This is a genomic window from Hyperthermus butylicus DSM 5456 (assembly GCF_000015145.1).
Lineage (GTDB): Archaea > Thermoproteota > Thermoprotei_A > Sulfolobales > Pyrodictiaceae > Hyperthermus > Hyperthermus butylicus.
Window position 1 is genome coordinate 859,899 of record NC_008818.1, and the last position, 115,343, is coordinate 975,241.

The following is a 115,343-nucleotide window of genomic DNA, read 5'->3' on the forward strand; positions in this document are numbered from 1 at the left end:
AAACCGAACATTGCCGCTTGCTTTATTATACTTTCCCTTGTCTCCTCCGTTGTCACATATATGTTCTTGTCTCCCTGCCTAATACCTTCGGCTATGAAGTGTATTGAGAATATCGTCTTGCCCGTACCCGGCTCTCCCACAACAGCTACAAAGAAGCCCCGAGGGATACCTCCCTGTATCAGCTTATCAAATCCTGGCACGCCAGTCGGCAATCTCTCTATAGATGGCTTGGTCGAAGCCATAGGTTCTACCGCACCCAGATACGTTTAGTTGTACTTGTTTCCGCCCTAATTTCCCCTTGGGACTAGTCACAGTTTATGGTGTAAGGTATGCGCAGAACCCGGTAGGTGTACATGCTTCGAGTCTTGAGAGCCGCAGATTTTTACTCTCTAGCTCACGTTGCAGACACCGATAGAGGTCAACAAGCATTATCTCCGCTGAGGCATCCTTTAATCCAAGTACATCGTTTAACTTTTTATGATCATACCGCGAGAGGCATCCCTCCAGAACCCTGCTAAGCCAAAAGTAGTCAACCACGACATTTCCTTGACCAAGGCTACCTTCAACACAGACCGTTACGCGATAGTCGTGGCCATGAAGCGACGCTGACTTACCACCTAGACTCTGAAGCTGAAGGGCAAGGGAGACCCAGGAGGAGGCACAGACGCCTAGCTTTACACCGCACAATACCCCGGCCACCCCAGCATTCGCAAGCCCTCTGTGCTTGTTTAGGCCTTGCAACCTCCAAGGCTTTAAGACGAGTGTTCATCCAGACCGTTCCCAGCGGTGGCGCCTCTCCATGGCTCTACCAGGCATCTATGCTGCTTTAACGCTCCTCGGCAGAGTTGATGATGTGCAAGTGCAGCCGGCTGGTGTGGATCTCCGTGTTGGAGAGATACACCGCTTCTTGTCCGAAGGAATGTTGGCTCCCAAGCGTGTGCTGCCAGAGACCGAGCCCGTTGAAGCTAGGGATGGCTTCTGGTTTTTGGAGCCGGGCTTCTACAAGGTTGTCTTTGCCGATGCTGTCTACGTGCCACCCAGTGCTGTGGGTATCTGTCTCCCACGTAGTAGTCTCCTCAGGATGGGAGCCACGCTGTCTTGCGCTGTATGGGATCCAGGGTATATGGGACGCGGTGAAGCACTGCTTATAGTTGGTAATCCTCACGGTATCAGAATAGCTGTCGGAGAGAGGATTGCACAGATGCTATATATCCGTGTTGAGCCGCCACCAGCTAGCCTCTATGCTGGATTCTATCAAGGGGAAAGGCTGGGTACACGCTAGTGTTTTATTAGCTGGCTCCCCGGTGAAGCGGAATGGGTGGTACATGTAATGGTGCTTGAACGCCTTGAGGAAGCTGCAGCTACCCTCGACTCTATAGCCTCCAGTATCCGGCGCGGTATACGGCCCGCAGAGACGATAGCTGAGAATAGGGCTAACACTGCAATATACACTATATCCGAGGCCTTCGAGGAGCTGGCTCTAGCGCTGCGTAGGCTCAAATGTATAGCTGACGCTAAGGGCATCAAGGACTCTTCTGTAGTCGGGCTCTGTACTACCTGGAGGCTTTACGAGTCCGACGGTGGCCTCGTACTGTTGAGGATTAAGCCAGAGACCGTAATAGCGATACGGGATGGACATGTAACGTTCCACCGGGACGTCTACAAGCTAGAAGCTGAGGGCGCCACGGTAAAGCTCTGCAAGTGGAACTACTGCAAGACCATTAATCCGCTCGACAGGGAAAAGATCATGAAGGAGCTGCCCCAGATATTCTACCTGCTGCGTAGCATCTCAAACATGGTTCGGAAGACTGCTGAAAGCATACAGCTCTGCGCTCGCCGGGAGGCAGCGGAATGCGCGAGGCTCTAGGCCCAGTCGAGGCATGGCTCATCAGAACTAGGTACACCATAGGCTTTGTGAAGGGGTGTTTTCATCCCCTCCCAAGACTCTTCTATGTACCCCGCATCGTGGAAGGCTCAAAAACATGGAGGGAACCCTGGCGCCTAGCCCTTAAAGATCCCGATGTCATGGTTGGGTCTGAGCCCTGCCTTGGAGGCAGAGCTGTCCCCACAGCGGATCCACTCCATGTGAAGATGGTCTCCCCCGTAGATGCTGTCAGGAGCCTGACTGTCTGCGAGAGGCCACTATGTAGGGCTGCTCTCGAGCTGCTAGAGTACCTTGAGAGCGGGGGCGCTGACTATGTAGGAGTTACTGGCGGACTCGCCTACAACCCCGACTCTGCCAGCGACATAGACCTTGTTGTCTACGGCGCGAAGAACACTGAAAAGGCATACCGTATCCTCGAAGAGCTTAGGGCTGAGGGTGTAACAGCCCCTCTCCACGGCCTCGGCCATGGATGGACACATGATGACTGGGTACTCCACCAGAAGCTCGCCCCTCAGCGGCTGCTAATGGGTCTCTTCAGAGGCTATGAGTATAATGTGAGACTTGTAGACTGCACAACCCCGGCTCCCTGTAAGCCGCTAATAGTTCGCGGGCGGCTCCGGGTTACCGGCAGAATAATCGGTGGAAGTCCTACTACAACCCCCGCCATCTACATTCTATCCCTATTCAAACCGGTGCAGTGCGGCAAGGTCCTAGCAAGAGTGTTGCATGTCGAGACTTTCAGACTTAGGTACACAGAGATACCAGTGAAAGCTGTTATTGAGGCTTGGGGCGTCCTCGAGGAACGTGAGCCTGGCTTCTGTGTACTTGTGCCAGACTGGAGAGGGGGAATAAAGCTGGTCAGCGGCCTTAGCACCGTGTTGCACGGAAGCCTGGAGGCCTAACCCGTATTACGTCGGGATTTACAAGGTTTGGTGGTATCTTTCCGTCGCGGAAGGCGAGCAGGTTCTCTAGAACCGCACAAGTCATTGCTTGTCTTGCTTCTCGTGTAGCACTACCAATGTGCGGGGTTAGAACCACATTCTTAAGGCTTGTGAGAGGATGGTCTGGTGGTAGTGGCTCTTCCTCAAACACGTCGAGACCCGCGCCAGCTATCCAGCCCTCCCGGAGGGCGCGTATGAGCGCATTGGTGTCTATGACTGCCCCTCGCGCCGTATTTATCAGTATAGCCGTTGGCTTCATGAGTCTTAGCTCTCGCTCCCCGATCATCCCCCGGGTCTCAGGGGTTAATGGCACATGTATCGTTACTATGTCGGCCCTTTTCAACAGCTCCTCGAGGGACACATACTCGGCGTTCAGCTCTCTTTCCACATGCTGTGGCGCACGCCTCCTACTATAGTAGAGCACCTTCATGTTGAATGCGCGAGCACCAATCCTGGCTACAGCTCTGCCAATTCTCCCAAACCCTATTACACCGAGGGTTTTGCCGTAAAGCTCCATGCCAAGCATTAGCTCTGGATGCCAGCCAGTGCGCCCACGGTACCACTCGCCACTCCGGACATAGCTGTCTGCCTCCACTATGCGACGCGCAACAGCGAATATGAGAGCCCATGTGAGCTCAGCTGTCGCCTCTGTAAGCACGTCCGGGGTATTAGTTACGTACACTCCGAGCCTAGTAGCACACTCCACGTCAATGTTGTCGTAGCCCACAGCGTACTGGGATACTATGCTAAGCCTACCACGAGTACCAGCCTCGAGAACGGCACAGTCTATACGGTCTGTAACAACGATACAATACCATCAACCTCGCCAGCCTTTCGACTAGAACCTCGTGAGGTGGATGATGCCACTCCGGCCAGACTTCAGCATTAAATTCTGAAAGCAACCTTTCAAAGCAAGGGCCCGGCAGTCTACGTGTAATAAAAAGCTTTGCCTTCAACATCAGCACCCCACATTCTGCAGAAAGAGACCTCCGAACAACAAAAATCCTACACACTCCTTTAAGAACATAATCTTCTCTTCCTTAGCGCCCGGGTACAGACCGTACACATAGACTCCATGGAAGGGTATAGAGCAAAGGGGCAGAGTAGCCTCTTGGGATGGTTTTGGACGTGCCCAACAGCTAGTCTATCACATACAAATCATATCAAATTATGCTATATAGGATGGGTACGAGCAGTAGTAAAGTTATGGAGAAAAACAGACTGGTTTGTGTGGGTTAGAGGAGACCACGTAGCTTCATAGCCTCAATTACACGCTTTACTGCTAAGGCGTAGGCAGCATCCCTCATTGGATGCTTCTGTGTGTCGAACTCCTTGTGCCAGAAGTCCCAGACTGCTAATGTGTTGTGGACCATCTTGTTTTCTAGTGCCCTCTTGGCCTCCTCCTCTGTTATCCAGCCACCCATCCTGTTGTTGACCCACTCAATGTGGCTCATTATTACACCACCAGCATTGGCTAGAATGTCCGGTATTACTATGATGCCGCGCTGTGCAAGGATCTTGTCGGCTTCCGCTGTGGTTGGGCCGTTGGCTGCCTCGGCAATTATCTTAGCCTTGATCCTCGAAGCGTTCTCCTCGGTTATCACATTCTCGATTGCTGCGGGTACTAGTATGTCTACATCTAGCTCTAATAGCTCCTCATTAGTTATCTTCCTCTCTGCCTTCTCATAGTTGATTACCGAGCCGGTCTTGCTCTTAACCTCCTTAACCTCGTCTGGGTTGAGGCCCTTGCTGCTGTAAATGCCGCCCTTGCTGTCGCTTACAGCTACTATTATCGCGCCCATCTCGTGGAGGAACTTAGCCGCGTAGTAGCCAGCATTGCCATAGCCTTGTACAGCCACCCTCTTGCCCTCAACGCTGCCCCAAACTTTCTTGGCAACCTCTCTAGCAGCAACAGCTGTACCGAAACCTGTGGCTATTACACGGGTCTCGAGGCCGCCTAGTATCTTTGGCTTGCCAGTTATGACGCCAAAGTGGTGCTGACCAGTCACTCTGTAGTACTCGTCCATCATCCAGGCCATTATCTGTGGGTTTGTATAGACATCTGGTGCTGGTATGTCGTGGTCTGGGCCAATGTACTTGTATATCATCCTTATGTAGCCACGGGATAGCTGCTCAAGCTCGCGTGCCGAGAGCTTGTGCGGGTCTACGCGAATGCCACCTTTACCACCGCCATATGGTAGGCCCGCCAACGCGTTCTTCCAGGTCATCATCATGCTTAGAGCTATTACCTCCTCCTTGGTAGTCTCTGGGTGGTAACGTATACCGCCCTTGTATGGGCCTAGAGCGCTATTGTGCTGGCTCCTCCAACCAATAAAGACCTTAACTGTACCATCATCCATACGTACGGGGATCTTAACCTGGATAACCCTCTCAGGATGCCTTAGAGCCTCATAAACATCCTCGCCGTAACCTAGAAGCTCGACAACCGCACGGTGTAGGATCTTCTCGGCCTCTTCGAGGAGGCGGCGGGAGTCTGTAGCCATGATTGAGCCCCCGCTGCTCCAGTTTGTATAGACAGTTCTCTGAGCTATTTATCGTGCACGTTCTCTTTTCACAGTGTTTATTTAGAGGGAGCGATTCAATGATAAACGTAGTATACGGTTGGTCATCCCAACAATTTTAGTTTTAGTCTGCTCCAACATCCACTCGTCACAACCGCTAGCTACATGAGCCACAGCAGGGGTTAGTAAGATTACCGTACGCTGCTATGATATGTTCTGCGGTGGATTCATGACTCGGCCTAGGAGGGAGCGCGGCAGGGAAACAGGACACCCTGGCGTTGAGGGTACTATAGTGATTCTGGATCTCGACAAATTTGGCGAGGTTGTAGCCGAGAGGGGGTGGAGTGAGTACGAACCTAACCCGGCAACGGGGTTGCTGACGAACCTTGTTGAGAGGTTTGCCCGGAAATGGCAGGCTGTCGTTATATATGGGCTCGACGAGGAGAGGGGGACTGAGGAGGCTGTACTCGAGATACCCTACGTGGAGCCAGAGGAGGTTAGGGAGGACCTAGAGGCTATAAGGAGGGAGGTTAACCGGCTCGGAGTAGGCGTGACTATTGTCGCAGTGAAGGGCATTGTTACGGGACAGCCAGCTATGGATAGGAGGGAGGCCTACTATGGCACACCATTTAGGAGGTATGCGAGAAGCCTACTTGAGAAGCTTAAGCGCCGTGGCGGAAACGCCGTGTTCATCGGCTAGTAGTCGATAGCTGCTCGTATGCTTGTAGGCTCTGTTGTGGGTAGCACGTTAGCTTCAAACTCTACCCTTACAGTCTTCTCTTCCCGTCTTCCAGCCACCACGCCTTCGTAAAGTATCCTTCTCAGCTCCTCCTCGATTTCGGCCTCTTCGAGCTTCATGTAGTGTTTTGCTAGCTCGTATAGCCTCGCAAAGGGCCTACTTGCACCATTGTATCCAAGCCTGTTGTTTGCAACCTCAACAAGCATCCACGCGTTGAAGAGGGCTCTGGCCTCGAAACTTTCAACAAGCATTTCATGGGTTAAATTGAGATGCTTTGAAGCCTTTTCCAACAATGCATGGTAAATCTTTATTTCTTCACCCTTCAGCTTGGCTGGACCGAAACGCACCTGCTGCTTGCTAATATGTCTCTCGCCAGCACCTGGAATGATTATCTTACCATAGCCCGCCTTGTGCCGCCAAGTCTGTGTATCACCGCTATCCACTCCTATCAGTTTAAGCAGGGGGATTACTGCCGCTGATGCGATGCCTAGCGCGTGAAGCTTACCCCTCCAGAGCTTACGCATCAAAATAAGAAACAAGAGGGCCTTGAGCCTGGAGAATTTGCCGGCCCGCTGCATAAAGTATGGTATTAGCCCTCCCACAGCCGCTATACACGCGTTAGACGTGTACTCCACGAGCTGTATGCGAAGTGACTCGCCAATAGCCAGGTGGAAGACCGGTATAAGGCGCCCCTCCTCAACCTTGCCACGAAGCATCGACTTTAGAGTCATGAACGTACTAACGGTCTTAGCTATCTTCAACGCTCTAATATCATCACTATCCCGTGGCGATGGAGGGTAGTCGAGGCTCACATAGTAGTCCGCATCTATTTCACGGTAGATCTTTGCTATCCTGTACGCTCCTGGATCAATACCCTCTCGGAGGAACTGGTAACCACCACTATCAAGCCACAGCTCAACGTCATCTGTTAACCCTAAAAGCTTACGTAGACCTCGGCCCCTCATGCTGCTCAGCTTCCGGCTCTTGAGGATGCTATACGCGTTAACCATGACACCGCGGATTGGAAGTATACGCCACGGGTATATCGTTGTCTCAATCGGCGTTCCCAGGATCAGCTTAAAACCGTTACCAGCCATGATGCCGCGCCACTGATGTTAATACCCTTGATGTAGGGACTAAAGGTGTTATCCAAGAGCGGGAAACCAGATACATAAACACATGTTGAAGCATACTCCTATATTAGCCTTGACCCCCTACAACAATATGGGGTGTGAGGAAGCTCGAAAGGGCTGAAGCCCCCAGGAGCATAACTCCTGGGGGAGCTGTGAAGACCCGCGCAGCACCGACCCCATAACCTCCTGACGGCTGTGATGAAGTTACGCACTCGGGGAGCCCACGCTATGACCGAGTCCACCTCGCTGATGCCGCTTTAGCCGGAGTAATGCTACACATGTAACTAATCCCGCAGCCCTCTACACGGACTAGCAGCTGGTCTTCAGCTGTCTCCACGGACAGGCTAGGCGTTGAGCAGCCAGGCTTAGCGATGACCGGAACTACAGTTCTCCCATACCGCACCTCGATAACTACTATACCTCTTAGCCCAGCCCCAGTGTAAGCCGCATAGGTTTCAAGAAGCAGGTTTCTAGCAGCCCTAAAGCCAGCTAGAAACCCAACCCATGCATGAGCTATTGCTAGGCAAGATAGCCTAACCATTGTCTCAACAGGCTCGCCGTACGGGTCTATTGAGATTGCCCAACCCATCTCCACATCTTCAGTGCTAACATTGTAGCGGGCCTCCCTAATCAAGGCACTACACCGTTCTAGGGCTCGTAGTATATCCTGGGTTTTAGGCCGAGCTTCTCTAGTGCGTGTAGCCTACGCTTAACACTTGGGTATAGAACCATGTACTCAACCTCTAAACCCTCCACGACCTCAGCACCTGCGAACTCTGCAATTCTCGAGACAAAGTTTGCCCAACACCGTTCATTCCCGAATGAAGCGAAGACAGCTACGTGGAAGTCTACACCACAATCTGCAAGGTTTTTCACAGCGTAGAGCTGATAGTTAAAGGCCTCTGGCTTTGCGGCTGTGAGCTTGCTAAATAGCTCCGCACTACAAGCCTTTATGGAGACTCTCACATGGAGATTACGGTACTCCGCTAACTGGCATGCCTTCGACCGATCATAGCCTAGTATAATACCATTCGTTTCAAGGACGAAGATTAGGCCGCGCTCCCTCGAGAAGTAGTCTAGCAGTTCTGTTAGGTGGCTCCATCCTATTGTCGGCTCGCCGCCGGAGAGCCTTACGATTCTATATCCCCTACTCCTAGCGATACCGCGCAGCCTACGGTAGGCCTCGTGAGCAGTAACCCAGAAACCTATTGTAGGGTCATCTCTAGCTCTTCCGGACCAGCAAAAGACGCAGCGAAGGTTGCAGCCAACCACATCGCCTACTGCACTGCCGCCGTAGAACCTACTGCCCCTAAACCTAGAGTACTTGCGCTTGCTATTCTCAGCAACTCTCTTCTCTAATTCCAATCCAAGCTTTACCGGGTCAAACCCCCTAATCCTCACGGCGCCATACTCCTCTATGCTACCAGTATAACTTTCTAAGCCCTTATTTTGCCGCTAGTACCGAATATTGTATGCTGGATGAGTGATAGAACCCCGGCTGACCGCGAGCTGGGCTGCAGAGGGGTGACGAGGTCCTATCCTGACTGACGCCTCTACACTAATACTATGTTCACGCTTCTTCTCGGTACGTTGAACGCCATAGATAGTACTGGGCAGACAGCAGTGAACAGCATTAGTGTTGGTGCTTCAAGAGGATTATTGTAGAAGTATAGGGTTTGCAAACATCCCTTAACTATTACTAGTGAGGACTTTGATATCTGTTCGTATATGTGTTCATGTTCCTCCCTTATCACTGTTGCTGCATCACTTCCAATGTCTATAAGGTCTGTAAGGAGGCTTCCGAGGCCCAGCTCCTCCACATCGTTTACTGCTGCATAATCTTCAAAGCGTTTATTGCGTGCTACACCGATAACGTCTAAGCCATAGTCTTCGCGCAATATCTTGACCACTATGGCGTCATAGGGTAGCTCGAATACGGATGCAAACAGATAGTATACCACACCGCCAACCCTTGATATCTCCTTAAGCTTTTCAAGCACAGCCTCTGTGTCGTTACCGCCTATTCTAAAAGCAGAGCTAGCCGTAGCCAAATCCACAGCTGATGGTGGCTCCTCGAATACCTTGTCGGGGATGTTTAACGGCCTATATCCCGTTGCAAGTGCGGATATGAGTAGTGCTTTTGCAAGCTTTTCCTCGACGGGCTTCTCTGCAAGCGTCTCCTCCACAGATCTTGCCCTGGCCACTGCCTTGTCTATTGCAGCCTCTATTATCGCCTTATAGGGATCCAAGCCGTTGAGCAGTGTGCGGAGCCTGCGGTAGAGAACCGTTGCGAGAACAGCAGCCTCTATGTCAGGACCTATGTAGAGGTTTGCCGATTCAATAATCTCACGGAATATTGCTAGCCTCCTAACGTTATCCGACTCTGCATGCTCAAGTTCTATAGCCCTCTTCATGAGATTGCATGCAACACAGTAGGGAACAATACGCAAACCACTTACACCCTTCCACCCTCCCGGTGATCCTCCAAAACCTGTACAAAAACACTGAAGAGCACTAAATCAACGTCACTCCGGAGAGTTTCTATCCTGGTACCCCCTTCCTCCCCTCCGGGCCTACGCCACCCAGCTAAGCTCATGGGAAAAATATTCTTCGGGAAGGTATTTCGGAGACCATCACAATGCGGAGACTAGCCCTCTGACTTGGATTTCTTAAACCTCTCTATGGCCTCTGCTATCTTCCTCTTAGCCTCCTCAGGCCCCCTCCACTCCCTAACCTTAACCCACTTGCCTGGCTCTAGCTCCTTATAGTGCTCGAAGAAGTGCTTGATCTTCTCGCGGAGTATTTCTGGTAGATCTTCAACACTCTTTATGTTCTTGAAGCTTGGGTCCAGCTTATCCTTTGGCACTGCTATAACCTTGCTGTCCGGCCCCTCCTCATCCTCCATTACTAGGAGCCCTATTGGCCTAACCTCTATAATAGTACCCGGTAGCACCGGCTGGTTCGATATGACTAGCACATCTACAGGATCACCATCCTCCTCCAAGGTGCCCGGTATGAAGCCATAGTTGAACGGGTAGACCATTGAGGTGTAGAGGAACCTATCTACACGAATAACCTCGGCCTCCTCGTCAAACTCGTACTTTACATTGCTACCCATGGGTATCTCTACTAGGACGTTGACTATATCGGGAGCCTTCTCACCAGGGCCTATTCTCTCGTGTATGGAGGCCATTGTGTACCAGCCATGGTGTCTGGGCTCTATGCGCTAGTATAAATATATTAGTTCTTGGCTTTGTTGTGCTCCAAGGGGCTGTAAGGAGACATTACAGGGCCTAGTGGGGTGGCAGGCTTGCCCATCGATAAGGCTAAGATAGAGAAGGCTGTGAGAATGATCCTTGAGGCTATCGGGGAGGATCCAGAGCGTGAAGGGCTCCGTGAGACGCCGCGACGAGTTGCCGACATGTTTGAGGAGCTGCTTGAGGGCTATGACTTCACCGAAGAATACACATGGTTTACCGAGGCTACCGACCTGGTTGTGGTTAGCGGTATAAGGTTCTATAGTCTCTGCGAGCATCACCTGCTACCATTCTTCGGTGTAGCCCATGTAGCTTATCTTCCTCGCGGCAAGGTTATCGGTTTGAGTAAGATTGTGCGTATAGTTAACAAGTATTCTAGAAGGCTACAAATCCAGGAGCGTATGACTAAACAGATAGCTGATGAAATCTCCAAGGCTACAGGCTCACCCGACGTGATGGTTATAACTGAGGCTGTACACCTCTGCATGGCTATGAGGGGTGTACGTAATGGGGCGCCAACTGTCGTAGCTGCAGTGCGGGGCGAATTTGAGCGCGACCAGAGCCTAAAGGAGGAGGTTTACAGGATTATAGAGCCACATAGACTGTCAAGGGTTATCGCGCTTAGCTTCTTCTAGCCCGCTTTTCTCTTCCATTTCCACGTTTTAGCTCATACAATGCCATTACAAGACTTGCAACCACGTTATAGCTCATTCCTTCAACTCCAACTGGTATGACGACCAAGTCACGTGGCTCTGGTATCTTCTCAAGAACCGTTCGGGGTATGCCGTAGTCCTCCGCGCCTATAATTAATGCTGTCTTCTCTGCAGGCTCTACCTCGGATAGCAGCTTGTCGCCGTAAACCTCCAGTACTATGTACTTGTCGGCGCTAGCTAGTTTTACAACCTCCTCAACAGAGTCTACAAAGACCATATTGCTTCTTACATAGTCTGGCAAAGACTCTAGCCTGTAGTCGGTGCCTGGCCTACGCACAACGTAGAGTCTAGCGTTAGCACTATAAGCTATCACTGCCACGTCCTGCAGGTTCTGGGGGTTTTTGGGATGGTAGAAGATGATGCTGAGTTCCATTTCGTCATCTACACCCCGCCATCACTATTTGACGCTGCAGTTATAGCCAGGACTATCTATGCAGGGCTAGGCGTTAAGCGTAACTGGCGTATACACATAGTGGGTGTTGGGAGCCGCATACCCATCAAGCTCCTCCTCGAGTCACGTATACCCATAGGTCTTGCACTTGAAAGAATCCGTACCAAGGAACCCCACATAGTGAGCGGCGAGGATGTTTACATAGTTGATAGCCGTGGCAGGCCCGCCTGGGAGTTCGGCAGAGAGCCTAGAGTTCTCGTAGTAGACTATAGCGGCGTATATGCTAGTCAGCTTGAGGATAAGAGAGCAGTACGTGTTCGCGGCTTGGGGCTTCAGAGCATAACCTATGAGGCTATCTCTGTCATCTACGAGTTCTTCATTAGGAGGATGTATGGAAAGAGGGGTGTCAAGCACATTACTGGCGACATACGGAGTGCTGTCTACCTTGCACGAAAACTTGTAGAGATAATGAGCAATTTTGACAATTACGTGCTGGTTGAACCGAATGCCGTCGTCTACGTCTTGAGGAGAGTATATCTCTCCGAGGGCATTCTATTGGATCCAGCAAAGTACAGTATCACTGTAGATCCCGTTGCCGGTAGCGTAAGTCAAGTCATAGAGATGAATGCGTACACCCGTAGGCTTAGACCACTGGGCAAAGTCTACGCAAGACTTGAGGATGAGGTGTTTAGTGTTGAGGACTGGAGGGGTGTAAGGTACAGATTCTACATAGACAAGGCTAGGCGTGCTGTCTGCGTAACACCAGACTACTGTGTCTCCACCGGCACAATGAAATCTGAGCTGCCGCCATCGATACTGTAGTCCACAACTATCTCGTAGCTCTTAAGGGCCTCTAATACATCACGCAGTGGCCCCCTAGCAAGCCACCCCGACACTATACAAGCGCTTAAGTTTTCGGCACCATACACTCCTAGGTCACTGAGTATACGTCGTATAATATACTGCAACTCTTTCCTAGCCAGCAGGCAGAAGGGGGAAGGCTGAGGCGGCACTATGGCAAGAATATTTTCGCCCCCAAGCCCGAACGCTACCAGTATACAAGGGCCCGAGGCACATTTAGCCTTAAGCACCAGTGCCGCGTCGGGCAGCTCCCCAGCCTCCCTACTAGTTCTCCTCCACAATATGACCCCAAGCCCGCCAAGCCCGCTCAACATATTCCCCACAGATGAGAGTAGCCTAGACAAGTATTAGGGCTGCCCTGTAGACCAGCTAGTGTGGCTGGGCCGGTGAAGCCTCCACGCAGGCCTGAACCGGTGATGAGGCTCGGGCAAGCAGCGAGGCCCCCAAGAAAGGGCTGAGATGCCATGCCTAGATGGCGATGGCTCAACGACGAGCTTCTCGTGAAATTTGTTACACGAGCACGCAATCGCTGGAGTGACTTTGAGGTGCTGCGCATTGTGCAGAAGCGTAGGAAGCAACTGTTATATGTACGTGTTCAAGGCATGAATGTCAAGCTAATAATATATCCTGACGGCACTGTAAGGTCTTTCGGGAGGAGTGAAGGTCTTGCACTAGCCGTAAAGAGGGTTCTTGAGAGGGTGCTGGGCGTTGAATAGTATTGAGCCCAGAGTTGCCCGCGAGACACAGCGCCAGAGGATAAACGCTGCTATAGAAGCCCTTTCTAGGCTGCTCCGAGAAAACATTGTTGATCGCAAAAAGGCTGCTAGGGTAGTTGAGGAGACTTACCGGGCTAAAGCGGTACAGCCCATCCGTGGTAAGGCATGGCCTCCCGATATATGGGATAAAGAGCTAGCCACACTCTACGTAATAGCTAAGCATGCATTCGCCCTTCACGAGGAGAACCCAGACTTCTTTCACGAGCTCTTTAGCTACGAGGAGACCCTTGAAGAGGCTGCTAAGGCTATTTTGGAGAAAGAGCAGGAGGAGGCTAGGAAAATATCCTCGTTCCTACTCGGCGGCGACGTATCAGACAATGCTGTTGCTAGACTGCTACGGGTCGTAGCTACGGCGGTAGTGTTAGGTTTCGAGGACGAGGATAAGCTGATCAAGCTGCTGAACAAACTGCCAAGAGTCTTTCCCGAGGCTGAGAGGACTGTAAGAAAGTACTCAAGGTTTTACATTGCGCTACGTGTTGCCCAAGCTATTGCTGCCAGGATAATCCGCAACAGAATAGACAAGGAGGCGTTTAAGCAAGCGCTAGCAGCGAGAATAGGCATTGAGAAGGTGATACCCGATGACGAGTATATAGCGTTTATAGCAGCTAACGTTTTTGAAGTACCACAGCAGAGGCTGCGCAAGATACTCTCCATAGACTCTGGCTCTAAGCATGTAAAGCGCAAGGGAAGGATCTCAGCCGCGGGTTCATAGCCCATCCCGACTATGCGGTTGGCCCCTTGTAAGCCTCATCACGGCCCAGACCTGGTTAGAGTAGCGTTTCGGGGCATAAAATAGAGTAGTTTAGCTGGTCCTGTGGCGCTCTAAGTCGATCCTCTTTAACTCCTCGATTAATGCTTCAATAGCATTGTCGAGTGCTTCCTCAGCAATCGTCAACGGTGGGGCTATTCTTACTACTGAGATCCCAGCTGCTATGAAGAGGTAGCCCTTCTTGAATAGCCTCGAGAGCAGCTCTGCTAGCTCCTTCCTTGCCGGCTCCTTGGTCCTCCTATCTCTTACAAGCTCTACACCTATCATTAGCCCCTTGCCCCTAACATCGCCTATGAGTTCTATCTCCTCCTTAGCCTCATTCAACCTCTTTAGCACCTTTTCGCCGAGCCTCGCGGCTCTCTCACAAAGCCTCTCCCGCTTCATGTAGTCTATGACTGCTATGGCAGCTGCCGCAGATACCGGGTTGCCACCAAAGGTTGTTGCATGGCCACCAGGCTCTATCGTCATCACCTTTTCACTGCCAATAACGGCACCTAATGGTAGACCACCAGCAATGGCCTTAGCCGTCGCTACAACGTCTGGCTTAACACCCCAATGCTCTATGGCAAACCAGCGCCCAGTCCTGCAGAACCCTGTCTGAACTTCATCGCTCACAAGCAGTATGCCATGCTGTCTCGCTAGTTTCTCCAGCTTGCTAAAGAAATTGTCTGGCGGGACTACATAACCTCCCTCGCCTTGTATAGGCTCAAAGATAAACGCTGCCACCTCAGCCGGATCAACCATCTTCCCGAAGATCCACTCTTCAATATAGCCTATGATTGCCTCGCCGCATTCTTCCGGCGTCTCAGCACGGAATGGGCAACGGTACGGATATGGGTAGGGTACGTGGATAACGCTTGGCAGTAACGGGCTAAACCATTTGCGCTGTACTGGCTTGCTAGCCGTCAGCGATACCGCACCCATGGTTCTGCCATGGAATGCGCCGAGGAAGGCGATTAAGTACTGGCGCCGGGTAGAATACCTTGAAACTTTTATTGAGGCCTCTATGCTTTCGGCTCCGCTGTTTGTAAAGAAAACCTTTGCAGGTTTCTCAACTGGCGCTATCTCTACGAGCTTTTCTGCAAGCCTTACAGCTACCTCGTAATAGAAGTCGGTGAGACTATAGTGAGTAAACTTTTTGAGCTGCTCAATTGCAGCCTTTACAACATCTGGATTTGAAGAACCAACATTTAACACAGCTATACCAGCGTTAAGGTCTATGTACATATTACCATCTACATCCCACACTAAGTAGTCCTCAGCACGCTCAACTACAAGTGGGTACCACCTGGCAAAGCTCTGCATTAGAAGCTTCTGATCTTTCTCTATTACCTCCCGGGCCTTTGGGCCCGGAGGCTCAACTATAATCCTGGGCTTAACCGGCTTGTCTGAGGTCATTACACACCACCATGCTAAGGGCATAGCGTTAAAAGGGGGACGGCGTCACCCCCCGCTGGCCGGGTAGGTTAGGGTATGTCGGGCGAGGATAAAAGAGTCTACACTGGGATTATCCTGGGCTACAGGCTTGGAAGCAATACACAGTATGAGAAACAAGTGTTGATAAGAGTTGACGGGGTAAACGATAGGGCTTCAGCTTCAAGGCTAATAGGCTGGAAGGTCTTGTACCGCGACGGCAAGGGTAACGAGTACCGGGGCAAGATAGTACATGTACATGGCAGCAAGGGCGTTGTGATAGCTGTCTTTAAGCCAAACCTGCCAGGTCAGGCCAGGGGAGGCAACGTCTACATCTACCCGAAAGGCATTGAACTCGTTTTTGAAGAAGAAAAACAGTAACTGGACCCATAAGCTAGTCCTGCCCACCAACATCAACGTTTATTATGTATTGTGCAGGGAGCCCGTTCTCCAGCACCTCCCGAATCCTCCGTAAATGCGGCGCTAATGCTGATGGCCTAAAGTTCTTTGAGTCCAACTGCTCAGGCTCAATCCACTCTATCCTCAAGTGCTCCTCTCTAGGCTTGATCTCCGCATCACCTACATCGCATAGAAAGTAGAAGCCTACCTCATGGACCAGCCCGCTCCTTCTCTTGTAGAAAGAGTCAACGATAAATATCAGCCTCATGTTCTCTATCTTCTCTATCCCAAGCTCTTCGTGAACCTCCCTCTGGAGCCCCTGCACGATAGTCTCGTCGGGCCTTATCCTCCCCCCGGGCAGCCTGTAAAAATCACCCTTCTTGCTGAGCTGAACTAGTATTTTTCCGTCCCTCAGTATTATACAACGCGCCGCGACTCGAAATAGCATCGTTGGCCCCGTGTGGTGGTAGAAACTATAGATATTCTAGAGTATTTTACAAGTCGCGGAAGATACTGCATAACTGCTAGAGTGGCGGGACTAATACTGGAGCTTCAACTGTGTATCCAAGTCTCCTCAGCTGCTGGGAAACCATGTAAGCTGTATCCTCGTCTTCTACTATTGCTACCAGGCGCGAGCCATAGGCATCGATGAATGCTGTAGAAGCTCCCGCACTTATAGCTTCATTTATGAGGCGTAGCATCCTCCTAGCCAGGGCTCGGGGCAGTCTTTCAGCCACGACACTTGCTACCGCGTCTACTAGGGCTAGGGGGTCAGCTATATGCTCGAGTACAGCATCCTCGATCGCAGATTCTGCTTCAGCTATAGCCTCCAGCATCCTAGCGCCAGGTAGGGGTTTCTCTAGGGAAGTTACAACTATCCAGTAGTCTCTGAGACTACCGAGTGGCACTATGGTGTTTGAGAGCATTGCAAGGCTACCCTCAAGGGAGGCCATCGCCGTCTCTATGCCCGGCTCGTCACTCAGAGCTCTTGATATCACGCCGAAGGTTATCTCCTCGCGTACATAACCCTCATAACCTATCCTTGTAAGCACTCGCGGAAGTATAGGTGATGAGAAGGCTACCCCCCGACCAAACAACTTGACCTCAATGTTCTCTCCCGCTGCTATACTGCCAAGACTACAAGCTTGCACTATCACAGGAAGATCAGCTGCTATTGCTACTCCCACAAGCCCCAGCCTTGGTATCAGAGTGACTGCTGTGTGCGCCTCCACCTCTATACATCTAGAGACGCCAGTTGCCGTGAGCACTATACCGGTGTACAGTGGGTATACGGTATCCGCCCTCTCTATCAAGGCGATAGCTCCCACATAGATAGTGGCTGCACGAGCTGGGAGAGGGCTAGTGGGAGCCGATAACACCCAACTATATACACTAGACTAGCTGGAAATACATAGCCTGTCTGGACAATCTAGACTGGTCCCTGGAGACCCGGCACCCCCAGCTCAACCTCGTAGACACGGAACCCCCTTAGCTCAAGAGCCTTCTTCACACGACTCGCGTGCTCTAGATCTACGAGGACTATCGCCGTACCACCCATCCCTGCACCAGTGAGCTTAGCCCCGAGGGCACCTTCGCGCCTTGCTATCCACACTATCTCCTCAAGCACGGGATGCGACACACCCATAGCGTTTAAGAGACCATGCGCTACATCCATTAGTTCTCCGAGCCTTACGCTATCCCCCCTAGAGAGCGCCGCCAGAGCCTCTTCAACGATACCATCAGCTGTTTCAAGGAGCCGCCTGCCCAGCCTACCCAGCCTCTCAAGCCTTACTGTAAACCGTTCAACAGCAATCCTAGTAGACCGAGAAACCCCACTATCAACTATAAGTAGCCTAGTATCCCGCATTCCCCTAAACTCTACGCGTTTAAAACCACTGCCACGTCGATAGAGTATAAATCCGCCATATAACGCAACGGTATTGTCAACGCCGCTCGGATTCCCATGGACAACCTTCTCAGCCTCAAATGCAGCACGCCATAACACATCATATCCAGGCTCCAATCCGCCAACACAAGCATAAGCAGCTACCGCAGCTAACGCTGTAGCAGCACTACTCCCAAGCCCCGCCCCAACCGGTATGTCAGACTCTATACGTATACGTGCAGGCCACAAGCTACGTCCATAACTACTAGCCACAAGCCTAAATCCCGCTAGAAGATTACAAAACCTACTACAGCTCTCCATGAGGTTCTCCCCGATTCTATAGAGCTGCGAGAAGACCCATAACCCCGATTCTGAAGGACTACCATAGGCCCGTGCTCTCAAGCCAATAGCAGCTGCAAGAGCAAGGCCGCCATGAACAACCCAATGCTCGCCAAACACTATAACCTTAGCAGGCGCTGACCATGCACACCCCAAACACTACACCCGTGAAGCACAAGAGGACCCACTATTAGCCAGCTATAAAACCCAAAATTCACCACTTAAAAGGGAGAAGCTGCTAGAGAAGTATGAAGCACGGGGGTACCGGAAGCGGGAAAAAGAGATCAGACCACGGGAGCTACCCTCTCCCCACCTCATATCCTTAGCTGCAGATTGGGTAGTCGTCTGGTACCTTGGCTCTGAAGTACTTGCCTGTTTCGGGGCTCTTGAATAGGCCTATCTTGACGCCCTTCCTACCCTTGGGTGCTAGCTGCCACACCTTGATTGGTACCAGCTCTACCTCCTTACCAGTAGTAGGGTCACGAACCTTAACAGGCTTCTCACACGCCAACCCAACACACCCCACAGACAGCTACTTCTCGTGTAGAGGGTACCTCCTCCACTCTTTTATAGGCTTTACGTTTGGGGCCAGCCGGCCGGTTGCGCGGGGACAGCGGCCCCCCTGGATATACTTCTGTATTACCAGAGCTATATGGGTGGGCCCCAGTTTCGTAGCCTACCCGGCCAGAAACAGCATTGAGTATGACTAATCGTAGTTCCACGAACAACATTAAATTATTAAATAATTAAACTAGATGTTTACTTAGTCGAGTTGGGCATATATGGTAAATAGAAGACCACAATAATGGCCATCGTTCCAGGACTTACCGAGTCTATTCACTCCAACAAGTAGATGTCTTAAATGTTCTTAAGAACATCTCCATCTGACAATAATAGTGCACGTCTATCCAACACTTGACTCGTATAACACACGGAATAATGACCATTAGCATGTGCTTGTATTTGTGAAGTCTCATTGCTACAAACTATTTATCAGGCAGAATCTTGCAGAGCCGTGGGGCGGTAGCTTGGCGGCAAAAGAGCCGAGTCTACAAGCTAGCCGAAACTTTAAACCGAAGATAGAGGAGAAGAGGTGGTCGAAGGAGATAGAGCTGGAGCTTATAGAGAGATGGCGAGAGGAAGGACTATACGAGTTTGACCCGGCTAGGGAGGGCCCAATACTTGTTATAGACACTCCCCCACCATATCCTAGCGGTAAGTGGCACGTTGGTGGTGCCGCACACTACGCACAGATAGACATGATCGCCCGCTATTTCCGCATGAAGGGTTGGAACGTGTTTGTCCCCTGGTATGCTGACCGCAATGGCCTACCCGTAGAGGTTGCCGTCGAAAAGAAGCATGGCATACTGGCACACGAGCTAGCCAGAACAAAGGAGGGCCGCATAAAGTTCCTCGAAATGTGCAGGAAGGAACTAGATCGCGTCGAGGAGGAGCTTGTGAGGATATGGACTAGGCTCGGCTGCAGCTTTACATACATCCGCGATGGTACGGATAGCCCCGAGTACCGAAAGATAACACAAGCAACATTCATCGAGCTGTGGAAGAAGGGGCTCATATACGAGGATGAGAGGCCCGTAAACTGGTGTCCCAGATGTCGTACAACGCTCAGCGAGGCAGAAATAGAGCACCGGGATGAGGACGCATACCTCTACTACGTCAAGTGGCGCGTCAAGGAGACCGGCGAGGAGATCGTGATAGCGACGACAAGACCCGAACTTATAGGGGCTGCGAGGGCTGTCATCTACAACCCCCGCGATGAGCGCTACAAGAAGCTCAAGGGGCTACACGCAATAGTACCGATTTACGGCTATGAAGTACCAATACTCGAGCACCCCGCTGCAAAGCCCGAGTTTGGTACAGGCCTAGTAATGATTAGCAGCTATGGCGACTGGACAGACGAGCAAATCATAAGGGAGTTAGGCCTCAAGCCCAAGGTGATAGTACAGCCGGACGGGACAATGAGCGATGAGGCTGGCTTCCTCCGGGGGTTACTTGTTAGGGAAGCCCGTAGACGGATGGCTGAGGAGCTTGAGAAGCGGGGGCTACTGGTAAAGAAGGAGCAGATAAGACACAGAGTACCGATATGCTGGAGATGTAAGACTCCGATTGAGATCGTCCACGTTAAGGAGTATTTCCTCAAACAGTTAGAGTTTAAGGAGGAACTTAAGAAGCTCGTAGATAAGCTCCACTTTAGACCTGAAAAGCATAAGCAGAAGCTGCTAGACTGGATTGAGAGCCTTCGCATGGACTGGCCAATATCCAGGACCCGGTTCTATGGCACCGAGATACCGTTATGGCATTGTAGGAGGTGTGGCGCCAAGCTAGTGCCCGAGCCAGGCCGCTACTACAGACCATGGCTTGAAGAACCACCATGGGACCGCTGTCCAGTCTGTGGCGCTCCCCGCGAGGAACTCGAGGGAGAAACGAGGATATTCGATACCTGGTTCGACTCGAGCATCTCTGTGCTCTACGTATCGGGCTACCTCAGAAACCTAAAGCTCTTCGAACGGGTATACCCCAAGGATGAGGAGCTACCTTACACACTACGCCCCCAAGGCGTGGACATTATCCGTACATGGCTCTACTTTACACTGCTAAGAGTGTACCAGCTGCTGGGTAAGCCAGCATTCCGCTGGGTTAGAGTAACCGGTATGGGGCTCGACCCGAAGGGCAGGGCTATGCATAAGAGCCTTGGCAACGTTATAGACCCAGAACCATACATTGAAACGTATGGAGCTGAACCTTTCAGGTTCTGGGCTGCTGCCTCTGCAAAGCTGGGTGACGACTATAGGTTTAGCGAGCAGGTACTAAAGACGGGCAAACTGTTCCTCACTAAGCTCTGGAACATTGCCAGGTTCGTATCCAGCTTCCCCAAGCCAGAGAAGGACTACAAGCTGAGGCCAATAGACCTGGCATTCCTGGGCGCCCTAAATGATCTCATAAGACGTGTAGACTATAACTACGGCGTCGAACTAGACGTACACCAGCCGATAACAGAGCTATACAACTTCACCTGGAACGTATTCGCAGCCCACTACATAGAGCTAGTCAAGTCCAGAGCCTACAATAGGGAGAGCAGGTTTAGTCCAGAGGAGCAGAGGGGAGCCTGGTACACACTACACTACATTCTCGACGCCCTGCTGAGAATGCTAGCACCAATACTGCCATTCATAACTGATGCCATATACCGCCGGCTCTATGGTGAAAGTGTCCACAAACAGAGGTTCCCAGAACCGAACCCAGAGTGGGACACCAAGCACAAGGATATGCTGGAGCACATAACGAGGTTTAACAGCGCCATATGGACATGGAAGAAGGAGCACAACATAAAGCTATCAGAACCCCTCAGAGACTACGTGATCTATGTCGACGAAAAATTTGCAGACTATATAGAGGATCTAGCAGAGCTACACCACGCTGAAATAGTCGTAGGCAAACCCGAGAAGTACGAGTATAAGCTAGCAGACGACATATACCTAGTAAAGAAGAGTTAGCCTCAACGGGGATGCTGAGCCCGGGAAGACTGAGCACCAAGACATGATGTATCGGATTTCGACTGACCCCTACCAACATAGTTTAAACACAGCTCTACGTACAACTCATCTCCTGGACCCGCGACGCCCGGGGCGAGACCGCCCGTCCGGCGGCCCTATGACCCCGGGTCTCCCGGCCTTCAGAAGACCCTCCCCACTCGCCACAACCCATTCTACCGCGGTAGGGCTACAGCTGTAAACCTCGCAGCTTCCAGCTGTAGACTTCCTGGTGCAGCATGCATGAACTACATGAAGCTGGAGAGGCTTGCAAAAATTGTTGAAGCGTTAAAGACTACGCCGAGAACAGGCTGGCTCCTAAGAGGAGTTTACCCAGCCATAGCTGAGACCATAGCTGCACACATGTATGAATCGGCTGTCCTAGCACTAATGCTTGGAGAGGAGCTGAGAAGCTGTGGCATAGAGGTTGACCCTCAGCACGCTGCAGCAGTTGCTATTGTCCACGACGCAGCCGAAGCAATAGTAGGTGATATTGTAAAGTACACCGCGGAGGCTATGGGTAAGGAGCTTAAGGAGAGAATCGAGGTCGAAGCCGCAAGGAAAGAGATACCGTCAGTGCTCCTCTTGAAACTGCTTGAGGAGTACGTGGCCCAGAACACCATGGAGTCAGAACTCGTAAAGATCGCTGAAATGCTATCAACACTAATCCAGTCCCTAAGATATATTCAGCACGGCTTCTCCAGCGTCAGCGAGATAGCCTGCTCCACGGCACAAGGCATAGATAAGATACTTAATGGCGACATAAGGCTGGCCTGTCTACGCAAAACGCTTCAACGCTACATCGATATGGGACTAAGATACTGTAGCAAGAAGTAGCGCAAAGTAATACACAAGATAGCCATTAGGGCCTCTTACCCTTATTTAACAAAGAAAGATTCTACTTCAACATACTAACTGCCATAAGGCCGTGGCTCTCTCAGGGCATGCTATTGGCGCCTCAGGCGATATGGGCACGAGCATGTAGCTTAGCTCCCCTCTCCTGATACGATATGAGATTAAACAATGGTAGGGAATACAACCTGTAAGTAAGGCTATTCATAGGATGCATAGTGTCCTACCTGTGTACAAGGCTTAACAGAAAAGTTAGGCGATATGGTGTTTCTCCCACTTGGGAACAGGCGATTAATCTAGGTGCTACAAGGGTTATCTCTCGTGCTAGTGCATCAGGAACATATGATACTTGGAATAAGCTGGAACATGCATTCAAGGAGTACAAGGGATCAGGGCTTTTTATCCACTGCAACTCCTCTAGTGTTAGCTCGTAGTCTGGGCCCCTAGGAGTATCTTAGGGTAGGATACGTGGTTGCCATCTTGAAACAAGTTATATAGAGGTATGAGCATTTCGCTTACAACATATAATATTCTACAAAACGTTAACCAGCATTGTATGATTATGGTTTTTCTTGTGGTAATGGCTTCAAGCAAGAATGTGGTTGTGGAGCTACGAGTTATTCGTCAGCTCGCTGGTGGTGGGATAGGTTGTGCTAACTCTTTCACCTTTAACGCCGTTTTCGACCCAGTATAGTACTTGGTGAGGGTCAGGTGTGTGTAGGGGTTCTCCTAACTCTCTTGCTAGAAGTGATAGGGCATATGCGAGTAATGGTACGCTGCCCCAGACACGTTTACCCATAATGCTTGCAAGTAAGCGTCGATACCTTTTTGCAAGGTATTTTGCTAGTTTGCGCCTAGCCTCGCTGGGCTCCGACGCGTATACTATCTTGCTCTTCACGGCTAGCCTAATACTGCCCCTCGTGAGCCCCCTTGGGGCCATGTAGACGTAGACTATGTCTGCTTGGGCATATTCATTCCCGGAGAGCCTTCCTACGAACCGGGCAAGCCGAGCTAGCCTCCTTGCAAGCTGCTGGGGTGAGGTAGGTCTTGATCTCTGGGTAGAAGCGTAGATGGCTACTACGAGTGGATGCGAGCCAGGGAGATTAACAACTGCGACGTGAATTCGCCTATCGCCGCTAGAGTAAACGCGGATTGGGGTAAAAGACGGATCGATACTGCTTCTTGCCACTGCAGCAATGCGCCTCGTAGCCCGGAGTACTGGGAGCAGCAGTTTGTTAGCAGTCTCCAGGGCTGCCAGCTGTCTATCCATACCCTGTTACTCCCAACAACTGGGAAGAAGACGCTCCTGTAATAGAGAATTGTAGGCTGGTCCGTCTGGTCAGGAGAGAAACTGCGGTAAGTTGCACTGTGCCAGGTCAGGGTAGCACGTAGAACAGCAGTCATGGGACAGCCAAAACTTTATCCTGAATAGAGCTGGCTGCCAATTATTCAGGGTAGTCCGCGAGAAGCTAGGGTAACCTGACAGGCAACACAGCTAGGTGCTAATACCGGCTGTGATGAGTGGACCACGAGCTGAAACCCTCCAAGACCTGGAGGGTTTGTGAGGAAACCCTGCATCGCTGAGTACGCTTGTCTTTGTAGTTCCCTCTACGGAGTAGTGTAAGCCAAAATGATGGTCAAGGAATCGTCCGTATTGTTGTATATGTTGGGAGTAGGGATTAGCTGATGAGAAGAAGGATCAACCAGGTTGAGGGGAGGCGGCCCGATCCCGGCTTGGGGGAGCTGCGGGGCCTCGCGGACCCCACAGCTACCCCCAACGCGGCCGGCTTAACTTCCGGGTTCGAAGTGGGTCCGGGTGTTGCCCGGCCGCTATGGCCGGGTCGGGCCGTGTTGTAGCGCTATCCTCCCGGGCTGATTTTTATTTCTTTCTCCTCCTTTTCTTGAAAAGGGTCATTGATATGAGTTCGGATTCACCCTCCACGTATATTGCGTGTACTACCATTGGTTTGCCGCAGCGGGGACACATGGTTCCCTGGTCTACAAGGCCAACGTAATCTCCCTCCTTAAACCGCCGTGTCTTCTCGTAGCCGCAGCTCGAACATCGTAGTAGTGTTATGGGTGTTACTTCGCTCTCTTCTTCGGGCTTCTTTAGCTTCAAAATGCTCAGTGTGGTGTATATTAGCAGTATTGTTGTTGAGAGTATGAATGCGAGGTAGAGGAGTTCTGCCAGCTGATTATCAATCATGGCCTATTCCACCTCTACGAGTTGTTATTGTGCGACTCCTATTGTGTTGCCTACACCGACGACTATGACGGTGTCGCCTGGCTTTGTTACTTCGAGGACTAGTTTTTTGACCCTCTCTACGGCCTTCTCCACACCTTCAACAATTTCCTTCTTCATTGCTGTTATCGCCTCTTCAACCCCCATCTTAATGGCTATGGCGTATAGTGGTATGTTGTGTTTTACCGCTATCCTCTCAATCCTTATCTTCTTCGGGGCCCGGATCGCCCATAGCCACGCCTGTACCTTCAGCAATGCTTCCTGTGGGCTCTCCCTCCATCTTCAATGCGGCGTCTACAGTTATGATGGCTGCTATTCTCTGGTGTAGCCACTCCTCGACAAGCCTTTCAACGGCTTCTCCTGGCCTTCCGACGGTGCTTCCGGGACCCTTAGCTTTCACCACGACTATGTTTCTACCATCCATCTTATGTACCGAGTATATCGTATCCTTAGCTACCTCTATAGGTCCTGCTATGCGCGGGAGGCTCGTCATGAGTCTGTAGGCTGCTAATGGGCCAGCTGCGTCGCCTATAGGCACACCCTTAGATATGACTTTTGCGGCGTCATGGTACGTCTTGGCTATCCTCATGAAGAATGGAAGCATCATCCATAGTTGTGCTACGAGGAGAGCATTACGTGTCTTAATCCCGGTGAGTAGTATGTGGCGCACATACTTGTATATCAGGTTGAGTGCATTGGCTATTGCTAGGAGCGTAACAATATTCTTTACTTGAATATCACTAATTCCCTCGGGCAACCTTGAGGCTACAACCTGCTCTATCCTATCCTCCTCGGTGCGCAGTATTTTTTCAAGCCTCTTAGTTATATCGGTAGGCTCTATGGATACTGGTTCGACGACGAAGTACTCAATGGTCGTCTCAAGAATATTGTCAACATCTCTTGCTTTTAGCTCCGAAAGCCTCCTCCTGGCTAGCTGTTTTACATCGTCCCTATACTTCTCTAGTATACGTAGCCTAGCCTCAATTTGACTCCTCCAAATCCTAATCTGTAGTCCCTGTGCTACACCTAGAAAGGCAAGTATCGAGAGTACTGTTGATATTAGTATGCTTATTGCTATAATCCATGTAGCTAGTGAGGTATCGGAGAAGATGGACGAGGACGTATTAGCTAGTGGTAGCAGCTCTGCCACGAGTATAACCCCTCCAAGGAGATTTCCCAGGCTGTGCTAGGCTTGTGTGCATACCCGGTTCTCGGATGGTGCCAGAAAAACTTGGCGCAACATAATATTGGTTTCTACTAGGTAGACGTGGTGCCACCACAGCTCCTTCTCCTTTGTTCCTCTGAAGCTGATTACTGTTCTACGCTGTTGTGATGATTACTTCGCCGTCATCGCGGATTAGTACTGTATGCTCGAATTGTGCTACAATGCCTCTACGCTTCTCGACTAGTATGGGGTACTTTGTTAGAAAGCCCATTCTGCTAAGCTTTCTCAGAGACTGACGCAGCTGATCCACGCTCGCTACATCTCTTAGCCAACGTTCGGTGAATGGTAGTGTTTTGAACCTCTTCTTAACCTCCTCGAGGATGTTGCGTGTCGTATCGTCAAGTCTACGTTTGAGGTTTGGCTTGGAGAGAGAGTATATTGTCACAAGTTCTCCCTCCTCAACTACGCCAGCGCCATTGGTGCCAAATGGCTCTATAGCATATACGTGGCTTGGCTGGAAGCGGCCACGAGCAAATGGCTCGTAGATGTTTGGTATGCTTTCGCCAGCATGGACACGGTAGCGAGCTATGCTGTGGCCGCCAAGGTTTGCTACGGGCTTAAATCCGTACGAGGATATTATTGTCTCTATTGTCTTGCTTACATCGGAGAACTTGGCGCCAGGTTTAACCGTTTTCAGTGCCTTCTCCAGCGCCTCCCTAACAGCTTCAAGGAGCCTAGCGTACTTTCCACCGGTTAAGTCTATGGTTGTGGCTGTGTCGGCGATGTAGCCGTCTACATGCACACCGACATCTATTTTGACAACAGAGTCTTCGGGTATGGTGGAAGTGTCATCTAGTGTTGGGGTATAGTGTGCAGCGATATGGCTTACGCCGATGTTACACGGAAATGCTGGCTGGCCGCCAAGTTCGCGGATACGATTTTCCACCCATTCGCAGAATTCTAGCACGCTTAGTCCAGGCTCTACCCTTCTACTAGCCTCCTCTAACACTTGTCTTGCTATACGGCCCGCTTCAAGATATGCCTTGAGCGCTTCCTCCTCCACAGCATGCCCCCACTTAATGGCTTGGATTGGCAGGGTTTAGTGCTCTACTAACATCATAGTATATGACATGTGGCCTCGGGGGTAGGGGCTAAGAGTTTTGGAGCTACTCGGTGTAATATCTGGACTGTAGCCGGAGGTGTGTAGCATGGGGTACGTTAGGTGGCTTGGCCACGCAGCCTTTGAGATAAGCATCGACGGCTACACTGTCCTCATCGACCCCTGGCTTACAAATCCATTATCGCCGGTAAAGGTTGAGGACTACCGCGACAAGGTAGACCTCATCATAGTAACCCACGACCATGGTGACCATCTTGGCGAGAGCGTTGAACTGCTAAGGATTAACCGGCGTGCAAGGTTTGTAGCCGTATATGAGCTTGCAAACTATGTTGCTGAACAGCTTGGCGGTGCAACTGATAGAGTTATAGGGGCTAATATCGGTGGCCCAGTCCGCATCCCCGACATAAACCTTAAGGTCATGTTCTTCCCGGCAACGCACAGCTCTAGCCGTGGAACACCCACGGGTGTACTGATAGTAGGCAAGGAGACGAGCATATACCACGCAGGCGATACCGGCCTTGCAGCAGAGATGGCGCTTGTGGGCGAACTCTACAGCCCCAAAATAGCACTAGTGCCGATAGGTGGCCACTTCACGATGGATGCCTATCAGGCTGCTAAGGCTATAGAAATGCTTAGAGCCAAGGTGGTAATCCCGATGCACTACAACACGTTCCCAGTAATCAGGGCCGACCCAGAAGAGCTAAAGAGGTATGTGGATGAGTTCAAGCTGGATGCCAAGGTTGTAGTGCTCAAGCCTGGCGAGCTATACCAGTTCTAGCCTATACAGTCACAACAATACCCCATAAGTCTATTTTTACGTCTAACCAACCTCCTCCCGCCAAGGGCTTCAGTATCTTGCAAGGCAAGATACCGGTTTCAGAATCTGAACATAAGCTCCTAGAGCTACTAGTCGGCCGCGTCGAGGCTGGTAGAGAATATGACACTGAGACCTTGGCGGAGCTGGCTGGGCTTGATAGGAGCAAGGTAGAGTCACTGGTTAGGCTCCTAGCAGAGAAGGGGCTTGTTAGGCTCCGCGAGGAAACTATGGAGAAGTACGTTGCGACCGAGGAGGCTAAGCGTTATCTACGCGAAGGGTTTCCCGAGGAGAAGCTTGTAAAGATCCTAGCTGGGGCCGGCGGCGAGGCGAGGCTGGATGAACTCCGTAACGCTATGGGCCAGGAACTCTCCATAGCGCTCGCTAATGCTACGAGGAAGGGTTGGGTTGAGGTTCGCGGTGGCAGGGTTAGGCTTGTAGTGGACCCCTCTAAGGCTGTTGCCGAGGAGAGGAAGCTCCTAGAAAAGCTTGAGATTGGAGAGCGGCTTCAGCCCAGTGAGTTTCGCCTACTGCGACGGAGAAGGTTAGTGGAACGCCTAGCTGAAAGGAGAACTATCGTTGTGTTCCCAGAGGCTCCAGAGAAGCTGCTAGAGCAGGTCGTCGTTGAGGTTGGTGCACTTACACGTGACCTCATAGCTTCGGGGCGTTGGAGAACGGTTCGCCTAAGGAGATACAATGTAGCGGCTGAGCCCCCCAGGCGGCGGCTCGGCAGGCTAAACTTCTTCGTAGAGTTCATAGAGTATCTGCGCGACGTAATGAAGGAGATGGGATTCCAAGAGGTTGATGATGCTCCAGTGGAGCTAGAGTTCTGGAACTATGACGTGTTGTACCAGCCGCAGTATCATCCTGCGAGAAGCCCTACCGACACCTTCTACTTGAGCAACCCCTCCCGGGGCGAGCTGCCGAGCGAGCTTACTCCAAGGGTGGCTGAAGCGCATGAAAAGGGGCTTGCGGGCAGCAGGGGCTGGAGGTACCGGTGGAGTCAGGAGCTTGCTGCGAGGCTGATACTGCGTAGCCACACCACAGCCGTGTCAGCGCGTGTGCTAGCCTCCAAGCCTAGGCCGCCATTCCGCTTCTTCACCATAGGCCGCGTCTACCGTGTAGAGACGATTGACCCAAGGCATTTGCCTGAGTTCCACCAGCTGGATGGTATAGCGAGCGAGGACGGTGTTAGCCTACGCTGGCTACTTGGCCTCCTAGCAGAATTCCTGGAGCGTATCGGGATAAGGGAATACAAGTTTAGGCCAGCCTACTTTCCCTTTACCGAGCCCTCAGTCGAGGCCTACGTGAGGGTTCGCGATCAGTGGCTTGAGGTTCTAGGTGCAGGACTGTTTAGGCCGGAAATGTTGGCAGCTCTAGGCATAGACTATCCTGTAGCAGCATGGGGCATGGGTATTGAGAGGCTTGCAATGGCACTCTACGACCTCACAGATATTAGGCAGCTGTACTCGCACGATGTCGAATTTCTCGAGAATATACCTGTAAGGTGGTGGATCTATGCCAGTTCTCAGATTTAAGCCCGGTAGGGTGGAGGAGGTCATAGGAGTACAGCTCGACCAGGCATTGAAGCTAATGGAGAGGTTAAAGATCGAGGTTGAAATAGACGAGGAAGGTTACGTGGTAGCAGAGCTAGAGGTAGACCGGCCCGACATGTATAGCCTAGAGGGTATCGGTCGCCAGGTCAAAGGCTTGTTGGGGGTAGAGAGGGGGCTTCCCCGCTACAACATCGTCGAGACAGACTATAGGATCGTAGCAGATGATGTACCCACGAGACCCTATGTCCTTGGTGCAATAGTATGGGACGTTGATGTTGACGAGGACTTCTTAGAGGAGCTAATACAGTTCCAGGAAAAGCTACACGTAAGCCATGGAGATAAGAGGCGTAGGGTCGCAATAGGTCTCCACGATCTCGACAAGCTTCCGGGCAAGACTATCCACTACAAGTTCGAGCATGTGGACATGGTGAGGTTTACACCGCTGCACGGCGATAGGGAGATGAGCCTTAGGGAGGTGTTTAACGAGACACCTCAAGGCAGAGAGTATAGTGGCATAGCTCTTCAGGGCGATAGGCATCCCGTACTCTACGCTAACGGCGAGGTTATCAGTGTGCCACCAGTGATAAATGCGGAGCTTACAAAGGTTGAGCCTGGAACCCGTCACCTCTTCATTGATGTTACGGGGCCCGAGCTGGGCATTGTAGAGGATATCCTAGCCATACTAGCTACAAACCTTGCTGAACGTAGCCGTACAAAGAGGATAGGTCTTGTAAGGGTTGAAGCGCCATGGGGTAATCGTGTAGTACCAGGTCTTGAGCCTCACCGGTGGCGGCTCAGACTTGCAACTGTTGAGAGAGTCATAGGGTTGAAGCTCTCGGCGAACGAAGTCGCGCAAAAGCTTGAGGCTATGAGGTTTGGTGTGGTCGAGGTTGGAGGAGATTATGTGGACGTCCTGGTGCCCAGGTTTAGGATAGACATTATGCACGAGGTTGACCTGGCTGAAGAGGTAGCACTAGCAATAGGCTTTGATGCCCTCAAACCTGAGAAGCCCAAACTGATGCTGCGTGGCGGTCTGCTACCCGTACGGGCATGGGAACGTGAAGCTAGGAAGCTCCTAGCAGGCCACGGCTACGTGGAGGTGAAAACCTATACTCTAGTCTCCTGCAGGGAGCAAGAAGCAGTAGGAGGTATACCGGCAGAGAAGCTTGTCAAGATAGCTAATCCCGTAAGCGTTGAGGCTGACTGTGTGCGGGCAACCATGCTGCCGAATCTCCTGCGTATTGCAGCTTCGAACCAGCATAGAATACCACTACGCATCTTCGAGTTGGGCGAGGTTGTCGAGGTAACAGGGGAAGGTGACCGTGGCGTGCGCTACGGCAGAAAGCTAGCAATACTATACATGGCGGACAAGGCTGGCTACGAAGACATTCAAGCAGTGGTATATAGTATTGTGAGATTAACAAACGACGAAATAAGCGTGATAAAAGAGTATACACATCCACTCTTGATCCAGGGCAGGACAGCACTAGCCAAGACAAAGCGTGGACTAAGAATAATCATTGGGGAAGTTCGCCCAGAAATCCTAGAGCGTTATGGCATCGCGTACCCGATAGCTGTGGCTGAAATAGATTACACGGCGCTCGCAGGGGGTGCCGCTGTCCCCCGCCCCTAACACCCAGCCTCACAGACCCCGCGTGGGGGCCTCCGGCTGGGCTCTTATAGGCGGGAGTAACGGGGCGGCGCGGCACCCCCAGACAGTTAGCTGCATGTTTAGGATTGCACACCCTCCCCGGATATATTTATCAGAGCCTATTTTCAGGGCTGCAACCGAGCAGCTCTCTCAGCAAAGGTCACAATTACGGCCTAGGTGTAGGGTCTATGGATGTGGAGGAAAGGCTAAAGCTCATCACGAGGAACACTGTTGAAGTTGTAACAGTTGAAGAGCTAAGGGAGAAGCTTGAGTCTGGCGAGAAGCTAAAGGGTTACATAGGCTTCGAGCCCAGCGGACTCTTCCACATAGGCTGGCTAGTATGGGCCTTTAAGGTAAAAGACATGGTTGAAGCAGGTATCGACTTCTACCTGCTGGCAGCCACCTGGCACGCTTGGATCAACGACAAGTTTGGAGGTAATATGGAGCTGATAAGAAAAGCTGCTCGTCACGTAGTAGATGTTCTCGAAGCAATAGGTGTTGAGAGGTCAAAAGTAAAAGTCGTCGATGCCGAGGATCTCGTATCCGATAAGGAGTACTGGGCTATACTGCTAAAGGTTGCAAAGTCTAACACTCTTGCACGTATGAAGCGAGCGCTAACCATAATGGGTAGGCGTGCTGAGGAGGCTGAGCTAGACTTCTCAAAGCTAATCTACCCAGCAATGCAGGTTACCGACATCTTCTACCTTGACCTGGACATAGCGTTGGGTGGTATAGACCAGAGAAAGGCTCACATGCTTGCAAGAGACACAGCGGAGAAGCTGGGCAGGAAGAAGGTCATAGCGGTACATACACCACTCATAACGAGCCTACAGGGCCTGGGCAGGATGAATCCCGACCAGGTAGACGAGGAGACTCATGCTGTCGAGTTTAAGATGAGTAAGTCTAAGCCAGAGACAGCACTCTTTGTCTACGATCCGCCCGAAGAGATAGAGAGAAAGATACTGAGAGCATATTGTCCAGCTCGCATAGTGAGGTACAATCCGATAATAGAGATAAACAAGTACCTCCTCTTCAGCAGGCCAGGATTCAAGCTGGTGGTTGAGAGGCCTGAGAAGTACGGCGGGACGGTAGTGATTGAGAGCTATGAGGAACTCGAGAAGCTCTACGTGGAGGGCAAGCTCCACCCACTAGACCTCAAGAAGGCTACAGCTAAGGCATTGATAGAGCTACTTGAACCCGTGAGACGGTACTTTGAGTCCAATCGGGAGGCGCGCGAACTACTAGAAGAACTAAAAAAGGCTACGGTGACGAGGTAACGAAGTTGGTAGGATAGAGCCCTAAACTTAGGCTGGGCTGTGCAGTACTGGAGGCAGATATGCTGGCTAGCTATACTCAACAGTCTTTGACTGGGAAGCGTAAGGTGCTGTAGGGAAGGTGACAGCGTTGAAGTACTTGATAAAGGCTAAGATAGAGGTTGAGGGGCTCGTAGATAGGCATGACATTATAGGTGCTATTTTCGGTCAGACAGAGAACCTATTCGGCGAAGAGTTTGACCTCAGAAAGCTACAAGATAGAGGACGTATTGGCAGAGTGCAGGTAGATATAAAACACGAGGGTACACGCACGATTGGAGAGGTTGTTGTTCCCTCAAACCTTGATAGAGTTGAGACTGCACTAGTAGCAGCAATGTTGGAGTCGGTCGAGAAGGTTGGTCCCTACAAGGCGCAGATAAGGGTCTACGACATAGTTGATGTTAGAGCGCAGAAGATTAAACGTATCGTTGAGAGGGCAAAGGAGATCCTTAGGATATGGTCGCTGGAAAAGACTCCAGATCTGCGCGAGGTTCTGCGTGAGATTAGCGAGGCTGTCAAGCGTGCAGAGGTCATAGAGTATGGGCCGGAAAGACTCCCGGCAGGTCCGGATGTGGATAAAAGCGATGAGATAATAATTGTCGAGGGGCGTGCTGACGTAATTAACTTGTTGAGGTATGGCTATAGAAACGTTATCGCCCTTGAGGGTGCTAGGGGCAAGATACCAGAGACTATAATCAAGCTCGCTAAGACGAAGAAAGCCATAGCATTCGTCGACGGCGACCATGGTGGCGACTTGATTCTCTGGGAGCTGTTAAAGGTTGCAGACATAGACTATGTTGCTAAGGCTCCGCCGGGTAAAGAGGTTGAGGAGCTAACGGGCAAGGAGATTGCTAGGGCTCTCAGAAACCTCATACCAGCCAGGGAGTATCTGCAGATCCTTGAGAGAAAGTTCAAACCAAAGCCAGCTGTAGAGGAGAGACCTCAGCCCCCGCAGCCACAGCCGCCAGCTGTGCAGCCAGTACAGCCTACTCTGCAGCCGACAGTAACTACTGTCGAGGTGGTGCGTGAGGCTAAGCCTGAGAAGCCTACGGTGCAAGTTGAGGTTGAGACCTTTGAGATACCACCTAGCGTTATAGAGGAGGTTAAGAAACTGAGTGGAACGCTTGAAGCAGTACTATATGATAGCAAGTGGAATCCTATAGAGAGAGTGTCAGTGCGTGACGTCTACAACGTACTAGAGAAGATGGAGCCGGGTAAGGTCTATGCTGTAGCCTATGATGGAATTGTTACACAGCGTATGCTGGATATTGCTGCGGAGAAGCAAGTGAGGCTTCTCATAGCTAACAGGATAGGCAATATTGAGAAGAGGCCGCCCAAGGTTGGGATACTAACATTTAGCGACCTAACATGATGCCATTATGGTACGTATATGTTCGGAGCTATGAGGGCTAAGGTAAAAGCTGAGACGAGAACTGTGACTGTCATGCCTAGTTTTTCACCTAGAACCCTTATGGTTACACTTCTCAATACTTGTGCACCATCAGTTACAAATATTGGTACAGCATTAATCAATGCAAGGCCTAGATTTGCAGTCAGTGCGAGGTTAAGTACAATGTTTAGTATATAGGCGATGTATGGGCTAAATCCGAGTTCTGCAAGGCTTATAGGTACCTCTGCAAGACTTATTCCTATTCTCTCAGCGCCAACGGGTTTTGTCACGTTTACTATTTCGCCGTTCCATAGCACTATTGTCAGCGATAGTGAGACATTTTCTGGTCCTTTTCCCTGGTAGAGGGTGTGGAGAGTCTCTACGAACTCTGACAGACTTGTAGTCTCTGTTCCATTGACATATATGGCTTTTACTAGGGTATTGGCGGGTAGGCCGCTTGCAGCTGCGGGAGATCCCGGTTCAACATCTACTATGGCTAGTGCGAAGCCACTTGCAGCTAGCGTGTTTAGCAATGCTATGAATAATAGCGCTAAGACCGTGTTTGCTAGTATGCCAGCAGAGTATATCCTCAGCTTGCTTCGGAGGTGCGCCCGGAGAAGCTGCTCTTCATCCGGCTCAACAAAGGCAGCGGGTATGAGGCCTAGTGCTACGAGAAAACCGGCAGACTTGACTTCAACACCTTCATAGCGTGCTGCTAGTGCGTGTAGAAGCTCGTGAGCTATTACGGCGAGTGAGAGGCCTGGTAATAGGTAGAGGAAGGTCTCAACGCTTATTGTTAGCCCGGGTATTATAGGGACTAATGGTGCTGTCCCGGCTGCCTCCGCGCGTGTCAGAAGTAGTATGAGCCTCCGGGCTAGAATGTAGTAGAAAAAGCCTGCAAGCAAGACAGTGGCAGCAATGCCAGCATCAAGCAAGTAGCCTACAAGCCTATAGCGTCTAAGCTTCTCAAACACCTCAAATCTGCGCGAGATCTTTATCACAACTGCTAGCGAGCTTATCGAAACCCTATCCCCCAGTCTCCCCGCGGCAATCCTAGACGCTGCGAACGTCACTACAAGCCATACAGTAAGATATGCCGCAAGTAGCTCTACCGTGCTAGCCAAGACCTCACCTGCCGTAACCTGCGTAACCTCTATCAGCGGAAAATTAAGCCTACACCTAGCACTGACCTAGAGGGCTGCAATTCTGGGAGGACGCGGGGGAGGCATGGTTAGGGAGAAGGTTGAGAGGAGGGGCGAGTACCGCTACGTAGTTTACGATGATGAGCATTGGAGGTTGCTAGGTCAGCTTCGTGAAGAAGCAGCCCGTATTATGAAGCCCCTCCGCGAGGCGGGGCTAGCACCAATAATCCATGGCAGTATTGCTCGGGGGGATGTACACCCGGGCAGTGATATAGATGTACTTATACCGTCCATAGTTCCATCATACCTCGTCGAGCTTGCGCTTGAGAGAGCTGGCTTAAGACCAGCATACAAGCTCGTAGTGCAAGCTACGCCCCAAAGCACACCGAAGGCCTACATAGTGTTAGATGTTGAAGAGAAGCGGGTAGTATCGTTTCCACTAGCAAAGCTATCCAAAACCGAGTACGAGTTCTACTATTTCGGAGGTGCGCTAAGCTACGAGGAACTCGTTGATGGTAAACGTGTGCCAGGCGTGGATAAGAGGCTTGTCCTAATAGAGCCAACTAGTGAGGGGCACCGGGAATCTCCCGTCATGGGCAGAGAGGCTGAGGTCGCAAGAATTGTTGGTGTTAGTGTGGAAACCGTGCTTGAGCGTGTTCGGGTCCTAACACGCCGTGATGAGCTTGGTAGAACCGGGGTATTCGTCAAGGTTGAACTCGAGCCTTGGGAGTCCGTTGAGGAGGCGGTACTACGCATAGCGCGGGAAAACCCATTGTTTAGACGCGCGCTACGCGTCAAGGGATCGCCCTTGATCTAGGAGGGCGAAGCTGGTGTGGTCCCAGCTGCTCCGAGACGCGTATACCGTGTAGACGGTGTGTATGTCCTTCTGGGTGTGCTTCCAAGGGGCTGTAGGCTCTGTATAGAGGGTGCTAAGCTTGTAGTATTCGTTACCGGGCTATGCGATGAAAGGTGCTTCTACTGTCCCGTATCGAGTGCTAAGCTATACCGCGACGTTATCTACGCTGACGAGGAGCTTGTGAAGAGACTCGAGGATATAATCGACGAGGCATACTCCATAGGTGCTGATGGGGCAAGCATAACTGGTGGAGATCCGCTCGTAGTACTAGACAGGACTATGAGGGTTATAAAGACGCTAAAGACTGTGTTCGGGCCCGATTTTCACATACACCTCTACACAAGTGGTCGCTACGCTACAGCTGATACGCTGAGAGAGCTGGAACGTGCAGGCCTTGACGAGATAAGGTTCCACATTGTCAACTGGAGTTGGGGGCTTGAGAGGCTCCGTAGAGCCCTAGAGGTCGTTAAGCATATGGATGTTGGGGTCGAAGTGCCAGTCTTCCCAGACCGGGTTGAGGAGTTGAAAAGGCTTATACTAGAGCTTGACAAGATGGGTGTAAGCTTCGTAAACCTTAACGAACTCGAGGTCTCAGAGAGAAATATCCATGACCTCCTCCTAAGAGGTTACCGGGTATCTCCTAACAAGCCAATTGTTTATGGTAGTGAGGAGGCTGCCGTAGAGATCGTTGAGTGGGCAACCCGTATGGGTGTTAGGCTAACCGTACACTACTGCCCTGCAAGGTATAAGGATAGAGTTCAGATGAGGATCAGGCTTATACGTAAAGCTATAAGGCTTGCGAAACCCTATCAGAGAGTTACGCCGAGCGGCATGTTAGAGTATGCAGTGATCCCGGAGGATAGGGCTCCTAGACAGTGGGGCGAGCTTCTAGAAAGGCTAAAGGTGGGATATGCTGGTCCCGCCTCGCTGGCAGAGATGGTGCCCAGTGCAAGAATAGTGCGCGTCTACCCATCCCGTAGACTAGCCTCCCGTCTCCCCAGCGAAGTTGATAGCATAGCGGAGTAATGCGATAACGCCACCTAGCGCCTTAACCTTATACCCCACGGGTGACTCAACGCTGACAAAGTGTATTTTTGCACGTGTAGCGTCTGCAAGTCTTAGCAGTTCGTCAACCCTAGCCCTAACCTCGGGATCAGGATGATGTAACGTCTCGTCAAGAATTAGCAGCTCTTCTACTGCGCCCATCTCGGCAGCCCTGTAAACCTGTTCCAACGTGTAAGCAATCCTTCCCGGCTCCTTTGCCAGCCTCCTCTCAAACTCCTCGAGTATCCTCTCAGCCTCAACAACAGCGGCATCCTGGAGCGCTTGTCTCATAATGCCACGTCTAACCTCCTCAAACACACCTGCCTCGCCGCCCATAGAAACATTGTCAACGAGTATCTTTACGCCTTGCACTAGTCCCCGCAGCTTTTCTGCGACAAGGTTCTTGACTGTGCCAGGCCCTGCCGCCACCACCAGGAGGGCATTCTCTCTTCTAGCAACATCAGCTGTAGTCTTGGCAATTACTGTTACTGCTTCGCGGAGCTTATCCTCCCTCGTAGGATCATCTTTCCCTGGGAGATGTAAACCGCCACTAGCAAGTATCTTGACCCCTTGTCCCCGCACAACGGCAACAGCATAGTCGTCATAGTCTACCGCTACGACTACAGCCGCCACGTTGTAGGAGCCTCGCTTGAGCTTCTCTATGAGGACTTGAGGCCAACCACTAGGCTTTACTATGTCTAACTCACGGCCAGGCTCGATACTAAGTGTATGGTACTTACCCACTACGCCATACTTTTCCGGGCCCTCAATGACTATGCCGCGGATACGCAGCCTCGTCGTAAAGGCCTGGAACTCTACAGCCTCTACTCGCACGGTGAGAACCATTGGTATGCGGCTACTTCTACCGGATCCGCGATCCCCGAAATGTATCTCGCGCAGTGTCTTCGCGCGGACAAGATCACCTGGCTGTATAACTGTTGATAGTAGCCAGATGTCATCGGTGGTCTCTGGTACAACTCTTACAAGGCCTCGCTTAGTGTCGACCGCTAGGATTTTCATAATGCACCCTCTACCACACGGTATGGGGTATGGGGTAAATTACTCCTTGAACTGCTGCGTAAAAGTACGTCCAGTGGAGCGTCGTGAGCTGGGGCAAGTCTATGCGATAGAGCGTGAGTCGTTTGACCAGCCATATAGCTTGTGGTACCTTGAACTCCTTCTATCCCTTAGTGGCGGTGAGTACTTCCTAGTGTCAGTAGCCAACGATGATAGTATCACGGGCTATATTGTGGCAGTGCCTATCGGTGAAAATGTTTGTCATATAGCCTCTATAGCTGTTAAAAAGGCGTGCAGAAGGCAACGTGTTGCTACATGCTTACTACAGAGCCTCTTCGAACTATGTATTGAAGATGGTAGAAGGATATTCGTATTAGAAGTTGAGCATACGAATATGCCAGCTCTACGCCTCTACCGCACGAATTGCTTCCATCCTCTACGCGTAATACCGAACTACTATGGTCCTGGGAGGCATGCCCTTGTAATGCTGCGCTATGAGGCGTATAGCTTGGCTCTCTAAGGGTTATTAGCGAAGTAGGTGTACAGTATTACCGGGGACGCTATAGCCTTGGCCGAGGAGATAGAGTTTGTACTCCTAGATTCTAGCTACGAAATAGTCGGAAAGGAACCAGTAATCGTTCTTTGGGGTGTGACGCTTAGCGGTGAGCGTGTGGTTCTCCTGGATCGCAGGTTCCGACCCTACTTCTACGCGCTCATAAAGCGTGGTTTTGAAGAAAATGCAACAGCAATAGCAGCTGCTATAAGGAGGCTTAGCAAGGGTTCAAGCCCAATAATAGCTTTAGAGGTTGTAGACAAGAAGTATTTTGGTAGGCCGCGCAAGGCTGTCCGAGTAACGACTGTGATACCCGAGAGTGTCAGAGAGTACCGAGAGGCAGTCAAGAAGATAGATGGTGTAGAGGATGCCCTTGAGGCAGATATAAGGTTTGCAATGAGATACATTATAGACAAGAGGCTATACCCTTTCATGGTGTACCGTGTACCAGTAGAGGATGTTGGTAAGAATCCAGGTTACCGTGTAGACAAAGTATTCTACGTTACCGGTGAGCCCCAGAGGATAACAGATATAACGAGAATAGACATGCCCGATCTAAGGCTAACAGCATTCGACATAGAGGTCTACAACAAGAGTGGGAGCCCAAATCCTAATCGAGATCCTGTCATAATAATAGCTGTTAAGAGCAGTAATGGAGACGAGAAGCTCTTTGAAGCAGACGGGTATGATGATAGGAAGGCTATCAGAGGCTTTGTGGATTACATAAAGTCCTTTGACCCAGACATAATAGTAGGCTATAACAGCAACGGGTTCGACTGGCCATACCTCATGCAGCGAGCACGCAAGGTAGGAGTTAGGCTGGATGTAACACGTCGTGTTGGTGCAGAGCCGACTACAAGCGTCTATGGTCACGTGTCGGTGCCAGGCAGGCTTAACGTAGACCTCTACCACTACGCTGAGGAAATCCATGAGGTTAAGGTTAAGACTCTCGAGGAGGTTGCAGAATATCTTGGAGTAATGAAGAAGAGTGAACGTGTCCTCATACACTGGTGGGAGATACCGAGGTACTGGGAGGACCCGGAAAAGAGGCCAATACTAGAGCAATATGCGCGAGACGATGTAAGAGCCACCTACGGCTTGGCCGAGAAGATGCTTCCATTCGCGATACAGCTCTCAACAGTAACCGGTATACCCCTAGACCAGGTTGGAGTAATGGGTGTCGGTTTCCGGCTCGAATGGTATCTCATACGCGCAGCTTATGAAATGAATGAGCTTGTACCAAACCGTGTCGAAAGGCACGAGGAGAGCTACCGCGGCGCGGTAGTCCTTAAGCCCCTTAAGGGTGTACACGAAAATGTTGTCGTACTAGACTTTAGTTCGATGTATCCCAACATAATGATAAAATACAATGTTGGCCCTGACACTATAGTAGACGACCCGGCCGAGTGCGAAAAGTATGGAGGTTGCTACGTTGCACCGGAGGTTGGCCACCGGTTTAGGAAGCAGCCGCCAGGCTTCTTCAAGACGGTCCTGGAAAACCTGCTAAGGCTTAGGAAGCAGGTTAGAGAGAAAATGAAGGAATTACCGCCAGAGAGTCCAGAGTATAGACTTTATGATGAGAGGCAGAGGGCCCTCAAGGTATTGGCTAACGCTAGCTACGGCTACATGGGCTGGAGTGGAGCAAGGTGGTATTGTAAACGGTGCGCTGAGGCGGTAACAGCGTGGGGTCGGAGCCTCATACTCTCAGCCATAGAGTATGCTCGTAAGCTAGGCCTCAAGGTCATATATGGTGATACAGACTCCCTATTCGTAACATATGACCCCGAGAAGGTTAAGAAGCTGATAGACTATGTGGTGAATGTGTTGGGCTTTGAGATAAAGATAGACAAGATATACCGTCGAGTATTCTTCACAGAGGCGAAGAAGAGGTATGTAGGTCTACTGGAGGACGGAAGGATAGACATAGTAGGCTTTGAGGCTGTGCGTGGTGATTGGTGTGAGTTAGCCAAGGAGGTTCAGTCAACAGTAGCAGAGATTGTGCTGAAAACAGGCAAGATTGACGAAGCTATACGCTATATACGCGACGTGATAAAGAAGCTTAGGGAGGGCGAGATACCGGTCGAGAAGCTGATAATATGGAAGACGTTATCCAAGAGGCTGGAAGAGTACGAACACGAGGCGCCTCATGTAGTTGCTGCGAGGAGGATGAAGGAGGCTGGGTACGATGTCTCACCTGGCGACAAGATAGGCTACGTAATAGTACGTGGCGCGGGCAGAATATCGAGCAGAGCATACCCCTACTTCATGGTGAAGCCTTCGGACATAGATGTAGATTACTACATAGACCACCAGATAGTACCTGCCGTATTGAGAATCCTCAGCTACTTTGGCGTAACAGAGAAGCAGCTCAAAGCAGCATCAACGGGGCACCGGACGCTGTTCGACTTCATGCGGGGTAAGCGTGGCTAGCCGTTAGGTAGAATAGGCCGGAAACGCTGGTAGCTCCATACGTATAGGCTGGGAATGAAGCAGTACAGCAGGGTGTAGGCGTTGATACTAGCATCGTGGCGTACACTAGCATGGATTATAAGACGTGCCGACGTAGTGTTAGAGGTTGTGGATGCGAGAGACCCCATTTCAACGCGGAGTAGGCGACTCGAGAGAATGGTGAATAGCCTCGGCAGGAAACTGATAATAGTCATAAACAAGGCTGACCTAGTGCCCCGTGATGTCGCCGAGAAGTGGAAGAGAATATTCGAGGATCAGGGGTACCGGACGGTCTATATCGCGGCTAGGGAGCACAAGGGTACACGCATATTGCGCAAAACAATAAGAGAGGTTGCCGACACGTCACCGATAATAGTTGCTGTAACAGGATTCCCAAAGACTGGCAAATCAACAATTATTAATGCTCTCAAGGGGCGACACAGCGCTCCTACAAGCCCTATACCCGGCAGTCCTGGGTACACCACGCACTCGCAGCTCTACAGGATAGGCGAAAACCTCTACATGATAGACACGCCAGGCGTCATACCTGTTGAGGGTGGGCCCCTAGAAGCGGTTATACGTGGCAGGCCTCCGGAGGAGCTGAAGGATCCAGTAAAGCCTGCAATGATGCTCCTCGAGAAGGCTCTTCGCTATAACCCTCTCGCAGTTAAGCAGGCCTATGGGATAGATGAGACAGACCCGTATAGGATACTTGAGTTGATAGCAATAAAGCGTGGTTGGAGATACAAGAGAGACGGTGAACCTCTAGTAGAGGAAGCGGCACGCACAGTGATAAGAGATTATCACCGTGGAAAACTCCTCTTCTACGTGCCGCCCGAAGAATACCTCCGCGGCAGGCTTAACCAGCGACTACGCAAAACTACTGGTGGAGAGTGGCTCTAAAATTGGTTCCCAACACCTTTCCTTGGATGGCTCACCGAATAGTGCTGGGTGCAACTGGTCTTGCACAGCTACGTAGTCGTAACTGGCCGCCCCGGCGTTGGTAAAACTACGCTCTTCTGGAAGGTTGTACGGAAACTCATGGATGAAGGTGTGGTTGTCAAAGGATTCTATTGCCCAGAGGTTCGTGGCCAGCAAGGCTACAGGATTGGCTTCAAGATAGTATTGCTGGATGGTAGTGGCGAAGCCTGGCTAGCTAGGAGAGAGGGTTGCAATGGGCCAAGGGTGGGGAGATATTACACCTGCCCTGAAGCCGAGACCATAGCATCCAGGGTGCTGGGAGAACTAGGCAAGGCAGACCTCATAGCTATAGACGAGATTGGCCCCATGGAGCTAAGGCTTGCCGGCGTACGCAGAACAATATATCGCGTCCTTGACAGCGGCAAACCGGGCCTCTTTGTGGTTCACGAGAGGCTCTCGGATCCCTACATACTAGCTAGGCTGAAGCCCAGCGGAGTATGGTTCCACGTAACCATAGAGAATAGGGATGTGCTGCCCGAGAAGGTGTATGAAGCGGTTAAGCAAGCAGTTGCACGAAGCAAGGGCGTAGGAGAGCTTAGTCTATAGGCCCCTATGGCTCAGCTAACATCTAGAAACTTGGAGGGCGGGATGCCCGCGCGTTCCAGCGCTGATGCCTAACCCGGGGGCTGTGATGTAGTCTACACCTTCCGCCCCCGGGTACCGCCCGCAAAATCTCATCCTCTAGCATAGCCGCTAGTCTGCAAGGAGGAGTATGAGTAATAAACCTAGACGCTAGAGTCGGTGCTGCCCGGGGTGTAGTGGGCTATGAGCGAAAAGTGCCGGGAATACATAGTGGTAGTTGGTGACAAGCAAATCTTCCTTACACCTGATGTCTTAGAAATAGTCCACAGGTATATACACAGGCCAATGAGCCTCGAAGAGCTTGCTAGAAGTCTCGGCCTGGACGGCTGGGAGGAAGCCTATGAGTTTATCAAGCGTATACCAGCATGGATAATGTGGATGCCAGTAAGCCTCTGGAGGCTAAGGCTCGAAAAAGAGGGTTGTCTCGAGTTCTTCGAGTCTGCCCGCTCACAGGGCGAGCAATAAGTCTAAGAGTCCCGAAGAGACTGCCTCTTAAGCATCAACAGTCTTTATGATGACACTCTTCCAGGCTGGGCTAGCACAAGAGGTTTTGATCATATTGCCGTGCAACGAGCTTGTAAAGCTAGTTAACGTCGTGAAAGTCTACGGTAGCGGTGAAACTAGAACCTATGGTCTTCGCGGGGTATCTCTCACGGTTTGTAGTGGCGAGTTCATAGCCATTATGGGGCCGTCAGGTTCTGGCAAGTCTACATTACTCAACATTATCGGGCTACTAGATAAGCCAACTAGCGGCAAGGTGTACATAGATGGTGTTGATGTTGAGGAGCTCAGTTCCCGTGAGCTTGCAATGCTGCGCAACCGGAAGATAGGATTTGTATTCCAGCATTTCAACCTCATCTCAAGGCTTACAGTCCTGGAGAATATTGAGCTGCCACTGATAGCCCGAGGTGTTCCTAGGAGGGCTAGGAGAGAACTTGCAGTTAAGGCGTTGCTGAGAGTTGGCGGTGATACCTCGTGGCTTGCTAAGAAGCCTACACAGCTTAGTGGTGGGCAGCAGCAGAGGGTAGCAATTGCAAGGGCTATAGTAGGCAATCCCGACCTAATTCTTGCCGATGAGCCCACCGGCAACCTTGACCGTGTATCGGCTAGGACCGTTGTCAAAACGTTTATCGAACTCAACCAGGCGGGGCAGACGATAATACTTGTAACGCATGATCCTGAAGTCGCTAACTGTGCTAGGAAAATCTACGTGATAAGGGATGGCAGGATTGTTGGGAAGCTAGAGCCTGATCCTTCGAAGTGTATACTCAATACCGTCCAGTAGGTGGTAGAGGATAGTAGCCGTACAACCCATACAACCTATCGGTAAACGACATATATGGCAGCGTGTAGCCGGTCTAGTTTGGGGCTAACCATATGGCCCTCACCTCTAGAGCTATGAGCTTAGCAGTCCGCATAGCCTTCATCCTCGTGGTTCTGCAGTTTGCTTTCGGGCACACACTCACGGCCTCATCAGCTTCACAGCTCTTCACACTCATAGACTATAGCTACAAATCTTCGGTGGGTGCGCAAGAGATCTATCCTGGTAGCAACAATGTAGACCTTGAGGTTGTTGTAAAATATACTGGCTCGTCAGACATAGAGGCCGTGGCTGGCTGTTTAGAAGATCTACCAGCTGGGTTTACCCCCTCATTAGGTTACTCGGGTTGCTCGCCAGCCTACATGCTCAATGGCTCAACCTATGCTACCGTTAAGCCCGGCAGCACGGTCTTGTTTAGATACAAGCTCGACATAGCTAGAGATGTTGCACCTGGTACATACATGCTAGGTCTTAAGATAAGTTATGTAAACTCTAGCACCGGTGAATCTGCAACCTATACTCTGTGGCTACCAATAACCGTTTCCATGTACCCTAGACCCCAGCTCGAAGTTATCGAGACGTATTGGGAGCCTGCAGGCTACCCTGGAAGCAGTGGGGTAACCCTCGTAATAGTGTTGAGGAATAGTGGTGACGTAGATGTATCCTCGGGTACGGTGAAGCTAAGGCTTCCACAGTGGTTTGCGCCTCAAGAAGCGACTTTACAGCTACAGCCGGTGCCGAGGAACAGCTATGTGGAGATTAGGGTTTCCGGAATCTCGATCTCCCCAGGCACTGAGCCTGGAAGAGTATACTATGGCTACCTTGAAGCCGATGTGACAGCAGTAACAAGGGATGGTGTATCGTACACTGCGCAGATAGCTGCAACATTCACGCTAGAAGTTGAGGAACCCCCACAAGTAGAGCTTGAAGTGCTCGATTACGGTGTTGCAGCATCAACGCCTGCTCTAAACACTACCGGTACCAGGCTCTACGTTACGTTACAACTTGCAAGCCCCGATATAGAGGTCCGAGGGATAGTTGCAAACTTTGTCATCGAGGAAGGGGCAGTATTTGCTAATGGTAGCAGGTATTCGATAAGCTACTACCCGGGCCCCTACAGCTATGGCGATGTAGTAACACTTGTCTCTGATAGCCTAGTAGCAAGTGGTAGTGTGAGATTTAGACTCGAGCTAGAAGTCCTAGGTGTCAGAGACGGAGCTGAATTCTGGCAAAAGCTCAGCTACAAGTTTAACGTAAACCTCCGCGAGCCCAATCTCCGGCTTAGCGTCGCCGCTATATACTGGGATGGTGGTGTAGCATACCCGGGCTCTGAGGATGAAACCCTAACAGTTATCCTAGAAAATAACGGACTAGATGATGTTGAGGCACTAACAGCCACACTGCTTCTAAGCAATGGCTTTACTCCATATAGAGTCGCTGTCTCTGGAATCACTGTTCCCTCCGGCAGCCAGGCAAAACTATCGTTCCATGGCATATCAATTGGTGCTGGGGTAGAACCTGGCTACTATCCGGCTACGCTAGTGTTAGTGGGCACAGCTAGAAACAGCGATGGTAGCTTCTATGGCTTCAATATAAGCCTAAAGTTGCTCATACCTGTTGAAGAGTATGGTGTTAAGCCCTACCGGTTAGTATCCTATGGCTGGGTTGGTGGCAATGGTTATACGACTACGCGTAATGGGGCCATAGAGGTCGAATTACAGGTTTCTGAGCCCATAACCGTTAGGAGCACTATTGTAAGGGCGATACTGCCTCCAGGGCTAGAGGCGGCAAATCTGCTTGAGCTAAACAAGACTATCAGCGGTCCAGCAGCGTATGGTGAGACAATATCGCTTGTTTTTCGTGGCATAAGCGTTGTAGATGACGAGAAAGCGGTGCCTGTTATACTTGAGGTTGAGGGTTTGGCATCCATTAATGGTGTTGAAGCCTGGTATAGACAGTACTTCACGATGGTGCTTCCTGTCCAGGAGCCAGAGCTTAAGATAGAGCTGCTGGACTATGGCTGGAGTGCTGGCTACGCCTCAGTCAATGCTAGCGGTGTTGAACTGCTTCTCGTAATGCGTAGCGAGCATATAGGTGTAATACGTTCACTCAATGCAACTCTGCACCTTCGCGGTGCAAGGTTTCTCGGAGGCTATAGCTCTGATACAGTCTCAGTAAACGGCCCCATATCCTACGGGCAAGTGTTTACACTCCGGTTTACTGGCATAGAGGTCGAAGATGAGAATATAACAGCAGTACTCACCGTCTACGCTATAGTTGAAAGCGACGAGGGCTACTATGTAGCTCGTGGCAGGTATACGTTTAGCCTAGGGGCAGAGCAGCATCTCCCCATGCTAGTCATTTCAGGTGTAGAGTACCGTTATGGAGGACAGCCAGCGCCGGTAATCCCGGGCCAGGAGGACCTCGAAATTACCGTAGAACTAATAAATACTAAGCCCTATGTGGTCTCAGCAGTTAGTGTTAATCCGCGTCTGCCAGCAGGATTTAAGCTAAAGCTAATCGAGGGAACATGCCAAGCTGGCGTAGCACCGGGCGATAGTTGTAACATAAGGCTCATAGTCGACGTGGATACCGCTGTCGCTCCTGGCAGCTATCCGGCTAGTCTTGCGCTCGTATACTACGTGAACAGTGACGGTGCAGTACTACAATTTAGTGACGAGCTAAGCTTCACAATAAACGTTGTGCCATTGGAGGCAGTAGCTCCTAGGCTTGAACTGTTATCCACGTACTGGGGTACAGCACCAAGCATAGCATATGCAGGGGCTGGTGTTACACAGCTTACAGTAGCGATCTACAATCCTGGCAGATATAGTGTTGAAGGCGTCTATGTTGAGTTTAAGCCGCTAAACTCGAGCGTAGATGTTGTGAGAGGCACCAGCTATTGCTCTCCAAGCCTTGCCCCCGGTGCATCTTGCACTGCTCAGATCCACCTAAGCCTTGAAAGGGTTGATCCTGGCGTTATTCGTGGCGTAGTTATTGTAAGGTACCTGGTCAGAGTGTATGGGGTCAACAGTATTGTTGAGAGAAACTTTACTGTAGACCTTCCTGTTGCTAGTTTCGGTGGACGTGAGGGTCTACTGTTAATTGATGCTGGCTGGCTCAATAATTGGCATGTATATCCCGAGACAGACAATGCAACACTCGTAATTACACTAGCTAATGGCTGGCCATTCCCCATATCTGGCATACTGCTGGAGCTACAGCTTCCTGAAGGCTTTACAGGCTCGAATGGCACGGTTGCAGTGGCATATGTTGATGGACCTATTCCGAGTCTTTCGAGCTTCCAGGCGCACTTCACTATAGGTGTCGGAAACGTTGAGCCGGGCAGGTATACTGCAAGGCTTATAGCGAGGTATATCGTTGACGTGACAGGAGCAAGTATTGAACGCAGAGAGGCTTACAATGTTACGTTGAGGGTTTCCAACCCTGCTAGCGATGTTGAGTTTGTATCAGCATACTGGGTTGGCGGCTCGCCAGAGCCCGACACGAAGGGAGCTATCCTGATGCTAGTATTCCGCAACAATGGGTTTGCGGAGATGCGTGGAGCAACTCTGCTCATTAATCTACCCGATGGTGCTCGCTGCGCCATTAACAACGAGACTGCGGCTAGGCTGCCTATAGGTTATCAGCTGCAAGGCCAGCCAGCAACTATGCCAGTGGTGGCAAGCGAGCTTGAAGATATAGCTAGGCTTGTTGGTGTATTGCAGCAGACTAGTCAGAATATAGGAGTGATTACAGCTGGCTCACTCGTAGAAGCTAGACTTCCGCTAAACCTCTACCTCCGAGAGCCGGGTACACTGAAGATTAACGTGACGTTAGACTTTATTGATCATTGGGGCTCAAGGCGCAGGGTAAACTTCAGTGTTGAAGTCCCCGTTCTTGGCTCGGCAAGGCTTGTGGAGGTATATCTCCCAGAGAGGCTAAGCATCTCTGAAGGCAAGGCTGCGGCAAACATGACAGTAGTAAATGTTGGAACGTCAACACTCTATAACGTATATGTCTACATTGTGCCACGTATACCTCTACTGCTCCCAGCTACGACAACCCTTTACATTGATGAGCTAAGGCCTGGTGAGCCAAAGAGCTTTAGCATAGAGTTCAATTACAATCCTGCAGGCCTTGCATACTACTATGGTGGTGAGGGTGGGGATTATGCAGCGGTACCTATAGTGTTTACGGTTGTATATCGTGATGTTACTGGCTACATGCACATATTTAACGCGACTAGAGTTGTAAGGCTAGAACCGTTCATCGATATACGGCTAGGCTCTGATGTTAAAGCCGAAGCTAGAAGTGGTGAGTTGATAGTTGGAGGCAGTATAGCCAACTATGGGATCTCCAAGGCTAGAAGTGTTGCAGTCATCGTGGAGACGTCTTATGCTAGCGCTATGAGCTTTGTAGGAGACATAGACCCAGCCGGCCAGTCTGCATTCCGCGTAGACCTGCCCCTTAAGGGTCCAACCCCTAGTACTGTCAATCTAACCATAATGTATCGTGACAACTATGGTAAGACCTGGAGCAAGACTGTACAACTGCCGGTCCAGATTACCGAGGTAAACGTCACAACAACGGTGCAGCCGGAAACAGGGCACAATAGAGGCTATATAGTGGTGAGTCTGGTAGTTGCAGCATTTCTTGCAGTTGCAACGTTCATCATATACCGGTTCCTAAAGAGGCATGAGGCTAAGCTTCAAGGGGCTTAGTGGGAGGATGCTAAGATGCTAATCCTACAGTTTATCGTTGATGCTATGAGGCTTGCACTGCGCTCGCTAAGCGAGAAGAGACTGCGTGCAGTTCTAACAATAGTGGGTATATCGATTGGGCCTCTTGCACTAGTGGCGATGACGAGTGTTGTTAAGGGATATTCAAGCTACGTTCTTGCACAGCTCCAGAGCCTAGGCCAGAACCTCATAATCGTTACTCCAAGCCAGGGCTACAAACTAACCGAGGATGACCTACGATTCATAGAGAGCCTGCCAGGAGTTAAGCATGCATCTCCATTTTACCTCTTAACCGGATTTGTACGTGTTGGCAGTGAGGAGAAGAAGGTAACAATCTATGCTACCTCGATAGATCTCATGTTCGAAGCTGTTAATGGTCTCGAAATAATCGAAGGATCTAAGCCCTCTGAGAGTGATCTAATAAGGGCTGTTATCGGTTACAATGTGGCTTTCGATGAGAACGATAGGCAGGTCTACCATGCGGGAGACCCGATTACTATATCATACTATAGGGCTGAGCGTGCGAGGAAGATAGAACGTAGGCAGGTCACGGTTATAGTGTCTGGCATCGTAAACCGTTTTGGTGGTGCGCTATTCCTAAGTCCTGACGACAGCATATTGCTGAATACTGAGGCTGGCCGCAAGCTATTCGGGTTCTCGGAGTGGAGTGGCATTCTCGTGCTCGCCGAAAATAGTAGGTACGTGCCACAGATAACTGAGGCTATTAGAGCAGCTTATCGTGGCTCTGTAGAAGTAATGTCTTTCCAAGGGATTGCGAACGTTATTAACTCGATTGCGAGTGCTATGGAGTTTATAGCATTTGCTACGAGTCTAGCAGCTTTCGCAGTCGCGGTAGCTGGTGTTGCTGCTACAATGATAACTTCCGTCATAGAGCGTGTTAGAGAGATAGGTGTGATGAAGGCGCTTGGTTTTACGGATACGCAAGTACTTACAATAATACTTCTCGAAGGAGTAATAATGAGTCTCATCGGTGCAGCTATAGGTATAGGTCTCGGCATAGCTGGCGCCTACGTACTCTCCTCAACAGGATTCACTGTGCGTGGAGTAACTATGCAGTTTACAATAAAGGCCGAGCCAGCCATAACAGTTGATCTTATAGTATCGACGTTGCTAATAACCGTGTCTGTAGGGCTTATAGGCGGATTATTTCCGGCTTATCGAGCAGCAAGAATACCGCCAGCTGTGGCACTTCGCTACGAGTAAAATGATTGTGTTGTTTGTGTTTTAGCGTACCACGGCGTAGCAGCCAATTGTCTTCTCGTAGATAATGCCGTCCCTCCTGAAGCTACTAATAGCCTCCTCTACAAGGCTAGACTCGATGCCTTCAGCAGCTGCTCTACGCTGTATCTCTCGCAGTCTTGCACAACCCTCGTCACTCTCTGACTCTAGCTGCTCTATGATCTCCAGTATCCTGGTCAGCTTCTCCTGCTTACTCCTAGGCTTGCCAGTCATAATCACATCTATGTCTATGCGGCCACTCTCCACGTCGAGTCCAGCACTCTCGAGGAAGGCTTTCATGAGTCTAATAGCAGCTTCTGCATCTTCAACAGTTACTTCGTTTCTTAGTGCTATCCGTGCATGGGCTTCCGCCAGGCGTATTAGTGCTTCAAGCTGCCTCGTGGTGATCGATATTGGACCCTCCGGGTTTTCACTGCTCATCCTCCTCATTTCAACGAAGAAGTCCTCGATGAGTTTGGCTGCTTCCGGTGTGAGCCTGGGCCTAACATAACGTCTTGCATAACTAATGTACTTTCTTAGTAGCTCAGGTTCTATTTCAGGTTTGATAAGCTCCGTCTCACGGTGCGCCTGGAGGACGTGTCTCGCAAGCTTCCTATCCTCCTCGGGGTTTGGTGTGTCGCGAAGTATGAATATGAGGTCGAACCTTGATAGTATGGTTGGCGGCAGGTTTATGTTGTCGGCCAGCGTTCTATTGGGTAGGTATCGGCCAAACTTCGGGTTACCAGCTGCTATAACTGTGGTTCTCGCGTTTAGCTTTGCTACTATGCCGGCCTTAGCTATACTAACCGTCTGCTGCTCCATCGCTTCGTGTATTGCCGAGCGATCCTCATCTCTCATCTTGTCTATCTCGTCTATTGCAGCTACACCGCCGTCAGCTAGTACTAGCGCCCCAGCCTCGAGATAGTACTCTCCCGTAGTCTTGTCACGTATAACGGCAGCTGTCAAGCCTGCGGCAGTAGCGCCCTTGCCGCTGGTGTAAATGCCGCGTGGAGCTATCTTAGAGGCGTAGAGGAGGAGCTGGCTCTTGGCTGTACCTGGGTCGCCCACAATGAGTACATGGATGTCACCGCGTATTCGTACACCATCGCGGAACAGCTTGGGTACCCCGCCGAACAACGCGAGAGCTATAGCCTCCTTGATGTCCCAGTGCCCGTAGATTGCTGGTGCTATGCTTGCAACTATCCTCTTATGTATCCATGGATCCCTTGCCAGTGCCTTTATACGTTCCTCGTCCTCCCTAGTTATCTTGACCTCCTCTAGAACCTTCTGTGAAACCTCTATGTGGTTAGCCTCTATGTAGAGATCATAGATAGCCTTCTTTTTCCTAGTAGATGTGTCAGGCTTAATCCTCACGATACCGACGACAGTAACCCTATCGCCGGGACGAGCACTATCAACGAGTTCGTCTTGTAGTACGACCTCTATACTGCGTGGCAGCTGGCCGGGGGGTACTTCCTCAGGCCTTTCTTGCAGCACTATACGCTGCCAGTCTATCAACTTTGACTTCTCCGGTATCAGCCTAAATGTGCCGCTTGAGGAGCCACAGACGGGGCATGTTGGTGGTTTTTCTAGTTCCTCGCCAACTATCTCGCCTTCGGGTGGCCACTCAAACTCGTGGCATGACTCCTTTGTGCAGTGCTGAAAGACAGCCTTTACTATCTTCTCCCTGACCGGTGTTGTTCTTACGAGAATGCCTTCGAGCATTACTAGCCTTCCTATGTACTCGCTTCGGAGCCCACGTAGTGGTGTTGTCTTTGGGAGAGCGCGTATCCTGACACGGAACCTCTCTATACCTTCGGCATACTCTGGCGCCTCAGAAGTCACGATGTCTTGGACAGCCTCTGCGGCTTGCCTTAGAACCACGTCTGGATGATCAATTAGCAGTCTAGCCAGCTTTGTATCGAAGACATAGAGGTCATTGTAGTCTACTACTAGGCTCTTTTGTCCCATAGTTATCATTTGCCTTATCCTATTCATGTACTTGTATTGACCACTGCGGTCGCGGTAGGTTCTTATGAACTCGTAGAACCTCTCCTTAACATCTAGTACTGCTTCCTCAACAAGTGCTATTGTCATGACTCGTCTTACCCTACCTCTATAATTTTCCTAGCTGAGCCCGGCTAGTGTATTAGACGCTGTAATACCCCTTATAGGTGAAATTCCCCAAGTGGCTAGCCTGGCCTAGGGAGAACTAGTTCTCTCCATCTCTCGAGAGCTTTCTGCAGCAATTGTAGGATTGTCTGCTCCTCTGGAGATAATTTCGAGTATAGCTCGGCAATATTTGTTGGGCTTCGGAGGCTCTGTAGTATTATCAGTAGCCGCTTATCCGCTATCTCTAACAGGTATTGTTGCGCCTTCTGCTTCTCTTCGAGAAGTGCAGGATTAAGCTCCCTCCTAACCCTCTCATCTAGCAACTTGATGTATTCCTTTGCTTCCTGGTAAAAGTACTGGGGCAGCTGCTCAAGGTCTGCGGGAGTCCTTGTTGAGAGTGTTGTAAAGTGTATCCGTGCTATATCCTCAAGCGACATGGGAGTCTCGGAGAGCTTTCCCAGTTCTTCCTCCTCGATCGCCCTGCTAAGCCAGTAGGGAAGCTCAACCTCTATGCCTTTCTGGAGTTCCACATGTACACCGTCAATTGTTACTGTGCCGTGGTCGCGTGTTATTGCAACCCTTACTGGGCGAAGGAGGTATTCTAGCTCTGCTATTCGCAGCCTAACATCTAGCTCGTGAAGCTCCAAGGCTCCTTTAACCCTCTCTAGCCCCTAGTCCTAATATAGTAGTTTGGTGTGGCTAGCTTCTAAGTATGGGGGTAGTTGGGGTTGGCTTCAAATATAGCTGAGCTACTATGGGCGGAAAAGTATAGGCCTAGGTCGCTTGACGAGATAGTTAATCAGGAGGAGATTGTTCGGAGGCTTAAGAAGTTCGTTGAAGAGAGGAATATGCCTCACCTCCTATTCGTCGGGCCGCCTGGTACGGGGAAGACAACTGCAGCACATGCACTAGCTCACGACCTGTATGGAGAGAACTATATGCAATATATGCTTGAGCTTAACGCAAGTGATGAGAGGGGTATTGATACCATTAGGACCAAGGTTAAGGAGTTTGCAAGGAGTAAAACGCCGGCTAATGTTCCGTTTAAGATAGTATTGCTGGATGAAGCTGATAATATGACTTCTGATGCGCAGCAGGCATTGCGTAGGCTTATGGAGATGACACGGCGTTTACGAGGTTTATACTGATAGCGAACTTCCCAAGCAAGATCATAGAGCCTATACAGTCTAGGTGTGCAGTATTTAGGTTTACACCGCTAAAGAAGGAGGATGTTATTGCCAGGCTTAAGTGGATATGTGAGCAGGAGAAGTGTAAGTATACCGAGGAGGGTCTAGAGACGATATATGAGATTAGCGAGGGTGACATGAGGAGGGCCATAAACATACTACAGGCAGCAGCCGCTCTTGGCACAGTTACGCCCGACATAGTCTACAAGGTTGTCGGTTTAGCTCACCCGAGGGAGGTTAGGGAGGTTATAAGGCTGGCATTGGAAGGCGAGTTTATGCGTGCTCGTGAGAAGCTTAGAGAACTAATGATAAACTATGGGCTTAGCGGTGTTGATGTGATAAAGCAGATTCACCGCGAGATATTTGGTCAGGAGCTCAAGCTGCCCGAGGAGATCAGGGTAATGATAGCTGATTATGCTGGTGAGATACAGTACCGGCTCGTAGAGGGTGCTGACGACGAGATCCAGTTGACAGCGTTCCTTGCATGGCTAACGCTGCTAGGGCAGAAACTGAAGGGCGGCAGTTAGCATTTCTACGGCCTGGGGAGTGAAGGTTTATGAGCGATAAGCTTCCATGGATTATAAAGTATAGGCCGAAGAGGGTTGAGGATGTTGTAGACCAGGAGGAGGCTAAGAAGCTGTTTTTACCGTGGCTTAGGAGCTGGCTACAGGGACGTATCCCGGAGAGGAAGGCAGCCCTCTTCTACGGCCCAGCAGGTGTCGGTAAGACTAGTCTTGTTGAAGCTGCTGCTAACGAATATGGGCTAGAGCTTATCGAGATGAATGCATCTGATTTTAGGCGTAAGAGCGATATTGAGCGTATAGCTAAGATTGCTGCTACACAGTTTAGCCTCTTTGGCAGAAAGCGTAAGATAATCCTTCTAGACGAGGTTGATGGTATTTCGGGTACAGCTGACAGGGGTGGATTGGATGCCATATTGGAGCTGATAAACATTACTAAGCATCCAATAGTTATGACTGCTAATGATCCATGGGATCAGAAGCTTAAGCCTCTACGTGATGCATCGCTTATGGTGCCCTTCTATAGGCTTTCAGAGCGCTATGTAGTGCAAGTTCTCAAGCGAATATGTGCTGCAGAGAATATTGAGTGTGAAGATGAGGCTCTTAAGCTTATTGCACAGCGTGCTGAGGGGGATCTAAGATCGGCGATAAATGATCTACAAGCTATCGCTGAGGGCTATGGTGTAGTCCGAGTTGACCTTGTCAGGGCGCTTCTCGCTACCAGGGATAGGCAGTACTCGCCGTGGGAGATGCTGCGAAACCTCTTCATGTCAAAATATATATGGCAGGCTAAACGTGCAGTAACACATACAGACCTAGACTATGATACACTGCTCCAGTGGATTAATGAGAACATAGCTGTCCAGTATACACATCCAGAGGATATTTGGCGTGCACACGAGGCGCTTGCTAGGGCCGACATTTTCCTCGGACGTATTAAGAGGAGCCTATCCTGGGACCTGCTTCCATATGTCTTTGATCTTGTTGGGCCTGGCGTAGCACTAGCTAGGAAGAAGAGTAAGTTTAAGTGGGCAAAGTACCAATTCCCTCAGAAAATACTAATGCTTGCTAAGACGAAGGAGGTTAGAGAGATTCGTGAAGCTGTGGCAGAGGTATTTGCCAAGAGGCTGCATACATCTAAGGCTACTGTAAAGCGTGAAGTCCTACCCTTCCTGTTCATAATCTTCCGTGAAAGGCCAGACTATGCTGCAAGAATAGCTATAGGCTACAATCTTACGGATAACATGATAAAGTACCTAGCTGGCCCCCTTGCTTCAAAGGTTAAGGAGCATATGAATGCCCTACTTATGAGGTTGGAAAAGCCTGCGACAGTATCCACAGCTACAACTGCGACTACAGCACGAACCACAGCTGCAGAAACTTCAGTGGCAGCTTCGAGAGCGGCTAAGAGAACTAGTACATCTCGCCGTAGAACTAGTAAGTCTAGAAGGAGAGGTAAGGGTAGCGGTACTCAAACAACACTATTCTAGACTCCTTTTATGAGCCGTGTTTGACTTTGCTTGTAACCTTTACCTCTTCTATAACAGTGTGCGGGTATAGCCCACGCTCATCTTTCTCGTACTTCTTAACCATATCCCATACATTGAGTAAGGCCACAGTAACAGCTGTCAAGGCCTCCATTTCGACGCCAGTGCGTGCTACAGCTTTTACGTAGGCACGACAGCCTACATGCTCGTTATCCTCAACCCTGCATTCGACGTCAACCTTAGTTATCTCTATGGGGTGACACATGGGCAGCAGTAATGGCGTAAGCTTCGCAGCTTGTATACCTGCTATCGACGCCACGGTTAAGGGGTCGCCCTTCTCAATTTTACCCTCAAGTATACGACTTATTGTTTCTGGGCGTAGCTTTATTCTGCCGTAAGCTTCTGCTTCGCGTACAATAACATTCTTAGCAGTTATATCAACCATGGAGGGTTTTCTGCTCATAGAGACTCACCTAGGAGTCTCAGTGTTTCAACCAGTACTAGTGTCCTTGGGTTGTTGAGCTTTAAGCTGTAAAGCCTAGCTCTTCCGACACGTGTCTCCTCCACTATGCCAGCAGCTTTTAGCTCCTCTAGGTGTTTTATGAGTAGGTTATAGTGTAATCTTGTTTCGCGGAGGAGCCTAGTAATGTTTACCTGGCCGTTACGCAGGAGTACAAGGAGTATCCTGAGTTTCCCCCTACTCGATATTATTTCGAGAAAATATGGCTGCTCATTTTCATGCAAGGCTTAGCGTTCCTCCCGCTTATACTCTATGATCTCTCTAATACGTTTCTCAAGGAGGTCCAATGGGCCAACACTAATACCTATAAGCGTACTCTTACCCCGATACCCCTTGCCGGAGAGACGCGTCTCTATTATGCTCCTCCTCTTTAGGTCCATGACGTACTCGTATACTTGCGTGTGTCTCCTTGGTGTCTCTCCGTACTCCTCGCATATGTGGTGGTATTCAGCTTCAACCTCGCCTATTCTAACGTAGGGTTCTCCGCTTCGCTGTAGGGTTCTAACTATAGCCAGTAGTATTAAGAGCTCGTGGAGCGGTAGGTGTGGGAGTGCGTCATTAACCATTACTGATATATCGGGGTTTGTTTGTGTAAACGCTCTCCTAACATGCTCTATTGTTACCCTTGGTGCGCCTTCTTTATCAGCCTCCTGGCCTGCCAGGAGCAGTATTTCCAGAGCTAGCCTAGCATTGCCGCTACCGCCAGTATCTGCACCAACAAGCTCTGCTATGTATGATAGGACGTCGTCGCCAACTGTTCCCTCATAGAACGCCTCACTACTTCTATACTTCAGTATGTCGTAGAGCTCGCGGCTAGCATATGGCTTGAAGTTTATGATGTTTCGAACTAGGTAGCTCTCTGTGGCCGAGTCGAGCCTACTTAGGCTTGTGAGGCTCCTAGAGATGAATATGAAGCTTATCCTCTTAGTGTATTCTGAGTGTTCGTCGTATGTTCTTACGAGGAAGTATACTGCATCATTGCCTGCAACCTCTATGAAGTAGTCGAACTCGTCAAGGGTTAGTATGACGTACATATCCCGGTTCTCCAAGTATTTCAGTATTATGTGGAACATCTCTTGTGCGGAGAGGCCGCGTGGGGGTATGGGTATCCGTAGCTGGCGTGCTATCTCTTGGACTACAAGGTACAGTGTGCGGTCACGATGGCAGTTCACATGGACATATTCAAGGTTTATGCCGCGTTGGCGTGCTAACTGCTTAAAGTCGCTGCCAAACCTCTTGGCGGTTACCGTCTTGCCGGTGCCGATGCTGCCAACGAGTAGTACACGCTGTGATATACTTCCGGGCTCAACTAGTAGTGGCCTAAAGTATGTTGCAAGATTCTTGAGCTGCTCCTCTCTGTGCGGCAGGTAGGCTGGCACATACTCTGGATAGAGCTTGTCGCGGCTTCGAAACACTGAGGGTTTTTCAAGTATACTTTCGATTATGTCGCGTGCGGTAGGCATAGTTTCGGCCTACCACTACGAACTCTCTGCTGTAATACCCTTTTTATCCTCCCTCCCTGCTGCGCTTATCTCTCCAAGCCTTCTAGTACGCCAGAATGATAGCCTATCCCAGCCATTATTGATGAGGGCTAATACTATGCCATAGCGGGTATCTTCAAACTTGAGAACTCTAGCTGCGCGCCTCAAAACATGTATATCAAACTGTCTGGCGATGAACCTTGCTAGGAATCTATTAAACTCCTTTTCGCTGCACTTGCCAGTAACATAGTATTTTCTTGGCTTAGCCTCAACATTAACAGCCTCTAAGCTATGCAGTATCCTCGCCAAGACATCGACAAGCTCCTTGGGTAATTCTACGCCCTCGCTATCGCAGTGTACTCTCTGATTTACAAGCTTTTCAACCGGGACAAGCCTCTCAAGATATGCTGGTGGTTCTCTCACAATAGCCTGAAAGGCCCTCCAGGATGAGAGTTTCCCGCTAAACACGTAAATGATGGGGTATGCTTTGTCAAGCTCAACTAAAACCTCGTTATCCAATGGGTACAATGCATTGCCTATCTCATCAGCGCCAAGTGCAAGGTTCCACTTTTTGGCTGTCGCGATTAGTATGAGTCTACGTGTAGGCATGGCGGTAACCCTTGCTAGAGAGTTGCCGGGTAGTGCTAAGCAGGTAGCTGGTATGCTGCTGTTACCGGGTGGAGCGACTGGTAAGCCCTAATACCAGGATAGATGCACTCTCCACTACAGTCCTCCTCGATGCGCAACAGTTCGTTATACTTCGCGGTCCTCTCGCCCCTAGCAGGTGCTCCAGTCTTAATGAACCCTGCCCTAAGCGCTACCGCGAGATGCGCAATTGTTGTATCCTCAGTCTCTCCACTGCGATGACTAACAATGACCTTCAGATTGCTAGCCATGGCCGTATAGGCATAGTCTAGCGCCTCAGTAAGTGTACCCACCTGGTTAACCTTTAGTAGTGCTGCAGTCGTAGCTTTCAACTCTATGCCACGTACAAGCCTCCCAATATTAGTCACGTAGAGGTCATCCCCTACAATGAGAACTCTGCCAAGAAGCTTACTTGTCAGCTTAGCAAAGGACTCATAGTCCTCCTCGTAGAATGGATCCTCAATACTCCTAATAGGATACTCATCAACCATGACGAGATAGTAATCAAGCAGCTCCTCGGCTGAAAGTCTATGTCCGTCGACACTATAGGTTCCAGACTCGGCATCGTAGAATTGTGAAGCTGCTACATCAATTCCTAACACAACATCTGCACCAGGCTCGTAACCAGCTAGCTTGATAGCCTCGACAAGCGCGTCAAGGGCCTCCTTGTTAGACTTCATGGGTGGTGCATAGCCTCCCTCATCACCGACGTTAATGGCGCTAGCTCCATATTTATCCTTCAAATATTTCTTAAGCATCTGGTAAACTTCAACGCCAATTCTTAGAGCTTCGCTGAAGCTATCAGCGCCTACGGGTGCAATCATAAACTCCTGGAATGAAAGCTCGTTACCAGCATGAGCACCGCCATTAATGATATTCATTAGTGGAACAGGCATCACAAATGTCCCGGTACCACCGAGGTAGCGGTATAGGGGCATACCAGCGGTATCAGCAGCAGCTTTTGCAACAGCAAGCGAAGTAGCGACAATAGCATTGGCGCCAAGCCTTGACTTGTTGGGTGTGCCGTCAAGATCAACCATAATACTATCTATTAGCCTTTGCATCCTCGCGTCAAGACCCGTAATTCTTGGTGCGATCACGTGATTTACATTAAACAGTGCACGGTCAACACCACGGCCACCAAACTTTTTACCACCATCACGTAGCTCTAGAGCTTCATGCTTGCCCTTCGAGGCGCCGGCAGGAGCAGCGGCCCTGCCGAAGCCTCCTCCACGCGTAACAACCTCAACCTCAACGGTAGGATTGCCCCTAGAGTCCAGGATCATCCTAGCCCTAACGCGAGATATTATATAGCTATCATCGTAGCCAACGGGCAAGCTCATAATAGAGTCCACCCCCTCAGCCCAACCGAGGGAAGAGTATCCAATGCGCATACTAATTGTTGGCGCAGGTAAACTAGGCTCACTCCTAGCCAAAAAGCTCTCGGAAAAAGGCCACGACGTAATAGTCATAGATGTTGATAAGCAGAGAGCAGAACAAGTAGCGGCTGAAGCTGATGTGGCGGCATACGCTAGAGATGCGACGGATCCTTCAGTCTATGACGAGATAAACCTAGCAAATATAGATGTAGTCGTGGCAACGACAAATAGGGATGAGGTAAACCTCTTCGTAGCACTAATGGCGCGTGAGTATGGCGTGTCAAGGGTGATAGTAAAAGTTAGAGATGCTAGGATAGGCCAGATAATAACGAGAATGGGTATAGCAGAACATGTAGTGGTAGAACCCCAGGTAATAAGCTCCATAGTTGAGGGTTTCATAGAGGGTAAGTACAATATTGTAGAGTTAGCTCCAGTCTTTGTTGGTGGATTTAGACTAGTAACAATAACAATACCCGAGGGGAGTAGCGTGGAGGGACAAATGATTGACGATATTAAGTACCCAAGGCATGGAGTTAAAATCCTCGCAGTATTCGACGGGGAAAACTTTCACGACCCGAGTGTGGTAAGACTTGAAGCTGGCTACCAGATAATAGCCCTAGTAAGAGACGACGTCATAGAGGAATTCCTAGAAGCATTTAGGTAGCGGCATGGGAGGGGTGTAGGCGTAGTGGTGGAGATAACTGATGCAGTGGCACAGCTAAATACAACGAAGATACTCATCTACGTTAAGAATACGCTGCTAGGCCCGATAGTAAAGCTCGTACTCTTGGCGATTATAGTCTTCATAACACTCCGGATAGTGCGCTTCATACTTGGAAGGTTACAGCGTAGAGACGTAATCTCAAGCACTGTAGCAGAGCACCTTTATAAGCTAACGTCACTAGCGGTTTATGCAACTGCAGCTGTAATAATAATCTATATGTTTACAAGCATACGCGAAGTAATATATGCCCTCATAGCAATATTTGTTGCAATACTAGCCGCAAACTGGAGCATGATAGCTGACATTACGGCATACTATATAATGCTAGCATCGAGACAAGTATATCGCTCGGCAAGCCTAGTAGAGCTGCCAAGACTCGGAGTAAAGGGCAAGATAGTAAGCATAAACATGCTCCACACGCGTATAAGAACACCAGCAGGAAGGATAGTCTACATACCAAACCATATAATAGTAAGCGAGCCTATAGTCCAGCTCACCGGTATACAGGGAGTCATAAGCCTAGAACTCGAAGTGAAATTGCCCAAAGATGTACGTACATCGAACTCCCTCGAGTATATAGAGAGAAAAATACGCAACATACTCGGCGAGGCGAGAATAGCTACACGCCCCCAGGACATAGTAGTCCTAGTCGACGAGGCTACAGTGGACAAAGCTCGGCTAATAGTGCAAGTACCAATTGCTGGTGTAGAGCCTAGGCCTTCAACGATAAACAATGTCGTATCAATACTTGTCAATGGCCTCAAAGAACTCGAGCCGAGTATACGGGTTAAAACAGTAACCTAGCTAGGTCTGCAGAGATAATGCTTAATTGATAAGAGGTACACCCCGGGCTCTATGGTACAGCACAGTCGGGGGAGTGTAAAGGCCTTGCCACGTAAGCGCGACCCATACGTGTGTCCACGCTGTGGCACAAGAACAGAGCCTGCAAAGACGTGGCAGCTCGTGTCACCATTCCCTGACTCAAGGGGTAGGATAACAATAACAGTCATGGGTAGCTTTGTATGTCCAAACTGTGGTCATCGCTGGCGGGCAGTTGTATCAAAGATAAAGGTTGGTGGTGATCAAGTAGAGGTCGAGACTGGCAGCGGGGCAAAGGCAAGACTGGCAGGTGAAAAGGAGAAGGAGGAGCGGAGAGGTGAGGTAATAGAGATAGATATAGACGAGGAGTAGGCCTCTCTTCGGTGGGCAGCTTGAACGAAAAGAAGTTGGGCTATTTGCGCTGGGGGGTTTTGGCGGTAGCAGCAATACTAGTAGTGTATGGGCTTAAGCTGACCCTATCTTACGCCCTAAATGTTTCAACACCATTTGTTGTCGTTGAAGGCTCTAGCATGCTTCCATCACTCTACACTGGAGACATAGTTATCATACATAAACCATCCCCAGACAAGATAAAAATTGGAGATATTATAGTGTACCGTAGCCTGAGGGGTAACCTCGTTATACATCGCGTCGTAGAGGTGACTACGGCTCCATACTGTAAACCTGTTTGCTATATAACGAAGGGCGACAATAACCTCCACCCAGATAATATGATAGGTCTCGAGCCACCCAAAGGGGTAAGCTACAGCGAAATTATTGGTGTAGTTATAACAGTGCACGTAGGCCTAGGCGAGAGCAAGGCCAAAGTACCAGTAAGGATACCGTACATGGGGCTTCTAAGCTTTTACTTGAGAAGCTAGCAGCTAAGCTGTAAGACCTTTGGGGCAAACATTCCTAGCCAGTAGGTACTTTGCAGCCTCTCTTACCCACTTACCGGTAGAACGCATTGCTGCCAGCTTCTCAAGATACTCTCTGCATGTGATGCCAGTTCTCCGCCGCCACTCGTGGTAAGCCTCTACAATCTTCCTTATAGCTGCCTCGTGATAGCTACAGTATTCTCCCTCGGCCCTTCTACCACATATAGGGCATTGTCTAGGAGGCTTTAGAAGCCCAAGCGAGTATGCTAGCTCCATACCAACAGCGTGCATCGATTTGACCTTGAACTCTGAGAGTATGCCAGCGAGAAACCGTCTAGCCTCACTAATAACAGCATCCTTCGAGACCTTTCCCATGCGTATAGCTTCGAGTAGCTCTTCGAACCTCCTTGTCAGCTCAACACTAGTTATATCGGGGAAGTAGGTTTGCAGTATATTGGCAACAGTTAAGCCTAGCTCAGTAGCTTGAACTCTGCCTCCCTCAGAGCGTAAGTAGCCTCTCTCGAACAGCAGTTCGACAATCCGTGCCCTGGTAGCCTCGGTGCCTATGCCCTTAGACTCCATCCACTTTACAAGACTCGTCTTAGTATGCAGTTCTGGAGGCTGTGTATATGATGTCTGTACGGATACACTCTTCACTTGTATGCGTTGTCCACGATATAGCCGCGGTATATACTCCTCCGAGGGCTTAGCCCAGTAATATATCTGCATCCAGCCAGGCGAAACAATCCTCACACCAGTAATTGAGGCAGAACCCAACCCCTCGGCAGAAAGTATGAGGCGAGCCCTAACAAGGACGGCGGGTGGAGCCATGCTGGCCAGAAACCTCCTCACGATAAGATCGTAGAGACGCAGGTGATTCTTACTCAGACCAGAATGTGGCGGCTCGCCAGTAGGGTGAATAGCTGGATGCGCAGGATCCTCCTTAGGCCCGTTATTGACACGTAGAACACCTCTCGTCGCTCTTAGCAGGTATTCAACTAGCTCCCGATAGCGTGTCTGTCGAACAAGTGCTTGTACAATAGCACTGATATCTATTGTCGGTGGTATCTTCTGGCTATTGGTTCGCGGATAGCTGATAAGCCCCTCCAGGTACAGTTCCTCAGCAAGCTTCTGAGTATAGTAGGGGCTAAACCCTAGGATTCTCGAAGCCTCTACCTGCAAATCACCAAGGTTGAAGGGATATGGTGGAGGTATGCGCTCAACATACTCGCTATACTCCCTCACAACAAGGTAGCCAGTAGCCCTTAGCTGACGCGCCACGCGTTGAGCCTCACTTCGTAGCTCAAAACTCGCAACTTGTAGTCTTCTAGCTTTACCTCCAAGCTCTACTGTAGCAGTAACAGTAAAGTATGGCAGTGGAACAAACAGGTTCCGCTTAATAGTCCTGGAAACAGCCTCAACAAGCGTTGGCGACTGAACCCTTCCAGCACTCAAAACCTTCGAGCGTCCAGTTACGCTCCGCAACGACTCCATGAGTGCACGGCTAATATTGATGCCCCACAACCAATCCAGCTCATGTCTTGCAAGCCCGGCATTAATCATGTCCCAGTCAAGCCGCTCAAGCCTGGAAAATGCCCTACGAACATCCTGCCTAGTCAAAGCGCTAAATTTAGCTCTAAGCGCTCTCTTCTCAACACCTAGTGCACGGAGAATATTGTAGCCTATTACACTACCCTCAATATCATAGTCGCATGCATTTACAAATCTAACAGCATGCCTGGCAAGCTTCTTAATAGCCTCGAGAAACCTGCGAGTATGTGCCGATGAACTATCAACTGCCCATAGGGGTGCCCAATAATACTCAAACACGGGGAATCCATGCTTATCCGTAGTTAGCCCAAAAAGGTGTCCAGCAGCAGGCACTATAACGTAACGTGTCCCCATCCATGTAACAATCCAGTATGGTATGCCCCCAAGCTTACAAGCTATGGGTTTATCGGAGAGGGCTTCAGCAATCTTTCTAGCAGCTTTGGGCTTCTCAGCAATCACAAGTGTATAGCCAAACCCGGCACTACAATACCCAGCTCTTACCATCAATACCCCACTAAGCTAGCTAGGATTAAGCAATAGAATATGTTGTTCCTTTAAAACAGCTAGGAGAGCTAACGGAAGGCATATAGCTTAAGGTTAGCTAGCTACGACCCTACTTAACCCTAAGCCTATCAAGGACGACGAGCCACTTGAGTGGTATCGGCTGTACATCGCCTCGACGAGTATACCTAACAATAGTCATAGGCAGTACCCCGATCTCAAGTTCCTTCTTAGCGATTAGCACAGGGTCCTCTCTAACATGCCGTGGAAGCTTTTCAACATCAATTAGTACCGGTGCACCCATACTTATCTGGAGAGCCCTTACACCTATTACACGTGCACGTTCAAACCTGGTTAGCCATGGTGGCCCAATCTTTATCCTAGCCTTCAACTCTTCGATGTTGTATTCCTCTGTTGTCATAAAGGTCCCCGCACAGCTACTACCTTGTAGAGATATTTAAAACTAAAACATGAGATTTGGGGGGAGTAGTGTATTTAGTTTTGAGAACAAAGAGAGCCGGACTACCGTCGGTTAGAACTAAAATCTGTGATTAAAAGTTATGGGTTGGGTTACTCCTCTTCGCCGCCCTTCTTGCCCTTCTTCTTCTCCTCAGTCTTTGGTGCGGCTGCGATTACGTCGTCGATCTTTAGGATTGTTGTTGCTGCTTCAGTAGCGCTCTTTAGCACCTGCTCCTTGACTAGTATCGGTTCGATAACGTTGATCTTTACCATGTCCTCCTCGATCTTGCTGTTGAGTACGTTGATGCCTGCTAGGGTCTTGCCCTCTGCGTGTAGCCTCCTTAGGTCCATCAATGCTTGTAGTGCGTCCATGCCAGCGCTCTCAGCTAGTATCATTGGTATCTCCTCGAGGGCTTCTGCGTAGGCCTCTACTGCTAGCTGCTCCTTACCGCCTAGGCTCTCGGCGAATTTACGTAGCCTTAGAGCTAGCTCAACCTCTACGGCGCCGCCGCCTGGCACGATCATGGGCTTTCTTAGCACATTCCTTAGCACGTGTAGTGCGTCGTTGATGCTTCTCTCAGCCTCGTCTAGCACCATGTCGTTGGCGCCACGTAGCAGTATTGTTACGGCCTTGGGGTTCGGGCAGCCCTCGATGAATACCATCTTGTCGTTGCCAACCTTTCTCTCCTCGACGAGCTTGGCGAAGCCTAGGTCCTCTGGCTTTAGGTCGCGTAGGCTGCTGACGATGCGGCCGCCAGTAGCGTACTCCAGCTTCTCTAGGTCGCTCCTCTTTACCCTTCTTACTGCCATGATGCCCTTCTTTGCTAGGAAGTGCTGGGCAACCTCGTCAATACCCTTCTGGGTTATAACTACGATACCAGCCTTGCTTGGGTCAACACCGTCCTTTTTCATCCTCTCGAGGGCGATGTTGTAGATCTTCTCGACCATCTCCTTTAGCAGCCTAGCCTCTTCGTCGAGGAATGCCTTTATCTGCTCTGGCGAGGTAATGTTGATCTTAGCAGTTATCTCTGGCTTCTCAACCTCTAGTGGAGCGTCAAGGAGTACTATGTAGGCATTCTCAACTCTCTTAGGCATGCCTGGGTGTACAACCTCCTTGTCAAGGACAATGCCCTCTACTAGCTGACTGTCTAGCAGGCTGCCACCCTTCTTCTTCTCAATCTTTATCCTGTCAAGCCTCACTACGTAGGTGCCGTCGCCGCGCGGCTCGGCAACCTTTAGCACAGCTTCTACAACCATGTCTGTCAGCTTGTCGAGGGTGGCGCCACTACCAACATACTTACTGTAGAGGGATGTCGAGGCTATCCTCTTTAGCAGCTGCTTGTCATTAATGTCCACCTTTATGCCGAGCTTCTCTAGTTCTGCGAGGGCGAAGTCTAGTGCCTTCTTGTAACCCTCAATAATAGTTGTTGGGTGTATGTTCTGGTCAAGCAGGTTTTCTGCCCGGTCTAGCAGCATGCCAGCGAGTACTACGGCACTAGTAGTGCCGTCGCCTACCTCCGCGTCCTGGGCCTTAGCAACCTCCACCATCAGCTTTGCTGCAGGGTGCTGTATCTCCATCTCCTTGAGTATTGTTGCGCCGTCATTGGTTATTGTTACGTCGCCGAAGGAGTCTACTAGCATCTTGTCTAGGCCGCGTGGGCCTAGACTGCTCTTTAGAACCTCAGCTAGCACCTTGGCTGCAAGGATGTTGTTTCTTAGCGCCTCCCTACCATAGACGCGCTGGGTGCCCTCCTTCAGTATAAGTACTGGTACACCAAGCGCCATTATGCTACACCCCTACGCGCCCACTATCCTATGTCCGGATAGATTGCCTTCGGGGTGCTTCTATATAAGCGTTACTCCAGGATTTGTTGGTACAGGGACAAGGCTTCCAGGGGGAGGGGTGGTTCTAGCGGAGGGAGATTCCGAGAGACTGTGGAGTGATGTTATACCTGCGGAGTGCGTAGAGTATGCCTCTCCGTATAGCGTATATGTCGCTCGAGTAGTTGTAGAAGAAGCCAAGCTGCTCCCAGATGCGCTTACCCTCGAGGTAGAGGAGTAACCGTGGCGGAGAGCCAAGCTCCTTCTCTACATCCCTAACAAGTGCTGCGTCAACCTTAACGACGCGTATAACTGGCTCAACCTTGAAGGCAAAGTCGTCAAGTAGGGATGCTAAGTAGCGGCCGTGTGGGCTTTGGGAGTCGTAGACGAGGATGAGTACGAGCCGGTGAGCTTCAATGGTCTTTCGCAACTCTTCAAGAGTTTCAACTTCGAGCATGTTGCTGTCTCCTCTCTGCCAGCAGTTTCCTCAAGTACTCCCTCTCCTCACGTGTCAGGTGCAGTATTATATCGGTTGGCTCTAGCCTTGTAGAGGGGGGCTTTACGGTCTCGCCAACAATGACATAGCCCTTCTCAATAGTCTCCTCAACCTCGTGCTCACCATAGAACTCCACGAGTTCCCTCAGCCTCTCCTGGAAGTCTATAGCCTCCTTAGCCTCTCTTTCACTTAGCGTGTACCCACACACCATACAGTATAGGTCTGGGGTGACTGCTCTAAATCCACAGCGCGGGCATGGTATGGGTGTTGGTGCGCCATGCATCTCCCAGATACTCCTAATTTGCGGTACTAGATCCCTTCTATCGAGCCTTAGAGCCTCATGGTATAGCTTTGATACATGTTTAGCGGCTACTGGTCCTCCATAGCTAACTATGAATTCTAGCTGTTCCGGAGTAAACTTCTCAAGCCTCTCGAGTAGATATGCAGAGGCGAACAGGTAGACGTTGTTGGCGGTAGCCTTCATCCTAGAGATTATAGTGTCTCTTGACGGTCTCGAGCTATACTGCGATAAAATGCCCTCAACTATAGGTCTAAGCATCTCCTTGTAGGCTTCACGTTGGAGGCCGAGTATGTCCAGGCCAAGCTGCTGGACAGCATCATCTACTATGGACTCGAGTAGCTTGTTTACATCGATGTTGGAGCCTCGTCTAACACCAGACGATCTCCTTCTAGTAGTGGAACGTGTACGCCTAGAACTAGTCCTGGCAGATGTACTTGTACTCGTTGATGCTGTAGACGATGTAGTTGCCGCCCGCCTCTTCCTCGTAGTCCTGCGAGCCATGCCCTCTAGACACCACCCGGATAGGGAGCACAGTCGTTCCAGCCTGTACACAGCCTCATACCTGGGATGGGATGTGTCACACCAATAGCTCTGAAATGCAGGAGCCACCCCTATAACTGGTTCCGGCAGAAGAGATAACGCTATGGGGCGGGAGATGAGAGCACTTGCCCCCCGTGACCCCGTGGTGGGGGTGAAGAAATTACCGCGTAAGGATCCCGCCCCACCTAGTACCTCTCATCATACCAGTCATGCCCCGTAGGCATGTATATGGGGCCGTTGCGGGCTGCATACCTGCTTATAAGATAGCTCAAAAGTATTTCGAGCTGCCTCCTCTTCCTTCTAGCGCTCCGCAGTGCTGCCTCGAATTCCTCATAGGTTACATCCTTGCCTCTAAACCAGGCCCTGACAAGCCTTCTATATATGAACTTGAGGAGCTGTTCATACTCCTCTTCTAGGTCGACGTTATAACGGTACTTGTACACGATGTGTTCTATCATGTCACCGAGGTATTTGTCGATAAGCATCAGCAAATCCTCGCTCATCCCTACGTCTTCCTCCACGCATACGTGTTGAAGCTAGCCTAGCCCTATAACTCCTTTCCCGCGAGTATTATATGGGCCTACCTGTGAAACCCCAGGTATAGAACCCCGCAGCAACTCCATTCAGTCTCATCGAGTTTGTGGTTTATGGGGGCTCAGCGGCTACCATTCTCGTCATAGAGGCTTGTCTGGCCGAAGTTTCTCGGCAGCGGCCAGAGTTCAGCACAGCCCCATTCACTGCTGTCTGACTAGATCCCTAAGGAGTTAACGGCTGCAAGGGAATTGCTGGTAGTGATGGGGCTCAGAATGCTCGTGCCTCTGCATATCCCTCTCACTTAGGGCTACGCAACAGGGCGCTCATCATGGCCCGTAGACGCTAAAGCTGCAGAGTCCCCCTCTTCTCCTCTCTGGTGAGTGTATGAAGCCCCAGCACATAAGAGTGAGCCCGGACCGTGTTGCAGCTAAAGTGGTTGTAGTGGGTGATCCTGCCAGGGCTCGGTTCATAGCCGAGCACCTTCTCGAGGATGCCGAGCTGGTTAACGAGGAGAGGTGCTTCCACCTCTATACTGGGTTCTACCGTGGGGAGAGAATTAGCGTAGCCGTGCATGGTGTAGGTGCAGCTTCCTCAGCTATAGTCTTTGAGGAGCTTAGAATGCTCGGTGCAAAGGTCATGGTCCGGCTTGGTACTGCTGGTGCGCTAATGCCAGAGCTTGATATAGGTGACATGGTTGTCGCTACTGGTGCAGCCTACGTTCACGGAGGAACCATAGGCTCCTACGTCCCCGATGCTTGTATGGCCACAGCACCAAACCCGTTGCTTCTCACAAAGCTATATGATTATGCTAAGAGGATACACGGTCGTGTAGTCTTAGGTCCCGTGTTTAGCAGCGATGCCTTCTATGCTGAGGATCCGGAGTTCGCCAAGAAATGGTTCTCAAGAGGCATAGTGGCTGTTGAAATGGAGGTTGCAACTCTCTACGCACTGGCGGCGCTGAGGAGGTTCGATGCTGCAGCTGCACTCGTCATATCTGATAACCTCGTCGTACCAGGTAAGGAGGAGTTACGGCACCACCGCGAGCTTGAACCCTACGTGGAAAAGGCTGCCAAAGCAGTGCTCGAGGCGCTTAGAGACTATAATCCCAGTAATATAAGCTAATGGTTACCTGGAGCCTATGAGGAGGCCTTGGACGTGCTGAAGGGTGAAGAGAGCCGTGGCTCCCGAGGCTCTAGCCGAGGATGTGCGTAGAATCATGAGAGGGAAGGGGCTAGAGGTTAGCGAAACCCGTTCGCGTCAAGCAACACTGGACGGTGAGATGATAGGATACCACTCCGTCTCCGGCTACAAGCAGGGCTCATACAAGGTTACGGTTAGGCTTAGCCCGGAACCTGCGAGCACAACAGTGGTCATCAATGCTGCTAGTGAGCAGCAAGCTCAGAGTGCAGCTACACGCCTCGAAAAGCTAGGATTCAATGTTGACGTTGAGGGTGAGAGGGTACACGCATCGATAAAAACCGTGCAAGCAAACATTTTATCAAAGGCTATCGACATTGCTGAGGAGGCTTCAAAGCAGTCTTAGAGACTATGTTCGCAAGTACATTGTAAGGCTGAACTGCAACGCTGGAGGCACGACGTGCAAACCGTCAAGCACCGAGTGCCAGAGGTTTCTCGCCGAGCCAAACCTTCCACAGGCACTACTGCTAGCTGGCTACCGGCTACTAGACTGTACCTGCAGCAGTGGCGGGGGTGTCAGCATAGAGCTCGTTGGGACGAGCGGGGACACTATACCGGCAAGACTCTGCCTAGACTGTGGAAGCATATTTCCAGCCCTTACCCTTAAAGCTCAGCTGCCACTCTCAACCAGTATTCCACCCTACCGTGGCCCCATCCAGGAAGCTATGCTAAAGACTGTAGAGACTATTGCGCAGTTCTGCGCACATAGGAAGGGGCTACCACTACTCCTTGACACAGTGTTGGCCGAGCCAGCAAGAATGTGTAAGGTTAAGCTGGGCTGTAGGCCGATACATATCTCATCATTCGAGAAAGCAGATTTAGGCACGGTATCGCCACGGATAAAGCTTCCAACAATACTGTCATGGATTACATTGAGGCTCCGAAAAAGCATCGAAATTGAAGCACCATGGCTCTGTGTGGAGTCCAACAACGGGGCGCTGCAGCTTGTCTGCTTGAGCGAGACATGCAGATTTGAGGTAACACATTGTGGAAGCGTGAGGCTCATCCATGGCAAGGCTATAGCTCTGCCATCATCTACGAGGTGTAGCCCAGCACTACTCCACCTGGTGTACCTTTACGGCACACTATACAAGAGCATTGATGACGTAAATGTAAAGCCCTGCATCTGGAGCATGACAGGTCTAGCCATACTAGGCGCCTGGTACTCTACTGGCGAGAATGGAGAATCAATGATGCTACTGGTCTGGAATCCGCTCAAGAAGAGTAAGCTCCACGAAATAGTATTTGAGAGACATAGGATTGTAGAGGCAAAGCTTACAAGTCCCGCCACCTGGTTGGAGGAGCAGCTCATACCTCAGTACAATAGGCTACGTATACCACTACCGCCACATGGGGCTAGGCTGGTCTATGTTAGGCTTCGAAAGCTGCCAAGACTATTGTCGAAGAATGCTAATGGTTAGCGGGGCATGTTGATGCACTACCAAGTTTTTCAACTCTCTTGCGTAGCTCTCGACATAGATTGCACATCTCGTTCGAAATTTCCCTATTGTCTATGTTGCCGCTAACTACACGCTCGGCAAGCTTAAATATATGTTGATACAGCTGCTCGTCATTCAATATAGTGTCTATGTAGTCGCTACCTCTCCTCCGTAACAAGTAGTTAGATATGGCAGCCGGTGTTAGTCGGAGAAGCTTGGCAGCCTTGTATATTGATAGGCCATAGTCTCTCACGAGCACAATAGCTATTGAAGCCCTAATGGATGGAACATACTTCTTAACTGCTACTTCGCACGGTGTTACGAGTAGTGTTTGCTCACCATTCATAGCGGCTAGCCCATATTTTCAGCTGTTTAGATTCCGGGCTAATAATAGCTTTCCTTAGCTCATTGTAGTATCCGGATGGTGTATTATAAGAGGGAAAATATTCGAAGCATACGAAACTTGTATGTTTCGTTTCAGTGAAAAGAAATTAAGAGCATATTGTTTAAAGTAGAGAGTATGGCTTCCGCGGGTGGGAAGTAAAAGGTGGGTAGCAGTGTTCGACCCTGTAAAAATGGAGATAGACAAGGAGACTAGGGATGCGATTAAGGAAGCTTTTGAGGATCTCGTGAAGCCGGTTGAAATAAACGTCTTCATAGGTCCTAATTGCAGGTATTGTGACGAGACAGTAAAGATAGCTAAGGTTCTCGAAGAGGAGGCACCGGTAAAGAATGGCAAAAAACTAGTAACCATGAAGATATACGAGAAAGATAAACATGTCGATGTATTTAAGAAACATGGTGTGGAAAGAATACCAAGCTTAACCCTTGTCGAGGGAAGGATAAAGTATACCGGTACGCCTAGCGGTGAGGAGCTAAGAGGGCTCGTTGAGACAATAATAAGAATCTCTCAAGAGGATAGTGGTCTCGACGAGACAACAGTTGAGAAAATAAAGTTGATAGAAAAACCGGTTCACGTGGAAATCATTGTTACCCCGCAGTGCCCGTACTGCCCCTATGCGGCACTACTATCAAACATGTTCGCCTATGAAGCGTGGAGAAACGGTAAGACCGACTTCGTATCGGAGATTGTTGAAGCCTATGAGAATCCCGACATAGCTGACAAGTATGGTGTAACATCAGTACCAGCAATAGCTATCAACGGTGTGCTAGCATTCGTCGGCGTGCCTTACGAGGAAGACTTCATAGAGAGAATCATCGATGTAGTTGAGCGTAGGAGGACCATAAAGACAGAGTTCCTTGAAGGAGCAACCGGCATCTAGACAAAGATTCCCGGTAGGTCGATAGACTCGTCTGCCTATCTGGCTTTTTATAAAATAACTCCTATAGCCAGGCTATAGGGGCTCAGCCAAATGCCTTCTCATCACGGTTCCCGATTCAGCGACGGGAGTACTCGTCACAGCCCATTCAGAAGAGGAAAGGGGAGGAAGCCTCCCTAATCCATATAGTGGCGGTACTAGTTACCACCCAGCAGCTCTTCGATTTTGCGCTTAGCTATACTTGCTACCAGCTTACCGTCGACCTTGCCTCTTAGCTTTGGCATTACACGGCCCATAACCTTGTTTAGTGCCGCCAGCCCTCTCGCCCTAATCTCGGCTTCGAGCTGCTTTACAGCCTCCTCGACAAGTTTCTCGACCTTCTCCACAGGTACCGTCTCTATGCCCAGCTCGCGTACAGCCTCTTCGACGCTCCTTGATGGATTCTCTGCCAGGTACTTTATGAGGTCTGGCACAGCATCCTTGGAGACTTTGCCCTCTGCTATAGCCCTCACGATCTCTTCTATATGGGTGTCTGAAAGGTTGCTAACGGGTACTCCTTCCCTTGCAAGGCTTCTCAGTATGTTTGTGAATAATGATGCTATGTAGGATGGTGCTACGCGGCTCCCATACTTCTCGGCGAGTTTTTCAAAGAGGTCTAGGTGTATGTCCCTTATGATCTGTCTTGCTAGCTGTTCGCTGAGGCCATACTTCCTAACCAGCTTTTCTAGTTTCTCGTGGGGCTTTTCCGGCACTATTTTGCGTGCTTTGTTGAGCAGCTCCTTGGTAACTTCTAGTGGTGGTATATCAGTCTCTGGATACATTCTAGCCGAGCCAGGCTGTGGTCTCATAAACTTGGTTGTGCCATCTTCCTGGGCAGCTCTAGTTTCCTTAGGTATGCCTTCGAGCGCCATTTTTGCCCTCTCCTTTACAGCTTCCAGTGCCTTCCTGGCTTTGGGCTCTTCATCCGCTACTATGACTATTGCATCCCAGCCCTTCTTGGCATTAAGAAGTTTATATAGCTCCTCGACTTCTTCAGCTGATATACCGTAGCCTGGTAGTTCATCGGTGTGGAAGAGGCCTCCTACACCACCCCAGAAGCGTGCATAGTCTGCTAGCTCTGTTCCAAACCTTCTGCCTGGTTGCACCTCAACACCGAGTAGGCCGTGGAAACCTGGCAGCTTGAGAGCTAGAACCCTGCCTCCACGCTTGACTGCTCTAGCTATGATCTTTGACTTGGTCTTCTTAAACACATCTGTCACGTCGGCTATCTCCTGGGCATCGATATCTTCCTGCCTTACACCCCTCCTCTTTAGCTCGTCGCGTATCTCCAGGAGCCTCTTCTGTCTAATAGCTTCGTAGAGGACTATCTTCGGTATGAGTTCTAGCCTCTGTACACCCTTAATCTCGGTCTTTACTCCGCCCCTTATTGAGACGTTAAGGTCCTGGCGTATAGTACCTATACCCCTCTTTACCCTGCCGGTCAGCCTCAGCAGCTGGCCTATGGCTAGGGCAGCCTCATAGGCCTCCTCGGGAGTCTCAATGTCAGGCTCAGTCGATATCTCTATGAGTGGAATGCCTAGCCGGTCAAGCATGTAGTGTACGTAGCGGCCCTCCTCCCGTAGCTTACGGGAGGCATCCTCCTCTACAGCTATAGTTGCTATGCCTATCTTCTTGCCCGACTCGAGTTCTATCGAGCCTCCCAGGGCTATTATTGCGGTGCGCTGGAACCCTGTAGTATTTGAGCCATCGATGACAATCTTCCTCATGACATGTATCTCGTCTACGGGTGTAGCGCCAAGAGCCAGGGCTACAGCGAGCCCTATAACCACTGCCTCCTGGTTAATCTCATGTGGAGGTTCCTCGTCAGCCTCTACTAGGCAGCTAGTAGCCCTTGGCGCATGGTAGTGGTACATTCTACCCTTACGCCATTCGAACAGTGCAGCAATGTCTACCTCGCCTAGCTCGCTACGGGTAGGCCTTAGTTGCCGAACAAACTCGTCTCCTGGCTCGTCCTCGCTGGAGAGCCTTGTGGGGCAATTGCAGAACAGCTTGGCTCTAGTATTTAGCTGTTGGTGTATCTCAAGGCCAGCCTTTAGCCCCAGCTCCCGAGGGTCATACTTTGAAGGGTCTACCTTGGGCTCGATCAATGCGGCCACCTCGGGTATAGGTCTACGGTGTGTCTCGGATTGATCTCTCCAGCTAGGTTCTCGCGCATGAGTCTCTTTGCCTCCTCAAAACTCGAGGAGTGCGCTAGAACCCATGAAAGCTTGACGAAGGCTGTCTCGGGGAGCATATCGTCACCTGGCACGACACCTGCAGCTAGTAACTTGCGGCCGGTAGCGTAGACGTTCATGTTAACCCTGCCGAAGAGAGTTTGTGAAGTCATGACGACTACAATTTCGTTCTCCACAGCCCTCCTAATACTGTCCACGAGCCATTCGCCCACGTGGCCAAGCCCAGTACCTTCGAGGACTATGCCTCGGTAGCCGCGATCCACGAGAAAGTCTATGATCTCCGAATCCATTCCGGGATAATACTTTACCAGTGCAACCTTGCGCTCAAACCCATTCATAACTCTTAGCTCTTGTTCGCCTCTGCGTTGCAGGGGCTCTGAGACGAGTTCTATCCTCCTCTCAAACGGGTAAACCCTTGCTAGTGGCCTAGCATTAATACTCTGGAAGGCGTCACGCCGGCTTGTATGCATCTTTCTAACCTTCGTGGCTCTATGGGCTAAGGCGTAGGTGTCGCCGGTCTCTCCGTGCATAACCACGGTAACCTCGGCAAAGGGGGCCCTGGCTGCTACGAGCACAGCCGATATGAGGTTGAAGGAGGCATCGCTGCTGGGCCTATCACTACTCCTCTGGGCACCCACGAAGGCAATAGGCACTGGAAGCCCTCTAAACGCAAATGCTAGAGCAGAAGCTGTATAAGCCATTGTATCGGTTCCGTGTGCTACTACGATGCCCTCAAAACCCTCAGCAATACTCTTGGCAACGGCATCCACTATACGTTCCCAGTACTCTGGTCTCATGTTCTCGCTTAGAATATTCATCAGAACCTCGGCTGAAACTTCGGCTATAAACCCGATCTCGGGAACAGCCTCTACAAGATCACGTGCAGACATTGCAGGCTTAACAGCGCCGGTCTCGTACTCAATCTTACTAGCAATAGTGCCCCCAGTACCGATGATCATAACTCGTGGCCTCTTCTCTAGCGGTGGTTGCTCCTCCAGGAGAGGAACCACGGCTGGAGCGCCGGCAGCGGCCTCCCTCAATATGGCCTCGCGTGTCTTCACAACAGTTATCTCGGTGTGCTCGTCGACCCTAACACCGATATTATAGCCGTTATCCAGCTTAATGACTATAATTGGCTTGGCACTAAGCGCGTAGCGTGGCATCAGTATGCCCTCGAAAACCCTGCCATCACGTTGCACAATCCTTATCCTATCACCAACCCTTGCACCAGCTCTTTCAAGCAAAGCCCTGGCAATACCAGTGTAGCCTGGAACAGTCTCCAAGGCAGACCTAGCCCCAGCAAAAGCCAAGAATAAAAGCCTATATAAGGACTCCACGCCACTCTAGCAACGTTCTGGGGGAACACTATGCCAAGCCACGGTTCACTAACAAAGGCGGGCAAGGTTAGGAAGCAGACACCAAAGATCCCTGCAAAGCCCAGGAAGAACCCAGCGCCAAGGATGCGCAACAGGAGGGAGTACAAGAGACTGCTAGTGAAGATGCAGCAGGGCCAGCTAACGCGCTAAAGAGGGCTACATCAAAGTCCCATCCCGATAATCCTTCTTTTATCCTTCTAGATATTTTGGTAACCAGCTTGGTTTCCAGGTTCAATGCTTCTCTCTTCCTTCGGCCTAGCGGCTGTCAATAGCTTCTGATATGAGGAGATGGCACTAACCAACTCCATGTAGTGATTGGGTAACCCGTCATGGAGATAAACGCGGATAACATATGGTGGTGCGTCAAGATAAGAGAACAATGTTATAAGCAGTTTTTCGGCCTTTGGGCGGTGGTTAACCCAGTTAAAAACCATCTCTATCGCGCCAATAGACTCCTAGTGTGGGGTTAGTCTTTGCGTACTAGGACGATCTCGATGGTGCTAACCCTGCTCTGGCGGCCGTCGGGATTCTGTATTACCTGGCTGTCAATCTTGATCTCCTTGACGTCAACCTTGTCTGGTAGGAACCTCTTCCTGACGATCTCCACAGTGTCAACAGCCTTGCTTATGGCGCGGCCCCTAGCCTTGATGACTACCTCCTTGACGCCCTGGTTTAGCAGGGTTAGGGTTGCTAGTACGTAGTTCATTACAGGCTTCTTACCTACTAGAACTACATTGCTTGGAGCTGCGGTTGCCTGCGCCATTTCGCATCCCCTCAAGCCTTGGTGTCGTGTACCCACCCGTGGGGACGGCAGTATTTATGCTTTTCCATTTTTCTGTAAGGCGTTTTCTGGCTTGGTGTTACCAGCTCTCCAGTTCTATACCCTGCGATGCTTGAAGCGAACACTACACGTCTGGGATGGAGGTAAGCTAGCATTGACGCTGACGCTGCGACCAGTCTATCACGCAGCATGCCCTAACTGCGGGGGACCGATATCAGCTGTACGCCTCGTAGAAGGTCTGCCTTGCGTTCAGTGTCTTCCTACCGTGGGGGAACTATCGACGGACTATTACGAGCGCATAGAGACTATTGGTAGGCTGCTTGCCGAGAACGGTAGATTGAGGGGGTATTGGTACCTATACAGTTCCACGAGCCAACTCCGCGAGTTTGAGGAGTTCTTCGAGAAGCTGACAGGTCACAAGCTGTGGAGTGCGCAGAGGACCTGGGCTAAGCGTATGCTGCAAGGCGAGAGCATAGCTATTGTAGCCCCTACAGGTGTTGGTAAGACCACACTACTCAGCGTATATGCAGTCTATCGGGCCTCGCAAGGCTTGAAGGTCTACTATCTCCTACCCACAGAAAATCTTGCTAGGCAGGTTACAAGGAAGCTTGAAACACTCTCTAGCCGCTTGGGCGGGGGCATACGTGTAGTCTCATACTACTCCAGCCTTCCGAAGAGGGCTAAGGAGGAGAGCCTCAGAACAATAGAGGAGAGGAGCTACGATATACTGGTTACTACGACGGCATTCCTCTCCAGGAGATGGAGCCTCATAGAGGGTATACGCTTTGACTCAATACTCGTGGATGACGTGGATGCTGTTTTGAGGAACTCAAAGAACATTGACAAGCTGCTCCAAGCCCTTGGCTTTAGCGTAGAAGCTATAGAAGCTGCCTACAACCTGGTAAAGAAGAAGATAATGGCCACTATAGCTAAGACTTCCGGTAACATTAAGAGATATGAAAAACTCCTACAAGATATTGAACAGCTCGAGGCGATACTCTCCCAAGAACTTGTTAAGACTACTCCAGGTCAACTTGTGATAGCATCGGCTACCGGTCGCGCTTACGGGCTAAAGCCCAAGTTGTTCCGTGAGCTGCTAGGCTTCGATATAGGTAGAGTCTATGACTACACTAGGAGCATAGCAAACCTCTATAAAATAGTCAACGATCCCGTGGCAGAGGCTGTTTCACTCGTAACCAGGATGGGTGGTGGTGGCCTCGTATTCGTGGCGAAGAGGTTTGGCAAGAATGTCGCGAGAAGGATAGCAGAGATGTTAAACGAACGTGGCATAAGGGCTGCAGTAGCCCTCGCTGGCAGAAGAGTCCTAGACCGCTTCGCATCCGGAGAGTACGACGTGCTTGTCGGTGTAGCCTCCTACTATGGCGTCATAGTACGTGGTATCGATATGCCAGAGCGTATACACTACACAGTATTCGTTGGTGTACCAAGTCAAGCTATAGAGGCTGGGAAGGCGCTATTATCACCGCATCGTATTGCCCGAAGCGCTGTGGAGCTGTCCCTTGAGGGTGCTGAGGAGCTTGCTCGGAGGCTCTCGAAGCTAGCACCCAACGAGGTAACAGTTCTACGTATAGCGCTTGAGAGGGGAGAAAGGCTTGAGGGTCGTCTAGGCGAGATCCTCGAAATGCTTCTAGAGACTAGGAGGAAGCTTCTACACGCTATAGAGGAGCTGGTATCTATTGAGGGTTCGGTGGCGGTTGGTGGTGCCCTGTACAGGTTTGAGGATGGAAAGCTTGTAGCAATACTGCCTGACGCGCCAACATACGTGCAGGCTAGTGGAAGGGCAAGCCGCATGTATGGCTCCGCGATGACCCATGGGATAAGCATAGTGCTTGACGTCGATGAGATTCTGGTGAGGCTCCTTGCCGAGAAACTGAAGAGATTCCTTGAGGATGTAAGGTTTGAAGAGCTTAGCAGCGAGAAGCTCGCGAAAGAGCTTGAGAAGGCGCGTGCTAGCAGGCGTGGTGGTGTCGGAAAGAAGGTTGATATTGAGACGTGTCTAATAGTCGTAGAGTCGCCTACCAAGGCTAAAACAATAGCAGGCTTCTTTGGGAGGCCGGTGCGTAGGCGCATAGGCTCAGTGGTGGTCTACGAGACGACATTTTACAACCCAGTCTCTGGCAAGATACACGTAGCAGCTATAGCGGCAACAGCAGGCCATGTATACGACCTAACCATAGACGACGAGGGAATTTATGGTGTCGAGCTTGGCAAGAATGGAGTGTCGCCGATATACAAGCCTATAAAGAGGTGTTTAAGCTGTGGCCACCAGTTCTCATCTTCAAGCCAGGTATGCCCACGGTGCGGCTCATCAAATATTGTGAGTAAGGAGGATGTAATTGGGGCACTGAGGCAGCTAGCAATAGAGAATGAGGTTGTCTACATAGCCACAGACCCGGATGTCGAGGGCGAAAAGATAGCCTACGACATCTACCTCCTACTCCGACCCTATGCTAGGAAGATAATGAGGATAGAACTTCACGAGATAACTAGGAGCGAGCTAAACCGCGCCCTTGCCAACCCCAGAGAGGTGGATGTAAGGCTTGCGGAAGCCCAGATGGTCCGGCGTATTGAGGACCGCTGGATAGGATTTGGGCTAAGCCAGCACCTATGGCAGGTATTTGGCAAAAACTGGCTTGGTGCTGGCCGCGTCCAGACACCGGTTCTGGGCTGGATAATAGAGAGGTATAGTGAGTGGCGTAGTAACCTGGGCTACAACCTCTACATAAGGCTGCCCGGCGGGCCGCTCGTGAAAATACATTATGATAGTGCTAGCGGGGCTCGCGAAGCGGCAGCAGCAGCAGAGAATGGTGTGAGAGTAGTCAGCGTCGAGGAGGAGGTTGTGGAGATTAACCCACCGCCACCATATACGACGGAGTCGTTAATTTACGATGCCTCAAGGCTCTATGGCTACCCTGCACAGAAGACTATGAGGGTGGCGCAGGAACTCTTCGAAGCCGGCCTAATAACCTACCACCGTACAGACTCAACGCATGTATCTGGGCTTGGCCAGCACATAGCAAGGCTATACCTTGAATCAAGGGAGGATGCCGAGCTACTCCAGCCCCGGAGCTGGGGCCCCCAGGGACATCATGAAGCGATTAGGCCCACGAGGCCCATTGACGCCGAGGCTCTCCGGAGAATGGTTGCCCTCGGCGATCTACGCGTGCCTGTAACGCTTAGGGAGAGTCATTACCGGCTATACGACCTCATCTTCCGCAGGTTCATAGCGAGCCAGATGAAGCCTGCCAAACTGAAGCGTAGGCGCATAAGGCTTGAAGTAGCTGGGAGCCAGGTCGAGATAGAGGTATACACTGCCGCGCTAAGGGAGGGTTACCATAAGTACTACCCATACCCCAGGCTCCACATGGCACTGGACAGCGTAAAGCCTGGCGACGTGCTGAGGCCAGAGAGGATACTGGTAAGGAGGGGCTCAACGGTATACCTCTACACGCACGGTGAGATAGTCAGCCTAATGAGGGAGAGAGGACTGGGGAGGCCAAGCACCTACGCCAAGATAATAGATGCTCTGGAGCGGCACGGCTACGTGATAGAGAGCAAGTACCGCCGCCGCCTAGTACCAACAAAGCTCGGCATAGAGGTCTACGAGTACCTCGAATCCAGATATGGAAGCCTAGTGTCAGAAGAGCGTACGAGGAAGCTCTACCGGGACATAGAGGAGATAGCATCAGGCAACAAGAGCCCGGTAGAGGTTGTAAACGAGCTGCTGGCCGAGCTATCAGAGCTGCTCGAGACATCACTGAGACAGTATACCGGCGAGGTAAAAGCCCTCGGCTAGCCCTTCCTCCTCCTAAACCTCCACACGGTAGCGGCTGGATCAGGTGCTGGCGGCAGGCTGCGCTTATGCTCGCTAGCCCGGTGTAGCTCTAGTACGCGCCTAACCTTCTCGATGGGGAGCCCGGTAGCTTTTGCAGCTTCCTCGGGCGATAGCCCCTTGTCAAACAATGCGTAGAGGATCAAATCTATCTCTTCATACTTCATGCCTAGCTCATCCTCTGCCAGTTGGCCAGGCCATAGACGTGGGCTACTAGGCTTGAGAGCTATCTTCTCTGGCACACCGAGATGTAGGGCTAGCCTCCTAACTTGAGACTTGTAGAGGCAGCCTATAGGCAGAAAGTCGACAGCGCCATCACCGTACTTTGTAAAGTAGCCTATCAGCAGCTCGCTGCGATCACCAGTTCCCGCTACAAGTAGACCCTCCATGTTTGCGTATAGGTAGAGCAGTGTCATCCTCACCCTAGCCCTTAGATTCCCCTTACTACGCCGATCCGGTGCCTCACCCATGGCAACCAGATAGCTGGCCACAATGGGTTTGATATCTATCAGCTTGTAGCGAACTCCCAGCCTTTCAGCAATTCCTACGGCATCGTGGACATCCTCCTCCGGCGTCACATCGGAATCCGGCATCACTAGTACTAGGACACGCTCCGGACCCAGAGCCCTAACCAGCAAGTACAATGTGGTGGTAGAATCTACGCCTCCACTTAGACCAACAACCACACCCTTAGCGCCACTTGACTCAACGTAGCCCTTGATGAATTCTTCTATGGAGCGGGCAACACCTTCATAGTCCAGGTCTAGAAGTTCGTTGAGAGTAATCCTCAAGTCCAGCACACCCGCAAACCCTACCAGGCCCCAGAGATTTTTACGTGTAGGCTACATCAACACTAGCTAGCAAAGCTCGCCTTATACCCGAACTCGTTATACTACTCTACATGGCGCACACCCTTGCTGGGAAGGCCGGTTTTCGGTCTGGGCAAAGCCATAACATCGGTTGATGTGGCAGTTATTGATGCTAACTCTGAGTGGATTGGCGTTAAGAGGCTACAGCTTATGGAGAATGCTGGCCGCAGTGTTGCCGAGGAAGCTGCAAAGCTTGCCAAGCCGGGAAGCCGTGTTGTCGTCTTTGCTGGGCCTGGAGGTAATGGTGGGGATGGACTGGTAGCTGCCAGGCACCTAGCCTATATGGGGTACCAGGTTACTGTCGTGATGATTGTGAAGCCCGAGGAGATACGATCCCCCGAGACAAGAGCTATGTATGAGGCCCTGGCAGCTATGGATCTAACCGTGGACATACGTATTGCGCGAGCACCAGCCGACGTAGCACCTGTTGAAGCCGATGTGGTGATAGACGCACTTCTAGGAACAGGGCTGAGGGGCGCCCCAAGGCCCCCGTACAGTGATGCCATTGAAGCGGTAAACTCTAGTACTGGGTTAAAGCTCGCTGTTGATGTCCCGTCGGGCCTTAACTCAGATACGGGTGAGACACCAGGAGCCTATGTAAAAGCCGATATAACCGTAACATTCCACAAGCCCAAGCCAGGCCTGCTACGCAGGCCAGACGTCGCTGGTAGGCTCGTAGTAGTCAGTATAGGAGCACCCCCCGAGGCCGAGGTATATGTTGGTCCTGGTGACGTAGCCTACAGGGTAAGGCCTAGGAGCTGGAAAGCCCATAAGGGCTCATCGGGCCGTGTCCTCATAGTTGGCGGTTCCCAAGACTATGTGGGCGCTCCTATACTTGCAGCGCTAGCGGCTGAGCGTAGCGGCGTAGATCTGGTCTTCCTGGCAGCGCCGGAACACGTAACAAGAGCGGCATCACATCACCCAACGATAATACCGGTACCTCTACGTGGCAGCCCCAACATACACCCAGACCACGTAAAGAAGCTAGAGCAGCTCCTGGATCGCGTGGATGCAATAGCCATAGGTATGGGCGTAGGCCTCTCTGATGAGACGAAAGAGGCCATACCACAGATAATAGTGAAAGCGCTGGAGAAGGAGAAGCCGGTGGTCGTGGACGCTGATGGAATCAAAATCCTAGGCGAAAGGGGCATACCCAACTCCAATCGAAAGCTAGTAGTCACACCCCACCAGCGCGAATTCCAAATACTCTTCGGCGATGCATTGTCAGGCGTAGACGAGGACATAAAGGCCAGAGCCCTCAAGGCAGCCGAAAAAGCCCAGAGACATGGGCTAGTGATACTACTCAAAGGTCCCATAGATATTGTGACGGATGGCGAGAGAATAAGGCTAAACCGAACCGGCGTACCAGCCATGAGTGTTGGCGGTACAGGTGACACATTGGCAGGCATAACAGCAGCACTCCTGGCAAGAAAGCTAGAACCCTTCCATGCAGCCTCCATAGCAGCCTTCGTAAACGGTCTAGCTGGAGCACTAGCATACGCCGAGAAGAAAGACTCGATGACGGCCATGGACCTCATAGAGAAGATACCAGAAGCCCTCAACAATCCCATAGAAGCAGCAAACAGAGTACCAGCATACCAGCGGCTAGTCCGTGGTAGAATAGAATGGCAGCCACCAGTGGGCCGCTCTGAGTCGTAGGCAGCCCCCGGGATAGAGAGATTGTAGGCCGCGAAGGGCTAGAGGCTATGAGGCCCCTCGCGGCCCTCCCGGGGGCTGCCATCTAGAGAGGAAATCCCTACCTCCGCTAATTTCAATGCTCCGCCCATAGTTGTGGGGGTCGGCGTGAGACTAGGCCAGTCATTCCACGCTCTCCTATCGTGGTCCTAGACTGCCCGCCTCTCCATCCCCCAGAAGCTACAGTACGTACGGGTAAGGCTTTAAATCGGCTTTTTATAGGGGTTATAAGGGGGTTTGCTGGCGTGCCGACTGGTGGCCAGAAGTTGAGCCAGATAGAGGCTAGGAGCGAGGCTGGTGAGGCTAGGCCGACGGCTAAGATAGAGAATATAGTTGCTACGGTTTCTCTTGACCAGCAGCTCGACCTTAGGCTTATAGAACGTAGTATACTCACTGTAGAGTATAATCCCGAACAGTTCCCGGGTCTTGTCTATAGGCTTGACGAGCCAAAGGTTACAGCGTTGATATTCAAGTCTGGCAAAATGGTTGTCACTGGTGCTAAGAGCACAAAGGACCTCATAGAGGCTGTTAAGAAGATTGTCAGGAACCTCAAGAAGCATGGAATACCAATCTATGGTAGGCCCAAGGTACAGATACAGAATATCGTAGCCTCGGCTAACCTCAACGTCTGTGTTGACCTCGAGAGGGCTGCACTTACGCTTGAGAACAGTATGTACGAGCCTGAGCAGTTCCCAGGCCTCATACATAGAATGGATGAGCCGAGGGTAGTGCTCCTAATCTTCAGCTCGGGCAAGATGGTTATCACGGGTGCCAAGAGAGAGGAAGAAGTCTATGAGGCTGTAAACAAGATATACGAGAAGCTCAAGAAGCTAAGAGCGATAAGGCCTTGCTAGCCAGTTTTTATCCTCAGCCCACGCTTCAGAGCTGCGAGCACTAGCTCTTTTACAGCATTCCGCGACCTAGACCTCACTATAACAATGCTGCCAATATCTTCGACTACGAAGCCAGCCCTAAGCTTCTCCTCAACTTCCCTAAGCACCTCTCCTAGGGTCTCGCTAGGCTGCTCAAATACCACGACATAGTAGCCTTGGGGATCTCTCCTTGAGAGTATGTCTTCCAGCAGCCTCCTAGCCCTAGCCATGATGGGCTAGCCTCCAGGCTCGCCGAGTATGCTTTCAATCTGGTAGCTAGCTATCAGTATCTTACTGCTCTCCTCAGAGACGTAGCGTTCAACAAGACTGGTTATTTTCTGTGTTAGCTGCTCAACGAGTCGATGTGGCATCTTGGAGACAAGCCTCACCAGTGCTAGGAAACGCAGTATCGCCGAAAACACCGCCTCCTCAAGCGCTCCCAGAACACTTGAGGCTAAGGGATCCCCATCTACTGCTAACTTACCATATTTCTTAACTAGTTCAGCGTAGGTTGAGGCTATTCTTATCTCGTGAAGCGCGTAGCTGGTAAGAGTAGCTGAAAGCATGTTGTGTAAATTCACATCTATAGCATCCATGTGTGTTGAGAGGGCCTCCATAGCCTTGTCTAGAAGCATCGGCACAAGCTTCTCCAGTTCGCCCACGAGAAGCCGGAGGTAGAGGCTATCAGGCAACACGCCAGAGTCTATGCAGCCACCATGTTCCGAAAGAAACCTGGAGACGATCCCGGCTATGGATTCGAGATTCGTTCGTCCATCACCCTCTTTGAGCTCCTCCAGGATCTGTGCTGCAATGCGGTCCAAAAGCTTCTCCACGAGAGCAAGGCACTTACCATTTTCCATGTCCTGCTTCATCAGCAACCTACCCTTCAGTCATCGCTAGTGCTCAGTTAATCGGGGTGTATCATCACGCAGCTCTCCGCACAACCAGCCTCTAGCCAGCGGCTTTTACCTTCTAACCAGCTCTCTTATCCTTGAAGCCATGAGCTTAAGGGCCATCTCCTTCCCCGCAACCTCGCCTGGAGGGAGGTACTCCACATCTACGCCGGGTATAAGCCTGGCCTGCATAGCTAGCTTCTTGTCTCCCGTAAAGAATATGACTCCTCTATACTGGTTTGCAAGCCTCTCAAGAAGACTTAGCACATCGTAGTCGTCTCTGGCGGGCTGTTGGTATACACCTGGGGCAATACGTATTGGTCTATCAATACCTCTCCCGAGAACCTCATGGAACTCGAGAGGCATGTCATGCAGCTCCCTAGCAAGGATCTCGGCAAACCCCTTAAACATCTGGTCAAAGACAACAGCATATCCTGCCGCTTTCTCAGTCTTGGCAGGAGCTGGCCCTGCCGCGGCTCTCCGGCTTAGGCTTTCCCGTATCTCTCGGAGATCCTCGGGATCTAGCTCTACAATGAGCTTAGCCTTGTAGATCTCGGTGCTTTCTCCGCTGCACTCCTCCGAGGCCTTAGCTAGGGCGTCCAGTAGGCTTCCTACGACCATGTAAGGCTTACCGCCACATACAACTATGTAGGTGTGCACCATTTCGCCTAGCCTGAATAAAAGGGGTTCCATACTGTAGCTCTTAACTCTTTACCCCTCTGTCTTCGACGAGAATGAGGTCTATAGCTAGATACTGAGAGCATTAAGAGTGCGAGAATAGTGATACAACTTGCCAATTATGCAATGCTTTCATACACTCTAGAAATATGCAAGGAGGCTTCATAGGCTAGCGCGTATGGCAGGAAAAACTAAAGCTATTAAGATTAGCATGAAGTCGGAGCATATAATTGGACTCCGTAGGGAAGACCATGATGGATATAGTAAAGAATACGTTAACAGACGTTGTTTTTAGGATAGCTTGGCCACAACTATCTCAAGAAGTAGTAGATTACGCATAATGGGCCTAGTACAGCTACAGCTACTAAGGCTCATCCAAACCATGGTGCTCCTGCCAAGCCGTGCATGCAATTCGGATGGAGGTACAAGACGTGAATGCAAGGCATAAACTATCACTAGCGCTATATTTTTGCTACATGCCAGGCGTAGCGTTATAGCTTAGTAGCTTGGAAACGAAGCCGGTGCTGATCCCGTAAAGTGTATGTGGCATTATTATGTTATTGTGTTAAAGTTCGTGACGGCAGATCTCGGCAACGGCTAAGATAGCATTCAGTGTAGTTAGCTTTGTGATAAACCCTCCTTAGTGCTTGTGGGGTCGGTATATCGCTTATACTATGGGTTTTGTAGCATAGCTGAGACAGGTGATAGTGGTAAAAAGACTGTGTAGTGTTGTAAGATTGTAGAAGCATCATCTTATGATCATGACTGATGTTGCCGAGTTTATGGTTATAGATAGGGCTACACTCCCAATCATTAGATCCTCGTTTGCTGTGTTTCCGCGGGCGCCAAGGACTACTAGGTCGTAGCCTCCTTCGATGATTTCTGATATTATCTCATTTGCGACACTGCTTGTCTGTGGGTTATACTCCTTAAACTTTATGTCCACTGCAACGCCCTTGTCCCTTACCCTCTTCTCTATGGCTTCCCTAATCGCCTTAGTATCTGCTCCCGGTGCGTGAACATGGAGTACTGAGACTTTTGATCCGTAGCGCCGTGCGAAGTCAAGTGCCACTTCTAAAGCTCTCATGCTTGATTCTGAGCCATCTACGGGTACAAGTATTCGGCGGAAGAGGTAGCTTATGGCATAGCTTGGTTCCAGTACAAAGCTCATGTCATGTACACCCTTCTGCTATGCGGGTTTGCTAGTTTGCTGACCATCCATATTATCTTATTGCTTTCTTGTCTGGGTGTATGGTAATAAGTTATAGCCCCTATGGCGTTGGCTTGGTTGTTATGGTATTCTGCCCTTCAAGAGGCCGAGTCTCTCATCGGTTATCCTTATGGTCTCCTCGGCTGTCTTGGCTAACTCTGCCACAGCCCTTATAGCATCGATGTTTTCTGGCACTACGATTGCCTCTTGGTGTACTGCTTGCATCCACATAACCTCAACGCCGTTAACGGCTATACTGTCAAGCCATACTATTAGCTCTGGGATGTCGTAGCGCTTTCTGCCTAGGTCCCTAGCATACTCTACTAGCTCGGCAGTGCTTGCTAGCCCGTAGCTTGCGTCGGCGAGCAGTATTCTTGGTGTGGACTCGAATGTTGCTACCACGTCCTCTCTTGTTACAGGCTTCTCGAGTTCAGCGTAGACTATATGTACGTGCATTAGTGTTGTTGGAACCACTACTGCCATAGTTACTATGTCGAGGTCTGGCAATACAGTCTTAACGTCAAGAGCGTGATGGCTAGGCGTCTTTACAGGATCAGGCTTTATCGCGTTGACAGGGCCACGTTTAATCTCCTTAGGATCTGCAGCCCTCCGGACAATGGTTGCTCTTACGCGCCTTACGGGGGCTAGTCTTGATATACTACAGATGGCACGTAGAAGGCCGGTAGTGTTGCAGGATACCACACGCAGCGAGGTTTTGCCAAGTGCTTGTTCGTAGTTACAGAGAGTGCTAAACGATAGCTCTGCTATGTCGGCTTTTTCACCGCCCTGAAATATCATCTTGACCCCGGCTTTCTCGTAGAGAGGCTTATACTTTCTACCAGTACCTCCGGGCGTAGCGTCGACTATGACATCGACTTTCTCGAGCAGCTCCTCTATGGTGCCAGCTGGCTCTATGCCCTTAGCTTGAAACTCCTCTAGGCTCTCTTTTGGCACGTAGACAGGTATTCCCCTGGACACAGCATATTTTGCGGTATAGTCTGGTTTTGTTTTTGTGACACCAACAAGCTCCATGTCAGGCTGGAGCATTATTGCCTCAGCTACACGCTTACCTATAGTTCCAAACCCGTTTACGCCAACCCTAACCCGTGCCACGGCTCTTCACCTCTCAGGGGGAAGAGCTTGTAGTGGTTTATGTGGAGTGTTTGGCTGAGAGCTGGGGGAAGAACTTACGAGCAGATTTTGCGAGGGCTGTGAGGCCGGGTAGGTCTTCGCCTGCGAGGAATAAGAGGAGTGCTCCACCGCCAGTACTTAGGTGCATGTTTTCCTTATCGGCTAGCCCTAGGTTGGAGGCTATTACGTTGAGGTGGCCGCCGCCGATTATTACATAGGCGTTTGACTCTGCTGCAGATTTCACCAGTTCTTCGGTGCCTTTCCTAAATCTTGGATCCTCTATGACGCCAGCGGGGCCTCTGAGTACTATTAGCCTAGCTTCCTTCATCATCTCGGAGTACATTGAGATGGTCTGAGGCCCTATGTCTCTTATTACACCTTCTATGCCTGTGCCAACAGCTTCTACACGTACCTCGCCATTATGCTCTGTTACGAAGTCCACTGGTGTTTCAAGGGGAAGGCCTCTCAGCAGTAGCCTGCGTGCCCTGGGAACTAGTGCTAGAATACCCTTAGCCTCAAGGACTTCAATGTTTTTCCTACCGATGTTTATGCCCTTGGCAACCATGAACAGTTCTGCTACGAGGCCTGTTGCAAGAATGCGGTCAGCGGCTCGGTTTGCGTGCAAGTACTCCAGTATCCTAAGCGTATCGTGGACCTTACCTCCTCCCAGGACAAATACTCTCGGCCTCTCCTCTGGCTTGTAGAGTTTTGATAGCGCGTGCAGCTCTCTCTCGAGAACTCTGCCAGCAGCTGATGGGAGTAGCATTGGGAATCCGACGATGCTCGGCTGGCTGCGGTGGGCGGTTGCAAATGCGTCGTTTATATAGTAGTTGAAGAGGGGGGCTAGCCTTTGCACGAAGATGCTTCCGGCATGCTTTTCCGGTGTAGCCTCTATGATCTCCTCCGATACGAGTCTCGTGTTATCCAAGAGTAGTATCTCGCCGGGTTTAAGCTCCTTTATTGCCTGCCTTGCTGCGGGGCCGATAACGTCATCAACAAACTTTACCGTCATGCCGAGCCGGTCTGAGAGAACCTTGCTGTGTGGCTCTAGGCTCGTAAAGTCTGGCTCACCGGGTCTGCCCTGGTGCGAGATTAGTACTACGGCTGCGCCGCGTTCAGAAAGCTCTCTGATAGTCTTGGCATGAGCTCTGATACGTGTGTCGTCGAGTATGCGGCCAGTCCTGGGATCTATGGGGCTGTTAATATCGATTCTCACAAGTATTTTAGAACCCTTTACACCATAATTCTCGTCAAGGTCGTCAATGGTGGGTATAACCTCTCCATTACGGAGAAGGCACGGCAAAAGCGCTCCCGAGTGGGGAGGGTAGTATACTGCATCCGGGGGAAGCTAAAAGAGCCGCGCATAAGTTAAAACAGCTGCTAACGGGCGTTGAGGAGATACCCCGGGATCGAGTCTGACGGGGTGACGAGGTGGTCCTTCGCCGAGCCCTCAATTATCCTCCTATTTCCCTATTTCCCGGGGCTATCTGCCGGCTTCTACAGCCTCTCTAGGCTCTCCGCGGTACATACGCCTTCTTAGCAGCTCCATCACTCTCTCGTGTAGCTCCATTAGCAGTTTCTTCCTATCCTCCATGAGTACTATGTCGCTATAGCCCCTAACCACTATGTGGTGGGCGAAGGGGCTCGGTACTGTCGTAGGGCCGAAGTAGTCCACCATTACATGGCCCTCGTGGAGCCACTCTAAGACAAGCCGGGCATTAACTATGTCCATGTAGTCCTCGAGTATCTCGCGATAAGCCTCCTTAAGCACGGGGAAGCCCGGTATGCGCTCCACAGCTTCTAGCAACGTCTGGGCGTTGAGCTGGAGCGTGTGAGGGTCCTTCTCTCTACCACGGTACCTTCTCAGCAGCATGAAGCTTCTCTCGGCGCAATATCTAAACCTTCTCTTCAACAGCTCGGTGTTGCGTAGCACTCTCTTGAGAATATCTTCTAGCTCATTGGGCTTAACGCTGTAGACTAGCTCTTCAAGGTTTATGTCGTCTCTCAGCCCTGGCACTGTGAGCATGAAAGCGTTATCGGTCACGGTGACGCGCACATTAGTTCCTGCTATTCTTGTTAGCTGGTAGGCGTAGGCCCTGGATAGTGCATCATTTACTCTGCGACCGAAGAGGCTATGGAAGATTATTGACGTAGCGTCTGATTCTAGGTCGTGGAATAGCTCGACAAGTATCATCTTGTCGCTTGGGACCTTGCCTCCTGTGAAGAGGTATTGCTCGAGCACATAGTCGTAGATATTCTCGGCTGCATGATGCTCAAGGTTGTAGTGCTTAGCAATTAGCCTCACAGCCTCCTCTCGTGGTACTCCCTCCTCTATCATCTCGGTTATCCAGCGGCGGAAAGCACCGACTAGTAGCGCGGAGTCAAAGGCTAGTGGTAGCATCTCGGAGAACCAGCTTGGTACGGTGGGTTTTTGTCCCTCGGCGGGTCTAACGTAGATCCGCATGCCCTCCGAGCGTATGAACTCGTATGTCTTGCCACCAAGGACGAAGATGTCGCCTGGCGTTAGTATCTGGACGAAGGGTTCTTCCAGGTCGCCCACATAGCGTCCGTCAAGAGTAAACACCTTTACCTTAACCTCGTCGGGTATGGTGCCGCTGTTGAGGTAGTATATCATCCGTGCACCACGCTTACGGCCGAACACTCCCTCCTTCTCGTCAAGCCATATCTTTGCGTAGACCCGATACTCCTCGAGGCCATAGCGCCCAGCTAGAAAGCGTAGCACGTTCACAAAGTCCTCGAGGGATAGTGTGTGGAAGCTATAGCTTCGCCTCACGAGCCGGTAGGCCTCCTCAATACGCCACTTCCTCTCAAGGGCCATGCCTACAAGATGTTGTGCCAGAACGTCTAGCGGGTTCCTGGGTATGTGTACCCTGTCTATCTTCCTCTCAAGCGCGGCCTTGGCCAGCACGGTGCATTCTACCAGGTCGTCGCGGTCGACAACTATGATCCTCCCCTTGCTAACCTGTCTAATGTGGTGACCGGCACGGCCAACTCTCTGCAGGAGCCTTGAAACGCTCTTGGGGCTGCTCAGAAGGACTACCAGGTCTATGTAGCCTATGTCTATGCCCAGCTCCAAACTGGTAGATGATACCACTACCTTTAGCTCTCCCCTCTTCAGTTTCTCCTCGACAGCAAGCCTTAGATCACGGCTAAGACTGCTATGATGTGCCTCTATCTCGTCGAAGTCTGCTATACCCTCCTCCTTCAATAACTTCTTCAGCTTATAGACGACTTTCTCTGTCGCACTCCGCGTATTCGTGAATACGAGCGTTGTGCGGTGCTCTCGTATTAGTTTTGCAAGTAGTCTATAGATAGCCTCGTTCACTTGCTCAGCAGGTGTATGTATAAGGTCACTAACAGGGCATAGAACGCGGATGTCTATCGGCTTAGCGAACCTGGCATCGACTATAATGCAGTCCCTAGGCTCGCCGGTGTCGCGGAAACCTACGAGGAACTTTGCAACCTCTTCCAGTGGCGCAATTGTTGCCGATAATCCTATTCTCTGTATAGGCCTGCCAACAAGGTTCTCAAGCCTCTCAAGCGAGAGGCTTAGATGTGAGCCGCGCTTACTCGATGCAAGTTCATGTATTTCATCTACTACCACCCATCTCGTGGTAGCGAGTCTTTCTCGGAACCTCGGCGCATTAAGTGCTATCGCTAGGCTCTCCGGCGTTGTTATCAATATGTGTGGTGGCTGCCTTGTCATGCGTTGTTTCTCGCTCGGAGGAGTATCACTCGTTCTCACAGCAACCCGTATCTCGGGAAGACTATGGCCCATACCCTCTGCTACACGCCTTATACCCTCAAGGGGGTCGAGCAAGTTACGTTTCATGTCATTGTTTAACGCTCGAAGGGGTGACACGTAGATAGCATAGATCTGTTCCTCAAGCTCGCCAGCCTCCCCCAGCCGGAACAGCTCGTCAATAATACCTAGGAACACTGCTAGAGTCTTGCCAGTCCCCGTGGGCGACGAGACGAGAACATTATACCCCTTCTTAATCAGCGGTATTGCGCAACGCTGGGGAGGCGTGAAGCTTCCATACCTCCTCTTAAACCATTCTGCCACATATGGCCTAAGCAGTTCATATACGCCCTCGTCGCCCGGGCAGTGGCCAGCATACACTATCGCCAAGGGCTAGCACCACCCTACATCAGCGCCACTACGCCATACACCTTACCCTTCTCCACCGGGCCCCGAGGGCTTAATTTAGAAACACGTCGCCCCCTTAGGGGGTTTATGGGGGGTGCAGTGCCACAGACAATAGTTGTGACATTTAAGGTTCCGGTGGAACTCGTGGAGAAGCTTGATGAGCTGGTAAGGATGGGTATATTTAAGAATAGGAGCGAGGCTCTCCGTCACGCTCTCGTCATGCTGTTAAACAAGTATCGGGGTGGGCTATTTGCGGAGGAGGCTATCAGAGGAGGATATCAAGGTACTCTACAAATTGAGGGAGATGATATCGAGGTTTAGCTCCGAAGAGCTCAAGGTATTCGCCTATGTTTGGGACAACATCTCAGTGGGCGAGCTTCTCTTCGAGCGTGACCTCTACACCATATACAAGGTGTCCAAGCCCATACTCGTAGCTAGACGGTTGAGGGAGAAGGGTGTTATAGAGAGGGGTGAAGGCTGCTACAACCTGGCAAAGTGGCTCCGCAAGCTACGCAAGAAAGTGGGTAGCTTCGGTGAACTCCGAGCGCTCCTAGACAAGTTGCCCTAACGGGATGGGGGTGCATGGTGGGTCTTGGCTATTCTCGAGGAGCTATATGTTATCAAGCAGCGGGATTTTAGTGAGAAGCTTCGCGAGCTAACAGACCCTAATGTTGTCTACGTCACCGATCTTGTTACATGTAGTCATAAGAGGATTATGAGGTTAAACTATCCACTGCTAAGCTTCCAGTTTGAGCCACAGTTGCTTATCGGCGAACTTGTGCATGCTGGGCTTCAGGCGCTGCTGGCGAGGGATGGTTCTGAGTGGAGGGCTGAGGTACAGATTGAGGAGAGATATGATATTGATGGTGGGGAGGTTGTTCTTAAGGGGCGTGCAGACCTCGTCAAGTATAACGATGGTGTCCCGGAGACGGTCGTAGAGATTAAGACTGCGCGCATGCTCCCCGAGGGAGCGCCACTAGAGCACCATGTTATGCAGCTCCGCATATACCTGCAACTCCTTGGTGCTCGACGTGGCATCCTCCTCTACGTCACCCCCGACCGCCTCGTAGAGTTCGAGGTTGAACCCGTAAACGTTGACATAGGGGCTCTTATCCGGGAGACAGTTTACGATATGAGGGCTCCACGCTATGACTGGGAGTGTCGCTATTGCCCCTTCCGCAAGTTCTGTCCCTACGCCCGGAAGGCTAGGCAGCAACAGTAAGCTGTAATTGCTGCTAGTCACTTTGCTCCGGAGTCCTGGCTGGTGTAGGGTGTAGGGTTGGCTTGCTCAGGCTTCGTGGGGACCTGCATACGCATAGCAGTGTGAGTGATGGGAGAGAGTCGCCAGAGGAGATAGTGCTAACTGCAATCGACAAGGAGCTGGGCGTGATAGCGATCACCGATCATGACAGTTTTCTTGGCTCTTTAAAGGCTAGGAAGGTGGTGAGAGAGCTAGGGGTTGAACTCGTAGTGGTTATCGGCGCTGAGATACGGACGGAGGCTGGTGACATACTAGTCTACTGTAGTGAGAACCCACTGGAGCGTATACCCCGCAACCCGTTCGAGCTAGTTGATGTCGCCCGGGAGGAGGGCTGCCTTGTAGTACCAGCACACCCCTTCGACATACGCAGGAAGGGGATTAGCGAACTAGTCTACCGCGGCAGGTGGGATGCTATAGAGGTCTTCAACGCCTATAGTGACCCCCTATCAAACCGACGTGCAGTCGAAGCTGCCCGCGTCTTGAAGCTTCCAGGCTTAGCCAACAGTGATGCTCACGTGGCAGCAGCGATAGGATCAGCATACAATATCATCGAGGTTAGGGAGCCTAGCGCTGAGGAGGTATTAGAGGCTATACGTGTTGGGAGAGTCACGCCCGTCGCGGGTAGGCCGAGTATATCGGCCGTCTTTAGCCAGGCTGCTTGGAGCATCAAGCGGCGCATAATGCGACGTAATAGAGGGCCTAGCAGATTAAATTACCTTGAAGAGGGAGGTATAAGGTATGAGGAGAGCTAACCTAGCTCCTTCTCGGCGGCCCTAGCCAGCGCCTCAGCCAGCTCCCGGATCTTTGCCTCGGGATCCGAGGCCTTCATGACCGCAGAGGCTACAAGTACACCCTGCGTCCCAAGCCTTATCGCTGCCACAGCATCCTCTCCAACTGTTATGCCTGCACCTGTCAACACTACTGCCTCTGGGTTAATCATCCTTATCAGCCTAACAGTTTCTCTCACAATTTCAGGTTTGGCTCTAGAAACGGGTATGCCGGTGCCAATAAGCTCTGGTGGCTCGATAGCAATCATCGTAGGCGACAATGCCGCCGCAGCAGCTGCGGCTGTAGGAGTATCAGCGCATACAAGTACCTCCATGCCTAAGCTTGTCGCTCTTCTAATCACGAAGTCTATATCGTTTAGCCCGACACGGTGCTCGCTATGGTTTATGATTGTTCCGCGGGCACCAGCTTCTCTTAGAGCCTCTAGTGGGAGAAATCCCGTGTGAGGCCCGGGCTCCACCGCGTCAGCATGTTGGCTATACACCTTTACGTGCTCTACAGCATCGCTTACCCGTACTATCTCGGTTGCTGGAACAGCCACAATAACCTCAAGGCTGCCTCCATACTCGGCGGCTACATGGTCTGCTGCAAGAGCTATGGCTAAGCCTTTCTCACCAAATGCCGTAGGGTATGCCTTAAAGTTTATCGCGAGTATGGGCGTGCGGCGACTAGTCATTGCATCCCCCTTCTCTCTCTTCACCGTGTAGCGGGCAAAAAGCCCAGATAGCAGTACAGTGCCCAAAACATTGCCACCTCCTTCATGCGCTTAGAACTTTGGAGGCTCGACATACTCTAGGACTCGATCCCTAGCCCTTTCGAGGCGGCGCTGATGCTCCTCGAGGAACTTTGCTAGGAGTTCAGCAGCATACTCCTTATCGGGGCCGCATAGGAGCCGGCTGCCTCGGCAGTCTTCGTAGATCTTCCTTAGCTGTGTGTCATCCTCTATGAGATGGTAGAGGTAGAACTCGTACACTGTGCATTTCTCTGGCTCGCCGCCCAGGCGACGCTGCTCCTCTACCGTGGCACGGCCTCCCGTGAGTGCCCGCTTAAGCTTCCTTACAGCAATGTCCACAGGATCTGTGAGGAATATAGTGTACTCCGGCCTAGAGCTACTCATCTTATTGCCGTCAAGCCCAGTCTGGAATCGGTGGTACGTCGATGCAGGCCTCCTAAGGCCTAGCTCGTTCTCGAACCTAGCAGCTATATCCCTAGTTAACCTTATGTGGGGATCTTGATCAGCTCCCACAGGCACCACGACGTACTTGAAGCCACCGAAGTAGTCTAGCTGTGGATGTAGAATGTCGGCTGCTTGTGTTAGTGCTGCCATTATCTTGCTGGGCTCTAGATCGCCATAGATTGCGCTCATCTCCTCCAGTGTAACCCTCCGCGAGAACATCTGTATGAGCCGGTAGTAGGGGGTCTCATAGTTTGTCTGGAAGTAAATGTGGGTGTGTTTGTTCTTCTCGAGCCCGAGAGCTATCAGGTTAGCAACATACTCGTACAATCCTATCTCTATGATTTTTCTCCTGTCAAGCCTCCTCACAGCATAGGCCTCAGCGTCGGCTATAACGACGAATATTTCGAAGCCAAGCTTCTGATAGTATATTATCTGGTCGGCAACCATCTTGTGGCCGAAATGGAACTTGCCGCTTGGCATAAACCCGGTCACTAGAGCTATACGCTCGCCAGACCGGTAAGCCTCAAGTATCTTCTCGTAATCGCGGTGGCCGAATATGATACCGCGCCTCATCAATCTATGAGGCTTACCAAATGCCTTCTCTACTTCTGGTAGAAGAGGCTGGAACGGCTTTATGCCAAAATAGCGGAAGAGCTTCTCGTACTCAAGCCTTATAGCCGAAGCCCATGGATCTAACCTATAGCCCTCCACAATAAGCCCTCACCCGAGCCCCCATCCCTTAGGCTGGGCTACTAGATGGCGGTTCAAGTAGAGCCTCTAAGAGGTCTACTTTAAACCCTTTCCGGCTAAGAGCCTGGATTAACGATGATGTAACTCCTCCAGGGTTTATTCAAAGGTTTTTATGCATCTAGGAGTCCACACTCCTGTCGAGGTGCCTGGTTACTTGGTTCTCGATACTAGGGTGATCCTCGAGCTTATAAGGGATAATATGAGAGTCCGCGGGCTGCCACTGCCTGTGCCGGAGGATGTGCTGTCAAAATGGACTCACGGTCTAAGCATTCCCCGCGATGGCGAGTATTTGCTATTTACTGGCGGGCTATATCAGCTCCTACCATACATCGAGGCTCTTGTGGGACAGCTTGAGAAGTTGGAGAAAGGCGTTATTGGAGGACTAGCGCTCAAGCTTGCTAAGAGAGTTGCAAAGATAAGCGAGCTTGCCAAGTTTGTTGCTAAACCCGATAAGAGGATGGAAGAGTTTTCGACAAAGGTTCTTCAGAGTATTGTCGTGCTACTAGAGGCAGCTGGTGTAGACTTCTACTATAGGCCAGAGCTTGACGGGTATAGCGGTGCATTACTCTACGACCTTGGGCTTGACAAAAGCTTCCAGCAGCACGCCTTAAAGCTGTATGAGAGACTGCGGGAGGTGGGTGTACAGAAGATCGTTACGGTAGATCCCCACACCACGCATATGCTTCGCAACGTATACCCCAGATACGTTGGGGGCTACTCGATAGAGGTCAAGTCATACCTCGAACTACTCTACGAGAACCTTGCCAAGCTAGAGTTCCAGAACGCCAGCGGTCCAGAGGTAGTGATACACGATCCCTGCCTCTATGCCAGGTTCGAAGACATACTTGAGCCGCCACGCCGCCTACTAGAGGCTGCAGGGTACCGCGTAGTAGAGCCTAGGAGGAGTGGCAGACTCACCTATTGCTGTGGCGGACCCATAGAGGCTGTAGCGCCAAGGCTTTCAAAGAGGATTGCCGAGAATAGGGTGGAAGAGCTCTCAAGCTACTCGACTATTATTGTCACACTCTGCCCGATATGCTATGCGAATCTGAGCCGCGTAGCTCCGGACAATACGCGTGTAGAGGATATATCCATATTGCTTGCTGAGAGGCTGGTGAGCCGTGCCGGTTGAGAGGATTACCCTGCAGGAGGCTCTCCGCGAGATATACAGTGTGCTAGACGACGAGACGTTTCAGCGTGGCTTGAGGACTGGTGTTAGAAATGCTGAGGGGAGATTTCTGAAGATTCTAGCTGAACATCCTGAGCTGGAACAGCTTGCGAGGATGGTTGAGAAAGCTAAGAAGGAGGTGATATCAAAGATAGACTACTACATAGACATGGCTATGAAATCCCTTGAACGCGTACATGCTAGGGCCTACCTGGTTCACACAGCTGAGGAGGCGAGGGAAACGGTACTCCGCATTGTTGGGAGTCGTAAGCTTGTAATATTTTCGAAGAGTATGGTTGCCGAGGAGCTAAAGCTGAGGGAAGCGCTGGAGGAGGCCGGCAACGAGGTTTGGGAGACTGATATGGGTGAGCTGCTCATACAACTCAGCGGCGGGAAGCCAATGCATACTACTGCACCGGCAATACATATGTCCCGTTTTGAGGCTGCAAAGCTTCTATCGAAGAAGCTTGGAATCAGGCTATCCGAGAATCCCACACCAGAGGAGATAGTATCAGCTGTTCGGGACATCCTCCGGGACAAGTTTGTACGTGCAGATGTTGGGATAAGCGGAGGCAATGCGTTAGCAGCTGATTCAGGTTCAATAGTGCTAGTTGAGAACGAGGGCAATATTAGGCTAGTCACTGGATTGCCACCGGTGCACATAGCTATTATGGGTGTTGAAAAGATAGTTCCCACACTACAGCACGCCCTAGCAGCAGCCATCGTACAAGCAGCTTGGGCTGGCTTGTACCCACCAACATACATAAATGTCATAAGTGGTCCAAGCTCAACATCAGATATTGAGAGGAAGAGAGTCTATGGTGCCCATGGTCCCCGCGAGGTCCATGTGGTACTCGTAGATAATGGTAGAGTTAGAGCAGCTAGACATGAGGTGCTCAGCGAGCAGCTCAAGTGTATTCGCTGTGGTAGGTGTCAGTGGGAGTGCCCAGTCTGGCAACAAACAGCTAACGTGTGGGGAGGCCCAGCGTACGGCGGCCCCATGGGCATTGGTTGGACAGCTATAACCCTCGGCGTAAAGGAGGCGGCTGAGCTAAGCATGCTCTGCCTAAGCTGTGGCAGGTGTGACGAGGTGTGCCCGGTGCGTGTACCGTTATCCTCGATAATCCGGTGGCTGAAGAGACAATATGCTAGCAGCTTGGATAAGGGCTAGAAGTGGTGTTTGCCCCCGACCCCCAGCCGTGAGGGTCCGCCGCTCATCCATCCCCAGCATACTGGGGTGTTGCGGCGGCGAGCCCCGCCAATTACAAACTATCCATAAGTGGGGGTTTAGGTTCTACGGCTCCTCGACTTCTGATGGAGCTATGCAGCCGGTCTCGTAGGCTCTAACTACGGCTTCCCGTAGGGCCTTCGCTGCGTGGGAGTGTAGCTTACTACTCCATGTTGCATGTACTATACAATTATAGGCGTCTAGGGCTACATGTAGTAGCTTCCTCACGGTGTGACAGCTAGGGGGTCTTGTGCGGGCCCAGTAACGGAGCCTCGTGAGTGCTATTAGTAGCTCTATGCTGCATCCGTAGCTCCTACTATAAGCGTGTACTGCTTCTCCGTCAATTCTCACATGTACGGGGTCGAAGTATACTATGAGGAAGCCAGGCTCAACCCTATGCCTTGCAGTCACAACGGCTTCAACGTGTATGCCTGGATACGCTATGCAGGGCACGTGGAGACTCTTCGATGGCTGTAGCGGGGGTGGAGGGCCTAGTATGGCCTCGTAGAATGGGTGGGGTGTTACTGGAAAGCTTATGCATGCCTCGTAGAAGGTCTCCCCTTCTTCTCGGAGCTGTGTGCCAGGGTAGAGTCTCGCTGCAAGCCTATCGTCACTAATGTATATGCCAAGGGGTGTCACGAGGATCTTGTGCCCCGAGGAGAGGACAGAGACCGACTCGTTGAACGAGCTTGTATCGAGGATAGAGCGTAGAAGCTCGAACATAGTCTCCCCGAGCTTGTGGCTAGAGCTGTACGAGGATATTAGACGCGTAATGGGGTATAGTCGTGATGGGGACTGTTATGCCGCAAAGCTGCTCTCAACATTGCTCCACGAGGCTGCCACCGAGGCGAGATATGTTGAGCTACGTGAGGTGTGCAGGCTCTTAGCGAGTTGCAGCACCATATGCGTAACCGGCGGCTCGGAAAGCCTTGAGAAGTGGGTGCACAGTCTAGGGTCAACTTGTGAGTGTATAGTGGCTGTTGACGGGTCTACAAGTCTACTCTTAGGTTACGGTATCAAGCCGGACATAGTCATAGGCGACTTGGATGGTTCGTGGCAAGCTACACTTGAGGCGGCAAGGACTGCTATCGTGGTAGTCCATGGGCACGGTGATAACATCGCTGCGCTGCGCTACATGGTTCCAAGGCTCCCGGCGGTTCATGGGACAGTGCAGTGTGAGCCAACACCGTATACTAGTCTCGTGCCTGGGTTTACGGATGGCGAACGTGCGCTTGGTTTAGCCCTCTTATGCGGCGTGGAAAGTATACATGTCTATGGAATGAATGTCCGTGAGAGGGTTGGCTGGTGGTCAAAGCCCTGGCTAAACCGGAGCGTGCCAGCTTGGGGTGAGAAGGCGCGTAAACTTGTAATTGCAGAGGCGGTGTTCAAGGCTTTTCGGGTGTATGCAGAGAGGAACAATATTAGGCTCGTGTGGCACTGATGAGGGAATATTATGCTGAAGGTGTAGGAGTGATGACTCGGTTCTCGGCTGAGCGTCCATCCCATGTAAGAATCTCCACAGGTGCTAGGATTCACCTCGGCTTCTACGGGCTATGCAGATCTCACGGCAGGATACTTGGTGGTATGGGCCTTGCCGTAGACGGGGTTGGCTACACAGTCAAGGCGAGAGCTGGCAGGGATGGTGTTACAGGCTGCCAGAGCCATAGGGTTAGAGAGATCCTAGAAAAGGCCGTGAATGATCTTAACGCTCTTCCAGGCCCAGTCTCTGTTAAGGTTGAGACTTGTATACCGGAGCACGTGGGCCTCGGCTCTACAACCCAGCTAACACTCGCAATATATGCTGCTGTGGGGCTCCTAGCTGGCAAGAGTATCCGAGAGTCCGTTGAAGTTGCTGCTAGGGGGCCTTACTCCGGCATAGGTGTTGGCACGTTCCTCTACGGTGGCTTCATAGTCGATGCAGGTGTTAGGATTGGTAGTAGGCTTGCAAGGCCAGTGTTTAGGGCAGAGTTTCCCAGCGAGTGGCGTATAGTTGCGGTCATACCGGAGACGGAATGGAGGGTTGCCGAGGGCCCAAAGGAGGACGCGATGGTTGAGCTCCCGGAGGGCAGTAAGGAGCTATGTTCTAGGGCCATGGAGGCGTTGCTGCGCCTAATAGCTCCGGGTATTGCCGAGAAGGACTTCGACCTTTTCACTAATGGTGTTGAGATGATCCAGAGACTTACAGGCGAATACTTCTCCGGGGTACAAGGAGGGCTCTACTGCTGCAGCGAGTCAGAGGAGGCTGCGAGGCTCATACACTCTCTTGGCGGAAGAGGTGTCGGACAGAGTAGTTGGGGCCCGCTAGTCTACGGGTTTTTCCCCTCTGAGGAGAAGGCGTTGAAGGCTTATGCAGGACTCGTTGAACGATATGGAGAGGAGCGCGTGCTCCTTCTGAGGCCGAGGAATAGGGGAGCAGTAGTTGAGGCGAACTAGTTTTGCCTCATGCTTCTCTCTCGTTTGCATCGTCTATGCTTGACTGCTCCTCACTTCTACTCTTGTGCTGTAGCTGACGCGGCTTCACGAAAAATTCTTGTGCTTCGTAAGTTGATATTATGCTCTCCGCTGGGATGCCTACGGGGGATTCCGAGTCCTTGCCATAGTAGTGCTTTAGTATCTTCCGAGCAAGCTCTTTGAGAGCAACCATTACGCTGTGGGGTCGTGTATGAAGCCCCTCAGCCACGGAGTCCCAGCTCCTACCCTGGAGCACCTTAGATATAGCTATGTACTCCTCTTTCTTGCTTAGCGAGAGTCCCTTAGTCTTAGGGTACATTATCCAGTATGCCCTTATGAGTTCGTGAAGGACGTCGGCTACCGCCTCATATGTCATCGGGCCATAGGCATATATCCATAAGCGGTCTACCTGTATCGGTGTGAGAGCGGGGTAGTAGTTGTCGAATATCGGGTTTCCAGTCTTCAATATGAGCATAGCCACCTCTGGCTCTAGGTCGCGGTAGGGATCGTGTAGGCTCTCTAGTAGTTTCCTCTTAAACTCTCTGTTAGCAATGTCTACGAGCCTAGTCATGGTCTCTGTTATCGGCTTTATCACTAGTATTGTGTATTCGCCGCTAACTGGGTTACGGTCAGGCGACATGTGGACAGGGTAGAAACCATTCTTCACCCAGAACTTTAGTAGCTGCTCGTTAACGCCAAACCCGCTTCCAACCCAGTCAAGCCCTAGCTCCTTAGCCTCCTCGTACACCTTTTCGAGAGCAAATGAGCCTATACCTCTACCTTGCACCTCGGGATGCGTTGCAATTCTTACTATGCGCCAACCCCGTGCATGGCCAAACTCTCTTACTCTTAGGTGTTTTAGTGTCCTATCAGGTATGATGTTGCCTGGTGTCTTGCCTCCACGTAGTAACTCTTCAACCATCTCGTCGTCTAGGCCTCCCTCCTGGGCTATCTGCAGGGCACATACTATCTTTCCAGAGGGTAGTCTTACACCGCGTATGATGTGGTGAGGAGCGTCAGCTAGTATTGCTAGGTCATCCGGTTCATTCCGGTAGTGGGCCAAGACGTAAATGCCGAAGAGTTGGCGTAGTGTCTTCTCGCCCTCGGGACTGAAGAGTTCCCTTGGCTCAAACTTTACGTATTCAAACTGTTTGGCTTCTATAGCCTTTAGATCCTCTTCATCTAGCTCTGCTGGCTCGGCGTCAAGTAGTAGGGCGTCAAAGAGCCACCTCTCTATCGGATCATCCTCGGCATACCTTATGGGCTCGTGCATTTCAACCTCTATAAGCTCCGTATTGGGATCGTTTTTGAGTGCCGGTAGAAACCTTACTGAGAATCCTCTCCCAGCGCCCTCGTAGCCGTGTATAGTTGTTGCGAAGACTAGCTTCCGGTGGCTCCGCCATATCTTGTGTAGGAGTGGAATATGCATGCCAGCTGCCTCGTCAACTATCACTATATCGGCCTTCAGCCTTGGTACATGTATTGGCTCCCAATACTCTATGCTAAACCCTTTACCGTGTATCTCGAGGATATTGTCGCCCCGTCTTACGATGTGTGTCTTAAGCTCTAGCTTTTCCGCTGCTTTGAGCGCTAGTGTAAAGAATGACTGTACATTGCTAAGGTTTGGTGCTGTGACAACTATACGTACACGGCCAAGTTCCTTCCGCAGCCTAGCAGCGAGGCCTATTGATGCTATGCCTACGGCTCCAGACTTGCCACGTCCCCTATCCGATGTTATTATTATAGCTCTACGCTTCTTCTTAGGCTTCTCTAGAAGGGATTCGAGAACCTTTATGACATTCACCTGGTCCTGTGTCAGTGCAAGCTCGTATAGCTCTCTGGGGAACTCCGTCTTCTCCGGTATCTCTATCTTCTGCTCGGTCCTCCTCCTTAACGGGTAGTCGTCAGCTTTTATTATTTCACCATCGTCAGTGTCAAATATAAATATGCCCTTGTGGTCTAAAAGTTTCCTCTTAAACCAGCTAATGAAGACGTGGCGTGGTTCATTGTAGCCTGGCACTACAAGGTTTTGTTTGAATATCGTTATCCATTTGTCCCACTTGCTCCATGGAGGTACCATGAATACTATTAGGCCTCCACCCTCCACTATGCCCACAAGCCTACCTACATCGTTTGGTTTTAGGTCGTTAACGAGATCCATTACTAGTAGCTTGAATGTTGTACCTAGGTATCTATCGCTTTCCTCATACCTTGCTATCGTATACTCTATCATGTCGGCTTGTGCCTTCAAAGTCCGCTTGACTACCTCTTTTCTTATCTTCGCGTCCTTGAACTCATCGTGGAACACGTATAGTAGGGGTAGAGGCTCCTTACCCTTTAATCGCCGGTAGACACGCTCATAGAAGAGTAGGGCGCGAGCTACTGTAGCTGCTACCTCGACGGGATCCGTACCGGTTACGACCAAGAGCCTCCTATGCCTTGATACTATGGCGCGTTCTATGGCCTTGCTCAGCTTTCTCAGCAGCTTGTTAAACGATGAAGGTACGTACTTTTTGAGTTCCTCCGCAACGTTCTTAGCTAGGTTTTCGATATCCTTCTTCCCCAGCTCGCTGTACTCTGCTGGCAGGCTCTCCAATACCGCTCCCCGCCTCGCTATAGGCTGTCCTGTGAAGTACCTGACGCTTCCCCACTAATGCTGTATACTATTACACTGTTCCTACCCTGGGAGGGCTAGAATATGTTATCGAGGGCTTCCAGTTCCTTTAGCATTGAATACTCTATTGTCTTCTGCAAATGTTTTTCAAGGTCTCTAATGGTTAGCGTTTGCTCCTCCTGCTCCTTCTTGCCGATTATCACGGCGTACCTATAACCTTGTCTTGCTATCCATGCCAGCGCCTTATGGAGTTTTTGCTCGACGAGCATTGTAGAGGCGATATTCATTCTTACAAGTTCATCCTGGATCTCTGCTGCGTAGGGAAGAACCTCAGTACTCAGAGCCACTATGGCTGCCCTGACAGGTTTTGCTAGCAGCTTATCCAGCTTGCTTAGCTCCTTGAGTGCTGCTAATGTACGGTCTAGGCCTATAGCGAAACCTGTCCCGGGTACGTGCTCGCCCCCATAAAGCTCTATGAGATTATCATATCTCCCTCCGCCAGCTATACTTACGGGAATAGCTTTTGTCTCTACCTCGTATATGATGCCGGTATAGTAAGCTAGGCCTCGCGCAAACGATAGGTTCACTCGGACTTCAATGCGGGTGTTGTAGGTTTTTATTAGGCTTGCTATGGTTTGTAGCTCTTCTACAGCTCTAGCAGCCTCTGGGTCTCCAACTGCCTCCCTAGCGTTTTCGAGGTCTGCGGGATTCCTCCATAGCTCTTCCAGTAAGCTTGCAAGGTCTCGGCCAACCTTCTCTTCGACAAGGGCTAGTGCTTCATTATACATTTTCTTATCCATTAGGTGTAGTATGTGGTCTTGTAACTCCTCATCAACACCGTACTTCCCGAATAGTATCCTGTAAAGCTTGGTTGTACCTAATTTCAGACTTATGTCATCCAGCATGCCGATGCTGTTGTAGAACGCTACTAGGAGCTTTATTGGGTCGAAGTCACCCTCCACGCCCTCAGCGCCAAGGTATTCGACTCCAGCCTGCCAGAATTCACGGTATCTTGCCCTCTGCGGCTCTTCGTATCGGAAACAGTTAACTATGTAGTAGAGCTTGATTGGTTTTGGTCTTGCTCGTAGGTGTTTAAGGTATATTCTCGCTATACTAGCTGTTGCTTCGGGTCTCAACGCTACTTCGCGGCCAGCTTTGTCCCGGAAAACATACATTGTTCTTCTTATCTCCTCGCCGGATTTGAGGGCAAAGAGTTCGAACCTCTCCAGTGTTGGTGGAATGACTTCCTCGTAGCCGTGGAGTTCTGCTAGTTTTGCAAATTTTTGCGCAAGTAGTGTTAGTGCTTTAGAGTCTGGTTCTAGTATGTCTCTAAATCCCCTGAGTGGTTCGAGAGGTATTCTCGCCGGCATGCTGCATCGTCCTCGCTGGTTGTGGGTGGAAAAGCGTCACACTATAGTACGTTATGTCGCCGTATCTATCGACTATGGCTAGGATTGGTTCCCAGTTGTTTTTAAGTGCTTCTTCTACAAACGAGTTTATGAGTGATAGGCTTACAGGCCTATTCTCTTCTAGTACGAGGATGTAATGCGTATATTTCGTGTCTCTCTTGCTCCTCCTTAGGAGGAATGTGTGGCTTCGAGGGCCGGGTACAGGTATTCGCCCCCTCCTTCGAAGGTCAAGATATACTTCAAACTCTACCCATGCGTAAGGGTTGAGTATTGTTAGCATGCGCATAAGCTGCTCGAAATTTAGCATGCGACCCTGCTCATCGTATAACCGTGCAGCTTCGGTATAGAGCAGGTATAGTGCTTCAACAGGCTCGACTTCGCTGGGAGTGGCTCGCTTGGGTAAGTATCGCTGCAGTAGTTCTACGCCCTCCTCCACTACTATAGCGATCTTTTTCTCTCCTCTGTGCAACCTAAGCACTATGGTCTCGTTGGTTTTCCCCCCATGTAGCTGTACCCCCTGTAGTTTACCGTGTTCTAGCTAGTGAGGTTTAAGATGTTCTATGCTTGGCTTGCTAGGAACTGGTGGCTATGCAGTGGAGGATATTCTTGCTAAGCTTAAGATCAAGCCTCTTGAATGGGTTGAAGATAAGGAGGGGCCCAAGCTAAGGTGGTTGGATACACGTCTCCTTCCGTGGGAGGAGGTTTACCGGGAGACAAGGGACTATAAGAGGGTTGCAAAGGCCATCAAGGATATGGAGATACGTGGCGCTCCAGCTATAGGTGTTGCAGCTGCCTACGGTCTGGCACTGGCAGCCTACTACTCCAAGGCGCGTGATGTCAACGAGCTACTTGCACAACTAGAAGAGGCTAGGAAGGTTCTAGCCTCCACAAGGCCCACCGCCTACAACCTCTTCTGGGCCCTAGAAAGGGTGATGAAGGCTGCACGTAACGCGGAACAGCATGGAGTTGATGCAGTTGTTAGGCGTGTTATAGAGGAGGCAAGGACTATACACCTTGAGGATGTTAGGGCGAATATAGAGCTCGGCCGTATCGGGGCTAAGCTAATAGATGATGGCGATACGATACTAACACACTGCAACGCAGGTGCACTGGCAACGTCGGGGTATGGCACTGCAGAGGGCATTATGAGAGCAGCTGTTGAGGAGGGTAAGAGGATAAGGGTAATTGCTACCGAGACTAGACCCTTACTGCAAGGTGCCCGGCTTACAGTATGGGAGCTCTTAAAGGAGGGTATTGAGGTTAGGCTCATAACAGATAACATGGTCGGCTACGTCATGTACAAGGGTCTTGTGGACAAGGTTATTGTTGGTGCTGACCGCATCACAGCTGACGGCTACGTAGCCAACAAGATTGGCACATACATGATAGCAGTATTAGCTAATAGGCATGGTGTGCCATTCTATGTTGCTGCACCTACTTCACATTTGACCTCAGCATTGAGGGCGACAACATACCTATCGAGGAGCGTAGCCCTAACGAGGTTAGGACGGTTCTAGGCAAGCTAGCAATAACAGTGCCCGATGTACCAGTGTATAATCCTGCCTTCGATATTACACCCCCAGAGCTTGTTACTGCTATAGTTACTGAGAAGGGTATAGTGACGCCACCCTATCGCGAAAACATAAAGAGGGTCTTCAATAGGTCCTAGGGCATATGTTTCTTTTCATCCATATACTTGCAGTATAATGTAGGCCGACAGTAGAATTATTGGTGGTACATGGTTGTAGAATGGTATGCGCCAGCTGGCATAGGTTAGTGCATAGCTTATAGCTATACCTATGACTGTTATCAGAATCACAGCGGCATGTACATCTATGACTGCGTGTTGTAGAGGTTGTGTAAATGGTAGTGGGGATGCAGTAGCTGAGGTGATCGTTGTTGATAGTGTTGTATCGGAAAGCATATTTGCTACGAGCACGATGGCGAGCTGCATTGCAGCTATTACGCCGGCGAGGGTGGTAGAGTAGGCCATTGTATATGTGTATATTCGTGAAACTGTTGTAGAGACCAGTTCTAGTATCGCAGATGCTATGTGGAGTGATTTAACTGCTTGACCTCCAGCCCTGAGAGCTGATGACACGGTCTTTGATACAAGGTATGCGAGCTTGTTTGCATCGCTTGCTCTCAGCGGGATAGGCCTCCCAGTTCTAAGGGCGTATATTATCTGGCTGCTGGCGTCTCGTCCCTCACGCTTAATTATGGCTACAACTACATCACGCGTAACGCCCTTTACTGACACTATTTCGACAAGGATTCTTGCGAGATAGGCTAGCCTCTTAAGGCTGTTAATGTAGTTTTTAGCGTAGAGTATATAGTATAGCTTAATTGCAAGTGAGCCGGTTGCAAGTACTGGCACAAGTATAGAGAATGTAGTGGAAGATATATCTTTCACTACTAGCAGTGATAGTGCTGTCAAAGCTAGCGTCTCTGCTGCAACACCAAGGTATGGCTTAACATTCAGCTGGAGGTATGTGTCTAGTACGCGTATGCGAGCCGATATAGCTATGGCGGCAGAGGCAGCTATTACCAGTAGTGCTGCTAAGTATATTGCTGCAATGTTTTCTGCAAATATAGAGGCAAGTATAACAGTTAGTAGGACGAATGCTGTAAGCGTTGATATAGCCTCTATTGCTGTTGTTAGAGCTGAGAGCTTACGCCTAATAACCTCCTCGAAGTTAGCTATAACACTATTAACAACGCCTAGTAGTACTTCAAGAGGCTTACCGCTAACTAGATATCCAGTGGTATATGAACGTATTGTGCGTCTTATCACGTCAATATTTACTGCTTCGGCCAGCTTTTCTAATGCAAGTAGCGAATTCGTATACTTCTTATATAGCGCGACGTAAAACTTTGAAATTTTCGTAAATTCCTTCATGATACTGGATAATTGTTTATCATTGCTAAGCTCTGCTAGGGCTTCGTGGGGTGCTATGTGGCCACCGCTATGGGCTAGTGCGTAAAGTAGAAAGAGTGGTAGTTCGGCCGTGGCTCTATCAGCGTCTATTCTCAATTTTTGCTCCAGCAGTGTCATGCAACCACCTCTGGCTAGCGTCATGAATGTTTTTGATAGTGTAAATTGTGGCTAGCATCTTCGAACTATAGTACTTGTATATGTTGTAAGAAACTCTGAAAAGCTGCACGTGTAGCAACTTTCTATGAGCTTTACAAGCTCTTCAAGCTCAGCAGCTAAGCTATCTAGGCTTAATCCTCTTGTCTTAGCTATGAGCTTTAACCTGTAGCTCCTTGCTAGGAGTTCGTCAAGGCTCTCTGGGCTGTGTGTATCACTGCTGCTATTCCACGTGAAGAGTTTCTCTATTTCTATTCCCGAGGCAGCTGGCTTTATCTCGACTATCTCTACTACTCGTCTTGCTTCAACACCGCTTGGGAGTCTAACCCTATGGACAACAACTATGTTCCACAAGAGCTGCAGGAATCCGTCATCAATGCTTATAGGTCTAGCTCTGAGCCTATAAATGGCAGACTCAACAGTATCGGCGTGAAAGGTAGAAAGTGCAGCATGGCCGCTTCCTGCTGCGTGAATGAACACTCTAGCTTCTTCGCCACGTATCTCTCCTATAACGAAGTAGTCGGGGCGTCTTCTAAGTGCAAACTTTGACAATTTATACATGTCTATGTCTTCGCCTTCAAGGCTGCTGTAGGCATAGCGTGTTACTAGACTATCCCAGTGGGGATGGTGTGCAAGGTTAAGTTCAGGTGTATCTTCAATAGTTACAACGCGATAGTATGGCGGTATTAGAAGCAATAATGCTTGCAACAATGTTGTCTTACCTGAAGCCGTTGGCCCTATGACCAATATTGCTGGTTTGTGAAGCAGTAAGTACCACAAGTAGGCAGCAGCGAGTGGCGAGAGGAATCGTGTCCTAACAAGGTGTGGTAGAGGAATAGGCTCCTCCCTATGCTTGCGGATAACTATTGAGGAGCCATGCCTACTAATCTCTCTTGAGAAGGTTGCAGCTACACGGTGACCTCCTGGAATTAGTGCTTCAAGGTATGGATGTGCGAAGCTTACATCGCGTTCAGCAAGACGTGCTAGCTGGATAACGAGGCTGTCGAGAACACTGCTGCTGAGTCTAATATTTGTGTTAATCCAACCTATAGGTAGATCCCGATGAACTATTGCTACGGGTTTATCCGGTGCATTAACAGCTATCTCCTCTATATTACTATCGAGTATGAGAGGGTATAGTGGACCATAGCCGCTAAGACCTTTACGCACATAGTAGCTCATTGCGATGTAGTTAGCTCTAACTTCTTCATAGTTTATACCGTATTTTTCGGTAAGCTCCTTTAACTCATCAAAGCTTGTAGGTAGACCGTCAAGGCCTTCAGCTATTATAGCCTCCAATAACGCAACAATAGTCTTGAGGGTCGATGGAAAAGATGTATCTGGCTCAATGGTGAGTGGTGGCTCTGAAACGCAGTATTCAACATTCCCCGACTTAATTCCTATAACAACTCTTACAGCTCCGTGCACGTCGTATTCATTAATAATCTTCTCAAACCTTGCATCACAGATCACAGGCTTTATCATATCAGCTAGAATGGGGTCAATACTGGTTGCAGTTTCTCTGCTAATCCTCCTCAAGGCTGTAATGCCTCCAATGGTCCCCATTAGCGAGTAGTCATCTATCTTGCAGTCGTTACGAGCACAGCATGGCGGTTACGGCAATGAGTGAAAAAAATTATCAAGATGTGGTAACGTGTAATTTCGGGCGCTAGCTTACCTCTATGGGCTCTGTTGTGTATAGCTTGCCGCCGGCTTGGTACATTAGTACCAGTACTACGGGCCAGTCGCACAGATTCTGGTCAACAGGTATCTCTATGAGCTTTTTCTCGCCGCCTTGCACAGTTATGGGTGTTGTCAGGTTGTGTGTGAATGTGTAGCCGTTCATGCAGCTAACCTTTGATGCTTGCACGGTGATCGGTGTCGTCCCTGCATTATCTACCGTTACATATATTGTGGCGGTTTCGGGGACGTACTCTGCTATCGAGTATGCCACCGGTTTGTCGGCCATAGTGTTTACTGTGTTTAGGAAGTACTGATACACTATGAGGCCAGCTGCTATGCTGGCCATCAAGAGTATCACGGCCGAGACTATTGGAGAGACTGCTCTCACGACTCTCACCCACCCGAACGCTTGTCTCCATAGCTATGCTATACGGAGTGGTAACATTCTACATTAGTTAGTGGAAAGGCATTTATTCAGCGAAGCTGTTTCGGCGGCTTATTCTTGAAATCCTATAAGGGAAGCTTAGCCTAACGAGGATTGAGGGGTTAAAGTGCCGCCGAAAAGGCAGCGGGCAGCTGTACAGGAAAGCTTCCGTAGCATGACACCTTCGCAGTTCTTCTATGAATACAAGGAGGTAGCTGGATTTGGCAGCCCTGCACGTGCACTCTACCAGACAGTACGCGAGCTAGTAGAGAACGCACTCGATGCAACAGACGTTCATGGAATACTGCCAGACATAACAATTGTCATTGAACGTGTCAATGAAAATTCCAACTACTATCGTATAACGGTTGAGGATAATGGTATAGGTATACAGCCCCAGTATGTCCCATATGCGTTTGGCCAAGTACTCTATAGCTCGAAGTATAAGCTACGCCAGGCTAGGGGCCGTTTCGGCCTCGGCGCAAAAATGGCTATACTATACGGGCAGATAAGGACTGGCAGACCCGTCGAAGTCTATACAGCTCCAATAGGCTCTAGAAAGATCTACTACTTCAAGCTAAAGATAGACATTGAGCATAATAGGCCAATAGTACTCACCAAAGCCGAATACCCGAACCCGAAGGGCTGGCACGGCACAAGGGTAAGCCTAGTAATTGAGGGGGACTGGTGGCACTCAAAGCACCGAGTCTACGAATACATTAAGCGTACAGCTATAGCAGCACCATACGCTAACATAGTGTTCATAGACCCCAATGGCAATGTGGTTATCTACAAGAGGAGTATATCTAAGCTGCCGAAACAACCTAAAGAGGTAAAGCCTCATCCACATGGCGTCGACATAGAGTTGCTAAAGCAGCTTATAAGCGGGTCTCAAGCAAAAACTATGGTAGAATTCCTCGCCGAGGCATTCCGGGGCGTAGGAAGAAAAACTGCTGAGGCGTTTCTCGAATGGGCAGGTATAGCTAAGAATCTTGATCCTCATAGCCTTGATGACAGACAGCTAGAACTACTAGCCAGAAAGCTCCGGGAATACCAGAAGTTTAGAGCACCAAGCGCAGATGCCCTATCTCCGTTCGGGCCCGAAATAATCGAGGCGGGACTACGCTCCATACTAAAGCCAGAGTTTGTTGCGGCGGTCACGAGGAGGCCTAGGGCGTACGAGGGTCATCCATTCATAGTAGAGGTAGGGATAGCCTATGGCGGAGAAATACCTCCAACCAATGAGCCCATACTGCTGCGGTATGCTAACAAGATACCACTCCTATACGACGAGAAGTCTGATGTAGCATGGAAGGTTGTTGATCCACACAATTTTGACTGGAGGAACTATCTAGTAACATTTCCCGCCCCTGTGGCAGTACTAACACATATAGCAAGCACTAAAGTCCCCTACAAGAGCGTTGGCAAGGAGAGTGTAGCAGATGTACCAGAGATAGAGCAAGAACTCCGCAATGCGCTAAGAGAAGCTGCGAGAAGGCTCAGAGGATATCTGCTACAAAAGCGCAAGGAAGAAGAGGCAAAACGCAGAATCATAACATTCATGAAGTATACGCCCGAGATAGCTAAGAGCCTAGCAGTAATACTAAAGGACTACAATGTGAGCGAGCACACAGTAAGGGAGATGCTACTATCAGCCATGAAGAGGAGGCTGCGCATAGAGGATGACAAGTTTGCAAAACTAGTAGAGGGTCTAGAGGTAGATATTGAAGAATAAAGAGGGGGTAGGGCGTGGCTGAGGAGTATGTAGACGTAGTCGATATTGAGGCTAGGAAGAAAGCACTAGCGGTGTTCAGGGAGAAGTTTAAGGAGATACTAGAGCAGGTAATGAGGGGTGAAAACCCCACAATAATGCTTCCAAAGAGGACACTATCAAACACAATATACGATGAGAAGCGTAAACTACTACTCCTGGGCCCTGAGAAGCTTAAGCGTAGTTTCTTCGACCTTCACGAGTCAAAGAAGTTTATGCAGACACTTCTAATGGCAAGAATAATATATGAAGCACTTGAACGTAATGAATACCCAACTATCCGTGACCTTTACTATCGCGGCAAGCACACCATAGTGTATCGTGAGCCTGGCGGGAGAAGACACGAAGAGAACACTTGGGATGAGCAGCGTGAATCAGATGCAGTTATACGTGACATAGAGGTATTCACCGGGCTCCTCCGCGAAGAAATGCTAATACTGAGTAAGGAGAAGGGCAAAGTAGTAGGCAACATGAGGATAAGAAGTGGAGGCGACATTATCGATTTAAGCAAGATGGGTCACGGCGCCTACGCTATAGAGCCAACACCTGACTTAATAGAGTTCATAGACGTTGATGCCGAGTATGTGCTAGTCGTAGAGAAAGACGCAGTATTTCAGCAACTTCACAGAATAGGATTCTGGAAGAAGCATCGTGCAATACTAATAACAAGTGCTGGCCAGCCAGACCGTGCAACGAGAAGATTCGTGCGAAGATTAAACGAAGAGTTAGGCTTACCAGTCTACATACTAACAGACGCGGATCCCTATGGATGGTATATCTACAGTGTCTTCAAAATAGGCTCCATAACCCTAAGCTACGAGAGCGAGAGACTAGCTACGCCCAACGCCCGCTTCATAGGCGTAAGCATGACAGACATCTTTGGCTACAAGAGCAAGAAGCCATACCTAACAGAACAGGAGAGAAGAAACTTCATAATCAAGGCGAAGGAAGCAGACATAAAGCGTGCCTACGAGCTAAAGAACTACAAGTGGTTCCAGACAAAGAAATGGCAGATAGAGATAGATATCTTCCTAGAGAAGAAGGCGAAGCTAGAGATAGAGGCTATGACAAGCAAGGGTCTACGATTCCTAGCAGACAAGTACTTACCAGAGAAGATCGAAACTGGAGACTGGATAGAATAACTACGTAACCACGAGAATCGATAATTCCAGGTAACAGCAATGTAGAAACATGGTGAGGCAGGAAACATGTCCGAGTCCTTCTTCTGCAGGTTTGGAGTCAGCGAAATAGCCTCAAGAATAGACCATGCAGTACTAAAGCCATGGAGTTCTGTGAGCGAGCTAGAAAAAGCCATCAGGGAGCTAGAAGAGCTAAACCTCAGATGCCTAATAATAAGCCCAACACACCTACGCCTAGCGCGAGAGAAGACGAACAAGTGTCTAGGCGTGGTAGTAGGATTTCCATTCGGCTACTCAACAATAGAGGCTAAGATCAAGGAATTGGAAGACAGTATAGCACTAGGTGCCCAGGAAATAGACTATGTAGCTAATACGCAACTCCTACTAGCAGGCAGGACAGAGGAATATCTCAACGAGATCCGAGCAGCAATAACAATATGTAGAGACTCTGGTGTAAAATGCAAGGTAATAATTGAGGCTCCAGCATTGCCCAGAAACCTGCTGGTAGAGATCGTCGAGAAAATAGCAATGATGGATCCGCATCCTGACTACATAAAGACTAGTACAGGCTACGGGCCAAGACCAACATATGTGGAGGATGTTTACCTCATAGACCAAACGCTCCGTAGAATAGGTAAGCGAGACGAAATAGGCATCAAAGCAGCAGGCGGTATACGCGAAGGGTTACAAGCGGCAGCGATGCTCCTTGCAGGAGCAGATGTTATAGGCACAAGCACTCCTAGACAAGTAATCGAGACGTACAAGGAACTCTGCAGAATCTAGAATCAGCACCATACATTGTGATGAAACGACGGTCTCATGAGCCTCTTGGCGATGAAGACCATTCTCCTTGCTGATGGCTTACTTATAGAGCTGAGGGCTCAGCTGAGACAGGTCTCCGCACCCTTCGGAACCCCTATACTCATCACGGCCCATGGAGACTCAAAACAGCTGTCTCGCATATACCCTGCTAGCCTAGAGGGTGCTAACCCTTTTCCTCCATAAGCTCCGCAGTCCTAACTTCCTCATCTTCCTCAACACGTTTCATTACCTCGTGAAATGTGTTCTGTTTGCAGTAGGGGCAGTAGTGGTATAGCCGTCCATTCGACAGCTTAGTCAGATCAAAGCTAACCTCAAGAACCCATGTCCTTCCGCACCTTGTGCAACGTAGTAACCATTTAGTCATGCATACTCACCTCCTCTTCCTCCCGTGCCTTCCCCTAGTAGTGTATTTTTGCTGCTTGTTGGATTCCGAAGAGCTTGACGATAGTAGCCCTTGTCGTACAAGCTCTGAGAGGGCTCTCCGAAGCACTTTACGTACACGCCACCTACGTTCAATGCTGCCGAAGAGCCTTACGGCTGTTGCACGAATACTATTCGTCGAGGTTAAGTCTTTTAGTATCTTTTTCTCATCGTCGCTAAGCATATCACCAAGATATCTAAGGGCGAGCCGGGCTATATCAGCTGGCTCAAGGCCTAGGTACGGGTCTTGCGGCTCGAGAGACGTTAGATCTTGTACAACCTCAAACTCTATAATTGTTACATAGTCATCGGGTTTAACTTCGCCGTATACCTTCCTAAGAGCGTTAATGAGTTCCCCTAGGTTTCTAAAGCCATCCTTTCTAGCGTCCTCATCGGTAAGCTCCTTTACACGTTTGTAGATGACATTTGTTACGCGAACCTTGGCTACCGGGCGGCCGCCACCATGCACTATTAGCTCGTTGTACTTTACCTTAACCTTGCCAAGCCTTATTGTTGCACGTTTACGTCCCGATAGTATATCGTCTACGTATTCGCCCTTAACCATGAGGTGTCTGCCCAGGAACTTCGTCTTATCACTCCTCTCGCTAGCAGCTCTCTGCTCCTTAATCATATCGATTAGACCCTATAGCATTAAGAGGGGGTAAACCTCCTTTAAACCCTCAGCAAGCTGTAGATTATGCTGGGGGCTATGAAGGATCCTGCCCCCGGCTTATATGCTAGAGCCGGGCAGCCGAAAATAAGATGCGTATGTGGAGGGGCCAAAGCGCTGAGCCCCGCTATTCACTGCCTTCGTAGATCTCTGCGGGATTCAGAACCTGGTGCGGCTTAGTCTCTGCTCTTGCAGCGATTACGGCACCAACCTTAACCCTCTCGAGCGGATAAGACGTTGTTAGTATTATCTCATTGCTAACCATCTCTATAGGTGTGTTTAGGGTTATTGTATAGGGTGCTAGACTAGCCTCCTCGCCGATAATACTGTCAGCTACATAACAGTGCGAGGAGATACTTGCAGAGTCGTATACTATACTACGTTTAACCTCTGTGTATGCGCCAACAAGCGCGTTTGAATATATTGCAGTATAGTTCCGGACGAAGCTGTGTGCCCCTATGCGGGCACCTACACCGATATAGACAGGTCCCTTGATGACTGCATAGTGATCTATGAAGGCTTTTGTATCAATGTAAACTGGTGGTTCTAGAACGCTAGTCTCCTTCACAATGGCCTCATCATGTATATAGATCCCCTTGTGTCTGGCTAGAGCTAGCCTTGTTGCAAGAAGATAGTCCCATGGTGTATCTATATCCACCCACTCTCCAATCCAGTGATTCGCATTAAGTCTACCGGTATGTGCAAGGTGGCGGAGTACGTCGGGAAGTGGTTTTCCGCCACGACACACTAGTTCGTGAAGCTCCTTGGCAGGAAGGGAGGCTAGCCCAGCAAATATGAGGCCCCCTTGTCCGATGGCATTTACCTGCTGGCTTATCGGGTCGGCATCTATGCGTAGAAAGGTTTCACGCATTATTACGGGTTTAGTAACGGTTATCAAGGGCTCATAGCTCCTCAGAAGGGCATTCATGTGGGTGTCGATAAACCCTTCGCCAAAGTATATGTCGGAGTAGATTAGCGTTACAAGGTCCTCTCCATGAACACTAAGTCCGGATAAGCCATCACATATAGCTCCCTCTATGCCCGGCGATCTCTGGGGGACAAAGTTACATCCCTTCATGCTACAGTACTTGTACACGTTTGGGTCGTCAGAGACCACTACTATAGTATCAAAATACCTTCTTGCTGCGCGTAAATGGAACTCAAGGAGTACGCCTCCCGGGAAGCGTAGGAGCGCTCTAGACCTAGTACTAGTCACCACGTAGCGTAGCTTCTTTGGGGGGC

At 50.5% G+C, this 115,343-nt stretch carries 109 protein-coding genes, 1 rRNA gene and 3 pseudogenes (2 of these 113 cut by a window edge); 52 read left to right on the plus strand and 61 right to left on the minus strand.

Translation table 11 applies throughout. The features are described from left to right. Both HBUT_RS04500 and HBUT_RS04505 read right to left on the minus strand, forming a co-directional pair. Positions 1–242, minus strand: the 5' portion of a protein-coding gene (locus tag HBUT_RS04500; protein WP_011822025.1) for a KaiC domain-containing protein. Its footprint begins 583 nt before the window's first position; the window shows 242 of its 825 coding nt (coding positions 1–242); it begins with the start codon at positions 240–242; the stop codon falls past the left edge of the window. Between the two features lie 73 nt (positions 243–315). Continuing rightward, on the minus strand, positions 316–687 hold the full coding sequence (locus tag HBUT_RS04505) for a 6-pyruvoyl trahydropterin synthase family protein (RefSeq protein ID WP_048061471.1): 372 nt from the start codon (positions 685–687) through the stop codon (positions 316–318). 112 nt (positions 688–799) lie between these two features. Between HBUT_RS04505 and HBUT_RS04510 the strand changes: the two genes are divergently transcribed. From HBUT_RS04510 to HBUT_RS04520, 3 genes are read left to right on the plus strand one after another with little or no spacing between them, the layout of a single operon-like run. Next, complete coding sequence (locus tag HBUT_RS04510; RefSeq protein ID WP_011822026.1) at positions 800–1,282, plus strand: deoxyuridine 5'-triphosphate nucleotidohydrolase; 483 nt, start codon at positions 800–802, stop codon at positions 1,280–1,282. 48 nt (positions 1,283–1,330) lie between these two features. Beyond that, positions 1,331–1,867, plus strand: coding sequence for a hypothetical protein (locus HBUT_RS04515; protein ID WP_011822027.1), 537 nt, complete (start codon positions 1,331–1,333; stop codon positions 1,865–1,867). Then, complete coding sequence (locus tag HBUT_RS04520) at positions 1,852–2,787, plus strand: hypothetical protein (RefSeq protein WP_011822028.1); 936 nt, start codon at positions 1,852–1,854, stop codon at positions 2,785–2,787. Before HBUT_RS04515 ends, HBUT_RS04520 begins: the two co-directional genes overlap by 16 nt. Here HBUT_RS04520 and gyaR read toward each other — a convergent pair. Then, positions 2,753–3,782: pseudogene (gyaR, locus tag HBUT_RS04525) on the minus strand (glyoxylate reductase). The gene HBUT_RS04520 and the pseudogene gyaR sit on opposite strands and share 35 nt — an antisense overlap. 279 nt (positions 3,783–4,061) lie before the next feature. Beyond that, the gene (locus tag HBUT_RS04530; protein ID WP_011822030.1) at positions 4,062–5,330 is read right to left on the minus strand and encodes a Glu/Leu/Phe/Val family dehydrogenase; all 1,269 of its coding nucleotides are present in this window, start codon (positions 5,328–5,330) and stop codon (positions 4,062–4,064) included. Between the two features lie 247 nt (positions 5,331–5,577). Here HBUT_RS04530 and HBUT_RS04535 point away from each other — a divergent pair, with 247 nt between their 5' ends. Next, the gene (locus HBUT_RS04535; protein WP_011822031.1) at positions 5,578–6,048 is read left to right on the plus strand and encodes a hypothetical protein; all 471 of its coding nucleotides are present in this window, start codon (positions 5,578–5,580) and stop codon (positions 6,046–6,048) included. On the opposite strand, the gene HBUT_RS04540 is transcribed toward HBUT_RS04535, so the two are convergent. From HBUT_RS04540 to ppa, 5 genes are all read right to left on the minus strand, one after another. Then, a complete protein-coding gene (locus tag HBUT_RS04540) occupies positions 6,045–7,184 on the minus strand; it encodes a tRNA guanosine transglycosylase family protein (RefSeq protein ID WP_011822032.1) in 1,140 nt (379 codons plus the stop codon). The two genes, HBUT_RS04535 and HBUT_RS04540, sit on opposite strands and share 4 nt — an antisense overlap. A 262-nt stretch (positions 7,185–7,446) precedes the next feature. Beyond that, positions 7,447–7,854 carry a hypothetical protein gene (locus tag HBUT_RS04545; protein ID WP_011822033.1) on the minus strand — a complete coding sequence of 136 codons (408 nt, stop codon included), beginning with the start codon at positions 7,852–7,854 and terminating at the stop codon, positions 7,447–7,449. Positions 7,855–7,868: 14 nt separating this feature from the next. Further along, positions 7,869–8,621: a radical SAM protein gene (locus tag HBUT_RS04550; protein ID WP_011822034.1), complete on the minus strand. Its 753-nt coding sequence runs from the start codon at positions 8,619–8,621 to the stop codon at positions 7,869–7,871. Between the two features lie 152 nt (positions 8,622–8,773). Next, on the minus strand, positions 8,774–9,670 hold the full coding sequence (locus HBUT_RS04555; protein WP_011822035.1) for a damage-control phosphatase ARMT1 family protein: 897 nt from the start codon (positions 9,668–9,670) through the stop codon (positions 8,774–8,776). 197 nt (positions 9,671–9,867) lie between these two features. Beyond that, positions 9,868–10,413, minus strand: coding sequence for an inorganic diphosphatase (gene ppa, locus HBUT_RS04560; protein ID WP_011822036.1), 546 nt, complete (start codon positions 10,411–10,413; stop codon positions 9,868–9,870). 117 nt (positions 10,414–10,530) lie between these two features. Between ppa and folE the strand changes: the two genes are divergently transcribed. After that, entirely contained in the window at positions 10,531–11,112 is a 582-nt protein-coding gene (gene folE / locus HBUT_RS04565; RefSeq protein ID WP_011822037.1) for a GTP cyclohydrolase I FolE, read from the plus strand. Here the strand turns inward: folE and HBUT_RS04570 are convergent. After that, entirely contained in the window at positions 11,099–11,563 is a 465-nt protein-coding gene (locus HBUT_RS04570) for a TrmH family RNA methyltransferase (RefSeq protein ID WP_011822038.1), read from the minus strand. The genes folE and HBUT_RS04570 overlap by 14 nt on opposite strands. On the opposite strand from HBUT_RS04570, the gene HBUT_RS04575 reads away from it, so the two are divergent. Continuing rightward, positions 11,537–12,403, plus strand: coding sequence for a hypothetical protein (locus tag HBUT_RS04575; RefSeq protein ID WP_011822039.1), 867 nt, complete (start codon positions 11,537–11,539; stop codon positions 12,401–12,403). The two genes, HBUT_RS04570 and HBUT_RS04575, sit on opposite strands and share 27 nt — an antisense overlap. Here HBUT_RS04575 and HBUT_RS04580 read toward each other — a convergent pair. Beyond that, on the minus strand, positions 12,349–12,786 hold the full coding sequence (locus HBUT_RS04580; protein WP_153801391.1) for a hypothetical protein: 438 nt from the start codon (positions 12,784–12,786) through the stop codon (positions 12,349–12,351). The two genes, HBUT_RS04575 and HBUT_RS04580, sit on opposite strands and share 55 nt — an antisense overlap. Before the next feature lie 120 nt (positions 12,787–12,906). Here HBUT_RS04580 and HBUT_RS04585 point away from each other — a divergent pair, with 120 nt between their 5' ends. Then, positions 12,907–13,158, plus strand: coding sequence for a hypothetical protein (locus HBUT_RS04585; RefSeq protein WP_048061472.1), 252 nt, complete (start codon positions 12,907–12,909; stop codon positions 13,156–13,158). Beyond that, positions 13,151–13,930, plus strand: a complete 780-nt coding sequence (locus tag HBUT_RS04590; RefSeq protein WP_011822041.1) for a DUF2192 domain-containing protein — start codon at positions 13,151–13,153, stop codon at positions 13,928–13,930. Before HBUT_RS04585 ends, HBUT_RS04590 begins: the two co-directional genes overlap by 8 nt. Before the next feature lie 90 nt (positions 13,931–14,020). Here the strand turns inward: HBUT_RS04590 and HBUT_RS04595 are convergent, their stop codons facing one another. Continuing rightward, positions 14,021–15,385, minus strand: a complete 1,365-nt coding sequence (locus tag HBUT_RS04595) for an acetyl ornithine aminotransferase family protein (RefSeq protein ID WP_011822042.1) — start codon at positions 15,383–15,385, stop codon at positions 14,021–14,023. Between the two features lie 75 nt (positions 15,386–15,460). On the opposite strand from HBUT_RS04595, the gene HBUT_RS04600 reads away from it, so the two are divergent. Beyond that, positions 15,461–15,781, plus strand: coding sequence for a 50S ribosomal protein L35ae (locus HBUT_RS04600; protein WP_011822043.1), 321 nt, complete (start codon positions 15,461–15,463; stop codon positions 15,779–15,781). Between the two features lie 13 nt (positions 15,782–15,794). On the opposite strand, the gene HBUT_RS08940 is transcribed toward HBUT_RS04600, so the two are convergent. The 4 genes from HBUT_RS08940 to HBUT_RS04620 all read right to left on the minus strand — a co-directional run bounded on the left by HBUT_RS08940 (position 15,795) and on the right by HBUT_RS04620 (position 18,534). Further along, positions 15,795–16,247 carry an NUDIX hydrolase gene (locus HBUT_RS08940; RefSeq protein WP_011822044.1) on the minus strand — a complete coding sequence of 151 codons (453 nt, stop codon included), beginning with the start codon at positions 16,245–16,247 and terminating at the stop codon, positions 15,795–15,797. A 76-nt stretch (positions 16,248–16,323) separates the two neighbouring features. After that, positions 16,324–17,112: a hypothetical protein gene (locus HBUT_RS04610; protein WP_011822045.1), complete on the minus strand. Its 789-nt coding sequence runs from the start codon at positions 17,110–17,112 to the stop codon at positions 16,324–16,326. Positions 17,113–17,228: 116 nt separating this feature from the next. Further along, positions 17,229–18,179, minus strand: coding sequence for a mevalonate kinase (gene mvk / locus HBUT_RS04615; protein ID WP_011822046.1), 951 nt, complete (start codon positions 18,177–18,179; stop codon positions 17,229–17,231). Positions 18,180–18,345: 166 nt separating this feature from the next. Beyond that, a complete protein-coding gene (locus HBUT_RS04620) occupies positions 18,346–18,534 on the minus strand; it encodes a chromatin protein Cren7 (protein WP_011822047.1) in 189 nt (62 codons plus the stop codon). Between the two features lie 517 nt (positions 18,535–19,051). Between HBUT_RS04620 and HBUT_RS04625 the strand changes: the two genes are divergently transcribed. Beyond that, a complete protein-coding gene (locus tag HBUT_RS04625) occupies positions 19,052–21,538 on the plus strand; it encodes a valine--tRNA ligase (RefSeq protein WP_011822048.1) in 2,487 nt (828 codons plus the stop codon). Between the two features lie 279 nt (positions 21,539–21,817). Then, positions 21,818–22,411 carry an HD domain-containing protein gene (locus HBUT_RS04630; protein ID WP_011822049.1) on the plus strand — a complete coding sequence of 198 codons (594 nt, stop codon included), beginning with the start codon at positions 21,818–21,820 and terminating at the stop codon, positions 22,409–22,411. A gap of 625 nt (positions 22,412–23,036) precedes the next feature. Here the strand turns inward: HBUT_RS04630 and HBUT_RS04635 are convergent. From HBUT_RS04635 to map, 6 genes are all read right to left on the minus strand, one after another. Then, a complete protein-coding gene (locus tag HBUT_RS04635; RefSeq protein ID WP_011822050.1) occupies positions 23,037–23,696 on the minus strand; it encodes a hypothetical protein in 660 nt (219 codons plus the stop codon). Positions 23,697–24,150: 454 nt separating this feature from the next. After that, positions 24,151–24,270 (minus strand): 5S ribosomal RNA (gene rrf / locus HBUT_RS04640). A gap of 35 nt (positions 24,271–24,305) precedes the next feature. After that, the gene (locus HBUT_RS04645; RefSeq protein ID WP_011822051.1) at positions 24,306–24,632 is read right to left on the minus strand and encodes a hypothetical protein; all 327 of its coding nucleotides are present in this window, start codon (positions 24,630–24,632) and stop codon (positions 24,306–24,308) included. 24 nt (positions 24,633–24,656) lie between these two features. Then, positions 24,657–24,923 carry a DUF1512 family protein gene (locus tag HBUT_RS10025; protein WP_052287753.1) on the minus strand — a complete coding sequence of 89 codons (267 nt, stop codon included), beginning with the start codon at positions 24,921–24,923 and terminating at the stop codon, positions 24,657–24,659. Continuing rightward, entirely contained in the window at positions 24,865–25,818 is a 954-nt protein-coding gene (locus HBUT_RS04650; protein ID WP_052287754.1) for a DUF1512 domain-containing protein, read from the minus strand. The genes HBUT_RS10025 and HBUT_RS04650 overlap by 59 nt, the downstream gene beginning before the upstream one ends. Before the next feature lie 169 nt (positions 25,819–25,987). After that, the gene (map, locus tag HBUT_RS04655; protein WP_011822052.1) at positions 25,988–26,896 is read right to left on the minus strand and encodes a type II methionyl aminopeptidase; all 909 of its coding nucleotides are present in this window, start codon (positions 26,894–26,896) and stop codon (positions 25,988–25,990) included. Positions 26,897–27,041: 145 nt separating this feature from the next. On the opposite strand from map, the gene HBUT_RS04660 reads away from it, so the two are divergent. From HBUT_RS04660 to dnaG, 5 genes are all read left to right on the plus strand, one after another. Further along, on the plus strand, positions 27,042–27,731 hold the full coding sequence (locus tag HBUT_RS04660; protein ID WP_011822053.1) for a metal-dependent hydrolase: 690 nt from the start codon (positions 27,042–27,044) through the stop codon (positions 27,729–27,731). A 77-nt stretch (positions 27,732–27,808) separates the two neighbouring features. Then, the gene (gene pheS, locus HBUT_RS04665; RefSeq protein ID WP_011822054.1) at positions 27,809–29,305 is read left to right on the plus strand and encodes a phenylalanine--tRNA ligase subunit alpha; all 1,497 of its coding nucleotides are present in this window, start codon (positions 27,809–27,811) and stop codon (positions 29,303–29,305) included. After that, positions 29,286–30,956 (plus strand): phenylalanine--tRNA ligase subunit beta, encoded by a 1,671-nt coding sequence (gene pheT / locus HBUT_RS04670; protein ID WP_011822055.1) that lies wholly within the window; start codon positions 29,286–29,288, stop codon positions 30,954–30,956. The genes pheS and pheT overlap by 20 nt, the downstream gene beginning before the upstream one ends. Positions 30,957–31,162: 206 nt before the next feature. Next, a complete protein-coding gene (locus HBUT_RS04675) occupies positions 31,163–32,251 on the plus strand; it encodes a tyrosine--tRNA ligase (RefSeq protein WP_011822056.1) in 1,089 nt (362 codons plus the stop codon). Positions 32,252–32,378: 127 nt separating this feature from the next. Next, positions 32,379–33,659 carry a DNA primase DnaG gene (dnaG, locus tag HBUT_RS04680; RefSeq protein ID WP_011822057.1) on the plus strand — a complete coding sequence of 427 codons (1,281 nt, stop codon included), beginning with the start codon at positions 32,379–32,381 and terminating at the stop codon, positions 33,657–33,659. 5 nt (positions 33,660–33,664) lie between these two features. Here dnaG and HBUT_RS04685 read toward each other — a convergent pair whose 3' ends face one another. After that, on the minus strand, positions 33,665–34,801 hold the full coding sequence (locus tag HBUT_RS04685) for a site-2 protease family protein (RefSeq protein ID WP_011822058.1): 1,137 nt from the start codon (positions 34,799–34,801) through the stop codon (positions 33,665–33,667). A 103-nt stretch (positions 34,802–34,904) separates the two neighbouring features. Here HBUT_RS04685 and HBUT_RS04690 point away from each other — a divergent pair, with 103 nt between their 5' ends. Both HBUT_RS04690 and HBUT_RS04695 read left to right on the plus strand, forming a co-directional pair. Beyond that, entirely contained in the window at positions 34,905–35,636 is a 732-nt protein-coding gene (locus HBUT_RS04690) for a nucleotidyltransferase domain-containing protein (protein ID WP_011822059.1), read from the plus strand. 15 nt (positions 35,637–35,651) lie between these two features. Then, complete coding sequence (locus HBUT_RS04695) at positions 35,652–36,701, plus strand: radical SAM protein (protein WP_011822060.1); 1,050 nt, start codon at positions 35,652–35,654, stop codon at positions 36,699–36,701. Here HBUT_RS04695 and HBUT_RS04700 read toward each other — a convergent pair. After that, positions 36,657–37,739: an mRNA surveillance protein pelota gene (locus HBUT_RS04700; RefSeq protein WP_011822061.1), complete on the minus strand. Its 1,083-nt coding sequence runs from the start codon at positions 37,737–37,739 to the stop codon at positions 36,657–36,659. The genes HBUT_RS04695 and HBUT_RS04700 overlap by 45 nt on opposite strands. A gap of 46 nt (positions 37,740–37,785) precedes the next feature. Between HBUT_RS04700 and HBUT_RS04705 the strand changes: the two genes are divergently transcribed. The 8 genes from HBUT_RS04705 to HBUT_RS04740 all read left to right on the plus strand — a co-directional run bounded on the left by HBUT_RS04705 (position 37,786) and on the right by HBUT_RS04740 (position 49,587). Continuing rightward, positions 37,786–38,256 (plus strand): GNAT family N-acetyltransferase, encoded by a 471-nt coding sequence (locus tag HBUT_RS04705; RefSeq protein ID WP_011822062.1) that lies wholly within the window; start codon positions 37,786–37,788, stop codon positions 38,254–38,256. 48 nt (positions 38,257–38,304) lie between these two features. Beyond that, a complete protein-coding gene (locus HBUT_RS04710; RefSeq protein ID WP_011822063.1) occupies positions 38,305–40,719 on the plus strand; it encodes a DNA-directed DNA polymerase in 2,415 nt (804 codons plus the stop codon). Positions 40,720–40,800: 81 nt separating this feature from the next. Next, entirely contained in the window at positions 40,801–41,640 is an 840-nt protein-coding gene (gene rsgA, locus HBUT_RS04715; protein ID WP_011822064.1) for a GTPase RsgA, read from the plus strand. A gap of 60 nt (positions 41,641–41,700) precedes the next feature. Continuing rightward, positions 41,701–42,264 carry a nucleoside-triphosphatase gene (locus tag HBUT_RS04720; RefSeq protein ID WP_011822065.1) on the plus strand — a complete coding sequence of 188 codons (564 nt, stop codon included), beginning with the start codon at positions 41,701–41,703 and terminating at the stop codon, positions 42,262–42,264. Positions 42,265–42,483: 219 nt separating this feature from the next. Continuing rightward, a complete protein-coding gene (locus tag HBUT_RS04725) occupies positions 42,484–42,765 on the plus strand; it encodes a hypothetical protein (protein WP_011822066.1) in 282 nt (93 codons plus the stop codon). A 94-nt stretch (positions 42,766–42,859) separates the two neighbouring features. Beyond that, positions 42,860–43,585: an ABC transporter ATP-binding protein gene (locus HBUT_RS04730; RefSeq protein WP_011822067.1), complete on the plus strand. Its 726-nt coding sequence runs from the start codon at positions 42,860–42,862 to the stop codon at positions 43,583–43,585. Between the two features lie 92 nt (positions 43,586–43,677). Next, on the plus strand, positions 43,678–48,345 hold the full coding sequence (locus HBUT_RS04735; RefSeq protein WP_048061474.1) for a COG1361 family protein: 4,668 nt from the start codon (positions 43,678–43,680) through the stop codon (positions 48,343–48,345). 15 nt (positions 48,346–48,360) lie between these two features. Then, positions 48,361–49,587, plus strand: coding sequence for an ABC transporter permease (locus HBUT_RS04740; RefSeq protein ID WP_011822069.1), 1,227 nt, complete (start codon positions 48,361–48,363; stop codon positions 49,585–49,587). 21 nt (positions 49,588–49,608) lie between these two features. Here the strand turns inward: HBUT_RS04740 and mcm are convergent, their stop codons facing one another. Then, positions 49,609–51,699 carry a minichromosome maintenance protein MCM gene (mcm, locus tag HBUT_RS04745; protein WP_011822070.1) on the minus strand — a complete coding sequence of 697 codons (2,091 nt, stop codon included), beginning with the start codon at positions 51,697–51,699 and terminating at the stop codon, positions 49,609–49,611. Positions 51,700–51,794: 95 nt separating this feature from the next. Beyond that, entirely contained in the window at positions 51,795–52,361 is a 567-nt protein-coding gene (gene gins23, locus HBUT_RS04750) for a DNA replication protein Gins23 (protein WP_011822071.1), read from the minus strand. A gap of 81 nt (positions 52,362–52,442) precedes the next feature. On the opposite strand from gins23, the pseudogene HBUT_RS04755 reads away from it, so the two are divergent. Both HBUT_RS04755 and HBUT_RS04760 read left to right on the plus strand, forming a co-directional pair. After that, positions 52,443–53,428, plus strand: a pseudogene (locus HBUT_RS04755) (replication factor C small subunit). A gap of 29 nt (positions 53,429–53,457) precedes the next feature. Next, a complete protein-coding gene (locus HBUT_RS04760; protein WP_011822072.1) occupies positions 53,458–54,912 on the plus strand; it encodes a replication factor C large subunit in 1,455 nt (484 codons plus the stop codon). Between the two features lie 7 nt (positions 54,913–54,919). Here the strand turns inward: HBUT_RS04760 and moaC are convergent, their stop codons facing one another. From moaC to eno, 5 genes are read right to left on the minus strand one after another with little or no spacing between them, the layout of a single operon-like run. Continuing rightward, positions 54,920–55,372: a cyclic pyranopterin monophosphate synthase MoaC gene (moaC, locus tag HBUT_RS04765; RefSeq protein ID WP_011822073.1), complete on the minus strand. Its 453-nt coding sequence runs from the start codon at positions 55,370–55,372 to the stop codon at positions 54,920–54,922. Continuing rightward, entirely contained in the window at positions 55,369–55,653 is a 285-nt protein-coding gene (locus HBUT_RS04770; protein WP_011822074.1) for a winged helix-turn-helix domain-containing protein, read from the minus strand. The genes moaC and HBUT_RS04770 overlap by 4 nt, the downstream gene beginning before the upstream one ends. Before the next feature lie 3 nt (positions 55,654–55,656). Beyond that, complete coding sequence (locus HBUT_RS04775; protein WP_011822075.1) at positions 55,657–56,892, minus strand: ORC1-type DNA replication protein; 1,236 nt, start codon at positions 56,890–56,892, stop codon at positions 55,657–55,659. 15 nt (positions 56,893–56,907) lie between these two features. Then, on the minus strand, positions 56,908–57,519 hold the full coding sequence (locus tag HBUT_RS04780; protein WP_011822076.1) for a hypothetical protein: 612 nt from the start codon (positions 57,517–57,519) through the stop codon (positions 56,908–56,910). A gap of 35 nt (positions 57,520–57,554) precedes the next feature. Next, complete coding sequence (gene eno / locus HBUT_RS04785; RefSeq protein WP_011822077.1) at positions 57,555–58,898, minus strand: phosphopyruvate hydratase; 1,344 nt, start codon at positions 58,896–58,898, stop codon at positions 57,555–57,557. Between the two features lie 43 nt (positions 58,899–58,941). Between eno and HBUT_RS04790 the strand changes: the two genes are divergently transcribed. The 4 genes from HBUT_RS04790 (at position 58,942) to HBUT_RS04805 (ending at position 61,358) form a co-directional block, all read left to right on the plus strand. Continuing rightward, positions 58,942–59,598, plus strand: coding sequence for a potassium channel family protein (locus tag HBUT_RS04790; protein ID WP_011822078.1), 657 nt, complete (start codon positions 58,942–58,944; stop codon positions 59,596–59,598). 24 nt (positions 59,599–59,622) lie between these two features. Then, positions 59,623–60,462, plus strand: coding sequence for a mechanosensitive ion channel family protein (locus HBUT_RS04795; protein ID WP_048061475.1), 840 nt, complete (start codon positions 59,623–59,625; stop codon positions 60,460–60,462). 84 nt (positions 60,463–60,546) lie between these two features. Further along, entirely contained in the window at positions 60,547–60,849 is a 303-nt protein-coding gene (locus HBUT_RS04800; protein WP_011822080.1) for a zinc ribbon domain-containing protein, read from the plus strand. 20 nt (positions 60,850–60,869) lie between these two features. Continuing rightward, positions 60,870–61,358, plus strand: a complete 489-nt coding sequence (locus HBUT_RS04805; protein ID WP_194840463.1) for a signal peptidase I — start codon at positions 60,870–60,872, stop codon at positions 61,356–61,358. A gap of 3 nt (positions 61,359–61,361) precedes the next feature. Here the strand turns inward: HBUT_RS04805 and HBUT_RS04810 are convergent, their stop codons facing one another. From HBUT_RS04810 to HBUT_RS04835, 6 genes are all read right to left on the minus strand, one after another. After that, positions 61,362–63,410, minus strand: coding sequence for a DNA topoisomerase I (locus HBUT_RS04810; RefSeq protein WP_011822082.1), 2,049 nt, complete (start codon positions 63,408–63,410; stop codon positions 61,362–61,364). A 109-nt stretch (positions 63,411–63,519) separates the two neighbouring features. Continuing rightward, entirely contained in the window at positions 63,520–63,828 is a 309-nt protein-coding gene (locus HBUT_RS04815) for a DNA-directed RNA polymerase subunit K (protein ID WP_011822083.1), read from the minus strand. 149 nt (positions 63,829–63,977) lie between these two features. Then, complete coding sequence (gene thsA, locus HBUT_RS04820) at positions 63,978–65,651, minus strand: thermosome subunit alpha (RefSeq protein ID WP_011822084.1); 1,674 nt, start codon at positions 65,649–65,651, stop codon at positions 63,978–63,980. Positions 65,652–65,775: 124 nt separating this feature from the next. Beyond that, a complete protein-coding gene (locus HBUT_RS04825; RefSeq protein ID WP_011822085.1) occupies positions 65,776–66,144 on the minus strand; it encodes a thioredoxin domain-containing protein in 369 nt (122 codons plus the stop codon). Then, the gene (locus HBUT_RS04830; protein WP_048061476.1) at positions 66,131–66,985 is read right to left on the minus strand and encodes a hypothetical protein; all 855 of its coding nucleotides are present in this window, start codon (positions 66,983–66,985) and stop codon (positions 66,131–66,133) included. Before HBUT_RS04830 ends, HBUT_RS04825 begins: the two co-directional genes overlap by 14 nt. Before the next feature lie 224 nt (positions 66,986–67,209). Continuing rightward, entirely contained in the window at positions 67,210–67,527 is a 318-nt protein-coding gene (locus HBUT_RS04835) for a hypothetical protein (protein WP_011822087.1), read from the minus strand. Positions 67,528–67,942: 415 nt separating this feature from the next. On the opposite strand from HBUT_RS04835, the gene HBUT_RS04840 reads away from it, so the two are divergent. From HBUT_RS04840 to HBUT_RS04850, 3 genes are read left to right on the plus strand one after another with little or no spacing between them, the layout of a single operon-like run. Further along, positions 67,943–68,680, plus strand: coding sequence for a purine-nucleoside phosphorylase (locus HBUT_RS04840; protein ID WP_011822088.1), 738 nt, complete (start codon positions 67,943–67,945; stop codon positions 68,678–68,680). A gap of 55 nt (positions 68,681–68,735) precedes the next feature. Then, positions 68,736–69,101 carry a hypothetical protein gene (locus HBUT_RS04845; protein WP_011822089.1) on the plus strand — a complete coding sequence of 122 codons (366 nt, stop codon included), beginning with the start codon at positions 68,736–68,738 and terminating at the stop codon, positions 69,099–69,101. After that, positions 69,073–70,176 carry a hypothetical protein gene (locus HBUT_RS04850; protein WP_011822090.1) on the plus strand — a complete coding sequence of 368 codons (1,104 nt, stop codon included), beginning with the start codon at positions 69,073–69,075 and terminating at the stop codon, positions 70,174–70,176. Before HBUT_RS04845 ends, HBUT_RS04850 begins: the two co-directional genes overlap by 29 nt. On the opposite strand, the gene HBUT_RS04855 is transcribed toward HBUT_RS04850, so the two are convergent. Next, a complete protein-coding gene (locus tag HBUT_RS04855; RefSeq protein WP_011822091.1) occupies positions 70,166–70,540 on the minus strand; it encodes a transcriptional regulator in 375 nt (124 codons plus the stop codon). The two genes, HBUT_RS04850 and HBUT_RS04855, sit on opposite strands and share 11 nt — an antisense overlap. A 211-nt stretch (positions 70,541–70,751) precedes the next feature. Here HBUT_RS04855 and pdo point away from each other — a divergent pair, with 211 nt between their 5' ends. Further along, positions 70,752–71,477: a protein disulfide oxidoreductase gene (pdo, locus tag HBUT_RS04860; protein WP_228546722.1), complete on the plus strand. Its 726-nt coding sequence runs from the start codon at positions 70,752–70,754 to the stop codon at positions 71,475–71,477. A 194-nt stretch (positions 71,478–71,671) separates the two neighbouring features. Here the strand turns inward: pdo and gatE are convergent, their stop codons facing one another. Together gatE and gatD are read right to left on the minus strand one after the other, a co-directional pair. Further along, complete coding sequence (gene gatE / locus HBUT_RS04865) at positions 71,672–73,621, minus strand: Glu-tRNA(Gln) amidotransferase subunit GatE (RefSeq protein ID WP_011822093.1); 1,950 nt, start codon at positions 73,619–73,621, stop codon at positions 71,672–71,674. Continuing rightward, positions 73,618–74,991 carry a Glu-tRNA(Gln) amidotransferase subunit GatD gene (gene gatD, locus HBUT_RS04870; RefSeq protein WP_011822094.1) on the minus strand — a complete coding sequence of 458 codons (1,374 nt, stop codon included), beginning with the start codon at positions 74,989–74,991 and terminating at the stop codon, positions 73,618–73,620. The genes gatE and gatD overlap by 4 nt, the downstream gene beginning before the upstream one ends. 84 nt (positions 74,992–75,075) lie before the next feature. Here gatD and HBUT_RS04875 point away from each other — a divergent pair, with 84 nt between their 5' ends. Then, positions 75,076–75,234, plus strand: coding sequence for a 30S ribosomal protein S30e (locus tag HBUT_RS04875; RefSeq protein WP_011822095.1), 159 nt, complete (start codon positions 75,076–75,078; stop codon positions 75,232–75,234). Positions 75,235–75,550: 316 nt separating this feature from the next. Here HBUT_RS04875 and albA read toward each other — a convergent pair whose 3' ends face one another. Continuing rightward, positions 75,551–75,847, minus strand: coding sequence for a DNA-binding protein Alba (gene albA, locus HBUT_RS04880; RefSeq protein ID WP_011822096.1), 297 nt, complete (start codon positions 75,845–75,847; stop codon positions 75,551–75,553). Between the two features lie 172 nt (positions 75,848–76,019). Between albA and rgy the strand changes: the two genes are divergently transcribed. Further along, complete coding sequence (rgy, locus tag HBUT_RS04885; RefSeq protein WP_194840464.1) at positions 76,020–79,682, plus strand: reverse gyrase; 3,663 nt, start codon at positions 76,020–76,022, stop codon at positions 79,680–79,682. Here the strand turns inward: rgy and HBUT_RS04890 are convergent. Beyond that, on the minus strand, positions 79,679–80,509 hold the full coding sequence (locus HBUT_RS04890; protein WP_011822098.1) for an NAD+ synthase: 831 nt from the start codon (positions 80,507–80,509) through the stop codon (positions 79,679–79,681). The two genes, rgy and HBUT_RS04890, sit on opposite strands and share 4 nt — an antisense overlap. Before the next feature lie 123 nt (positions 80,510–80,632). On the opposite strand from HBUT_RS04890, the gene HBUT_RS04895 reads away from it, so the two are divergent. Both HBUT_RS04895 and HBUT_RS04900 read left to right on the plus strand, forming a co-directional pair. Next, a complete protein-coding gene (locus HBUT_RS04895) occupies positions 80,633–82,246 on the plus strand; it encodes an NAD(P)H-hydrate dehydratase (protein ID WP_011822099.1) in 1,614 nt (537 codons plus the stop codon). Positions 82,247–82,557: 311 nt separating this feature from the next. Continuing rightward, positions 82,558–83,136, plus strand: a complete 579-nt coding sequence (locus tag HBUT_RS04900) for a TATA-box-binding protein (RefSeq protein WP_110138813.1) — start codon at positions 82,558–82,560, stop codon at positions 83,134–83,136. Here HBUT_RS04900 and HBUT_RS04905 read toward each other — a convergent pair. The 7 genes from HBUT_RS04905 to HBUT_RS04935 form a co-directional block, all read right to left on the minus strand. Continuing rightward, the gene (locus tag HBUT_RS04905; RefSeq protein ID WP_011822101.1) at positions 83,133–83,384 is read right to left on the minus strand and encodes a hypothetical protein; all 252 of its coding nucleotides are present in this window, start codon (positions 83,382–83,384) and stop codon (positions 83,133–83,135) included. The two genes, HBUT_RS04900 and HBUT_RS04905, sit on opposite strands and share 4 nt — an antisense overlap. Positions 83,385–83,390: 6 nt before the next feature. Further along, a complete protein-coding gene (locus HBUT_RS04910; RefSeq protein ID WP_011822102.1) occupies positions 83,391–84,026 on the minus strand; it encodes a hypothetical protein in 636 nt (211 codons plus the stop codon). A 93-nt stretch (positions 84,027–84,119) separates the two neighbouring features. Then, positions 84,120–84,740, minus strand: coding sequence for a hypothetical protein (locus HBUT_RS04915; RefSeq protein WP_052287756.1), 621 nt, complete (start codon positions 84,738–84,740; stop codon positions 84,120–84,122). 733 nt (positions 84,741–85,473) lie between these two features. Next, a complete protein-coding gene (locus tag HBUT_RS04920) occupies positions 85,474–85,896 on the minus strand; it encodes a universal stress protein (RefSeq protein WP_011822104.1) in 423 nt (140 codons plus the stop codon). Between the two features lie 120 nt (positions 85,897–86,016). Beyond that, positions 86,017–87,048 (minus strand): type II glyceraldehyde-3-phosphate dehydrogenase, encoded by a 1,032-nt coding sequence (locus HBUT_RS04925; protein ID WP_011822105.1) that lies wholly within the window; start codon positions 87,046–87,048, stop codon positions 86,017–86,019. Between the two features lie 37 nt (positions 87,049–87,085). Continuing rightward, the gene (locus tag HBUT_RS04930; protein ID WP_011822106.1) at positions 87,086–88,369 is read right to left on the minus strand and encodes a phosphoglycerate kinase; all 1,284 of its coding nucleotides are present in this window, start codon (positions 88,367–88,369) and stop codon (positions 87,086–87,088) included. Between the two features lie 180 nt (positions 88,370–88,549). Further along, entirely contained in the window at positions 88,550–91,219 is a 2,670-nt protein-coding gene (locus tag HBUT_RS04935) for an ATP-dependent helicase (protein WP_011822107.1), read from the minus strand. Between the two features lie 117 nt (positions 91,220–91,336). Here HBUT_RS04935 and HBUT_RS09250 point away from each other — a divergent pair, with 117 nt between their 5' ends. From HBUT_RS09250 to HBUT_RS04950, 4 genes are all read left to right on the plus strand, one after another. Further along, positions 91,337–91,558 (plus strand): ribbon-helix-helix domain-containing protein, encoded by a 222-nt coding sequence (locus HBUT_RS09250; protein ID WP_011822108.1) that lies wholly within the window; start codon positions 91,337–91,339, stop codon positions 91,556–91,558. After that, on the plus strand, positions 91,479–91,805 hold the full coding sequence (locus tag HBUT_RS04940; protein ID WP_420804931.1) for a PolB1-binding protein PBP2 family protein: 327 nt from the start codon (positions 91,479–91,481) through the stop codon (positions 91,803–91,805). Before HBUT_RS09250 ends, HBUT_RS04940 begins: the two co-directional genes overlap by 80 nt. 24 nt (positions 91,806–91,829) lie before the next feature. Continuing rightward, on the plus strand, positions 91,830–92,459 hold the full coding sequence (gene cas4 / locus HBUT_RS04945; RefSeq protein ID WP_011822110.1) for a CRISPR-associated protein Cas4: 630 nt from the start codon (positions 91,830–91,832) through the stop codon (positions 92,457–92,459). 62 nt (positions 92,460–92,521) lie between these two features. Further along, positions 92,522–93,250, plus strand: a complete 729-nt coding sequence (locus tag HBUT_RS04950) for a PHP-associated domain-containing protein (protein WP_011822111.1) — start codon at positions 92,522–92,524, stop codon at positions 93,248–93,250. Here HBUT_RS04950 and tpiA read toward each other — a convergent pair. Beyond that, positions 93,247–94,026 (minus strand): triose-phosphate isomerase, encoded by a 780-nt coding sequence (gene tpiA, locus HBUT_RS04955; protein WP_011822112.1) that lies wholly within the window; start codon positions 94,024–94,026, stop codon positions 93,247–93,249. The two genes, HBUT_RS04950 and tpiA, sit on opposite strands and share 4 nt — an antisense overlap. A gap of 24 nt (positions 94,027–94,050) precedes the next feature. Then, positions 94,051–95,172, minus strand: coding sequence for a tryptophan--tRNA ligase (locus HBUT_RS04960; RefSeq protein ID WP_011822113.1), 1,122 nt, complete (start codon positions 95,170–95,172; stop codon positions 94,051–94,053). 193 nt (positions 95,173–95,365) lie between these two features. Here HBUT_RS04960 and HBUT_RS04965 point away from each other — a divergent pair, with 193 nt between their 5' ends. Both HBUT_RS04965 and HBUT_RS04970 read left to right on the plus strand, forming a co-directional pair. Beyond that, entirely contained in the window at positions 95,366–96,343 is a 978-nt protein-coding gene (locus HBUT_RS04965) for a (Fe-S)-binding protein (protein WP_011822114.1), read from the plus strand. Between the two features lie 40 nt (positions 96,344–96,383). Continuing rightward, the gene (locus HBUT_RS04970) at positions 96,384–97,550 is read left to right on the plus strand and encodes an LUD domain-containing protein (protein WP_048061793.1); all 1,167 of its coding nucleotides are present in this window, start codon (positions 96,384–96,386) and stop codon (positions 97,548–97,550) included. Positions 97,551–97,673: 123 nt separating this feature from the next. On the opposite strand, the gene HBUT_RS04975 is transcribed toward HBUT_RS04970, so the two are convergent. After that, positions 97,674–98,246, minus strand: a complete 573-nt coding sequence (locus HBUT_RS04975; RefSeq protein ID WP_011822116.1) for a PNPOx family protein — start codon at positions 98,244–98,246, stop codon at positions 97,674–97,676. Positions 98,247–98,253: 7 nt separating this feature from the next. On the opposite strand from HBUT_RS04975, the gene HBUT_RS04980 reads away from it, so the two are divergent. After that, a complete protein-coding gene (locus HBUT_RS04980; RefSeq protein WP_011822117.1) occupies positions 98,254–99,048 on the plus strand; it encodes a 6-hydroxymethylpterin diphosphokinase MptE-like protein in 795 nt (264 codons plus the stop codon). A 32-nt stretch (positions 99,049–99,080) separates the two neighbouring features. Next, positions 99,081–100,040, plus strand: coding sequence for a GHMP family kinase ATP-binding protein (locus tag HBUT_RS04985; protein ID WP_083756336.1), 960 nt, complete (start codon positions 99,081–99,083; stop codon positions 100,038–100,040). Positions 100,041–100,047: 7 nt separating this feature from the next. Here HBUT_RS04985 and HBUT_RS04990 read toward each other — a convergent pair whose 3' ends face one another. The 3 genes from HBUT_RS04990 to HBUT_RS05000 form a co-directional block, all read right to left on the minus strand. Beyond that, complete coding sequence (locus tag HBUT_RS04990; protein ID WP_011822119.1) at positions 100,048–102,654, minus strand: tRNA(Met) cytidine acetyltransferase TmcA; 2,607 nt, start codon at positions 102,652–102,654, stop codon at positions 100,048–100,050. 95 nt (positions 102,655–102,749) lie between these two features. Then, positions 102,750–104,042: a histidine--tRNA ligase gene (gene hisS, locus HBUT_RS04995; RefSeq protein ID WP_011822120.1), complete on the minus strand. Its 1,293-nt coding sequence runs from the start codon at positions 104,040–104,042 to the stop codon at positions 102,750–102,752. Beyond that, on the minus strand, positions 104,002–104,550 hold the full coding sequence (locus HBUT_RS05000) for a hypothetical protein (RefSeq protein WP_011822121.1): 549 nt from the start codon (positions 104,548–104,550) through the stop codon (positions 104,002–104,004). Before HBUT_RS05000 ends, hisS begins: the two co-directional genes overlap by 41 nt. 91 nt (positions 104,551–104,641) lie before the next feature. On the opposite strand from HBUT_RS05000, the pseudogene mtnA reads away from it, so the two are divergent. After that, a pseudogene (mtnA, locus tag HBUT_RS05005) lies at positions 104,642–105,750 on the plus strand (S-methyl-5-thioribose-1-phosphate isomerase). A 15-nt stretch (positions 105,751–105,765) separates the two neighbouring features. Here mtnA and HBUT_RS05010 read toward each other — a convergent pair. The 3 genes from HBUT_RS05010 to HBUT_RS05020 all read right to left on the minus strand — a co-directional run bounded on the left by HBUT_RS05010 (position 105,766) and on the right by HBUT_RS05020 (position 109,243). Next, entirely contained in the window at positions 105,766–107,136 is a 1,371-nt protein-coding gene (locus tag HBUT_RS05010; RefSeq protein WP_011822123.1) for a hypothetical protein, read from the minus strand. Between the two features lie 51 nt (positions 107,137–107,187). Beyond that, positions 107,188–108,711, minus strand: coding sequence for a type II/IV secretion system ATPase subunit (locus tag HBUT_RS05015; RefSeq protein WP_052287757.1), 1,524 nt, complete (start codon positions 108,709–108,711; stop codon positions 107,188–107,190). Positions 108,712–108,841: 130 nt separating this feature from the next. Beyond that, entirely contained in the window at positions 108,842–109,243 is a 402-nt protein-coding gene (locus tag HBUT_RS05020) for a hypothetical protein (protein ID WP_011822125.1), read from the minus strand. Positions 109,244–109,406: 163 nt separating this feature from the next. Here HBUT_RS05020 and HBUT_RS05025 point away from each other — a divergent pair, with 163 nt between their 5' ends. The 3 genes from HBUT_RS05025 to deoC all read left to right on the plus strand — a co-directional run bounded on the left by HBUT_RS05025 (position 109,407) and on the right by deoC (position 112,972). Next, positions 109,407–111,014 (plus strand): DNA topoisomerase VI subunit B, encoded by a 1,608-nt coding sequence (locus HBUT_RS05025; RefSeq protein ID WP_011822126.1) that lies wholly within the window; start codon positions 109,407–109,409, stop codon positions 111,012–111,014. 14 nt (positions 111,015–111,028) lie between these two features. Further along, positions 111,029–112,192 (plus strand): DNA topoisomerase IV subunit A, encoded by a 1,164-nt coding sequence (locus HBUT_RS05030; protein ID WP_011822127.1) that lies wholly within the window; start codon positions 111,029–111,031, stop codon positions 112,190–112,192. A gap of 66 nt (positions 112,193–112,258) precedes the next feature. Then, a complete protein-coding gene (gene deoC / locus HBUT_RS05035) occupies positions 112,259–112,972 on the plus strand; it encodes a deoxyribose-phosphate aldolase (RefSeq protein WP_011822128.1) in 714 nt (237 codons plus the stop codon). A gap of 202 nt (positions 112,973–113,174) precedes the next feature. On the opposite strand, the gene HBUT_RS05040 is transcribed toward deoC, so the two are convergent. The 3 genes from HBUT_RS05040 to HBUT_RS05050 all read right to left on the minus strand — a co-directional run. Beyond that, positions 113,175–113,375: a hypothetical protein gene (locus tag HBUT_RS05040; protein ID WP_048061479.1), complete on the minus strand. Its 201-nt coding sequence runs from the start codon at positions 113,373–113,375 to the stop codon at positions 113,175–113,177. Positions 113,376–113,381: 6 nt separating this feature from the next. Beyond that, the gene (locus HBUT_RS05045) at positions 113,382–114,062 is read right to left on the minus strand and encodes an ASCH domain-containing protein (RefSeq protein ID WP_011822129.1); all 681 of its coding nucleotides are present in this window, start codon (positions 114,060–114,062) and stop codon (positions 113,382–113,384) included. Between the two features lie 166 nt (positions 114,063–114,228). Beyond that, positions 114,229–115,343, minus strand: the 3' portion of a protein-coding gene (locus HBUT_RS05050; RefSeq protein ID WP_011822130.1) for an NTP transferase domain-containing protein. Its footprint extends 25 nt past the window's final position; 1,115 of the gene's 1,140 nt are visible here — the last part of the coding sequence; the start codon falls outside the window, past its right edge — the gene reads right to left on this strand; the stop codon is at positions 114,229–114,231.

What these genes read in the sequence shown, in the direction of transcription:
- HBUT_RS04510 (WP_011822026.1), top strand. Translation starts at nt 800, where the DNA reads ATGGCTCTACCAGGCATCTATGCTGCTTTAACGCTCCTCGGCAGAGTT.
- HBUT_RS04515 (WP_011822027.1), top strand. Translation starts at nt 1,331, where the DNA reads ATGGTGCTTGAACGCCTTGAGGAAGCTGCAGCTACCCTCGACTCTATA.
- HBUT_RS04520 (WP_011822028.1), top strand. Translation starts at nt 1,852, where the DNA reads ATGCGCGAGGCTCTAGGCCCAGTCGAGGCATGGCTCATCAGAACTAGG.
- HBUT_RS04530 (WP_011822030.1), bottom strand. Translation starts at nt 5,330, where the DNA reads ATGGCTACAGACTCCCGCCGCCTCCTCGAAGAGGCCGAGAAGATCCTA.
- HBUT_RS04535 (WP_011822031.1), top strand. Translation starts at nt 5,578, where the DNA reads ATGACTCGGCCTAGGAGGGAGCGCGGCAGGGAAACAGGACACCCTGGC.
- HBUT_RS04540 (WP_011822032.1), bottom strand. Translation starts at nt 7,184, where the DNA reads ATGGCTGGTAACGGTTTTAAGCTGATCCTGGGAACGCCGATTGAGACA.
- ppa (WP_011822036.1), bottom strand. Translation starts at nt 10,413, where the DNA reads ATGGCCTCCATACACGAGAGAATAGGCCCTGGTGAGAAGGCTCCCGAT.
- HBUT_RS04575 (WP_011822039.1), top strand. Translation starts at nt 11,537, where the DNA reads ATGGTAGAAGATGATGCTGAGTTCCATTTCGTCATCTACACCCCGCCA.
- HBUT_RS04570 (WP_011822038.1), bottom strand. Translation starts at nt 11,563, where the DNA reads ATGGAACTCAGCATCATCTTCTACCATCCCAAAAACCCCCAGAACCTG.
- HBUT_RS04585 (WP_048061472.1), top strand. Translation starts at nt 12,907, where the DNA reads ATGCCTAGATGGCGATGGCTCAACGACGAGCTTCTCGTGAAATTTGTT.
- HBUT_RS04595 (WP_011822042.1), bottom strand. Translation starts at nt 15,385, where the DNA reads ATGACCTCAGACAAGCCGGTTAAGCCCAGGATTATAGTTGAGCCTCCG.
- HBUT_RS04600 (WP_011822043.1), top strand. Translation starts at nt 15,461, where the DNA reads ATGTCGGGCGAGGATAAAAGAGTCTACACTGGGATTATCCTGGGCTAC.
- HBUT_RS08940 (WP_011822044.1), bottom strand. Translation starts at nt 16,247, where the DNA reads ATGCTATTTCGAGTCGCGGCGCGTTGTATAATACTGAGGGACGGAAAA.
- HBUT_RS04630 (WP_011822049.1), top strand. Translation starts at nt 21,818, where the DNA reads ATGAACTACATGAAGCTGGAGAGGCTTGCAAAAATTGTTGAAGCGTTA.
- HBUT_RS04635 (WP_011822050.1), bottom strand. Translation starts at nt 23,696, where the DNA reads ATGGATAGACAGCTGGCAGCCCTGGAGACTGCTAACAAACTGCTGCTC.
- HBUT_RS04645 (WP_011822051.1), bottom strand. Translation starts at nt 24,632, where the DNA reads ATGATTGATAATCAGCTGGCAGAACTCCTCTACCTCGCATTCATACTC.
- HBUT_RS04660 (WP_011822053.1), top strand. Translation starts at nt 27,042, where the DNA reads ATGGGGTACGTTAGGTGGCTTGGCCACGCAGCCTTTGAGATAAGCATC.
- pheT (WP_011822055.1), top strand. Translation starts at nt 29,286, where the DNA reads ATGCCAGTTCTCAGATTTAAGCCCGGTAGGGTGGAGGAGGTCATAGGA.
- HBUT_RS04675 (WP_011822056.1), top strand. Translation starts at nt 31,163, where the DNA reads ATGGATGTGGAGGAAAGGCTAAAGCTCATCACGAGGAACACTGTTGAA.
- HBUT_RS04690 (WP_011822059.1), top strand. Translation starts at nt 34,905, where the DNA reads ATGGTTAGGGAGAAGGTTGAGAGGAGGGGCGAGTACCGCTACGTAGTT.
- HBUT_RS04700 (WP_011822061.1), bottom strand. Translation starts at nt 37,739, where the DNA reads ATGAAAATCCTAGCGGTCGACACTAAGCGAGGCCTTGTAAGAGTTGTA.
- HBUT_RS04725 (WP_011822066.1), top strand. Translation starts at nt 42,484, where the DNA reads ATGAGCGAAAAGTGCCGGGAATACATAGTGGTAGTTGGTGACAAGCAA.
- HBUT_RS04735 (WP_048061474.1), top strand. Translation starts at nt 43,678, where the DNA reads ATGGCCCTCACCTCTAGAGCTATGAGCTTAGCAGTCCGCATAGCCTTC.
- HBUT_RS04740 (WP_011822069.1), top strand. Translation starts at nt 48,361, where the DNA reads ATGCTAATCCTACAGTTTATCGTTGATGCTATGAGGCTTGCACTGCGC.
- mcm (WP_011822070.1), bottom strand. Translation starts at nt 51,699, where the DNA reads ATGACAATAGCACTTGTTGAGGAAGCAGTACTAGATGTTAAGGAGAGG.
- HBUT_RS04760 (WP_011822072.1), top strand. Translation starts at nt 53,458, where the DNA reads ATGAGCGATAAGCTTCCATGGATTATAAAGTATAGGCCGAAGAGGGTT.
- moaC (WP_011822073.1), bottom strand. Translation starts at nt 55,372, where the DNA reads ATGAGCAGAAAACCCTCCATGGTTGATATAACTGCTAAGAATGTTATT.
- HBUT_RS04775 (WP_011822075.1), bottom strand. Translation starts at nt 56,892, where the DNA reads ATGCCTACCGCACGCGACATAATCGAAAGTATACTTGAAAAACCCTCA.
- HBUT_RS04780 (WP_011822076.1), bottom strand. Translation starts at nt 57,519, where the DNA reads ATGCCTACACGTAGACTCATACTAATCGCGACAGCCAAAAAGTGGAAC.
- eno (WP_011822077.1), bottom strand. Translation starts at nt 58,898, where the DNA reads ATGAGCTTGCCCGTTGGCTACGATGATAGCTATATAATATCTCGCGTT.
- HBUT_RS04790 (WP_011822078.1), top strand. Translation starts at nt 58,942, where the DNA reads ATGCGCATACTAATTGTTGGCGCAGGTAAACTAGGCTCACTCCTAGCC.
- HBUT_RS04810 (WP_011822082.1), bottom strand. Translation starts at nt 63,410, where the DNA reads ATGGTAAGAGCTGGGTATTGTAGTGCCGGGTTTGGCTATACACTTGTG.
- HBUT_RS04815 (WP_011822083.1), bottom strand. Translation starts at nt 63,828, where the DNA reads ATGACAACAGAGGAATACAACATCGAAGAGTTGAAGGCTAGGATAAAG.
- thsA (WP_011822084.1), bottom strand. Translation starts at nt 65,651, where the DNA reads ATGGCGCTTGGTGTACCAGTACTTATACTGAAGGAGGGCACCCAGCGC.
- HBUT_RS04825 (WP_011822085.1), bottom strand. Translation starts at nt 66,144, where the DNA reads ATGCTCGAAGTTGAAACTCTTGAAGAGTTGCGAAAGACCATTGAAGCT.
- HBUT_RS04830 (WP_048061476.1), bottom strand. Translation starts at nt 66,985, where the DNA reads ATGGCTCGCAGGACTACGAGGAAGAGGCGGGCGGCAACTACATCGTCT.
- HBUT_RS04835 (WP_011822087.1), bottom strand. Translation starts at nt 67,527, where the DNA reads ATGAGCGAGGATTTGCTGATGCTTATCGACAAATACCTCGGTGACATG.
- HBUT_RS04840 (WP_011822088.1), top strand. Translation starts at nt 67,943, where the DNA reads ATGAAGCCCCAGCACATAAGAGTGAGCCCGGACCGTGTTGCAGCTAAA.
- HBUT_RS04855 (WP_011822091.1), bottom strand. Translation starts at nt 70,540, where the DNA reads ATGAATGGTGAGCAAACACTACTCGTAACACCGTGCGAAGTAGCAGTT.
- HBUT_RS04875 (WP_011822095.1), top strand. Translation starts at nt 75,076, where the DNA reads ATGCCAAGCCACGGTTCACTAACAAAGGCGGGCAAGGTTAGGAAGCAG.
- albA (WP_011822096.1), bottom strand. Translation starts at nt 75,847, where the DNA reads ATGGCGCAGGCAACCGCAGCTCCAAGCAATGTAGTTCTAGTAGGTAAG.
- HBUT_RS04905 (WP_011822101.1), bottom strand. Translation starts at nt 83,384, where the DNA reads ATGGCTAGGGCTAGGAGGCTGCTGGAAGACATACTCTCAAGGAGAGAT.
- HBUT_RS04910 (WP_011822102.1), bottom strand. Translation starts at nt 84,026, where the DNA reads ATGAAGCAGGACATGGAAAATGGTAAGTGCCTTGCTCTCGTGGAGAAG.
- HBUT_RS04915 (WP_052287756.1), bottom strand. Translation starts at nt 84,740, where the DNA reads ATGGAACCCCTTTTATTCAGGCTAGGCGAAATGGTGCACACCTACATA.
- HBUT_RS04920 (WP_011822104.1), bottom strand. Translation starts at nt 85,896, where the DNA reads ATGAGCTTTGTACTGGAACCAAGCTATGCCATAAGCTACCTCTTCCGC.
- HBUT_RS04985 (WP_083756336.1), top strand. Translation starts at nt 99,081, where the DNA reads ATGACTCGGTTCTCGGCTGAGCGTCCATCCCATGTAAGAATCTCCACA.
- hisS (WP_011822120.1), bottom strand. Translation starts at nt 104,042, where the DNA reads ATGCCGGCGAGAATACCTCTCGAACCACTCAGGGGATTTAGAGACATA.
- HBUT_RS05010 (WP_011822123.1), bottom strand. Translation starts at nt 107,136, where the DNA reads ATGACACTGCTGGAGCAAAAATTGAGAATAGACGCTGATAGAGCCACG.
- deoC (WP_011822128.1), top strand. Translation starts at nt 112,259, where the DNA reads ATGTCCGAGTCCTTCTTCTGCAGGTTTGGAGTCAGCGAAATAGCCTCA.
- HBUT_RS05040 (WP_048061479.1), bottom strand. Translation starts at nt 113,375, where the DNA reads ATGACTAAATGGTTACTACGTTGCACAAGGTGCGGAAGGACATGGGTT.
- HBUT_RS05045 (WP_011822129.1), bottom strand. Translation starts at nt 114,062, where the DNA reads ATGATTAAGGAGCAGAGAGCTGCTAGCGAGAGGAGTGATAAGACGAAG.